This is a genomic window from Nocardioides halotolerans DSM 19273, assembly GCF_000422805.1.
Classification (GTDB): Bacteria; Actinomycetota; Actinomycetes; order Propionibacteriales; family Nocardioidaceae; genus Nocardioides; species Nocardioides halotolerans.
In genome coordinates this window covers 1-87,784 of record NZ_AUGT01000025.1, presented here as the reverse complement: position 1 = coordinate 87,784, position 87,784 = coordinate 1, and the positions used below count along the sequence as shown (strand labels likewise).

The window sequence follows — 87,784 nt, the reverse complement described above, 5'->3', positions numbered from 1 at the left end:
CGTTGGCCCGCCGCAGTTCACGGTTCTCCTGCTCCAACGCCTTGAGCCGGGTCGCCTCATCGGTGGAGACACCCGGCGCGTGACCCTCATCGATCTCGGCCTGACGCACCCAGGCCCGCACCGACTCCAGCCCGTAGCCGAGTTGACGAGCTACCCGCGCGATCGTCCCGATATCGGTGCCCAACTCCGCCCGCAGAGTGCGAACCATCCGCACCGCCGCGTCCTTCTCCTCCTGGCTGTACCGCCTCGTGCTCGGCTTCCCAGGCGTGATGTCCCTCGGCATAACTCCATCCTCGTTCCCAAACGATGGAGCCTCCAGCAAACCCAGGGCGATTCAATGAGCATCAGCGAGCCGACCTCGACGCCCATCTGAGTGAGCCATTCCCTGCGAGCATTGAACGAGGTGAGGTCTACGGCGTCGTGGACCCGGTGCTCGTCGGTGCGGACGTTGTTGGGTACATCCAGCAGGGACAACTCAATCCTGTCCAAGGGCGGTCCTTGCGAGAGCTTGCTGACCAACTCACGCGCTCGCTCGATGAGTTCCCTGCGGATGCCCGCCCGTACTTCGAGCGGCTTCGGCGTATTGCGCAGCGTGGTGCCGCAGCCGAGTAGTTTGCCTGGGACAAGAGCCGTTTCCCGGTGGCAGAGGCAGCCCACAGCACGGGCGGGTACTGGGATACCCCTAGCCAAACGTGTCGTGAATCGACTTGCTGGCCTTGCTCTGGCTGTAGGTCCGCAGCGTCACGGCTGGGTCGGAGTGCCGCATCTGCTCTGAGACCACCGATAGAGGGACGCCCCGCTCCAACAGCGTCGTGGCGTACCAGTGGCGGAGCATGTGCGGGTTGAGCCGGATGCCGACCTTCTGACCGGCTCGCCTCAGCGATTCCCTCACGGCGTCTGGCTTGGCTGTGGCGGTCAGGCTCAGCACCACGTTGGTCAGCCAATGCGGAATGACGACGTCGGCTTCTCCGGTCTTGACCGGGCCGGTACGGGTGACGGTCGGCTTCCCCGTTCGGTGAAGCTGCTGGACCTGCTTGTCCACCCGGAGACGGTCGCTGCTGACATCAGACAACGTGATGGCGCAGGCTTCCCCAATGCGCAGTCCGGCATACATCATCAGCAAGCCCCTGGGCTCGTGAGGCGTGGTCATCAGCGCCAGTCGCAGGGTGTCTTCGTCGGGCAGGTCGTACCGGCGCGGTATCGCCCGTGGAATCTTGATGGACCATCCGAAAACCGACCTGAGTGCGATGACCGCAGCCCGTCTGGTGTTGGGGTTGTCGATGGTCCAGAGTCGTTCTGTCACGTCGGACTGCAAGACATCAGACACGTTCATCGAGAGCAAGCCAAGCCTTTTGAGCAGTCGCTCGTAGCTGATGACGGTGGATTGCCTAAGGCCCCGCTCCAAGGCGATGGCGAGCAATTGTTCGTGGACTGTCACGGGAGGTCTCCAGATTCTCGATGAACCTCCACGGCCTCTCGCCTCGTACCCTGAGGGGGTCATGCGCACCTACGAGGTCCGCACCTACGGGTGCCAGATGAACGTCCACGACTCCGAGCGGCTCAGCGGCCTGCTCGAGGACGCGGGGTACGTCGCCGCGATCGACGGCGAGGACGCCGACGTCGTGGTGCTCAACACCTGCGCGGTGCGCGAGAACGCCGACAACAAGCTCTACGGCAACCTCGGCCACCTCGCGCCGAAGAAGGCCGCCCGGCCCGGGATGCAGATCGCGGTCGGCGGCTGCCTGGCGCAGAAGGACCGCGCGACGATCACGCAGAAGGCGCCGTGGGTCGACGTGGTGTTCGGCACCCACAACCTCGGCAGCCTGCCGGTGCTCCTCGAGCGCGCGCGGGTCCACGACGAGGCGCAGGTCGAGATCCTCGAGTCGCTCGAGGTGTTCCCGAGCACGCTCCCGACCCGCCGCGAGTCGGCGTACGCCGCCTGGGTGTCGGTCAGCGTCGGCTGCAACAACACCTGCACGTTCTGCATCGTCCCGAGCCTGCGCGGCAAGGAGAAGGACCGTCGCCCGGGTGAGATCCTCAGCGAGATCGAGGCGCTCGTGGCCGAGGGCGTCAGCGAGATCACCCTGCTCGGGCAGAACGTCAACGCGTACGGCGTGGAGTTCGGCGACCGGCAGGCGTTCAGCAAGCTGCTGTGCGCGTGCGGCGACGTCGAGGGGCTGGAGCGGGTGCGGTTCACCAGCCCGCACCCCGCGGAGTTCACCGACGACGTGATCGAGGCGATGGCCGAGACGGCCAACGTGATGCCGAGCCTGCACATGCCTTTGCAGTCGGGCTCCGACCGCGTGCTCCGGGCGATGCGGCGCTCCTACCGCTCCGAGAAGTACCTCGGCATCATCGACCGCGTCCGCGCCGCGATCCCCGACGCGGCGATCACCACCGACATCATCGTCGGCTTCCCCGGCGAGACCGAGGACGACTTCCAGCAGACGCTGGCCGTCGTCGAGCGGGCGCGGTTCAGCGGCGCGTTCACCTTCCAGTACTCCAAGCGCCCCGGCACGCCGGCCGCCACCCTGCCCGACCAGATCGACCCGGCGACCGTGAAGGACCGCTACCAGAGGCTCGTCGCGCTTGCCGACGACGTCGCCTGGGCCGAGAACAAGCGCCAGGTCGGCCGGCGCCTCGACGTCATGGTCGCCGAGGGCGAGGGCCGCAAGGACGCCGCGACCCACCGCCTCTCGGGCCGCGCGCCCGACAACCGGCTCGTGCACTTCCAGGCGCCCGACAGCGACGTGCGCCCCGGTGACGTCGCCACCGTCGAGGTCACCTACGCCGCCCCGCACCACCTGGTCGCCGACGGCCCGGTCGTCGTACGGCGCACTCGCAGCGGCGACGCCTGGGAGGCCCGCACCAAGGCCCCAGCGCCCGGCGGGGTCGGTCTCGGGATGCCGACCGTGGGCGTCCCCGCCCCGCTGCCTGTGGACAACGTCTGCGGGTGACCGCGGTGGCGTTCCACGATGGACGCCGTGTCGGTGGTCGAGTCGCTCGGGCGCCTTGGTGGCGTCGCGACCCGGGGCGCGCTGATCTCGACCACCGACCGCGCGCGGGTGGATCGCGCGCTCGAGGTGGGCGACATCGTGGTCCTCGCTCGAGGTCGATACGCCCTCCCGGAGGTCGACGCATCGCGAGCTGCCGCACACCGGTTGAGCGGCGCCGTGTCGTGGCGCTCGGCGGCCCAGCTTCATGGATGGGAACTGCTGCGCCCGCCCGCGGTCCCTGACATCACGGTGCCGGCCAGTCGCAAGGTCTTGCCGTCGCAGCGCGCCGGCGTGGCGATCCACCGGGGTGACCTGCACTCGTCCGAGGTCGACGAGGGCGTCACCGCCCGAGCGCGCACCTTGGTCGACTGCATGCGCGGACTCTCGTTCGCAGAGGCGCTGGCCGTCGCCGACTCGGCCCTGCGCCACGGCTTCTCACCACGGCTACTGCGCGGTCTCGCAACAGGGGCACGCGGGCCCGGCTCGGCACAGATGCGCCGTGTTGCGACACTGGCGTCGGCCGACAAGGCGAACCCGTTCGAGTCCGGGTTGCACGCCATCGCAGCGCAGGTCGCCGGTCTGCACGTCCGCCCGCAGGTGTCGATCTACGACCCGGGCTTCCTCGGCCGGCCGGACCTCGTTGACGAGCGGCTGAAGGTGATCCTCGAGGCCGAGTCCTTCGAGTGGCACGGAGGACGAGAAGCGCTCAGGCGCGATGCCGCGCGCTACAGCGAGTTCGCGGTGCGCGGTTGGCTCGTGGTGCGGTTCGCATGGGAGCACGTCATGTTCGAGCCGGAATGGGTGCGGTCCGTGCTGGTGGCAGCCGTAGCCGAACGTAGTGAACAGCTCTGCCGGGGCTGCGGCGCCGCGTGAGGGTCTGGCGCCCGGCGCGATCACTACGTCTGAATACGGCTACGCGTCCTTGTAGGGCTTGTCCTCGGAGCGAGGGTCGAGGCTCGGGTAGCCGGCAGCCGGGTCGAGGCCCTCGACGCCGGCCTCGCTCTCATCGGCGCCGAGACGCTGCTCCTCGTCGTTCGGGGCGTCGGTGCGGGAGGTGTCCTTGATGCCGTCGGTGGCGTGCTGGCCCGGTCCGGTGTGGCCCACGCGCTCGCTCGAGACGCCCATCCCGCCGGCGGCTCGCGAGGGTCCCGTCGAGTTGGGCGTGGAGTCGCGGATGTCGGTGTCCTGCTCGTGACCGCTCATGCCGGAGCGGTACCCATCTCAGGCGGGCGACTCCTCGTCGCCGGAGGAGCCCTCGTGCTCGCCGCCCTCCGACTCGGTCGCCTCAGTGTCGGTGTCCTCGCCGCCCTCCAGCACCCGCTTGAGAGGGTCGGGGGTCTCCTCGACGGCGGGGTTGGTGTCGGGGCCGAGGTCGGCCGGGACGACGTCGTCGTCCTCCTCGGGCACGGCGTCGACGCCGCCGGGGTTCTCCTCGCCGGGCTCGATCTGCGGCTCGGGCTGGTCGCCCAGGTCGCCGGTCTGGGTGGGTTGCTCGTCACTCATGGGTCTCTTCCCGTTCGAAGCCGTAGGTCGTGTACGCCGCCACGTCGCCACCGATGATGCCTCTCAGCACCTGGAGCTCGTGCGGCACCACCGGATCTGGCAGCGCGGTCAGCGCGAACCACTCGAGCCCGCCGCTCTTCTCGGGCTCCACGATGCGCGGCGTGCCCGACCACGAGCGCGCGGTGAAGAAGAAGTCGATCCGCTCGTCGATCGGCTCGCCGCCGCGGGTGCGCTGCATCGAGGTCACGAACGAGAGCGCGAGGTCGTCGACCCCGATCTCCTCGCGCGCCTCGCGCCGAGCCGCGTCGTACGCCGTCTCGCCCTTCTCGACGTGACCGGCGGCCGCGGCCGCCCAGTGGTCGTCCATGAACCCCGTGTTGCGCCGCAGCTGGAGCAGCACCTCCGGCCCGCCGACGCCGTCGCGGAGCAGGAACACGTACGCCGCCGGCACGACGACGAACCGCTCGTCGATGGACTTCGGCGTCACGAAGACGGCTGGTCGAGCGAGGTCTCGGCGTTCTCCTCCTGCACCGCGGCCTCGGCCTCGGACTGCCCAGGCTCCTCGTGGACCGGCGGCACCGATCCCGCAGGAGCGCCGTCGTCGGGGTCCGGGAGGGCGCCTTCGTCGTCGGTCGGCCGGAGCGGCCCGTCCGGCTGGTCGTCGCGCAGGGGGCTGCCGGGAGGCTGGCTGCCGGGAGGCTGGCTGCCGGGAGGCTGGGGCTGGTCGCTGGAGGTCACGTGCTGCAGGTACCCCGGATCAGGCCGAGGTGGAGCCGTCGGCGCCGAGCGCGTCCTTGGCGCGCTCGGCCGCGGACTCGATCTTGTCGGTGTGCTTGCCGCCGGTCTTGTCGTCGACCACCTCGGCGACCTTGTCGACGCCGTCGGCCACCTTGTCCTCGTGGCCGTCGACCAGCCCCTCGACCTTGTCCTTGGCCTGGTGCAGCTTGTCCTTCGCGTCATCGAGGAAGCCCATGCGCACTCCTGTGCTCGAGCGGGGTCCCGATGATCCCGCGGCGTTCGCCAGACTAGCCACATGGCAGGGGGTGACACCACGGGCGCGGACCCGCCCATCGTGGCCGTCGTCGGCGCCACCGCCTCGGGCAAGACCGGCCTCTCGCTCGACCTCGCCGAGCGGCTCCACGGGGAGGTCGTCAACACCGACGCGATGCAGGTCTACCAGGGCATGGACGTCGGCACCGCCAAGCTCCCCGAGGCCGAGCGCCGCGGCATCCCGCACCACCTCCTCGACACCCTCACCGTCCGCGAGCCGGCCACGGTGGCGGAGTTCCAGCGCTGGGCGCGCGACGTGATCGACCGGCTCCGCGCGCGGCGCAGGACGCCGGTGCTCGTCGGCGGCTCCGCGCTCTACACCCGCGCGATCCTCGACCGGTTCGAGTTCCCGGGCACCGACGACGCGGTCCGCGCGCGGTGGCAGCGCGAGCTCGAGACCCACGGGTCGCACCGCCTCCACGGCGTGCTGCGCGAGCGCGACCCCGACGCCGCGGAGCGGATCCTCCCCGACAACGGGCGCCGCATCGTCCGCGCACTCGAGGTCGGCGAGCTGACCGGCCGCCCCTACGCCGCGAGCCTCCCGGTCCTCGAGTACGCCGACCCACGGACCGTCCAGATCGGCGTCGACATCGACCGCGAGACGCTCGACGAGCGCATCGCGGCGCGCGTCGACGCGATGTTCGCGAGCGGCTTCGTCGACGAGGTCCGGCACCTCCTCGGCCGCGGCCTCGCCGAGGGCCGAACGGCTCCCCGCGCCATCGGCTACCGCGAGGTCGTGGCCCATCTCCGCGGCGAGCTCACCGAGCAGGAGGCCCGCGATCGCACGGCCCAGGCGACCCGGCGCTTCGCCCGCCGCCAGGACTCGTGGTTCCGCAAGGACCCGCGCATCGTCTGGATCCGCCACGACGACCCGGACCTGCTCACCAAGGCGCTGGCCGCGGTCGACGAGGTCTGAGCAGCAGCGACGCGAGCAAGAACGGTCGGGCCGCCGGCCCACGATCCGGTCCAGACTGGGCGCGTGAGCGAGGAGACCGACGCACCCGCCGGCCGCGACCGGCTGCGCGAGCTGCTCGACGCGGTGCTCGACGACGACAACCACACGCTCGACGACATGGCGGGAGACGCGTACTCCTCGCCGTACCACTTCAACCGGCAGCTCTCCCGCAGCGCAGGGGAGCCGCCGGTCGCGATGAAGCGGCGCGTCCTGCTCGAGCGCGCGGCGTGGCAGCTGCGCCGGGGGGCCTCGGTCACCGACGCGGCGTTCGAAGCGGGCTACGAGTCGGTCGAGGGCTTCAGCCGCGCGTTCGCGCGCGCCTACGGGCACCCGCCGAGCGTCCTGAAGGGCGGCGGCACGGCCCACTGGCTGAGCGCGCCCAACGGCATCCACTTCCACCCGCCGTTCTCGCTGTGGGTCGAGGCCGAGCCCGAGCGGGGGAGCACCGGCGGCGGTGGGGTCACCTCGCTGCTGCTCCAGCACGACGTCGCCGACACCCGGCTGCTCCTCGACGCCGCCAAGCAGCTCACCGACGAGCGGTTCCGCGAGCAGCGGCTGCCGGCCCGGCAGGTCACGGTGTTCGAGGTGCCGGAGCGCTCGGTGGCCCAGCTGCTCGAGCGGCTGGTCTTCACCAAGGAGGTCTGGGTCGCGTCGATCACCGGGGGCACCCACCCCGATGAGATCCGCCCCGACCGCGCAGCGGACGACGTCGGGAGCCTCGTCGAGCGGCACGAGGTGGCGGCCGCGGCGTGGCTGGCGGTGGTCCGCGACATCGAGCGCCGCGACGCGTGGGCCGACCGGGTCGTGGACGCGCTGTGCGACCCGCCGGAGAGCTTCGTGCTCGGCGGGATCGTCGCCCACGTCGTGACGCACTCCGCAGGCCGCCGGCTGTTGGCCCGTCAGCTGCTCACCGAGGACGGCGTCTTCGCGGGCGAGGACCTCGACTCGCCGGGGTTCTCCGGCGACCCGCTCAACTGGATGAAGAGGCACTGACGTGGCCCGCACCACCTTCTACACCGCGATGACCCTCGACGGCTTCCTGGCCGACGAGCACGACGGCCTCGACTGGCTCTTCGTCCAGGAGCAGGACGAGCAGGGCCCGCTCAACTACGACGACTTCATCAAGGACATCGGCGCGATCGTCATGGGTGCGACGACGTACGAGTGGCTGCTCGCCCACCTCGAGAAGTCCGGCGAGGGCTGGCCCTACGCGATGCCGGCGTGGGTCCTGACCCACCGCGACCTGCCCGGCATCGACGGGGCGGACGTCCGGTTCGCGCAGGGAGACGTGGCCCCGCTGCACGACGAGCTCGTGGCGGCCGCCGGGGGCAAGGACGTGTGGGTGGTCGGCGGCGGCGATCTCGCCGCCCAGTTCGCGGAGGCGGGCCGGCTCGACGAGGTGATCTGCTACATCGCGCCGGTGACGCTCGGCGCCGGCCGGCCGCTGTTCCCGCGGCCCTTCGACTTCGAGCTCGTCGAGGTGCACCAGAACAAGGCCTTCATCGCGGCCCGCTTCGAGGTGAGAGGTCCGCGCTGAGCGGGTACTGCCACTGGCATGTTCTCGGGACCCCTCGCCGTCCTCGGCGCCGCCTCGCTCACGCTCGTCACCCTCCAGGCTCCGGTCGCTGCGCCGGCCTCCGCCCAGGACGCTCCGCCCGGGCCCGCCCAGCGGGTCCACGAGCCACCTCGCAAGGCCACGGTCACCGGCAGGGGCGGCGCGGTCACCTCGGTCGACCCCTACGCCTCGCGGATCGGGCTCCAGGTCCTCCGCCGCGGCGGCAACGCCGTGGACGCCGCGGTCGCCACCGCCGCCGCCCTCGGCGTCACCGAGCCCTACAGCTCCGGCCTCGGGGGCGGCGGCTACTTCGTCTACTACGACGCGAAGACCAAGCGGGTGAAGACGCTCGACGGTCGCGAGACCGCGCCGGCGGCGATGAAGCACGACGCCTTCGTCGACCCGGCGACGGGGCAGCCCTACCCGTTCACTCCCGACCTCGTCACCAGCGGGGTCTCCGTCGGCGTGCCCGGCACTCCCGCGACCTGGCAGGCGGCGCTCGACCGCTGGGGCTCGATGCCGCTGGCCGACGTGCTCGCCCCGGCGGCGGCGCTGGCCCGGCGCGGCTTCAAGGTCGACAAGACCTTCCACCAGCAGACCGACGACAACGCCGAGCGGTTCAACGCCTTCACCTCGACCCGCAAGCTCTTCCTGCGGCACGGCAAGGCCCCGAAGGTGGGCAGCGTCTTCCGAAACCGCCAGCTCGCCAGGACCTACGACCTCCTCGCCGCGCGCGGGATGGGGGCGTTCTACCGCGGCGCCCTCGCCCGCGAGCTGGCCCGGACGGTGCGCAAGCCCCCGGTGCGCCGCCACACCGACCTGCCGGTGCCTCGTGGCCGGATGCGCGTCAAGGACCTCGCGAAGTACGCCGTCGTCCAGCACCGGCCGACCCACGTCGGCTACCGCGGCCTCGACGTCTACGGCATGCCGCCGTCGAGCAGCGGCGGCACGACCGTCGGGGAGGCGCTCAACATCCTGGAGCGCTACGACCTCAAGACGATGACGCCGGCGCAGGTCCAGCACCTCGTCATCGAGGCCGCGCACCTCGCCTTCGCCGATCGCGCGAAGTACGTCGGCGACCAGTCCGGCGTACCCGTCGGCACGCTGCTCTCCGACACCTTCGCTGCCGAGCGCGCCTGCCGGATCGACCCGCTGCACGCGTTCACCCCGCCGGTCGCAGCCGGCGACGTCACCGCCTCCGACGGGTCGTGCGCGACCCCGAGCAGCCGGAGCGGCTCCGGCCCCGACACCGAGGGCGTCAACACCACGAACCTCACCGTCGCCGACGCCGAGGGCAACGTCGTCGAGTACACGCTCACCATCGAGCAGACCGGCGGGTCCGGCATCGTGGTGCCCGGCCGCGGCTTCCTGCTCAACAACGAGCTGACCGACTTCAGCGCCGTCTACGACCCCGCCGACCCCAACCGGATCGAGCCCGGCAAGCGGCCGCGCAGCTCGATCTCGCCGACCATCGTGCTGCGCGACAAGAAGCCGGTGCTCGCGCTCGGCTCGCCCGGCGGCTCGACGATCATCACCACCGTCCTCGGCATCATCGTCAACCGGCTCGACCTCGGCATGACGCTGCCCCAGGCGATCGCTGCGCCGCGGGTAGCGCCGTCCAACAAGGCGACGCTGAGCGCCGAGCAGGCCTTCCTCGACCAGTACGCCGCGGCGCTCGCGCTGCTCGGTCACACCCTCGCTCCCGCGGGGGCGCCGGGCACCAGCGCCGCCGAGATCGGGGCGGCGACGGCGATCGAGTTCGGGCCGCGCGGGCTGCTGACCGCGGCGGCCGAGCCCACCCGCCGTGGCGGGGGAGCGGCGGCGGTGGTCAGGCGCAGGTAGGCGCGTGCGCGGACCTCTACCCTGAAGGGGTGAGCACCGAGACCTCCGCAGGGCTGGTGACGATCGACTCCGAGGACGAGCTGGTCGCGCTGCTCGGCACCCCGCACGAGCGCGCGGCCAACAAGGGCCGGGCGGCGCTGCTCGACGTCGACCGCGCCTGGCTCGCGGCGACGCCGTTCTGCGTGCTCGCGACGTCCGGGGCCGACGGCAGCTGCGACGCCTCGCCCAAGGGCGACCCGCCGGGGCAGCTCGTGCACGTCATCGACGACCGCACCATCGCGATCGCCGAGCGGCCCGGCAACAAGCGCGCCGACGGCTACAAGAACATCCTGGCCAACCCGCACGTCGGCCTGAGCTTCTTCATCCCCGGGCGCGGTGACACGCTGCGGATCAACGGTCGGGCCCGGCTGGTCAGCGACGCGCCGTTCTTCGACGACATGGTGGTCAAGGGGCACCGTCCGCTGCTGGCGGTGGTCGTCGAGATCGACGACATCTTCTTCCACTGCGCGAAGGCGTTCCTGCGATCCGGGCTCTGGAAGCCGGAGACCTGGGACCCCGAGGCCCACGTGCCCCGGCGGGCGGTGATCGCCAAGGAGGTCGAGCCGAGCGGCATGACGATCGAGCAGCTCGACGACTACTACCGCCCCGACCACTACGCCAAGGGCCTCTACGGCTCATGACCTACGAGTTCCTCAAGGGGCACGGCACGGAGAACGACTTCGTCCTCCTGCCCGACCTCGACGGCACCGTGCACGGCGCGCTCTCGGAGGAGCACTTTGCCGAGCGGGTGCGCCGGCTCTGCGACCGGCGCGCCGGCATCGGCGGCGACGGCGTGCTGCGGGTCGTGCGCTCGAGCGGACCCGACGCCGCGTGGTTCATGGACTACCGCAACGCGGACGGCTCGATCGCGGAGATGTGCGGCAACGGCATCCGCCTCTTCGTCCGCTACCTCGTCGACGCGGGGCTCGCCGACGGCACGGCACCGATCCCGGTCGACACCCGCGACGGCGTGAAGACGCTGACCGTCGAGGGCGACCTCATCACCGTCGACCTCGGCACGCCGAAGCTGCTCGGCGACACCGCGGTGTCCATCGACGAGCGCACGTGGCCGGCCCGGCACGTCGACATGGGCAACCCCCACGCGGTCGCCTTCGTCGACTCGCTCGACGACGCCGGCCGGCTGCTCGACCCGCCGGGGCACGACGAGGGTCTCTACCCCGACGGCGTGAACGTCGAGCTCGTCGTGCGTCGCGGGCCGCGCCACGTCGCGATGCGCGTCCACGAGCGTGGCTCCGGGGAGACGCGGTCGTGCGGCACCGGCGCCGGAGCGGTGATGGTCGCCGCCGCGGACGCGGACGGCGCGCGCCGCGACGGTGCCGAGGTGGCGTACCGCGTCGACGTGCCCGGCGGCACGCTCACGGTGACGTGGACCGCCGACGACCGGGTGCTGCTCACCGGCCCCGCCGTCGTCGTGGCCCAGGGCGAGACCGACCTCTGAGCGGGCGCCGGGCGTCATTAGGCTCCCGGCCATGGACATCAGTGGATCGACCGCCATCGTGACCGGTGCCGCCTCCGGGATCGGCGCGGCCTGTGCCCGTCAGCTCGCAGCGAAGGGCGCCACCGTCGTGGTCGCCGACCTGCAGGCCGACAAGGGCGAGGCCCTCGCCGCCGAGATCAACGGCGTCTTCGCGCAGGTCGACGTGACGAGCACCGAGCAGATCACCGCCGCCGTCAACGCCGCCGCCGAGATCGCGCCCCTGCGCGCCGTCGTCAACTCCGCCGGCATCGGCTGGGCCCAGCGCACGATCGGCCGCGACGGCCAGATCGAGTCGGCGCACGACCTCGACGCGTTCACGAGGGTCATCGCGATCAACCTGATCGGCACCTTCGACATGGTCCGCCAGGCCGCCACGGTCATGAGCCGCAACGAGCCCGACGCCGACGGGCAGCGCGGCGCGATCGTCAACCTCGCCAGCGTGGCGGCGTTCGACGGCCAGATCGGCCAGGCGTCCTACAGCGCGTCGAAGGGCGGCGTGGTCGGCATGACCCTGCCGGTGGCTCGCGACCTGTCCGCGTCCGGCATCCGCCTCAACACGATCGCGCCGGGCCTGATCGACACCCCGATCTACGGCGAGGGCCCCGAGTCCGAGGCGTTCAAGGCCAAGCTCGGCGAGAGCGTGCTCTTCCCGAAGCGGCTGGGCGTGCCGGACGAGCTCGCGAGCATGGTCGTGGAGTGCCTCACGAACTCCTACATGAACGCCGAGGTCATCCGCGTCGACGGCGGGATCCGGATGCCACCGAAGTAGGCGGGTTTCACCGGGTACCCGGTGAAACTGGCGCTGACCGTAAGGAACTCCATCCGGTCAGCGCCAGTTTCGTGGGGGCAGTCCTCAGTCGGCGAGCGAACGGCGCTCGTCGTCGGTGAAGGCCTCCATCGGCGCTGCCGGCGCCACGACGCGGGCCGCGCGCAGCTTGGCGACCTTGGCCGACGCCACGCCCATCGCCTCGCGCGACTTCCCGCGCGAGTAGGTCACGGACAGGTCCCGGTCGATGCCGAGCGCGGCACCGACCTCGACGGCGTCCTGGTCGGCGCCCATGTACATGAATGTCCAGCTGAAGTCGCGCGTCTGCTGCTCGACCAGCGCCTTGATCGCCACGCTGGTCCACTCCTTGCTGGCGTTCTCGAGACCGTCCGTCATGATCGCCACGATGACCGTGCCCGGCCGCTCGCGCTCGGGCAGCGCGGCGAGCTCCGCGCCGGCGTCGGTGATCAGCCGGCCCATCGCGTCGTGCAGCGCGGTCATGTTGCGCGGCTGGAGGTCCAGCGGCGGCACGTCGGCGATCGGGCGGCCGGCGTAGACGACCTCGTAGACGTCGTCGAACTGCGCCAGCGTGGCCCGGCACTCGCCGGTGCCGCGCCGCTGCTCCTCGACGAACGCCGCGAAGCCGCCCTCGATGTCGGACTTGATCGACTGCATCGAACCGCTGCGGTCGAGCAGGAAGTAGAGGTGGGTCAGGTCGGAACGGGTCATCGCGGTCTCCTCATCGGCTGGGTCATCGGCTGGGTCGGCGCGGCTTGAACCGCATGGGTGCTGCTGCGGGGGCCGGGGGCGGCTTGGGCGTCCCCGACTCGTGGTCGTACTTCGCGCGCTCGACACCGGCGGCGGTCACGCGCCCGTCCTCGTTGGCGTAGGCGCCGAGGGTCTGGGTGCGGGCCAGTCGGGGAGGTACGGCGTTCTCGGTCAGCCCCGCGGCCGCGCCGGCGGCCCGGAGCGACACCTTGCCGGCCAGCAGTGCCTCGGCCATCGACTCGTCGATGAGCGCGGTGAGGCGGTCGGCGGCGTTCCGCAGGTGCGGGAGCGCCTCGTCGGCGTCCTTGTCGGCTGCGGCCTCGAGGGCCTCGCGGACGGCGTCGAGCTGGTGCGGGTCGGGTGCCATGAGAAGAGAATGCCGCATAAACTGCGGATATGCAAATTATGCGGAAGCGCAGGTAATGCGCCTCAGTCGCCGCTGATGATCACGCCGGACCAGCCGCTCAGATCGAGCCGCTCGTCGGCGGCATCCGCCGCGGCCTCGACGAGCACGGCGTTCGGCTGGTCGACGCGCTCCACCCACGCCCGCGCCTCCTCGGGGTCCTGGCCCGCCGCCAGGCGGCGGGCGACCAGGCGGTCGCGCCGCAGCGCGTCGTCGATGGTCAGGTGCCACACGGCGTCGCACTCGCGGCGCGCGCCGTGCCAGCGCGGCTCGTCGAGCAGCAGGTAGTTGCCCTCGGTCACCACGAGCTCCGCCTCGGCCGGGACGTGGATCGTGTCCGGTTCGGGGTCGGGCCGGCCGTGCTCGAACGACGGCGCCAGCACGTCGCCCCCGCACTGGAGCCGGCGCAGCACCCCGGCGTACGCCTCGGCGTCGAAGGTGTCGGGTGCGCCCTTGTGCTCGAGGAGCCCCATCGCGGCAAGCTCGGCGTTGCTGCGGTGGAACCCGTCCATCGGCACGACCGGGCAGGCGTACGCCGCGGCGAGGGCCGCGGCCAGCGTCGACTTCCCGGCCCCGGGCGCACCGGTGAGACCCAGCACGAACCGGCACGACGGCAGGGCGTCGACCAGGGCTGCGATCTCGTGACCGTCGGAGGAGACCCGCACGCGGTCACGCTAGACCGTGATCGTGAAGATGAGTACGGCCCGAGGAGCATTGCTCCTCGGGCCGTACCCCTGGTGCTCAGCTGGTGTTCAGCTGGTGGTGCTGGTGATGCGGTGGTGCGTTGGTGCGTCGGACAGCGTCAGCGGGCGCTCGAGAGCGAGAACCCACCCTTGCTGGCCGGCTTGGTGGCCTGGCCACCGGCGGGAGCCGCCGGAGCCGGCGGCAGCGCGGGCTGCGCGCACTTGGTCGCCTGCGCCGCGTTGGCAGCGGTCAGCGCCGCGTCCGCAGCAGCCTTGGCAGCCTGGGCGGCGGCGTATGCAGCGTTGGCAGCCTTGGCGGCCTTCTTGGCCTTCTTGAGCTTCGCCTTGGCCTTCTTGATCTTCGAGGCGACGCCCGACTTCTTGGCCTTCTTGAGCTTCTTCTTGGCCTTGGTGACCTTCTTGTCAGCCGCGGCCTTGTCGGCCGTGGCGGCGGTCGCCTTCGTCGCAGCGGCAGCAGCCGTCGTGGCAGCCGTCGTGGCGGCGGTCTCGGCCGTCATGCAGTCGGTCGTCTTGCCGTTGACGAACATGATGTTCGCGATGCCGGCGAAAGGACCGACCGCTGCCAGCTCGGTCGGCTCCGTGATCCCGCAGCTCGTCGAGGACAGGTAGGTCGTGCCGAGCTCGGGAGCCTCGTTGGCGCCCGGGTAGAAGCTGGCGTCGCCGGCTCCGGCGTCATCGACCGAGAGCTCGATGACCATGTCCTTGCCGGCCGGGATCGTCGCGGAGATCGCAGCCGACTTGAGCTCCGAGCCGCTCGCCGACTCGAGGTCGACCGGCGTGGTTCCGACCGGCGTGCCGAGGTTGGCGATGGTGAGGTCGGCGGTGTGGTCGATCGCGTAGATGTTGAAGTCGCCCGGGACGCCCCCTGCGGAGCTGGTCGCCTCCTCGACGGCCACGGTCATCTTCGACACCTTGAAGCCGTTCTGGGCGCCGTAGACGCTCATGTCGAAGCGGCGGTAGTACTGGTTGTCCGCGACGATGCCGCCGCCGTTGCAGGAGATCCCGTCACCGGCGACGATCGCGTCGGAGTAGTTCTGGGTCACCTTGATGTCGGGTGCCGGTGCCGCGTCGGCGGCGGGCGCCACTCCGAGAGACAGCGCAACTGCCGCGGCCAGCAGACCCGCGGCACTGCCCGCGATGCGTTTGGAGCGCATCAGAGAATGCATAGTTCCCTGCTTTCTAATGTTTCGGGTCTTCCTGGACGAGGCCCGAGGCGCGCAGGCTAACACCGGGCTCGCCGTGTGGATACCGCCCGTTTGTGCGGGTTGGGCCGAAAGCCGAATGCGCCGTGAGGGAGCGGAACGTAGGCTGGACGTCGTATGACGAACGCACCTGACCTCGACGCCGACGATCTCGGACCCGCCGGCTCCACCATCGACCTCGACGAGTTCGACCTCGACGACGAGCTCGAGGCGACCTCTGGCTGGGAGTCGGAGGCCGATCCAGAGGACGAGCCCACCGCCGGCGCGATGGAGCTCGCCGAGCGGCACGCACTCCGCCGGGTTGCGGGACTGTCGACCGAGCTCGAGGACATCAGCGAGGTCGAGTACCGCCAGCTCCGGCTCGAGCGGGTCGTGCTCGTCGGCGTGTGGACGGAGGGGTCGGTCGAGGACGCCGAGAACTCCATGGCCGAGCTCGCCCTGCTCGCCGAGACCGCCGGCTCGGAGGTGCTCGAGGCGGTCTACCAGCGCCGCCAGTCGCCCGACCCCGCGACGTACGTCGGACGCGGCAAGGTCGAGGCGATCGGCGAGATCGTGCGTGCGACCGGCGCCGACACCGTGATCTGCGACGGCGAGCTGGCGCCGAGCCAGCTGCGCAACCTCGAGGACCGGCTCAAGGTCAAGGTCGTCGACCGGACCGCGCTGATCCTCGACATCTTCGCCCAGCACGCGAAGTCCAAGGAGGGCCAGGCGCAGGTCGAGCTCGCCCAGCTCAACTACATGACCCAGCGGCTGCGTGGCTGGGGTGGCAACCTGTCCCGCCAGGTCGGAGGCCGGGTCGCCGGCGGTGCCGGCATCGGTGGCCGCGGCCCGGGCGAGACCAAGATCGAGACCGACCGCCGGCGGATCAAGACCAAGATCGCCAAGCTGCGCCGCGACCTCAAGGAGATGAAGAAGACCCGCGACGCGAAGCGCTCCATGCGCCGGGCGCGGGCCATCCCGGCCGTGGCGATCGCGGGCTACACCAACGCCGGCAAGTCCTCGCTGCTCAACCGGCTCACCGACGCCGGCGTGCTGGTCGAGAACGCGCTGTTCGCGACGCTCGACCCGACGACCCGCCGCACGACCACGGCCGACGGCCGCGTCTACACGATGAGCGACACCGTCGGCTTCGTCCGGCACCTGCCCCACCAGCTGGTCGAGGCGTTCCGCTCGACCCTGGAGGAGGTGGCCGACGCCGACCTGATCCTCCACGTCGTCGACGGCTCGCACCCCGACCCCGAGGGCCAACTGTCCGCGGTCCGCGAGGTCTTCGCCGAGATCGGCGCCAGCCAGGTCCCCGAGATCGTGGTCATCAACAAGGCCGACGCCGCCGATCCGCTCGTGCTGGCCCGGCTGCGCCGCGAGGAGCCTCACTCGGTGGTGGTCAGCGCCAAGACCGGCGAGGGCATCGCCGAGGCCCTCGCCCTCGTCGAGAGCGAGCTGCCGCGCCCGGGCGTGGAGTTCAAGGCGCTGCTGCCCTACGACCGGGGCGACCTGATCAACCGCCTCCACCAGCACGGCGAGATCGACACGATGGAGCACACCGCCGACGGCACCCTCGTCGCCGGCCGGGCCAACCAGGACCTCGCCGGCGAGCTCGCGTCGTACTCCGTGTAGCAGTCCGGCGGGTCCCGGAATGACCCCTGAATGACCCCTGAATGGCCCAGTTGGACCATGGGGTCCGGGGCCACTGCGACGCACACTTGCCCTCGTGCTCTCTCGGGTCGTCCCGCTGCGCCGTCGCGCCGTCCTCATGACCGCGACGGCTCTGGTCGTCGCGCTCGTGGCGACCGGCGTCGTCGCGGCCCGGGCCAGCGCGCACCAGAGCAGGTGCGAGCGGTTCGCGGCCGCCTCGGTCAAGCGGGCCGCGATGGTGACCGGCTCGGGCGAGCGGGTCGTCGTGGTCGGAGACTCGTGGTCGGCCGGGCTCGGCCTCGACAAGCCGGTGCAGTCCTGGCCGTCGCGCCTGCCGGGCCGCGTGCACGTCGCGGGCTTCTCCGGCTCCGGGTTCAGCGCCAAGGCCAGCCCGTGCGGCCGGGTCTCGTTCGCCGACCGGGCGCCCGCCGCGCTGAGGGGCGGCGCGGACCTCGTGATCGTCGAGGGCGGCCTCAACGACTACGACCGCACCCAGGCCGAGATCGAGGCCGGGTTCGCCCGGGTGATGCGGGCCGCGGCGCCGTACCGCACGGTCGTGGTGGGTCCGGCGACCGCGCCGGCCCGCGCGGCCAGGGTGCCGCGGGTCGACCGGCTGCTGGCCCGGCTCGCGCGGCAGTACGCCGTGCCCTACGTCTCGATGGTCGACCTCGAGCTGCCCTACCTCGACGACCGCCTGCACCTCACGCCGGCCGGCCACCGCGCCTTCGGCGACGCCGTGTCCGAGCGGATCGCGGGCCTGTCGTCAGGCGCTTCCTAGATCCCCGCCATCCGGCGCAGTCCGGCCAGCACCTCCGGCAGCTGGGTGACCAGCGTGAGGTGGCCGTCGTGGTCGGTCAGGTGCGTCTCGGCTCCGGGCACGTGCGCGGCCAGCCACTCGCCGTGGGCGAAGGGCACCATGGCGTCCTGACGGCCCTGGTAGAGCGCCACCGGCACGCGAATGCCGGAGACGTCGAAGCCCCACGGGCGCACCGCGGCCTGGCCGTCGTCGAGCACGCCGGCGATCCGCTGGGTGCCGGCGCGGTGGAAGGTCTCGGTCAGCCACTCGGTGAACCCGCGGTCCATGGCGGCGCGGTCCGCCTCGGGCAGCAGGCCGCCCATCGCCTCCGCCAGGTCGTCGGCATCGGCCAGCAGCACCGGCAGGAACTCCTCCTCGAGGTAGGCCGCGTAGGCGTCGCGCCCGGTCGCCGCGGCGGTGTACTCGGCGACGTTCTCCTCGGCCATGCCCGCCATCCAGTCCAGGCCCTCGCCGTCGTACGGCGCGAGGCCGGCCAGCGACGCCGCGGCCAGGCACCGGTCGGGGAGGAGCGCGGCACAGCCGAGCGCTCGCGGACCGCCTCCGGACCAGCCGATGGTGAGGAAGCGGTCGACGTCGAGCGCGTCGAGGACCGCCGCCGAGTCGGCGACGTCGTCGACCATGCGCGGCTCCGCGCGCGGCCGCGCGGTCGACCCTCCGTAGCCGGGCCGGGAGTAGGTGACCAGGCGCAGGCCGTGCGTGCGCGCCGCGCTGTCGAGCGGCTCGTAGGTGACGGCGGCCGAGGGCGAGCCGCCGTGGTAGAGCAACGGGAACCCGTCGGGGTCACCGCCGGTCAGCACCTCGAGGGTGCGGCCGTCGCGGGTGTGGACCTCGCCGTAGCCGTCAGTCACCGGCCGACGATATCCCGGCCGGGTCAGCGGCCCTCGACCAGCCGCAGCGCCGCGCGGGGGCAGGTGCGCACCGCCTCGCGGGCGTCGGCGAGCAGGTCGTCGGTGACCGGGCCGCGCACGATCGGGTAGCCCCACGGGTCGAGCTCGACCAGGTCGGGCAGCACCTCGTGGCAGAGCCCCCGGGCCTTGCACTCGGGCCAGTCGACCCGCAGCTGGGTGCTCACGAGGCCCGCCGCACGGCCGGGGCGTCGGGCCGGTCGGGCACCACGTGCAGGCGGCGGTGCTCGGAGCACCCGCTCCTGGCGTGCAGCCCGACCTCCTCCGGGAACGTCGCCAGCATCGAGCGGACCAGTCGCACCGTGCCGTCGGGGTGCGCGCACGCGCCGCGTCGCTCGACCAGCGCGGCGAGCTGCTCCACCCGGGCCGGCCCGTCGGTGCCGTCGACCACCGACGAGACGGCGCGCGCGAGCGCCGGCAGCCCGTTGAGGCACGGCCCGCAGCGCCCGGCGCTCTGGCCGGCCAGGAACGCGACGATCTCGCCGGTCAGCGTCACCGGGCAGGTCCCGTGCGGCGCGCTCAGCACCACACCGGCGCCGAGCGGAGCGCCGAGGGCGCGCATGCCCGGCACCGAGGTCCGCGCACTGGCGAGGGTCTCCCAGGTCGTCCAGGAACCGTGGAAGCCCCCCACCAGGGCGGGCCGGCCAGCGAGGGCCGGCAGCAGGTGGGCGCGCAGCCGCGCGCCGTACTCCGCCTCGCGCACCACCGGGTCGTGCCCGGGCGCGCTCAGCGTGAGGAGGGTGGTGCCGGGCTCCTCGCGGGTGCCCAGCGAGCAGAACGACGAGACGCCGCGCAGCACGAGCAGGCCGACGCGGGCCCAGGTCTCGGCGTTGCTCAGCAGCGTGGGCCGGCCCTTGTGGCCCGAGACGGCCTCGGGCTGCCACGACGTCACCGGCAGGTTGGGCCGGCCCGAGAGCAGCTCGACGACCGCCTTCGCCTGCCCCGAGACGAAGCGGGGCGCGGCGACGTGCGTGCGGATGCGGACGCCGTCGGAGCGCTCCTCGAGGGCGGTGCGCATCGCGGCGGCCGCCGCCGGGCGCTCGCCCGGGAGCACGAGGTGGACCTCGCGCGCCCGCAGCGACCGGGCGGTGGTGACGACGCCGTCGAGGACGAGATGCGGACGGGTCAGCGCGATCGCGGTGTCCTTGCTGCTGGCCGGCTCGCCCTCGCTCATGTTCACGACGAGCACCGGGCGCGAGCCCTGCTGGAGGACGGCCTCGAGCTTGGTCGCGAACGGGAAGCCGGCACCACCGCGACCGCGCAGGGCGATGCGGCGCAGGGCCTCGTGCAGCTCCTCGGAGGAGACGGCGGGCGGCTCGCCGTACTGCCGCCGGTGCGCGGCCAGCGACGGGCCGTGCTCGATCCCGGCGAGCAGGGCAGGTCCGGGCTGCACGTCGACACGGTCAGGGAACGGCACCGGTGAGGGCGGGCAGGTCGTGGTCATCGGAGCACCTTCAGCTCGGGGGTGGACGGGAGGACGGGGTCGGGCTCGGAGCGGGCGAGCCGGGCGCGGACCAGGAGCACCAGGCGCCAGACCAGCGCGAGGGCGACGGTGGCCCCGCACCCGAGGCTGACCAGCCACCACCCGTCGCGCAGGTCGGTGCCCATGCCGACGCCGTGGGCGAGCGCGATGCCCCACATCGGCCACGCGAGCTGGTGCAGCAGGCGCCAGGTCCGGTCCTGCAGGCGCCGCCGGAGCAGGCTGGTCGCGGCGACCACGAGCATGAGGTCGACCGACACCGCGCCGAGGCCGAGCCAGAGCGGCTCGTACGTCGCACCGACGGGCACGAACGTCTGCCACCAGCGGATGTCGACGAACGTGTCGAGAACGGCCGAGACCACGTGCGCGCCGAGCATCGCGAACGCCAGCATCGCGGCGTTGCGGTGCAGCGACTGCACCACGAAGCGGGGCAGCCCACGGGCCGGTGCGCCGCCCAGCGAGAGCACGCCGAGCACCACGGTGAGGGTCAGCATCAGCAGCGCGACCGCGCCGCTGCCGCGGTTGAGGTACCAGAGGAACGGACCTTCCATCAGGCGGCCCTCCGCTCGGCGTCCAGGGGCCACCCGCCGGTGCCGTGCACCCCGCCGTCGACGGCCACGAGGCGGGCGGTGACGTCGTGCCGGTCGAGCCAGGCAGGTGCCGCCGCACCGAGCACGACCGCCGCGGCGGTCGCGATGTTGGCCGCCACGCACGTCGGTCCGGTGGCGGTCACGGTGCGCCAGTGCTCGGCGGCCGGGAGCCCGGTGCGCGGGTCGAGCAGGTGGTGGCGCTCGACGCCGCCACGCCGCCACCGCCGCACCTGCGTGCTCGACGTGGCGAGCCCGCCCCCGGTCAGGTCGACGACGCAGCCGGGCCGGTCACGGACGTCGTCGGGACGCTCCGCCACGGCGACCGGCCACGGGAGGCCGTCGGGTGCGGCGATGGCGAGGTCGCCGCCGAGGCTGACCAGCGCCGGCTCGCCGAGCTCCTGCTCGATGCCTGTGGCGACCAGGTCGGCCGCCCAGGCCTTGGCGGTGGAGCCGAGGTCGAGCGCGGTGCCGGCCGGGATGCGGAGGCGGCCCTCGTCGAGCTCGATGTGCTGCCATGCGTCGAGCGCCGGCGCGGCCGTGCTCGTCGATGCCGAGGGCACCTCGCGGAGCTCCCCGAAGTCGCGGTCGTAGCCGAGCGTCATCATCGGGCGTCCGAGCAGCGGGTGCACCAGCCCGTCCGTGGCGGCCGCCGCCTCGGTCGCCACGCGGACGGCCTCGACGAGCAGCGGGTGCACCTCGACCCACCGGCCGGGCTCCCGGTTGACCCGGGCGAGGTCGGAGTCGTCACGGAAGCGGCTGCACGTCGCGTCGACGTCGCGCACGACGCTCCGGGCGACGCGCAGGGCGGGCGCCAGCGCTTCCGGCCGGCGCACCGCGAGGTGGGCGTAGGTCCCGAACGCGGAGAACTCCGAGTACGTCGACATCACGACCCGCTGCTCGGTGCCGGGGGCGGCGGGGGCGCGGGCGCGGGCGCCGGGGCGGGCTGCGGCGCGGGAGCCGCACCGGACCCGCCGCTGCCGCCGGACCCGCCGGAGCTGCTGGACCCGCCGGAGCTGCTGACGCTGCCTCCGGGGCCGGGTGCGCTGCTCGATCCGCTGCCGGTCGTGACGTAGCGCGTGGTGACCCGGGTGACGTACTCCCGCTCGCGCAGGGGTGCCGCCTCGGCTGCCCGGCGCTCCGCCCGGCGCTCGGCCCGGCGGTGCGCCCTGAGCTGGGCGGCGTACTCCGCCTGCGCCGCGGCCTGCTGCTCCGCGTCCTGGGCCTCGGCCTTGGCGGCCTCGCCGGCCGCGAGGCCCATCAGGCCGCCGGTCAGCGTGAGGGCACCGATGCCGGCCGCACCGGTCACGCCGGTGACGACCTGCCGGTAGCGGTCGCGGGTTCGCCTGTCATAGCTGCTCACGACGACCACGGTGCGCGACCGCCCGACAAGCGCGAGTCATCGCGACGTCAAAAGAACATCAAGGCACTTCTTGACCCACCCTTGATGCAGCGACAACCCCGTCACAACACAGGGGTGCGCATCCTCCGGTCATGAGCCTGAACTCGAAGTCGCTGGTCCTGTCCGTCGTGCTGCTGGTCGGCGTGCTCGGCGGCGCGGTGGCCTACCGCGTCGTCGCCCTCGCCGACAGCCCGCAGGCCACCCCGCGCGAGTCGCTCGTCATCGACACGACGCAGACCCCGGCGGTCACCCCTGCCGGTCAGGACCGGCGACCGGGGTTCGCGCCGTGCCGCAAGCCGGCGCAGCTCGAGGACGGCAGGTGCGTCACCGAGGAGGTGCGGACGATCGCCGTGGCGGCCCCGGCCGTGGCCGCCGCGCCCGCCCCGGCGCGCCCGCCTGCCCCTGCCGGCTCGTCCGACGACGGCCGGGCCGACGACGACGGGCACCACGGTGGCCATCACGGTGGCGACGACGACGATGACGATGACGACGGCGACCGGGACGACCGGGACGACGACACTGGGCACCACGGCGGGGACGACGACCGCGACGACGACAGCGGGCACCACGGCGGCCACCACGGCGGTGACGACCACGGCGACCACGGCGACGACGGCCACCAAGGCGGTGACGACCACGACGACGACCACGACGACGACCACGACGACGACCACGACGACAGCCACCACGGCGGGGACGACGACTGAGCGTGCCGGCCGCCCGAGCGTCAGTCGGTCACGAGGGGCAGCACGAGGTCGACCTCGGTCCCGCCCTCGGGCCGCGCACCGAACGTGAGCGACCCTCCGGCCGCCGCCGCGGCCCGACGGGCGATGTCCAGCCCGAGCCCGGTGCTTCCCTCGCGCTCCTGACGCACGCCGCTCGGCCCATCGCCCTCGTCGACGACCTCGAGCCGCGCGCTCGCCTCCGAGACGACCAGTCGCACCCCGAACCCCACCGGCTCGGGCGTGTGGGCGAAGACGTTGTCGACCAGGACGTCGACGACGTCCGCGAGGTCGTCGGCCGCCAGCGGCACGACGACCGGCTTCTCGGGCACCGTGACCTGCACCGGTCGCCCCTGGTCGTCGGCCAGCGCGCGCCAGAACGCCACCCGGTCGCGCACCACCGCCGCGGCGTCGCACCGCTCGCGCAGGTCCTCGCGGACCGGTCGGCGCGCGTCGCGGACGATCGCGTCGATGCTGCGCTGCAGCACCCCGATGTGCTCGCCCAGCCGGCGCGCGAGCTCCGCGTCCGGCACCGCCTCGGCGTCGAGCCGGAGCGCGGTGACGGGCGTGCGCAGCCGGTGGCTCAGGTCGGCGACCGCGCCCCGCTCGGCGGCGAGCAGCTCACGGGTCCGCTCGGCCAGCCCGTTGAGCGCCCGCGCCAGCTCCTCCGTCTCCTCGGTCCCGTCGACCTCGGCGCGCGCGGACAGGTCGCCCTCGCGCAGCCGGTGCGCGACGGCGGCCACGGCGTACAGCGGCTCGCTGATCCGGCGACCCAGCAGCGAGGCGATGAACGCCGCGACCGCCATCAGCGCGATGCCGAGCCCGATGATGCTCGCCCAGGCGCGGGTCACCCCGGCGCGCAGGACGTCCACCGTAACGCTCGCCCGCACGACGGCGGTGCCGTCGGGGGTCACGACCGGCAGCAGCACCCGGCCGCCGCGGTCGTCCACGGTGGTGACCCCTTCGCCACCCAGCGCGCGGCGCACCTCTCCGTCGGTGCGCGGCGTCGCCCCGTCGCCGAGGACCTGGTCGTCCGCGGTGTAGACGGTGAGCCGGACGTCACCGGCAGCGTTGCGGGTGTCGACGACGTCGCCGAGGTTGGCGGCGTCCAGGCGACCGGCCACCAGCGCGGCGATGTTGCCGGCCTCCTGGTCCGCCGCGGCCATCGCGCGGTCCTCCGCCAGCGTGCGCACCAGCAGGCACAGCGGTACGACGAACGCCGCGACGATGGTCGACGTCGTGATGAGCACCAGCCATGAGATCCGGCGGCGCATCACTCAGCCTTCGTGGTCGGGTCGACGAGGCGGATGCCGACCCCGCGCACCACGTGGAGGTACCTCGGCTCGGCCGCCGTCTCGCCCAGCTTGCGGCGCAGCCACGAGACGTGGACGTCGACCGAGCGCTCGGACCCGCCGTAGGCCTGCTGCCACACGTCCGCCAGCAGCTCCCGTTTGGTGACCACCTCGCCCGCCCGCGAGGCCAGGGCGAGCAGCAGGTCGAACTCCTTGCGTGCCAGCTCGAGCGCCTGCCCGTCGAGCGTGGCGGTGCGGGTCCGCTCGTCGAGCACGAGGCCGCCGACCCGGATCGGCTCGGCCGGCGCGCCACCGCTCCCGCCGCCCCGGCGCAGCACCGCGCGGATGCGGGCGGCCAGCTGGTCGGTGCCGAACGGCTTGACGACGTAGTCGTCGGCGCCGCTGTCGAGGGCCTTGACCATCGTCGGGTCCTCGTCGCGCGCCGTGATCACGATGATCGGCACCTGCGAGGCCGCCCGGATCATCGAGATCAGGGTGAGGCCGTCGAGGTCCGGCAGGCCGAGATCGAGCAGCACGAGCTCGGGTGGCCGCGCGAGCACCTGCTCGAGCCCGGCCATGCCGGTGGCGGCGGTCGCGACGGCGTGGCCGCGCTCGACCAGGCCGCGGTGCACGGCCTTGCGGATCGCCTCGTCGTCCTCGACGACGAGGATGCTGGTCATGTCCGCACGCTACGGGAGGGAGGATGACCTGATGGCCCGCTACCGGAGATTCGCGCTGGGCGCCGTCGCCTGGGTGGTCGTCGTGTCCGCCGGCGCGGCGCTGGTGTGGACCGTGATCTCGCAAGCGGGCGCGGACGTCGCTGGCGAGCTGCCGGCCACCGAGACCCAGAGCCAGGCATCGTCCGCCCCGCCCGCGAACCCGACCCGCTCGGCCGGCACGGGGGCGGCGTCGCCGGCCCCGCCCGGCCCGGCCAAGCCGGTCCGCCGCACGTGGCAGGGGTCCGCCGGCGTCGTCGTCAGCGAGTGCCGCAAGTCCGCGATCGACTTCGTCAGCGCCCAGCCCGCCAGCGGGTGGTCGATCGAGGTCGACCACACCGGGCCGGTCGACGTGCGGGTGGAGTTCGAGGCCGGCGAGGCCAAGACCCGGGTGGAGGCGGTCTGCGTCGGCGGCGTGCCGTCGTACACCGTCGAGGACGACTGACGCGGGTCCTCAGATCGACCGCAGCGCCTCGGTCGGTGGCACCGACGCGGCCCGCAGCGCCGGGTAGAGCCCCACTACGGTCCCGACGAGCAGCGAGCAGCCCAGGCCGGCCAGCACCGGCTGCCAGGGCAGCACCACCCCCCAGTCCTGGTGGACGGCGTACGCCGTGGTCAGGGCGACGCCCAGGGCTCCGCCGATGAGGCCGCCGAGCAGCGAGAGCAGCACCGACTCGGTGAGGAACTGGCTGCCGATCCCCGCGCGCGTGGCGCCGAGCGCCCGGCGCACGCCGATCTCGCGGCGGCGCTCCAGCACCGAGATGACCATGACGTTGGCGATGCCGACCGCGCCGACCAGCAGCGCGACCGCACCGAGGCCGAGGGTGAGCGTGGTCAGCGACTTGTCGGCCGCGGCCTGCGCCTCGAGCGCGTCGGAGGGTCGCGAGACCCGCACCTCGCTGGGCGACGACGGGTTCGCCGTGCGCGCGAGCAGGGCACGAGTGGCGGCCACCTGGTCGGTGTCGACCCGCGTGTAGACGGTGGTGGGCGGGAGGTCGTCGCCGTCGCCGTAGAGCTGCTGCGCCACACCCGTGCCGATCAGCGCGGCCGCGTCGAGCTCGGGCGCGAGCACCAGCGGCTCGAGCACCCCGACGACCGCGAACCACTGGCCGTCGAGCCAGACGCGGACCCCGTCGTCGAGCGGCCCGATCGCGAGCCGCCGGGCGGCTGTCGCCCCCAGCACGACGGCGGGGTAGTCCGAGGTCGCCGCGTCGAGCCAGCGGCCCGCGCGCAGCTCGGCCGACACCGCCGCGTCCAGCCCCGGTCCGGCGGCGGCCACGACGACGCCGCTCGTCTGTGCCGCCGGCACCCGGTCGCTCTTGCGGACGGTCGCGTCGACGGCGTACGTCGCGGCGGTGGACCGCACGGTCGGCACCCGGGCGATCATCTCCACCGACGTCTCCGGGAGGGTCGCGTCGTCGCCCATCAGGTCCTGGCCCGGCTCGACCACGAGCAGGTTGGTGCCGAGCGCGTCGAGCTGGGCGTTGAGGTCGGCCCGCGACGACTCCGAGAAGCCGAGCACGGCGACCATCGCGGTGATCCCGATCGCGACCCCCAGCGCCGAGAGCGCCGCGCGGCCCTTCCGGGCGGTCAGGCCGAGCGCACCGAGCCGCAACCGGTCCGCCGGGCTCAGCCCCGCCCTCATACGGCGGCTCCGTGGTGGAGGTCGGACTCGATCCGCCCGTCGCGCATGGCGACCACCCGGGGGATGCGTGCCGCGATCGACTCGTCGTGGGTCACGACGACGATCGTCGCGCCCTCGGCGTGCAGGAGGTCGAAGAGCTCGAGCACCGCGCGGCCCGACGCCGAGTCGAGGTTGCCGGTCGGCTCGTCGGCGAGCAGGACGCGCGGCCGGTGCACCAGCGCGCGGGCGACCGCCACCCGCTGGCACTCGCCGCCGGACAGCTCGGCCGGGGTGTGGTCGAGGCGCGCGCCGAGCCCGACCCGCCGCAGCGCCTCCGCGGCGCGCCGGCGCCGCTCGGCGCGCCGCACGCCCTGGTAGAGCAGCCCGTCGCCGACGTTCTCCAGTGCGGAGCGGCGGTCGAGCAGGAAGAACTGCTGGAACACGAAGCCGAGGTGCGTGCCGCGCAGCCTCGAGAGGCGCGCGTCCGACTGCGTCGTGAGGTCCTCGCCGGCGAGCAGCACCCGGCCGGTCGTCGGCCGGTCGAGCGCACCGACGATGTTGAGCAGCGTCGACTTCCCCGATCCCGACGGCCCGACGACCGCGACGTACTCGCCCTCCCCGACGGTCAGGTCGATGCCGTGGAGCACGGTGAGTGCTGCCGAGCCGGTGCCGTAGGTGCGGGTCACCCCGCTGAGCTGCAAGGCCCTTCCGGCCTGGGCCGTCACGGCGTCACCACGACCTCGTCGCCCTCGGCCAGGTCGGGTGACTCGACCTCCACCAGGGTCTCCGAGAAGGCGCCGGCGGTGACGGCGACGTACGCCGTGTCGCCGTCGGCGACCTTCTCCACGCCATAGCCGCCGGCGACCAGCGCGACCAGCGCGGTCACGGGCATCGCGAGCACGTCCTCCGCGACGGTGTGCGCGAACCCCACCTGCACCGACGTTCCGTCGACCTGCTGGTCGACCTCCTGCCGCTTGGCCTTCGGCCCGACCACCTCGATCCTCACGTCGAGGGTCTCGTCGGACGCCTCGGTGGCGGGCAGGTGCTCGACCTCGCGGATCCGGCCGCGCGCCGTGGTGCCGTCGGGGAACTCGAGCTCGACGGCTTTGTGCACCGGCGCGAGCCGCTTCTGGGTGGGGTCGACGGAGACCGTGACCGTGCGCTGGGTGGCGCTCACCTGCAGCACGACGGTGCCGGGTTGCACCGCCGTCCCGTCCGCGACGGGCATCGTCGCCACCCGCACGTCGCCGTCGGTGAAGACGACGCGGCCCAAAGGCAGCTCGCCGTCGTCGTCGAGCCCGTGGTCGCGCTGCCACCGCTCGACCGCGATGGTGGTCACCCACGTCCAGTCGCCGTCGACCTCGAGATCGAGGTCGCGGGTGTAGCCGAGCGCGGTGAGCGCCCGCTCGAGCTGCAGCACGTCGCGCCCGCTGCTGACGCCGGGGTCGAGGTCGCGCCAGGCGGGCACCTTGCCGTCGAGCCTCAGCACGGGGTCGGCGTCCAGCCGGTAGACCGGCTCGCCGTTCTCGACGACGCCGCCGACGTCCGGCAGCCAGGTGACGGTGCCGGTCAGCCCGGTCGGCAGGTCGAGCGCGTTGCCGTAGCCGAGCTGACCGGTCTCGGTGAGGGTCTCGGTCAGGTCGGTGCGTCGCACGGTTGCGGTGACCGGTGCGGCCGCTGGCTCCTCCGTCGCCCCGGCCCCGTCGCCGCCCGGGAAGGTGCACCCGGTCAGCGTGACGCTGGTGAGGACGGCTCCGGTGGCGAGCCAGATGGTCCGGCGTGCCACGTCAGCCCTCGTGCTCGTCGGTGGCGGGTCCGGCGCCGCCTCCGTTGCCCGGGGGCTCCAGGCCGGCGTCGGCGCTGCACTCCTCCATGTCCTGCTGGAAGGCCGGGTCGTCCGGCCCGGGCAGGTCCGGCCCGCCCTTCTCCTTCTCGATCTTCTGCGTGACCCGGCCGCCGTCGAAGGTGGGGTCCGGGAAGTTGTAGCCGCGCTCGCGCATGCAGCCGGCCATGTCGAGGAACTGCTGCTTCTCCTCCTCGGTCAGCTCGTGGCCGCCCTCCTCGGGCTCGGCCATGTCCATCCACTTCTGGCAGTCACGCTGGGCGGCCTCCATCTGCTCCTGCGACAGCCCCTCGCCGTTCATCCGGATACCGCCGCCCGGCGCCGGGTCCGGCATGTCGACGCCGTGCTCGCGCATGCACTCGGCGAACTTGAGCATCGCGTCCTCCGGGTCGAGGTCGGCCTGGTCGCTCGACGTCGTCGCGTCCGCGGACGGCGACGCCCCTGCGGCGTCCGGCAGCGCCGACCCGTTGCCGCCGGGGTCGCCGCCGCACCCGGAGGCGAGACCGAGCACGACGAGGAGGGCGGCGGCCACGAGGAACCGGTGGACGACGCGGAAGGCGAGGTCGTGCGCGGCACGGGAGGCCGCGGACCTGGGGTGCGAGAAGGTGGTCATGGCCCCACTGCACCGGTTCGCCCGCTGGGTCAGCGTTGGCGAACTCAGCAGGTTCTGCGGATTTCCTTATCCGGGCTGAACCTGACCCGTGGCAGCGTTCGGGCATGCGCGTGCTGGTCGTCGAGGACGAGGAGATCATGGCCGACGCGCTCGCGCGCGGGCTGCGCCGGTCGGGCTACGCCGTCGACGTCGTGACCGACGGCGCCACCGCGCTCGAGCAGGCCGCGGTCAACCACTACGACGTCGTGCTCCTCGACCGCGACCTGCCGGTCGTCCACGGCGACGAGGTGTGCCGAGCGCTGGTGCGCGACGGAGCGTCGGCGCGGGTGCTGATGCTCACCGCGGCCGGCACGGTCGCGGAGAAGGTGGACGGCTTCGCCCTCGGGGCCGACGACTACCTTCCCAAACCGTTCGCGTTCGCGGAGCTGCTGGCGCGGGTGGAGGCGCTCGCGCGGCGCACCAGTCCCGCCGTACCTCCCGTCATCCGCAGCGGCGAGGTGGCCATCGACACCGCGCGCCGGACCGTGACCCGCGCCGGGCGGCCGGTGCAGCTCACGCTGAAGGAGTACGGCGTGCTGGCCGAGCTGGCGCGGGCGCGCGGCGCGGTGGTGTCGGCCGAGGACCTGCTGGAGCGGGTGTGGGACGAGCACGCCGATGCGTTCTCCAACGCCGTGCGGGTGACGATGGTCGGCCTGCGTCGCAAGCTCGGCGACCCGCAGGTGATCGAGACGCTGCGCGGCGTCGGCTACCGGCTGTGCTCGTGAGAGTGGGCGTGCGCACGTGAACCGGGGCCTGAGCGTGCGGTGGCGGCTGACGATCGTCTACTCGCTGATCTCGGTGGTCTCCGCGTCCGTGCTGCTCGGCGGCATCTACGCGCTGGTGAGCCACCCCCCGAAGGCGACCTACTTCATCGGCTCGACGCAGGGGCCGCCGCCGGACGTCGACGGGCCGGCCGTGGGGGCCGCGCCGCAGCCGGGGGAGACCTTCGGCGACACGGTGTTCCAGGCGCGCGTCGACGCGGTCGACCGGACCCTCAACGGGCTGCTGTGGTGGTCGGGCGTCGGTCTGCTGCTGACGGCGGCGGTGTCGGTCGGTGTGGGCTGGGTCTTCGCCGGCCGGGTCCTGGCGCCGGTGCACACGATCACCAGCCGGGCGCGCGCGATCTCGGCGCACTCGCTGGACGAGCGGGTCTCGCTCGGCGGCCCCCACGACGAGCTGCGCGAGCTCGCCGACACCTTCGACTCGCTGCTCGACCGCATCTCCTCGGCGTTCGCCACCGAACGCCGTCTGGTCGCCACCATGTCGCACGAGCTGCGCACGCCGCTGGCCAACCAGCAGGCGGCACTCGACGTCGCGCTCGCCAACCCCGAGGCGTCGGAGGCCGAGCTGCGCCACGCCGCCGAGGTGGCGCTGGGCCAGAACGACCGGGCGAACCGCACGGTCGATGCGCTGCTCACCCTGGCGCGGGTCCAGTCCGGCCTCGAGCCGGCCCGGCACGAACGGGTCGACCTCATGGCGCTGGTCAGCGACGCCGTCGACCGGGTCCGCGGGGAGGAGGACGCCGGCCGACCGTGGCACCTGCACCTGGCGCCAGTGAGCGTGGCCGGCGACGCGGAGCTGCTCGACCGGGCGGTCGGCAACCTCCTCCAGAACGCCGAGCGCCACAACCTGCCCGCCGGCGAGGGCTGGGTCGACGTGCGACTGCTGGAGCGGGACGGCGAGGCGGTCCTCGAGGTCAGCAGCACCGGGCCGCGGATCGACCCGGCCGACGCCGCCGGGCTGACGCTGCCGTTCCGCCGCGGCGTGCGAGACCGGGTCGGCTCCGACCGGGGCGTCGGCCTCGGGCTGTCGATCGTCGAGGCCGTCGCCGACCACCACGGTGGGCGGCTGACGCTCACCCCGCTCGAGCCCGGCGGCCTCGCCGCCGAGCTGGCGCTGCCCCTCGGTGGAGAGAGCCGCGCCGGGGTCGGTCCGGCCAACTAAGGTTCTGGGGTGCCCGCCCCGACCGCCTCCGACGTCGACGCGGAGACCGCGGTCGCCGGAGTGCTCGCGGCCGCCGTCGAGGCGCTGGGTGGCCAGGAGCGGCCCGGGCAGATCGAGATGGCCGAGGCGGTGGCCGCCGCGATGGTCGACGGCACCCACCTGCTCGTCCAGGCCGGCACCGGCACCGGCAAGTCACTGGCCTACCTCGTGCCCTCCCTCCTGCACGACCGCCGGGTGGTCGTCGCCACCGCGACCCTGGCGCTGCAGCACCAGCTCGTCGAGCGCGACCTCCCGCGCCTGGTCGACGCGGTCGGCGACCTGCCCGGCGTCGACGCGTCGTACGCCGTGCTCAAGGGGCGGTCCAACTACGCCTGCCTGCACCGCATCCGGGCCGGCGTCCCCGACGACCAGGGCACGCTGGTCGACGTCCCCGTCGGCCCGATGGCGAGCAAGGTGATCGAGCTGCGGGCGTGGGCCGAGGAGGAGTCCGAGGCCGGCGGCAGCGGCGAGCGCGACAACGCGCCGCGCCACACCGACCGCGAGTGGCGCCAGGTCTCGGTCAACCACCGCGAGTGCCTCGGCGCCGCGAAGTGCCCGTTCGGCCAGGAGTGCTTCGCCGAGCTCGCGCGCGAGAAGGCCCAGCGCTCACACCTGGTCGTCACCAACCACTCGCTGCTCGCGATCGACGCGATCGAGGGCGTGCCGATGATCCCCGACTACGACGTCGTGGTCGTCGACGAGGCCCACGAGCTGGTCAGCCGCATCACCCAGGCCGCGACCGACGAGCTGTTCGCGGCCGACGTCGACCGGGCGGCCAAGCGGTCGCAGCGCCACGTCGAGGGCCACGAGGCCGACGACCTCGCCGACGCCGGCGACGCGCTGCGCGCCGCGATCAACGACCTCCACCCCGGCCGCATCGACGTCGTGCCCGACGCGCTCTCCGAGGCGCTGGTGGCCGTGCGCGCCAGTGCGCGCGCCTGCTTGTCGGCGTACCCCAAGGGCGACTCGGGCGGCGCGGCGCAGGGCGACGGCGATGCCGGGCTCAACCAGGCCAAGGGCGCGGTCCAGGAGGTCTTCGCCACCGCCGAGCGCATGACGGCCCACTCCGAGGGCGACGTGCTCTGGGTGACCGAGGGGGGCGACAACCGGCCGCCCCACCTGTGCGTCGCGCCGCTCCAGGTGTGGGGCCCGATGCGCGACAAGCTGCTGACCGACAAGCTCGCCGTCTTCACCAGCGCGACGCTCAAGCTCGGCGGCGACTTCAACGCCGTGGCGTCCAGCTTCGGGCTCAAGGCGGCCGAGAACGTCGACAGCGGCCCCGTCGAGCGGGGCGACGACGTGCTCCCGTGGCGCGGCCTCGACGTCGGCAGCCCGTTCGACTACGCCCAGCAGGCGATCCTCTACGTCGCCCGTCACCTGCCGCCGCCGGGTCGCGACGGGCTGGGGCAGGCCCAGCTCGACGAGATCGTCGAGCTGGTCGACGCGTGCGAGGGCCGCGCGCTCGGGCTGTTCTCCAGCCGGCGGGCCGCCGAGACCGCGGCGGAGGCCGTCCGGGAGCGGCTGCCCCACCTCACCACCCTCGCCCAGGGCGACGCGCAGCTGCCCGAGCTGGCCCGGCAGTTCGTCGACGACCCGCACACCGCGCTGTTCGGCACGCTCTCGCTCTGGCAGGGCCTCGACGTCCCAGGTGACACCTGCCAGCTCGTGCTCATCGACCGGATCCCCTTCCCCCGCCCCGACGACCCGCTGATGAGCGCCCGTCAGCGCGCCGCCGACAAGGCCGGCGGCAACGGCTTCATGCAGGTCGCCGCCACCCACGCCGCGCTGCTCCTCGCCCAGGGCACCGGCCGGCTGATCCGCACCACCACCGACCGCGGCGTGGTCGCCGTCCTCGACCCGCGCCTGGCCACCGCCCGCTACGGCGCCTTCCTCAAGGCCAGCCTGGCGCCCATGTGGGCGACCTCCGACCCGGCCGTCGTCCGCAAGGCGCTGGCCCGGCTGGCGGCCGCTGCGCCCTCGCCGATCAAGCAGTCCGACGCACGCTAGTCACGACCGGATGAGACGCTGGACGGCATGCGCACGCGCCTCGGACCGTCCGGACTCGTCGCCCTCGTGCTGGTGGTCTCCGCCGCCTGTGCCGGAGCAGGGGAGCCAGCAGCCTCCGGACCACCGCGCGGGGTGAGCTCGGCGGTCACCGCTGCCGACACCGCTGACGAGACTGGTGACGACGCCGCCGACGGCACGGTCGAGAGCACCCCGGCGACAGACCTGACCGTGCCGGACGACACGGCCGCCCGCACCGCCCTCAGCGGCTGCAACGCCGCGGGCGCCTACGAGGTCTGCTTCTCCTCGCCGGCGACCCACGGCGGCAAGGACCCTGCCGTCGTGCGCCACTTCATCGACATCTTCAAGTCGGCGGGCGCGGGCGACTCGCTGCGGATCGCGATGTTCCGCTGGGACATCCCGGCGACGACCAAGGCGATCGTGGCAGCCCAGCAGCGCGGGGCCCACGTCGAGATCGTGGCCGACGCCGACATGACCACCAAGCCGGCAGGCAAGAAGGTGATCGCCCAGATCGAGGGCGGCGACCCGATGCCGGGCAACGTCGTCGTCTGCAAGGGCGCCTGCCTGCCGTGGACCGGCAAGCCGCCGGCCCCGCCCTCGCAGGACGTCAACCACCTGAAGTACCTCCTCGCCGACATCGGTGGCAAGAAGTCGGTGATCACGTCCTCGAGCAACTTCGAGGGTCGCCAGTACTCCCAGGTCAACAGCCTCACCCGGGTCTTCGACGACTCCTTCTACGCCTTCGGGCTGCAGTACTTCCAGCGCCTGCGCGCCCAGAGCTGGACGGCCGGCGGCGTCTCGTGGTCGGACAAGCAGAAGTCCTTCGGCGGGCCGCCCAACGCGATGGTCTACCCGCGCAAGCGCGGCGACCTGGTGGTCGACACCCTCCGCTCGGTGCACTGCGCCAAGGGCATGAACACCGTCAACATCATGATCGCGGTGGTCCAGCGCTACGACGTCCGCACCCAGATCGGGCGGCTCGCCAAGGAGGGCTGCAAGCTGCGGATCGTCACCACCCGCGACCTCATCGAGAACTGGCTGCAGTCGCCGTTCAAGCTGCCCGACGGCCGCACGGTCGACATCGACAACAACCGGGTCCGCACGATCATCACCCACGACAAGGTCTACGCGATCCACGCGAAGATCCACGGCAAGGAACGCTACGTCGTGGTGACCGGCACCAGCAACACCACGTGTGGCGGCCTGCGCTACAACGACGAGATGATGCTGCGCCTCGACGGCAAGTGGCTGTTCAAGACCTACTCGGCCCACGTCAACGACGCCTTCAAGCACGCCCACCAGAGCCGCGTGTCGGCGGTGCCGAGGCAGGCGCGCTGCCGCTGACCTGCCGCGGACCGGGCATGTGGCCCCGGATGTTGACCCCGGACGTGCAACATCCCCGGCCGACGACGTCGGCCGGGGATGTTGACGGGACCTCAGCTCAGGATGCCTTCACCTGGACGCGGGCCTTGAGGTTGTTGTCGACCGGGCGCCCCGAGCAGCTGTACGGCGTGCTGCGGCGGTAGCAGTCGCGGTAGCGGGTGCTGGCGTTGACCAGCGTCACCTCGACCGCGCCGACCGTGCCGTCGAAGACGACGGTCTTCTTGCCGACGCCCTTCTTGTTCAGCTTGAGCGTCACGAAGCTCAGGCCGGACGTGGAGTAGATCGCCACGACCGCGCTCGGCGAGGTCTGCTTCCTCGCCATCTTGACCGTGACCTTCAGCTTCGACGTACCGCCACCGGGCGTCACCTGGAAGGTGGAGCTGGTGAGGTGGTCGAGCTTGCTCTTGAAGGACTTGCGCTTGCCTGCGGGCAGCGAGGCCGAGCCGGCGAGCGGCTTGCCCGGGTAGCCCAGCGTCGCGCCCTCGAGGAAGGTAAACGCCGGCGCCCGGGTGGCGGCCGAGAAGTTCGCGAACTGCTTGGTCAGGCTCGTGTGGGCGTCCTTCTTCAGCGCCTTGTTGATGGCCTGCGTGGAGTACCTGTCCTTGCGCGGGCCCTTGGAGCTGTCGGCGTTCTTCCACATGTCGAGCAGCAGCGTCGGCAGCGATCCGGTCTTCGCGGGGTAGTGCTCGGTGAGGTAGCGGAAGAAGCTCCAGACGCCGTAGTGGAACACCGCGCCGTTCTTGAAGGTGTCCATCGGCTTGCCCGGGTGGGTGATCGGGCTGTCCTTGAGGTACTGGTAGTTGTCGTTGATGGTCGGGTACATCTCGTCCTCGACCCATGCCGCGGTCGCCTCCTGGAACCACGGGTCGTCCGCGATGTCGTAGGCGAACTGGGTCGCGTGGTAGTACTCGTGCGCGATCGTCACCTGGAAGTTCTCCAGCGGCGTGCGCGGGAAGCCGACGTAGTCGGCGTCGAGCACGCAGTAGGCCCACACGTCGAAGTGGCCCGGCTTGACGAGCTTCTTCTGGTCGGTCGTGCAGTAGCCGTAGAGACCCGGCTCGAGCTGGGCGACGTAGATGTCGACGCGGCCGTCGCCACCCCTGGTGCCGTCGCTCTTGGGACGGCGGTAGCCGGAGTTGGCGTAGGTGTCGGCGACGTACTTGACGTTGGCGAACGCGACGTTGGGGTCGTAGGCGAGCTCGGTCGGGTCGTAGTGCATCAGCACGTTCTCGTCACCGAGCAGCGCGGGGACGCCGCTGCAGCGCTTGGGCGGGCAGTCACCCGAGAGCTTGGGACGCTGGTAGAGCTTGTTGGCGGCGCGGCGGTCGGCCGCGGGGAGCGAGTCCTTCAGCAGCCACAGGTTGCGCAGGGCCAGCGTGGCGTCGGGGCGCTCGCCGGCGGGGGTCTCGGCCGCGAACGCCTTCTTGGCGCGGGCGAGCGCGTGCTTCGCGCGGGTGGCGCGGGTCCAGTGGGCAGCGGGGGCCTGCTTCTTGGCGTGGGTCGTGCCCACCCGAGAGGGGGACGGTGCGGCCACGGCCGGCGTGCTGAGCGTCGGGGCGACCAGCGCGATGACGCTGGTGGCGACGACGGCGAGCAGCAGCGCCGAGGCGCGCGCCCGAGGTGGGTTGGGCATGAGATCTCCGTGTCTCTTTCGGGGATTCGACGAGGTCGTCTGACCCTACCGTGAGAGACGGACACGCAGCCCGGTCGGTTGTGCGCCTCCGGGCTTTCGCTCAGAGGCGCCGCAGGACCGCCGTGACCTTGCCCAGGATCGAGGCGTGGGTGCCGTCGATGCGCTCGTAGGCCGGGTTGTGGGGGAGCAGCCAGACCTGGCCGTCCTTGCGCTGGAACGTCTTGACCGTGGCCTCGCCGTCGATCATCGCTGCCACGATGTCGCCGTTCTCGGCGGTCTGCTCGCGGCGCACCACGACGAAGTCGCCGTCGCAGATGGCGGCGTCGATCATCGACTCACCGGAGACCTCGAGCATGAACAGCTCGCCGTCGCCGACGAGCTCCTGGGGGAGCGGGAACACGGTCTCGAGGTTCTGCTCGGCCAGGATCGGGCCGCCGGCCGCGATCCGGCCCAGCATCGGGACGTAGGTCGCCGGCGGCATCGCGTCGCCGACGCCGGTCTCGTCGTAGGACGCTGAGCCGTCCGTGAGAAGCCTGTCGGCCGAGCCGACGGCACGCCGGGCGGCCATCACCTCGGGCAGGAACACCTCGAGCGCCCGCGGGCGGTTGGGGTCGCGGCGCACGAACCCCTTCTCCTCGAGGACCTTGAGCTGGTGGGCGACGCTCGAGGAGCTCGTCAGGCCCACGGCCTCGCCGATCTCGCGCATGCTCGGTGGGTAGCCGCGCTGCTCCATGAAGTCGCGGAGATGCTCGAGGATCCGCTGCTGCCGGGCCGTCAGCCCGGTCGCGTCAGCGGGTCCGTCGGGAAGCTCGGAAACGGTGCCGCCGTCGTTCGAGTCGCTCGCCATGCCGCGCACGCTATCGGCGACCCGGCCCCGAATTCAAACATCTGTTCGAACGGGCGTGTCGCCGACCCGTCGTCGAGGCGTGGCGCGATCGCGTCGGAGGTGCGGCGGCCGTCGCGACACGCCGTTCGAACGTGTTTGAAATCATTCGAACACGTGCTCTAACCTCGTACACATGTTCGATCGAACGTCTGATCGAACCCCGCTGACAAAGCAGTCGTCGACGCAGCGCCCAGAGCCACTGTCGGCGGCGGCCTCTACAACTTGATCCAGCCAAGACCAGAGCAGCACTCCACTTCCCCAGGAGATCCCGATGACCACGATGACCCTCGACACCCTCTTCGACAGCCCGCGCCTCCCGCGCGTCCGGTCCTCGGTGCGGCTCACCCGCCGCGGCCGGGTGGTCGTCGTGATCGCCGCGCTCCTCGTGGCCTTCGCGATCGGGGTCTTCGTCACCGCGGCCGGCTCCGTCGCCACCCAGCAGCCCGGCACGCCCGAGCCGACGCGGATCGTCCAGGTCGGCAGCGGCGACACGCTGTGGGACATCGCCTCCGGCCTCGCCGCCGACGGCGACGTGCGTGCGGTGATGGAGGAGATCAAGCAGCTCAACGCGCTCGACTCCGCCGACCTCCAGGCCGGGCAGCGCCTGGTGGTCCCCGCCGGCTAGGCGGCACACAGACTTCGTCAGCCGACTCGACCCCGGCTGACGGGCCGGGGAAGACAGGGGCGGGGCGGGTCCATCGAGACCGTGCCTCGCCCCTGCGGTCATTTCTGCGCCGGCGGGATCCGGGACGCCACAATGCGTCCGTGGCCGGCTACTCAGGCACCCCGCTGGTGCGCAAGCTCGGCATCAAGGACGACCACGTCGTGCTCCTCGACGCGCTGCCCGCCGAGGTCGGGCTGGGCGACCTGGGTGGCGCGCACGTCGTGCGCCGGCTGCCGCGCACCGCCGACGTCACGCTGACCTTCCGCACGACGTACGCCGACCTGGCGAAGCGGCTGCCGACGCTCTTCGAGCACACCGCCACCGCCGGGATGGTCTGGGTCTGCTGGCCCAAGAAGGCGGCCCAGCGGTCCACCCGCAACCCCGACGGCCTCGTCAGCGACCTCGACGAGGACGCCGTGCGCGCCCTCGGACTCGAGCTCGGGTTCGTCGACGTCAAGGTCGCCGCGATCGACGAGACATGGTCGGGCCTGAAGTTCGTGCGCAGGCTGGCCGACCGCTGACCGACCGCGGGCCTGTCTGCCTGCCTAGTGCCGGTGCGGCGCGGAGACGGGCCTGCTCCGGCGGTGGTCCTCGAGGATGCCCACGCGCCGCAGGGCGAGCGTGCACAGCCACAGGCAGAGGAACAGGCAGGCCACCGCGCCGACCGAGGCGCCGCCGAGCTGCACCCACTTGCCCGCCTCGCCGCCGCGCGCCGCGCGCCCGGAGTCGATGGCGAGCCACACCAGGAGCGCCCACGCGCCCAGCGCGGCCAACGCACCGAGAGCCAGCCCCAGGAGCGCGGGCTGGAGGCTGCGCTTGGGCTTGGCCGCGCGCCGCGCGCCACCGCGCGGCGTCGGCACCGGACCGGGTCGGCCGGCCTCGGGGTCGCTCCCTGCCACGGCGCCATTGTGGCTTCCCGACCCGAATCGATCCGGGAGGGACGCGCGCGCCCTATCGTGAGAGACGTGCCAGACGCATCCGCGGGCGGCATCGACGAGATCGCCAGGGGGCTGCTCGCCGATGTCGCGGCCCTGCCCGGCGTACGCCGCGTGGGGCTGGCGCTCTCGGAGGGCGGCGGCCGGCGGCTGCGGTTCACGGCGAGCGACCGGACCGACGGCGAGCACGTCGACTGGTGCCACATCGACGCCTACGACGACGTGCCGCTGACCTCGGTCGTGCGGACGGGCGAGCCGGTGCTGGGCAGCCGCGCCTCGCTCGACAAGCGCTTCGACGCCTTCGTCTCCGCCCAGCCCGACGAGGTCCGGGCGCTCGCGGCGGTCCCGCTGCCCGGCATCGGCTCGCCGGTGGGCGGCGTGGTGGTGTTCCTCGACCGCGCCCTCGGCGAGCGCGAGCAGCGTCTCCTCGAGGCGCGCGCCCGGCGCGCCGCCGACGCCGTGCGCCAGGCCCGGGTCCGCACCGACCTGCGCGACGACGACCCCGAGCCCTCCGACGACGGCGGACGCACCGTCCGGACCGTGCTCGACGACGACCCGCGCGCCGCGTCGGCTGCCCGCCGCTTCCTGCGCGCCTTCCTCGCCGAGGCGGGCGTGTCCGAGGACTTCGCCGCCACGGCGGAGCTCTGCCTCTCCGAGCTGGTGACCAACGCGATCGTGCACGCGGGCGGCGGCTCCGAGCTGCGCGCCACGCTCGACTCGGCGCTCACGGTCTCGGTGCGCGACCACGGCGGTCAGGCGCCGGACGCCGCGCCGATCGACGACCTCGACCCGCTCCGCGTGCACGGGCGCGGCCTCCACCTGGTCGAGGCGCTCTCCGACCGGTGGGGCTCCGAGCGCGACGCGGTCGGCACCAGCGTGTGGTTCTCCCTCGAGCTCGACGACGACAGGAGCGCGGGCTAGAGACTGACGACGACGCCGGCGATGGCGGCGTTGGCGAGGTTCGCGAGGCTGCCGGCGAGGAGCGCCCGCAGCCCGAGCTCGGCGACCCACGAGCGGCGTTCGGGGGCCAGCGACCCGATGGTGCCGATCAGGATCGCGATCGACCCGAGGTTGGCGAAGCCGGCCAGCGCGAACGTCACCACGGCCACCGTCACGCCCGACAGCGAGTCGACCTGGGGCCCGAAGTCGGCGTACGCGACGAACTCGTTGAGCACGGTCTTCTGCCCGATCCACGAGCCGGCGTCGACCGCCTCCGACCACGGGACGCCGAGCAGCCAGGCCAGGGGAGCGAACGCCCAGCCGACCACCTTCTCGAAGGTGAGGTCGTCGGCCCCGAACCAGCCGCCGATCCCGCCCAGGATGCCGTTGGCCATCGAGATCGCCGCGATGAACGCGATGAGCAGCGCGCCGACCGTGACCGCGATCCGGCCGCCGGCCAGGGCGCCGCGACCGAGCGCGTCGATGGCGTTGCGCGACTCCTCGTCGCGGATCGTGCGTACGTCGATGTCCTCCGCGTCGCGCGGGGCCACGCCCTCGGCCTCGTCGTCGGGGTCCGCCGGGGTGCTGTCGGGCCAGAGGATCTTGGCCATCAGCAGCGAGGCCGGCGCGTTCATGACCGTGGCGGCCAGCAGGTACTCCAGCGGCGCGCCCAGCAGCGAGTAGCCCACCAGCGTCGATCCGGCCGCCGCCGCGAACCCGCCGACCATGATCGTGAACACCTGGCCCTTGCGCAGCGACCGCAGCCACGGCGCGATCATCAGCGGCGCCTCGCTCATCCCGAGGAAGATCACGGTCGCGGCGAACAGCGACTCGATCCGGCTCACCTGCAACAGCCAGCTCAGCGTGCCGCCGACGAGGTAGGCCAGCCACTGGATCACGCGCAGGTAGAACAGCAGCCCGATCAGCGCGCCGAGGAACACGATCACCGGCAGCACCTGCAGCGCGAAGATCGTGTCGTTCTCGTCGCCGACCGCCATCAGCGGCCCGAACACGAACTCCGTCCCGTCCTGTGTGTAGCCGATCAGCGACTCCACGCGGTCCGACACCCAGCCCATGGCGTCCTGCCCCGGCCCCCAGCGCAGCACGAGCAGCGCGAACGCGACCTGCAGCCCCAGCGCCACCCCGACCGTCCGCCAGGAGATCCCGCGCCGGTGCTTGGAGAACGCCACCGCCAAGAGCAGCACGAAGACCAGCCCGAGCACCCCGCGGAAGTCGCCCATGTCGCCCCTGTACCCCGTACGCAAGCCCACGCTGGTTGAGGAGGTCGCGCAGCGACCGTCTCGAAACCTCCGCAGCGAAGGCACCCGATAGACCACCGCTGGTCGAGCTTGTCGAGACCACCGCAGCGAAGGCACCCGCGCCACCCCACGCTGGTTGAGGAGGTCGCGCAGCGACCGTCTCGAAACCTCCGCAGCGAAGGCACCCGCTCGACCACCGCTGGTCGAGCCTGTCGAGACCTCCGCAGCGAAGGGCACCCGCGCAACCGGGTACCCGCCCCACGTGGAGCTCCTGCCCGACATCGTCGGCCCCGACCCGGTCATCGTCTTCTGCGGCATGGCCGGTGCCGAGAGCACCAAGACCCGCGACCACTACTACGCCTCCCCGGGCAATAACTTCTGGGAGTGCGTCCACCTCTCCGGCCTCACCCCGCGCCGGCTGCGCCCCGAGGAGGACCGCACCGTCGTCGACCACGGGCTCGGCCTCACCGACCTCGTCGGTCACTGGGACCACGACTCCAACCGCGGCTGGGTCGAGATCGACGTGCTCGTGGCGGCGGTCGAGCGCTGGGAGCCGGCGTTCCTGGCGTTCACCGCCAAGGGCACGGCGGCGTACGCCGCGAGGGCGCTCGGCCACCGACCGCCCGGTCTCGGACCGGCCCCGTGGGGCATCGGCCGCTCGGAGGTCTTCGTGCTCCCGGGCACCAGCGGCGCCAACCAGCGCAAGGATTACGACGGTCGCCCCACCCGCCTCGCGTGGTGGCGCGACCTGGCCGCGATCGCGGCCCCCGAGCTGGCCGCGCGCTGACGCGGGCGCTGACCGCGACACGCCGGTTCTAGTCCGCAGATCCGGCCGCCGTACGCCCTCTGACCTGCGCAAACGCAGGCGGGGTGACCTGGCTCAAATTGATCCGGCAGTGATCTTGCGCCACGTCCGGACCCGGCGTACGGTTACCACAACATCTAGTAGTTACACCGGTGTAGTTATCCACATCTAGTCCCCAGCGCGAGCTGGTCACTCCCCAGACCGGATGCGGAAGCCCCACACCCGCAGCGGTGTTCTACACAGCAGGACCCCCGTTATCCACACCCTCTCCGAGGGTGTCCCAGCCGCGCCCACCGAGGCCCGTTCCCCACCCCCGAGGAGGATCGTCGTGCACTGCCCGTTCTGCAAGCACCACGACACCAAGGTCCTCGACTCGCGCGTCGCCGAGGACGGCTGCTCGATCCGGCGCCGGCGCTGCTGCCAGTCGTGCGAGCAGCGGTTCAGCACCCTCGAGCTGATGCAGCTGACCGTCCTCAAGCGGTCCGGCGCCACCGAGGGCTTCGACCGCGACAAGGCGATCGCCGGCGTCCGCAAGGCCTGCAAGGGCCGGCCGGTCTCCGAGGACGACCTGGCCCGCCTCGGCCAGCAGGTCGAGGACGCGCTGCGCGGCGCCGGCCAGGCCGAGTTCGCCGCCCACGAGGTCGGCATGGCCATCCTCGCCCCGCTCCGCGAGCTCGACGACGTGGCGTTCCTGCGCTTCGCGAGCGTCTACAAGCAGTTCGAGTCCGCCGACGACTTCGAGATCGAGATCGAGAGCCTGCGCACGCACCGCGCCGAGCAGCTCTCCGCGCTCCTCGACGACGACGTGCAGGACCTCACCTCGGCCCCCAGCGGCTGACCCACAGACCGCCCGGTACGTCGTGGGGAAGCGGCGTACCGGGCGCATCACGTCGGCAACCCCGCTGTCCCTGCGCAGTGTCGGTGCCACCAGAGAGACTGATCAGCAGGGACCACGCCTCAATCACGGGACCAGGAGACACAGCGCATGACCGAGACGGTGAGCGGCAAGGCCGCCAACAAGTCCGCCGACAGCAGCCAGGGCGGGCTCAGCCTCACGCGGCACTTCAGCACCGAGGGCGTGCACCCCTACGACGAGCTCACCTGGGAGCGCCGCGACGTCGTCCAGACCAACTGGAAGACCGGCGAGACCGTCTTCGAGCAGCGTGGCGTCGAGTTCCCCGACTTCTGGTCGGTCAACGCCTCGACGATCGTCACCACGAAGTACTTCCGCGGCGCGCTCAACACCGACGTCCGCGAGACCAGCCTGCGTGAGCTGGTCGACCGCGTGGTCAAGACCTACCGCAAGGCCGGCGAGGACCACGGTTACTTCGCGACGCCGGCCGACGCCGAGCTGTTCGAGCACGAGCTGACCTGGCTGCTCGTGCACCAGTACTTCTCGTTCAACAGCCCGGTGTGGTTCAACGTCGGCACCGAGTCGCCCCAGCAGGTCAGCGCCTGCTTCATCCTGTCCGTCGACGACTCGATGGACTCCATCCTCAACTGGTACAAGGAGGAGGGGTTCATCTTCAAGGGCGGCTCCGGCGCCGGCCTCAACCTCTCCCGCATCCGCTCCTCCAAGGAGCTGCTCTCCTCCGGCGGCACCGCCTCCGGCCCGGTCTCCTTCATGCGCGGCGCCGACGCGTCCGCCGGCACCATCAAGTCCGGCGGCGCCACCCGCCGCGCGGCCAAGATGGTCGTCCTCGACGTCGACCACCCCGACATCGTCGAGTTCGTCGAGACCAAGGCGCGCGAGGAGGACAAGATCCGCGCGCTCCGCGACGCCGGCTTCGACATGGACCTCGGCGGCGCCGACATCACCAGCGTCCAGTACCAGAACGCCAACAACTCCGTCCGGGTCAGCGACGAGTTCATGCGCGCCGTCGAGGACGGCACCGACTTCGCCCTGCGCGGCCGCAAGACCGGCGAGGTCATCGACACCGTCGACGCCCGCGACCTGTTCCGCAAGATCAGCAAGGCCGCGTGGGAGTGCGCCGACCCGGGGCTCCAGTACGACGACACGATCAACGATTGGCACACCAACCCCGAGACCGGCCGGATCACGGCGTCCAACCCGTGCTCCGAATACATGTCGCTCGACAACTCCTCGTGCAACCTCGCCTCGCTCAACCTGCTGAAGTTCCTCAAGGACGACACTGATGCCGGTCCGGGGGGCTTCGACGCCGAGCGCTTCGCCCAGGCCGTCGAGCTGATCATCACCGCGATGGACATCTCGATCTGCTTCGCCGACTTCCCGACCGAGGCGATCGGCAAGACCACCGTCGACTACCGCCAGCTCGGCATCGGCTACGCCAACCTCGGCGCCCTGCTGATGGCGATGGGTCTCGGCTACGACAGCGACGGCGGCCGCGCGATGGCTGCTGCGATCACCTCGCTCATGACCGGCACGTCCTACCGCCGTTCGGCCGAGCTCGCCGCCGTCGTCGGCCCCTACGCCGGCTACGCCCGCAACGCCGAGGCGCACCAGCGCGTCATGCGCAAGCACCAGGCCGCCAACGACACGGTGCGCACCCTCTCCATCGCCGACGCCCAGGTCCACAAGCTGGCCACCACCGAGTGGGCCAAGGTCGTCGACCTCGGCAAGACCAACGGCTTCCGCAACGCGCAGGCCTCGGTGCTCGCGCCCACCGGCACCATCGGCTTCATGATGGACTGCGACACCACCGGCATCGAGCCCGACTTCTCGCTGGTCAAGTTCAAGAAGCTGGTCGGCGGCGGCTCGATGCAGATCGTCAACCAGACCATCCCGCGCGCGCTGCGCAAGCTCGGCTACCAGCCCGAGCAGGTCGAGGCGATCGTCGACTACATCGCCGAGCACGGTCACGTCATCGACGCCCCCGGCCTCCGCCAGGAGCACTACGAGGTCTTCGACACCGCGATGGGCGCCCGCTCGCTCAAGCCGATGGGCCACGTCCGGATGATGGCGGCCTGCCAGCCGTTCCTCTCCGGCGCGATCTCCAAGACGGTCAACCTCCCCGAGACCGCCACGGTCGAGGAGATCGAGGACGTCTTCCTGCAGTCGTGGAAGCTCGGCCTCAAGGCCACCGCGATCTACCGCGACAACTGCAAGGTCGGCCAGCCCCTCTCCGACGGCAAGTCCGACTCCGCCAAGAAGGACCAGGGCCTGCCCACGTCCTCCGACGAGGCCGCGGTCGAGGTCGTCGAGAAGGTCGTCTACGCGCCGACCCGCAAGCGGCTGCCCAAGTCGCGCGTCTCGCGCACCACGTCGTTCACCGTCGGCGGTGCCGAGGGCTACATGACCTCCGGCGCCCACGACGACGGCGAGCTCGGCGAGGTCTTCCTCAAGCTCGGCAAGCAGGGCTCCACCCTCGCCGGCGTGATGGACGCCTTCTCGATCGCCGTCTCGATCGGCCTCCAGTACGGCGTCCCGCTGGAGACCTACGTCTCGAAGTTCACCAACCTGTCCTTCGAGCCCGCGGGCCTCACCGACGACGCCGACGTCCGCATGGCGAAGTCGATCATGGACTACATCTTCCGCCGGCTCGCGCTCGACTACCTCGACTTCGAGACCCGCCAGGGCCTCGGCGTCTTCTCCGCCGACGAGCGCCAGCGCTACCTCGAGACCGGCTCCTACGAGCCCCTCGACGAGCTCGGCTCAGCCGCAGAGGTCATCGCCGACTCGACCCCCCTGGTCGAGCCCGTCGAGACTTCCGCCGTCCACGAGGTCGTCGACGCCGAGGTCGTCGAGACCAAGGACACCCACGGCTCCGAGCAGCGCGAGGTTCCCGCCTCCGCCGACACCGGCCGCCAGGCCAAGACCTCCGCCGAGCTCCTCGAGCAGATCACCGGCACCGCCGTCGACTCCCCGCTCTGCATGACCTGCGGCACCAAGATGCGCCCCGCCGGCTCCTGCTACGTCTGCGAGGGCTGCGGCAGCACCAGCGGCTGCAGCTGACGGTCGGCCTTCGACGGGGAAGGAGCGGCGAAGCGGGCAATGTATCCATCACGCATCGTCAGCGGTTGTCGGCGGAATGTGTTCAGGTGATGTGTCGCCTGTCCGCAGGTCGATCTTGCAAACTCTCGTACGCCGCCACGATCAGTTCGGCCGCCTGATCCGGTGGGAGGTGTTCCCAGATCCGCAGCGAGACGAGCCCGTGCTCGATGAGTTGACGATCGGTGTCACGGTCCCGATCGCGGTTCCGTCCCACCTTGTTGAGCCAGAAGTCGGTTCGAGTCTTCGGGGTGACGAAGTGTTCCGAGCAGCCGTGCCAGAAGCACCCGTCGATGAAGACATAGAGGCCAACGCGGCTGAACACGATGTCGGCTCGACGACGGCGGTCGAAGGGCAGCGGCACGTTCACCCGGTAGCGCAGTCCGGCCCTGTGGAGAAGAGCGCGAACTGCGAGCTCGGGGCCAGTGTCCGTGCTTCGGTTACCTTGCATCGTGCGCCGAGCGGCGGCGGAGACCGGCGGCTGAACTGTCGGTGGCGCCAAATAGCCTGTGGCCGACACACCTTCTCGACTCGGGTCCGGCCGCCTCGCGCCTGGCATGCTGTGAACACTAGGAGGTTGACTCGATAGTGGACACCAAGACGTACGAGGTAGCACCGTCCGCGGCGCGTCTCACCGGGTCCCTTCGTGACATCGGGTACGACTTCCCGACCGCTATCGCCGACCTTGTTGATAACGCCATCACTGCGAACGCGGCGCGCATCAACATCTACACGCACTTCGAACCGAACGGTTCATACGTCCTGATCAGTGATGACGGCGACGGCATGAGAGCACGCGAGCTGATCGAAGCTCTTCGGTTCGGAACGAGAAGAGCGTACGGAAAGAACGAATTGGGTCGATTCGGCCTTGGCCTGAAGACCGGCTCCTTCTCCCAATGTAGGCGGCTGACGGTCGTCACCCGTACCGCGCCGAAGCGCGCCAGCTTCCAAGTCATGACCCTGGATCTGAACCGGGTGGCACGCAGTGACCGGTGGGACATCACCGTGGGGGAGACCTCCACCGCCATCGAACGCGCGAAGGATCTGTTACGCGAGTCCCCAGGCACCGTCGTGGTCTGGGAAGACCTTGACCGCGTGCTCCCCGAGCGGTATGCCGAGAGCGGGTGGGGCCGTCGCCGTCTTCGCTCACTGGCGTCCAAGACGTCGCAGCACCTGGCCATGGTGTTCCATCGGTTCATCGGCGGAGACGTCGCTGGACGTGAAGAGGTCATCATCTGCGTCGACGACGAGAAGCTCCGGGCCTGGGACCCGTTCGCTCCAAACGAGCCCGAGCGCAAGGTTCTCGACGAACACCACTACGAGATCGAGACAGAACGAGGCTCGTCCGAGGTTCGGTTCCGAGGCGTGGTGCTGCCGGCCCGGGACCGGTTCACCTCGTTGGAGGAGTTCGAACGGCTGTCGGGACCGCTCAAATGGAACCGGCAACAGGGTCTCTACATCTATCGCGCCGATCGGCTCGTGCAGCACGGTGGATGGTCAGGCCTGCGCGGCATCGACGAGCACATGAAACTTGCCCGTGCCGCCATCGACTTCGACACCGATCTGGACGAGTCGTTCCAGATCAACGTGGCAAAGATGAGCGTAGAGCTTCCACCGGCTTTGCGGCAGATGCTCGAGCGTCCGGTCCAAGAGCTGTGCGTACTCGCTGACGACGCCTACCGCCGATCGGCCAACTCCGGCGGCCGTTCCGACGTGACCACCAAGGCGTCTAAGGCCTCGGAGACGGCCTTGCGCGACGTCGGGATCGCACTGAAGGCCGCGATCATGGAGGACAGGTCGCTTGAGGAGTTCCGAGGTGCGCTTAGCAAGCTGCGGCAGCGACTGCCGGAACTAGCGCGACAGCTTGAGCTCTGACTCTCGGTCAGCGCTGACGATACTGGCACCATCTGGCCAGAGGGCAGACGCCGCAGTCGGGCGCCTTGGGCGTGCAAATTCGCGCACCCAGCTCGATGAGCGCGATCTGGGCCTGACGGCTCTCCTCGTCGAAGCCGATCAGGCGAGCGACCGCAATCCGACCGTCGGAGTTCCGGTTCTTCAGCCACCGCTCGGTGCCTTGGAAGAACCGACCTGCGACGCGGAGCGCAGCAGTGTTCGCGATGACCGGCTCCTCCCCTTCGGGATCGGCGAGCATCGCGAGCTCGGAAGCAGCGCGTCTGAGCAGTCCACGGGCGACCAGGTTCGCCGAGTGGTCATCGTCGAGCGACCAACCCTCCGAGGCGATCGTCTTCGCCAACTCCGTCAGTGCAGCGGCAGCGGCCTCCTTGCCGATCCATGACACGACCTCGGCGACACGGGCCTCGTCCTGAACGAATAGTTCCGGGGTCGGCCACTTCCGTACCAACGGCCAGAGCGCCGCAACAGTCGTGGGCGACTCATCCCCTAGAAGCGTGTCACCGAGGACGACGAGCCAACGCGAATGGGACCGCAACCATGGTCTGACCTGCTCCGCGGTCCTTCCCCACTCTGCGAGGGCGGAGCGGGTCGCCTCCGTTCGAAGGCCGACGGACGCGGTGCGCTTGGAGAGTACTTCGGAAACGGCGGTGCCGATCGCACGGGCGAGCTTGGGCGGAACCGCGTTGCCGATCTGGCGGAAGGCCGCCGTGGGCGGCCCAGCGAACCTGAAATGGTCCGGGAACGTCTGGATCCGGGCTGCTTCTCGGATCGTCAGCGTCCGGTTCTGCTCGGGATGGATGTACCAATACCCGTCCTTCGCGATGTGCGCGGTGATCGTCCGCGAGAGGTCATCGGCGTCGAGCCGCTTGTACTTGTCGTCGAAGATGTCATCGCGGTAGCGCTTGAGTTCGTCTGGAAGCTCGGAGTACTTGGTCTTGGTGTCGAGGAACTCGAAGGCCGCCGCATCGTCATCACGAACACGGCGGGTCACATGATCGTAGATCCGATCAGTGTGTGCGGCCGGCACGGACGCCCGCATCTCCCGCTGGAACTCAGTCTGCGGTCCGTCGTACCTACGCCACACCTGGCGGGTCTCGTCAGAGAGCCAGCCCTCCTTCGCGCCGACCGGAGGAAGGTCGCGGATCGCATTGCCCAGAGTGACCTTCTTGTTGGACTCCTGCGGCCACGCGAACTCAAGCCCGCCGGCCAGCGCAACGAGGATCAACCGCTGTCGGAACTGCGGAACGCCGTACCGATAGGTGTCCACCACCCGCTCCTGAACGGAATAACCCCAGTCCTCGAGCCTGCGCACGATCGACCGAAGGATGAACATCTCACGGTCAAGCGCCATGTCGGGGACGTTCTCCATGATGACTGCACGCGGCTTGGCGACCCGGACGATCTCCAGGTAGGACTCCCAGAGGTCGCGGCGCTTGTCGTGGGGCTCCCGCAGGCCGTGCTGAACCAGATAACGCATGCGGGACCGGCCCGCCTTCGAGAACGGCTGGCATGGAGGGCCGCCGGCCAACACGTCGATGTTGACGGCCCGCAGGATGCTGCCCACCTCGGCAACGCGATCAGGGTCACCGAGGTCCCAGTCGACCGACATCCCGCCGAAGTGGTGCGCGTGCGTCTCGAGCGCATCGGGGTCGAAGTCGGCACCGAAGACGACCCTCATCCCGGCGGCTTCCAGGCCGAGACTCATGCCTCCGGCCCCGGAGAAGAGATCGGCCGCGATCAGGGGTTGGGGGGCCGCTGCTCGAAGTCTCCTAGCGAGCTCAACGACACCGTGAACGTCCTCGCAGTGGTCCGGGTGGCGCGGCAGTCGAAGAGCCTGTCCACGGTCGAGCCGCAATCTCATCGATTCGGGGGCCGGCACCCGTTGATTCTATCGACGGGCACCCCCAGCGCCCGTAACTCAGACCAGCCGGTCGCCCGAGACACGCCGCGAAGTTCGCGGTGCCGGATGCGTTGGGATCGTGCCCCACCTGAGCCGTTTCTCCCCCGGGAAGTGGCCTAGCTCAAGTAGCGTCGCGACGGAGGTGGAGGAATGGACGAACAGGTCATAGCGCGCACACGGCAGATCATCATCGATCAGATCGGTCGTCTTCGGCTGAGCCTTGACGAGGTGCTCGACTCGCTTGGTGGCATCGTCGATTCGGCAGCGCTCGATGCTGCCGCGGACGGGATCCGGCGCGACCAAGCCGAGAACGACCTCCTCGATTCGCCGACAGGCGTCGTGGACCGGTCCCTCGTCGCGAATGTCCAGATGGCTCGGTGGTACTCCGGCCCCGAGCCGGGCGACCGGCATTGGGACGCCCTCAAGGATCGGCTGCTGAGCGGCCGAATGGCGGCCGCTGTGCCGGACATCGATCGGGCGTCGACCAAGGTCGTCGCGCAGCTGGCCAACCCGAACGTCCACGGGCTGAAGAAGCTCGGGCTTGTCATCGGATACGTCCAGTCCGGCAAGACGGCGAACTTCACCGCCGTCATGGCTAAGGCTGCGGACCGAGGCGTCGGCCTACTGATCGTTCTCTCGGGAATCCATAACAACCTGCGCGAGCAGACACAGGTTCGCATCGCGAAGGACCTCGACTTCGCGTCAGGGGCATGTGTCGCGTTGACGACGGCCGATGCGGACTTCGTCAACAGCCACACCCACCGCGGCGCGGCGCTCCTCGGGTCCGACAAGCCCGTCATCATCGTCATCAAGAAGAACGCGTCGCGTCTCGCGAATCTTCGCGACTGGCTCAAAGAGACGCCGGTTGACATCCTTCGCCGGACGCCCGTCCTTCTGCTTGACGACGAGGCCGATCAAGCGACGCCGAACAGCGCCACTGGCCGCGCCGAGCGGTCGGCGATCAATGGGCTTCTCAAAGAGATCTGGGCATTGGTCCAGAGCGGGACCTATGTCGGGTACACCGCCACGCCGTTCGCCAATATCTTCATGGAGACCGACGGTTCGGACCTGTATCCGTCCAACTTCATCATCAACCTTCCCCGACCCATCGAGTACTTCGGAGCCGAGCGCCTGTTCGGGCGGGAACCACTGTCCGATGAAGACGAGCCGGATCCCGGGCTCGACATGATCCGCGAGATCACCGACGCCGAAGCGACAGCTCTCCGGCCGCCCAGCGGCACCGAGGCTCGCGAGTCCTTCGTCCCGCCTGTGCCCAAGTCGTTGAGAGACGCGCTTGAGTGGTTCATCCTGTCGTCGGCCATCCGTCGGGCCCGGGGACAGGACGATCACAGTTCGATGCTGATCCACACCACTCACTACTCGGCTCCGCACTTCGCGATGCAGAGGAAGGTGGCGGCTCTGCGTGACGAAATGAAGCGAACTTGGCAGAGCGGCGCCCGTTCCGCTCTGTCGGCGGCCTTCGCATCGGAGAAGGATCGCGCGGCCGCCTGCGCGACCGAACCCATGCCGGCCTGGGACGAGGTCGCCAAGCATGTCGGCGCCATTCTCGTAGACGCACGTGTGATCGTCGACAACGGTATGTCGACCGACCGTCTCGACTACGACAGGAAGGATGCCTCCGGGAACCCGGTCCGTGAAGTGGTCATCGCGATCGGCGGCGGTACGCTCTCCCGCGGTCTGACTCTTGAAGGTCTTGTCGTCTCGTACTTCACACGGACGTCGAACACTTATGACACGTTGCTCCAGATGGGTCGGTGGTTCGGCTATCGCCCCGGCTACGAAGACCTGCCTCGGATCTGGCTTCAATCCTCGCTGGCCGACGAATATCGGTTCTTGGCGCTGGTGGAAGCAGAGATCCGCGGGGAGATCGCCGACATGGAGCTGCAACGGCTGACTCCAAGTGAGGTCGGAGTCCGAGTGCGCGAGCACCCAGGACGCCTTGCGATCGTGGCGCGGAACAAGATGGGAGCGGCCAGACTGGTGCGGGTCACCTACGCCGGTGAGCGGATGCAGACATTCATCTTCGACCGCAATCAGGACGTCGCTCTTAACAACATCCAGGCGGCACGCGACTTCCTCTCGCGATGCATGTCGACCTCCGAACTGGTCCGGTCCGATTCTCCGCCGCGTTGGCGCTTCAGCGGAGTGTCCGCGGAGATCGTCTGCGACCTGCTCAAGCAGTACCGGTTCCACCCCGACCAAGCGTCGATGCGTTCCGACTTCATGACCGGGTGGATCCGCGAGGCGGCGCCCACGAGCACGTGGAACGTCACCGTCATCAGCTCATCGCGGCCTGCGCGCGACGCGGGTGGCGACCTGGTCGACCTCGGCGGCCTCGACCTGGGATTCGGACACGTCACGGCCGTCAACCGTGCACCGCTCAAGGATTCGGGCCCGGGAACCGTGAACATCAAGTCCCTCTTGAACCACGACGATTGGTTCGCCGACCTCGACCCAGTGATAGTCAGCTCGCTAAGCGCCGACGAGCGGCGACAGCCGCGAGACGTCCGCCGGAAACACGCCGCGGGTGCGGGTCAGATCATCATCTACGTGGTCAGCAAGGACTCCCTGCCGCAGAACGAGGGTTCACGTAGAGCGCGCACCGAGATGGGGATGGCCGAACATCTTGTAGGACTCGGAATCATCTTCCCCGCCGCCGGCGCGGACCCGCATGCCGAAGGGACCTACTACGGCGTCACACCTGACTGGCAGCCGGAACTGGATCCGTCGAGCGAGGAGATCCCGACTGATATGGAAGGTGATGCCATGCCCGAACTCGAGGCGGCGGAATGAGCGCATCGATCTCCGAGCAGTTCGCCCTCCTCCTCGGGGACAGCCGCCGCCATGGGGAACAGGTATTGACGCGGAGGTCAGGCGTATCCACGCCGCTCGGACCGGTCCTACTTGGGGTGGACGACGACGGTCTCCGGCACCTCCTCGTCCCCGTGCCCAATGGGGAGACTCCGAAGGACCGTGTCAGTCGGGGGATCGATCTGGGTCATCGCGACCTCGTATTCAACGACATCGAGGTTCGGTACGCAGACCTGAGTTGCACGATCCGCCGCCTAGTCGGCCCGTTCGACAGGCTGGTCGAGGATGCGTTGAGCCGACTCGGGCGCGAGCCAGGTGCGGGACTTAACGCTGTCATCTCGACCCTGGACGATTGGCGAGCCCTCCTGCGCCGCTCCCTCGAAGGGTTGTCGCGCGACGAAGTCATCGGGCTCATCGGCGAACTTGAGGTCATGGCCATGCTCGGATCGGTAGATCCGGTCAAGGCGGTCCTCGGGTGGACCGGCCCGTCGGGAGCGGTGCATGACTTCAGCCGCAACGGGTGGGATGTCGAGGTGAAGAGCACAGCAGCGGTCAACGCCAACACGGTCCGCATCTCCAATCTCGATCAGCTCGACCCGAGCCTCTCGACAAACCTCCACCTGGCGGTCCCCCACCTGTCGAGTGCAACCGACGCACCCGATATCGACGCCAGGATCGACCGACTCGTCGAGGCAGGCGTACCGATGGACGCGCTCGAGACACGACTCGCCGATATGGGTTACTTCCGGGGGATGGAACTTTCCGTGCCTGCGCAGTACGCGCTGCGAGAGATCCGCTGGTGGACCGTCGGCGACGACTTCCCAGGACTGCGGGCAAGCGATATCGACGTCGCCCGCTTGTTCGGGGTGGACGCGGTCTCCTACGACCTCCTGATCGGCGTACTTCCGACGGCATTGATGGACGACCAGGTCGCCGACGTGGTACGAGGATGGGCGCATTGACCGAGCTGAGCGCGCAGCAGCTCATCGCAGCGCTGGCCCCTGTGCAGCGCCATCACCGTCCCGGAGAGGTGAGCGCGAACTCGGTGCTTGCGGCGTATCTGCGAGCAGCCGACATCGACCCTGAGGGTGGCGCCTGGGAACGCGCGAAGGAGGAATTGGAACGAACGGAGAACTTCGACCTCGCAGTCCGAGCCGCGGCCGGCGAAACACGCGAGTCAGCGCGTTCAAGGGACACACGCCCGCGGGCCGCCGTGACTCGGGCGACCGACCTCATCGGTGCGCGCGCCTCACGCGGTCCTCTCAATTGGTTCCCTCAGAGATTCGAGCCCGGAGCGATCCAAGGCGCGGGAGCGAAGAAGCTCCTCGGCACACCGAACGTCTCGATGGAAGAGCTCCTCGTGCGGGAGACCGCTCAGAACAGCTGGGATGCTCGCATCGGTGACCGCCCCGTCGAGTTCACACTCAATCTTCGTCAGTTGACGTCCGAGATCACCGATCTCCTGCTGGATTCGGTCTTCACCGGCGCGGCGAGCGGGACCCGGATCCGCGAGGTGCTGTCGACGGACGGCGTCAATGCCGTGGAGATCTCCGACCGAGGCACCGTCGGCCTCGGTGGCCCGGTGCGGAATGACCGTGCGATCCCTCCGGAATCGGTAACTCATTTCATAGATCTCATCTTCAACATCGGGGCCACCAAGAGCGATCTGACATCCGGAGGTACGTACGGGTTCGGCAAGTCGATCGCCTACATGGTGAGCGAGGTCGGCGCGATCATCGTCTGGTCGCGATGCGCAACGGATCGCGGCCCCGAGGACCGCCTGATCGCCTCGGCGATCGGCGATGTCTTCGAACTGGACGAATTCCGGTACACCGGCCGACACTGGTGGGGCCGGACCGTCGACGGGCGCCCTGAACCGATCGTCGGCCCCGCGGCGCGTGAACTGGGGGATCGGCTCTTCGCGAAGACCTTCGGGGCCGATGAGCTTGGCACCAGCATCCTGATCCTTGCTCCTGATCTCGGAGCGCCTGGCCCCGAGGACGACGCCGCTGTCTTGACCGAGGCGGTGCTGTGGAACCTCTGGCCGAAGCTTCTGCCCGACGAATCGGGTATGTATCCGATGGAGATCCGGGTCGAGGTGGATGGCGTTGACCACCCCATCCCGGATCCGTCGACCCACCCGATCCTCTCGGGGCCGGTCTCGTGTCTGAACGCGGTACGTGCGGTGCAGTCAGGTGCCCCGCGACCGCACTCCCTGTTCGCAGTCGATGTCACCGAGGTGAAGAGATACAGCGAGGTCTTAGGCCATATCGCGCTGACGAAGTATCCGATTGCGAGCGGCGCCGCCTCTGGCCTGCCGAACAGCCACGCTGTGACCCTGATGCGCCACGGCGCTGAACTTGTTGTTCGCAAGATCGAGCGAGCTCCGCTCGCGGAGCCGGGCTTTCAGTGGGCCGGGGTCTTCAAACCCGTCGGCGCCCTTGATCCGACCTTCGCGCGTTCCGAGCCACCTGCGCACGACGATTGGTCGCCGGCATCGCTGCAGGACAAGATTCAGCGGAGTCAGGTCAAGCTTGCGATGCAGCGCATCCAGGAGGCTGCCGACAGGTTCGTCGAACCGTATGCGTCCACTCGGACTGCGAGTTCGACATCCTCCGCCGCCGGCGTAGGCGACATGCTCGCGGGCTTGATGGCTGGTTCCTCTGGATCCGCACCCTCCCGTGCCGGAAGTGCGAGCCGGCCCGGCGGCACCCGCAGTTCCAAGGCGTCCGCTCAGCTCGGCGCTCCGCAGTGGACCGACTCGTCGACGCCGGGCTGGACCCGCACAACGGTTCCCGTTCGGCTCGTCGGCGGTCCGCCGACCGGCTCACGGGTACGGATCGAGATCGGGATCGGCACCGACGGCGGGACCGAGCGGCAGATCGACCCGTCGTACTTGCGCGACGGAGGCTGGGAGGAGCAGGAAGGGACGCCAACCGCTCTGATCCCACCCGGTGGTGTGCGGAACTACTGGTTCGAGTCCAGCGACGCCATCGCCGTGGACGTCGCGACACGGATCCTGAGCGAGGACAGTGATGAGTAGGGTCCGCTTCCTCCCGTACCGAACCGTCGGCGAGCTTGGCATCTCTTGGGGCGGGTGGTGGCTCGAACGGGACGGCGTGCGGGAACCGCTTCCCGATCTCCTTCCTGGTTGGGACTATGCGGCCACAGACACGGTCGGGTTGATCGTCGAGATCAGCGGTCAAGACATCCTCGACGCGACCGGACACGACTCCGTCGGCCTCTTCGAGCTGGTCGCCGTGGTGGACTGCCCGTCGATGCTGCGCCGCTTCGTGGTCAAGCACCGGCTGACGCGCGACCAGCACCAGCAGGTCGAGTTGAGGATCTCCTTGCCGGCCGGGAGCGTCGCGCAGAAGATTGTCGTCTCGTCGTTCCTGCTGCTCGCAGAGGATGTCGAAGCCGCGCCACGGGCAGCATCTCGTCGCGGCTCACGTCTGGCCTTCGGCCCCGCTCGCACGGTCCTCTTGGAAGGCGATGCCTCTCGCTTCCCGACGGAAGCAGTGTCGTTCTCGACGTTGCGGTACGAGGACGCGCCTTGGACGGTCAGTGCCGTCTTCGATGGTCTGAGTGATTCCTTCATGGGATCGGTCCGCTTGCTGGTCAACGAGGACCACGAACTCGGTCGCGCCGTTCTGACCCAGCCGGTCGACTCGCATCTGGGGAACCGGCTCAAACTCGAGGTCCTTCGTTCCCTCATCGCTGTCGTGAGCACCCACGGTCTCGGCGATGACGGAGAGTTCCCGCCGGACTCGATCGCAGAGGTCGTGGACTCGATGTCGAAGCTTTTCCTGAACCGCTCCTTGTCGGAGGCGGTGCAAATGTACGAGCGGATCCCGCTCAAGTTCGACCGGATCCTTCATGCAGGGGTGAGCGCGTGAACCTCTGCTATCCCCGCCTGACCCGCGGTGACGCCGGCGCCCTTCATGCGACGTTGCAGACGGCGTACGCCTCTGGTGGCGTCGCGGCCCTCACTGAAAGGGTGCAGTTCGACCATGAGCGCAAGGTCCCGGTGGCAACCGGCCGGATCGCGACCCCTGACGAGATCAAACAGGCCCGCGAGACCGTGATAGGCGAGGTCGCGGAGTGGCTTGATGAGGCGCACCTGACCAATCTGCAGCGGACCGAGCTCGACGCGAGGCTGGGCCGTGTCCTTCACCACGCACTTGAGATCGTCCCAGCGGACGCGGCACATGAGGGCACGTGGAGCTTCCTCACACTGGTCGTGTTTCCGGACGTGGCAGCTATTCGCTTCCCGGACTTCCACGTCGATCGCTTCGTCGGAACGCCGCGGAACGCGCTCCGCCGCACTTGGCAGCGTTTTGAATTGCTCGGTGACCTTCCTGAGCCGAGCGCCGGCGGTCTCGGAGAGGACGAGCTCGTCGGCCTCCTCGAGCGCACGCAACTCGTACGCAATCGCGCGTTGGCACGGGCGCTTGCATCGCGTGTCATGGCGTACACCGGCACGAAGCGGTCCCAGTGGGCCCGTGACCTGTACAAGATCGCCACGTTTCAGAGCGGGTTGCGCCTCTTGGATGCGTTTGACCACGACGAGATCGACTCGTTTGTCGCATCCCTCGATCCGTCTCCTGCGCATGCCACGGTCGAATGAGCACGGCGGGGAGCCGCGCCGGGTGGCCTCGTCGCGTAGGCAAGTCGCTGTGCGGGATGCCCTATCTCGTCATGAAGCGGCTGGATCAGAACCCAATCAGCGTGACGCCCACGAGATCGAGGTCGATGCCGTCAGCACCTGACAGGGCGCCGACCTGCTTGAGGACGTCCCCATAGGTCGAGCCACGCTTGTACCGCTCTGGGAGCACGAGGATCAACCAGTCGACATCGGGGCGCGCGGCTGCGGCTAAGACCGAGACCAAGCCGCCGTTGTTGTTCGCCGCGCGACCCGCCTGGATCGCGACGGCCAAAGCCTTCTCGCGATTCTCCCAGGCGAGTTCGCCCGCCGCGAATGTGTCGCCAGACGGGTGCACCAGTCCGTGCTTCGTCGCGATGGCTCTGAGCACGTCGCGCAACTTGATGACCTTGACGCCGCCGTCGGGCGTGACCGCCTTCGCCAACGCCCCTGTCTCCAGGATCACCGAGTCGATCACCTCCTGCAGAGCAGCGGAGGGACCAGTCACGGCGGGCGAGAGAAGCACGGAGGCCACGGGCACTCAGTCAGCTTGTCAGCTCACAGCGTTTCGCGGTGGAGTTCGCCTCAGCTGCCGCCGAACGCGAATTGGACCAAGGGCAGGTCTCCACTTCGCGTGCTCAGATCCGACCCGCAGATCCGAGCCGCGGGTCTGGCCCTGAGACCTGGACGCCCGGATACCGCACCCCGACGAACTGGCCTCGCCTCGATCCTGGAAAGGCGTGCCACCGGGTCGTGCTGCTGATCACCGGTCGACGAGGACGAGCTAATGCTGGAGCGCTGCGGTCGGGCGTGAGCGGGTTCCTGCTTGCGGACACCCGGCCCGAGCAACTGCGGCGGACGATCAGCGCCGCGGCCGCAGGGGAATCGATGCCGCACTCGCCGGTGACCAGGCGGTTGATAGACCGGCTTGCGAAGCTGCCCGCCCCACGGGTAGGCCGGACGACGACGTGACCCACCGCTGACTGGTATCCAGAATCCGGTGATGTCGGGACATGGCTGTTATCCGCTCTCACGGTGCCGCCGAAGGGCGGGTGGCGAGTGTCGACATCACACATCTCGGAGGGCCGGCGGCAGGAGTCCCGGTTCCGCGCGCAGGTGGCGAGGGCCGAGCACGACGAGGAACCGGGGCTCGTCGAGCGCGGTCTCGAGCTGGTGGCCGACGTGCTGATGCCGGTCATCCTGGTTGTGCTCGCGGTCGACGGCTGGCTGGCCTACCGCTCGTTCCACAAGGACGCGGATTCGCCCGCTTCGGGGTCCACCTCGATCACCTTCGGAGCCACGAGGTCGGCCGACGTCTAGGACGAACTGATCACGTTCCAGCGTTCTCCTGCGAGCCCCCGGGCATCGCCCGTAACGTCGGGGACAGCACCATCCAGGAGGGAAAACATGGCTCAGCTCGCACCCGCAGAGGTCGACGTGGTGATCGAGCGTGCCCTGGCGGACCTGCCGTGCGACGACTGGCAGGTCATCGACACGCGGCGCGAGCTGAGAAGTCCGCGCGCGGACTTCGTGGTCGTCGGTCCGCCCGGTGTCTTCGTCATCGCCTGCGGCCGCCGCCACGACAAGGAGCGGGCGCGCGCCAAGGAGCTGATGAGGCTGCTGGAGACCGCGCACCAGGTCGCCGACGCGGCCGGCGTACGCCGCGACGAGGTGCACCCGCTGCTGTGCCTGACCGGTGACCAGGCCGAGGACTCGTGGAGCCGCGGCGTCACCGTGTGCGGCATCGTCAACCTCGCCGACACCCTGGTCTTCAAGCGCGACCGCCTCACGCGCGACGAGGTCGCCGCGGCCGCGACGGCGATGGGCCGCTCGATGTCCGACGGCGGCGGCAAGCACCGCGCCTGACGCGCACGCCGCCGCGAGTCGCGCACAGGCGCGGCTGTTCGGTTCGTTCTCCACAGACCTGTGGAGGCCGTCCGACGTCCATGCGCGATCCGGGGCAGGGTCGTCGGCATGGCAACCAGCACAGATTTCATCGGTCACATCGGCATCGAGCCGCCTCTCAACCCTGACCAGATCGAGTGCGTGACGGCGCTTCGCAAGGTCGGCGAACGCGCGAGCCGAGCGGCGCGTCCGAGTGGGTGGCAGGTGTCCGATGACGGTCGCTGCCTGACCTTGTCCGGAGACAGCAAGTACGGCGACCCGGCCAAGTGGCTGCGCTACCTCATCAAGTGGCACCTCAAGCCCGGAGGGCACCGGACGGACGGGGTCGTGGTCGGCTGCCGGCGGGACACGAAGGAGCTGTTCTGCGTCCACGTGAGCGCCGGCCGAGTGAGCGAGAAGGACCTGTGGCCGCGGTCTGTCGAGCCCCGTGAGGTGCGACGGAGGACGACAGCGACCCACACGCCTGACCCACCGGGGGCGGCCAACGTCATCGACCTCGCGTCGCGACGTGCGCGAGCCTGAGGCGGCGTCATGAGGACTCTCGGAAAGACAGGTCAGCGCCACCCCGACTGGCAGGTCACCGCCGTCTTCGACCCCGACGGCGAGGGCCACGACTTCGCCTACACGGTGGGCCTCGACGAGCGCGGTCTGCCGGAGCTGCACATCTGGGCTCGCCCGTCGCTCGGCGACGACCCGGGCGCCGACTGGAAGTTCAGCCCCCAGGACTGTGCCCGGATCCTCAACGAGCTCGCCTGGCGGCTCATCGACGGCCAGCTCGACGTGGGCGACACGTGGGAGGACACCTTCGACGAGGGCCTGGTCACCGGCCGGTTCCGGCTCGACCCGCCCGGCGACCGCGACGAGCTGGAGGCGCTCGGGATCGCCCCGGGCGCGCTGGTGCAGCCCGTGCGGTGGTCGCTCCACCGGCGTCCGGTCGGCCGGCCGCGACCGCTCGACGAGGCGGCGCTCGAGCGCGCGACCCAGGAGTACGCCGAGCTGCTCGCCGGGCTGCCCGGGTCGGCGGCGGAGACCAACGGACTCGCGGCCGAGTTCGTGCCGGGCGGCGACCTCGGACCTTTGACCCCGATGGTCCACGGCCGCATCGCGCAGCTGCGCTCCGCCGACTCGATCGTGCTGAGCAACCTCAGCTGCGCGGCGGTGACCATGCACCTCGGCGGCGGCATCACCTGGCCGGTCGCGGCCGCCAGCGCCCTGGCCCGCGACGCCGGGCGGGTGGAGGAGATCGCCAAGACGCAGCGGCTCGCCGCCGACGTCGTCGAGGCGATGATGGCGCACGACGACTGGCCTCAGGTCCAGCTGGAGATCACCGCGGCCATCGGGTTCGAGCCGGGCGAGGCGACTGACGAGGAGGTCCGGCGCGGCCTGCGTGGCAACCTCACCGAGCTGCTCTGGACCATCCTCGCCACCGAGGTGGTGGCCGACCGCCTGAGCGACGAGCAGCTCCTGCACGGGCGCGGCGCCTGGCTGACCGGGTTCGCCCCCGTGGGTGACCTGCCCGGTCCGCAGTGGCGGGCGCCGCGGCCGGTCCTCGAGAGGCTCTACGCCGTACTCCGGCCCCTGGGCCCCGGCAGCCTCCTCGAGCTGGCCGAGCGGCACTGCGACGACGACCTGACGCGCTACACCGAGCTCGCCAACGCCGCGGAGGGCTGGGCGCTCGTCGCTGCAGCCGGGTGCCCCTGGCGAGGCGGACTCGACCAGCTGCCCGGTGCCATCTGGCCCGGCCCGATCCACGAGCTGCGCGAGTGGGCGACCGTGATGACGTCGGCAGCCTGCCATCGCGAGCGGCTCTCGCCCGACGATGTCGCGACGTTGACGACGCCGTTCCTCGACCTCGTCCCGGACCTGCCGTCGGTCATCAGCGCGGGAGGCCGGTGAGCATGCCGAAGTCACGCAGGCGCAAGCCTCCCAACCGTCGACCGAAGAGCGGCCGTCGCGAGCTGCCACCGTGGATGTCGACGCTGTTCTCGGCCGACGAGGCAGAGCGGCGCGGCGACGCCGCGGGCGCCCTCGCCCAGATGAGAGCCGCGGGAAAGGACGACCACGGGCGACCGATCTGGCGCCCGTGGCGGATGCAGTACCTCGCACAGTTCGCGGACCTGGGGCCCGTTCTCCCGCGCTGGGCCCACTCGCGCTGGATCGTCGCTCAGGCCGCGCAGTGGCTCGACGCGGACAACCGCGGGATCGCCCGGTCGGCGATGCAGATGGCGATCGACGTTCGCGGGGGAGTGCAATGCCTGCCGGGGCGTGACGCGGCCGACAGGCGGGCGCGCGTGATGGACCACGACTGGATCTACCGGCAGCTCCTTCTTTACGACCTGGGCAAGCTCGACCGTTTCTGTCGGCGTCGCGCGAGCCCCGACCTGCTGGCCGGCGCGGACGACATGGAGACGTGGGCTCGGGCGCCTGTCGACGCCTACTGTCTCGTCGAGCGGCACTCCGTCTCGGTCACCTGGCAGCGCCTGCGAGACGGCGCCCTGCTGCGTACGCCGAACGCCGGCTGCGCACCGATGCTGTGGCCCGGCGACGCCGTGGTGGGCCGCGCGGTGACGACCGAGGGGGAGCAGATCTTCGAGTCCGCCCCACTGCCGGTGACGCACGATGTCGCACACCGGGTGGCCGAGGACCCGGACAGCTGGCTCGCTGCCCTCGGGGACTGGGATCTCTACCGTGAGGTCGTTCCGCTCATCCGTCCCACGGAGCACGACGGCCTGCTGGTCGAGCTGCCCCCACGGATCTGGCAGAACGTCGTCTGCGACCAGCCCGACGCGTCGACGCTACGTTCCTTCTCACCGGCGGAGCTGGCGCAGGCTGCGATCGGTCTGGGCGCCTTCTTGCTCGACGAGTTCGAGCCACCCGACTTCCCGCACCTCGACACCTGGGCCTGCCTCGCTGCCGCGTTGGTCGAGCCCGCCGTCGTTCGGCACCTGGTCGCCTCCACGGACGCGGAAGGGCGAGCCTTGCTCGCCCGGCTGTCCGCACACCTGTCCGAACCGGCCGGCACCGTATGTCGACTCGTGGCCGAGGGCGACCTGCCGCTGGCCGCGTAGCGTCATCCACAGATGCCGCGCAGGCACTGGTGGGTGTCGACGGGCGAGCGTAGAATCGAACACATGTTCGAACTCGGGATCGACTCGGCGCCGACAGTGGACGACATCCACCGCGGCACGGCGGTGGTGTCCCGGATCGGCGAGGGTCGCGACGATGTCGAACGCATCGACCTGATGCGCGCCCTCGAGGAGCTGAAGTGCGCCGCCGAGGCCGCGCAGGCAATGCTGACCGCTGCCTTCGACCGGTCGCAGCGCGAGCGCGAGGCTCGGGCAGGAGTCCCAGTCGAGCGCCGCGGGCGCGCGGTCGCCTCGCAGGTCGCGCTGGCGAGGCGCGAGTCGCCGCACCGCGGCCGGCAGCACCTCGGCCTCGCCCTGGTGCTCGAGGAGCTGCCCTGCACCCGTGACGCGTTCCGAGCCGGGCGGATCACCGAGTGGCGAGTGATGTTGCTGGCCCGCGAGACGGCGTGCCTGTCGAAGGCCGACCGGGGCGAGGTCGACCGGCGGATGGCCGGTGACGCCGACGTCCTCGAAGCCATGGGCGACGGCGAGCTCGTGAGCCGGGCCAGGGAGGCCGTCTACGAGCTCGACCCGGTGTCGTTCGTCGAGCGACGCCGGCGGGCCGAGGCCGATCGACACGTCGGCTTGCGGCCGGCGCCCGACGTGATGAGCCAGCTCTCGGCGCTGCTGCCGGCGAAGGACGGCGTCGCGGTCTGGGCGGTGCTCGGCCGCGAGGCCGACCAGCGGCGGGCCGCCGGTGACGAGCGGTCGCGCGGCCAGATCATGGCCGACACCCTGGTGCGGCGGATGCTCGATCCGCGGGAGGGCGAGCGGTCCCTGCCGCTGATGATCAACGTGGTGGTGCCCGACTCCGTGCTGCTGGGTGACGACCACAACTTCGGCTGGATCGAGCACTACGGCCCCGTGCCCGGAGACCTGCTGCGCGAGTGGATCGCGACCAACGCCGAGGACGGCGTCGACCAGTGGGTGCGGCGCCTCTACGTCGCGCCGGCCACCGGTGCGCTGGTGGCGATGGACTCCTCGGCCCGCCGGTTCGAGGGTCGGCTGGCCGACTACCTGCGCCTGCGTGACCGCGGCTGCCGGACGCGCTGGTGCGACAGCCCGGTGCGCCATCTCGACCACGCTCTTGACCACGCTGACGGCGGACTGACCAGCGCCGCCAACGGCCAGGGTGTGTGCGAGCACTGCAACTACGCCAAGCAGGCGCTCGGCTGGAGCGCCCGACCGCGCCCCGGACCTCGCCACACCGTCGAGACCGTGACCCCGACGGGTCACCGTTACCTCAGCACGGCGCCGCCGCTGACCGTCGCCGAGCGAGGGCTGCGCGTCGACTTCGTGATGACGGCCTAGTCCGGCACGAGCGCCAAGAACGGCGTGCTGACCTCGCCCGTGGTGTTGATGTCGAAGTCGAGTGGCGTGTCCGGAGCGGCTGGGCGTCCGCTGCTCAGGTCCAGCGCGGGCCAGTCAAACCACTCCAGGTGGAGGCGGTGGAGCTGCGTGATCTCTTCGTAGGCCTCGCCACACAGGGCCGCGATGTCCTGCTCCGTCAGGCCTCGCTTCTGACCGCGGACCCACCAGGAGAACGAGTAGAGGGGCAGGTAGCCCTCGGACTCGAGGCTCTCCTCGAGATCCCAGATGAGCTGCTGGAAGGGCGTGGTCACAGGAGCGGGTTTCCTTCCAGCGGGATCTTGGTCTTGCCGCCGTTCTGGGAGATCACGGCGTACGGGCCATGGGTCAGCGGATCGGGTCGGTTGCCGTGCAGGTAGCCGTCCATGACCCGGATCTGACGGTCGCGGCGCGTGGGGTCGAGGTAGACGATGCCCTCGCCCTCGCTCGATGGCCTGACCGGCCAGTCCTCCAAGAGCTGTCGTAGCCGCTTCGGGCTGAGGCCGCGCAAATCCCGAGGATCGAGCAAGTGCGGGCTGTTCAGCAGTCCGCGAAGACGCTCGACCCGGGCGATCCGCTCCGCGTCGAAGGCCGAGGCAACCGTCACGCGGGCGCGGCGGAACACCGCCAGCTCCGCACGTACGTCGCGCGCAGCCGTGGCGGCCAGCCGCAGCGGAGCCGCGCACGTGGAGGCGAGCGTCCGCAGCGTCGAGATGATGCGCAGGAGGCGAGGAGCAGCGCCGGCGATGCGAGCGGCGTTCAGGGCGGTCGCTCCGGCGGCCGTCGCGCCGCCGGTGACGACGCCGAGCACGATGCCGATGCCTTCGATGATCACGGCGTCGCGGAGCAGGTCGTGGACGAGGTCGAGGATCATGGCGCGCTGCTCGTCGACGTGGTCGGCGTACGCGTCGCAGGTGCGGGCGAGCACCGCGCACTGGTCGCCGATCGCGCGGCAGCGGTCGGCGAGCGCCGACGTCACCTCGACGGCGACCGGCACCTCGGCGGAGCGGAGCAGGGAGAAGGAGCGGATGGCCGTCGTGCAGTAGGCCGACAGGTCGGACACCTGGAGCGAGGCGTTGCGCCACGCGGCGGCGGCGGCGCGCAGCGCGTCGGTGTCGGCATCGGGCCAGACGAACCCCTCGACCTGGTCGAGGATCCACGCCGCCCACGACGGCAGGCCCGAGGGATCGCCACCGAGCGAGGAGGGCAGCGAGCAGGGCAGCACAGCGACATAGCCGGCGACGCACGGCGTGGCGTCGAAGACGGTGCGGCCGGAGATGAGCGAGCGGTTCTCGGCGTCGCCGTGGTTGGCGAGGGTGGCCGCGGTCAGCCGGCCGCAGGCGCTGAACGCGTCGACCAGGTCGCCGAGGGCGTCGAGGCAGGCGGCCGCGGCCTCGTCGTAGGCCGCCGCGAACACCTCGGCCACCGAGGCGTCGCCGGCCATCGCGCCGCACGCCGACAGCCGCGAGCGGAGCGTGTCGTGGACCAGCGCCGCGCTCTGGTTGCCGTGCTCGAACGACGACGAGGCGTCGACGAGCGGCACCGAGTCGACGAGCATCAGCGGACTCCGTTCCACATCGTGGTGTTGGCGGTCACCGCGGCGCCGTAGTTGTCCGCCGCCGCGTGGAGCGCCCGGCGCATCGCGACGAGCGCCGTGTGCATCTCGCGGTACGACGCCTCCCACGAGCCGTGCGCGGCGAGGTGCGCGGCAGCGGCGGAGCCCGCCCACATCTCGTGCAGCCGGGCGACCCGCCAGCGGAGATCGACGACCACCTCGTCGAGCTCGGCCTCGACGGCGTTGAGCGAGGCCACCACCTCGCGCGCGAGCTCGAGGTCGACGGCGTAGGAGAACCTGCTCACGACAGCCTCCCCGCGAGGGCCGAGAGCGACGACGCGGAGCGGTCGTCGGCGACCCTCATGTCGGTCTGGAAGAGCGTCATCGAGTCGGCCAGCCCCGACAGCGCCGACTCGACGGCCGCCGAGGATCTCAGCCAGTCCGACCACGCCTCGGCATACGCCGCCCCGGCGGCGCCGTGCCAGCCGTCGAGCAGGACGGCCGCCTCGCCGGCGGCGCGGTCGCGCGTCGCGGACAGCGAGGCCGCGGCACGCCGCACCTCCGCGACGGAGGCGTGGAACTCGGGGGTCGTGAACTCGATCGTCATGACCCTCACGCTGCCCGCGCACGGGCCCGTCGAACGGGCCTCGAGCAATCTGTGGATGAAGGCGTCGATGGGTACCCGTTCCACATGCTCCGACGTACGACGATCGCCACTCTCAGCCTCGGGCTGACCGCAGCAGTCCTGGCCGCCGTGCAGAGCGGCGGACCGACCGACGCCGCGCCAGCGGCCGAGAAGCCCCACCGCAGAGCTGGATTCACCGAGGCCGACAAGGCGGGCTTCGGGACCTCCTACACCCGGCAGAGCAAGGCGTGGTTCACGCTGCAGGGCGGCCGGGTCAGCGAGGTGTTCTACCCCGACCTGTCGACGCCCAGCCTCCGCACCCTCGAGCTCACCGTGACCGACGGCGGCTCGACGGACCGGCAGGGCCGCGACATGACCAGCGTCGTCACCCGGCCCGACGAGCGCAGCCTGCGCTTCACCCAGGTCAGCACCGACAAGGACGGCCGCTACCGCGTCACCCAGGAGGTCGTCACCGACCCGGCGCGCAGCGCGGTCGTCATTCAGGCGAGCGTCGAGTCGCTCGACGGCGGCCAGCACACGCTCGGCGTGCGCTACGAGCCGGCGCTCGGCAACGGCGCCGCCGGCGACCGCCTCCGCAGCAGCAAGCACGCGCTCACGGCGGTCGACCGCAAGGCCCGCGTCGCCAGCACGCTGGTGAGCAGCCCGGCCCTCCGCAGCGCCGGCCGCCAGGCCGCAGACATCGGCGCGACGACCGCCACGATCAGCCTCGGCTTCGGGCGTACGCCGCGCAGCTCGTCGAAGACCGCCCGCACGGCGCTGACCCAGCCCTGGAGCACCATCGCCGCGGCGTACGACGCCGGCTGGCACGACTACCTCGCGACCCTCAAGCCGGTGCCGGCCAGCGCCGCCGCGATCGAGCGGCAGTACCTCGCCTCGGCGCTCGTGCTCGCCGCGGGCGAGGACAAGCGCAACCCGGGCGCGTTCGTCGCCAGCCCGTCGATGCCGTGGGTCTGGGGCGACGAGGTGAAGGACCTGAGCTACCCGTCGGCGTCCTACCACGAGGTCTGGTCGCGTGACCTCTACCAGATCGGCACCGCGCTCTACGCCATGGGCGACACGGCCGCGGCCCGCCGCGCGGTGCGCTGGCTGTTCGAGACCCAGCAGAAGAAGGACGGCTCGTTCCCGCAGAACTCCGACGTCGACGGCCACGAGGAGTGGGCCGAGCTGCAGCTCGACCAGGTGACGCTGCCGATCGCGCTGGCCCACCTCGTCGGCAAGACCGACAAGCGCACCTACCAGGGCATCAAGAAGGCCGTGCGCTTCCTGATGGGGTTCCGTGACGACGAGTCGCACAAGAAGGCGCCGTACTCGCCCCAGGAGCGCTGGGAGAACCAGTCGGGCTACTCGCCGGCGACCATCGCCGCCCAGATCGACGGGCTGGTCACCGGCGCCGCGATCGCGCGGCAGCACGGCGACAAGTTCCTCGCGAAGCAGTGGGAGAGGACCGCGGACCGCTGGGCCCGCAAGGTCAAGCGCTGGACCGTGACGACCAACGGCCCGCTCAGCGACGCGCCGTACTTCCTGCGGGTGACCAAGGACGGCAAGCCCGACAAGGGGACGAAGTACGCCATCGGCGACGGCGGGCCCGCGCGGGCCGACCAGCGCCGCGTGGTCGATCCGAGCTTCCTCGACCTGGTGCGCTTCGGGATCCTGGCGCCCAGCGACCCGGTCGTCCTCAACAGCCTGGCCGTCGTCGACCAGGACCTCGCGTCGTCGACGCCCAACGGCACCTTCTGGCACCGCTTCTCCTTCGACGGGTACGGCGAGACGCGCACCGGCGCCCAGTGGGACATCAGCGAGGACGGCGAGCGCCGGACCCTCGGCCGCGCCTGGCCGCTGCTGGCGGGCGAGCGCGGGGAGTACGCCGTTGCGGCCGGCCAGAGCGGGGCGGCCTACCTCGCCAGCGTGGCCGCGGCCGCGAGCGGCTCGGACATGATCGCCGAGCAGGTCTGGGACGGCCGGCCGCCGACCGGCGACCCGTGCTGCCCGGCGGGCGAGGGCACCCGGTCGGCCACGCCGCTGCTGTGGTCGCACGCCGTGCTGGTCCGGCTCGCGTGGACCATCCAGAACGGCCGCCCGGTCGACCTCCAGCAGGTCGTCGCGGACCGGTATCTGGGCTGACGAGGCGCAAGTCGGTCCAGACCGGCTGTTTGTGAGGGCCCCAGACACGGTAGGCATGGGGTAGTCGGCCATCAGAGTGGGGGGAACCGACTGATGCAGCTCTCGTGGAGTGATCCGCGCCTGTCGGTGGCGAGCGACTCTCGCCGCACGGCGCGCTATCGCTTGCTCCAGTCCTGGTACCGCGAACAGGTGCTCATCGCCGAGTACGGCGAGTACCGCGTCAACGGCGGCAACCGCCCGCTCGGCAGCCTGCTGGCGCTGCACGACGTGGTCGAGAGACCCGGGCTCAACTTCCTGTCGACCGACGCGGCGCACTACGCGCTGGACCGCGCCGAGATCGTGCAGGCCTCGGGCGGCAGCATCGACAAGGCCCGGCTGGCGCGCAACATGCTCTCGAGCATGCCGATGGCGTTCTCGATCTTCGGCGAGCTGCGCGCGGCGCCCGACCGCGGCCTCGACGTCGTGCGCGCCTTCCTCGACCCGCACGCTCTCGCCGTCGAGGTCATGGAGTGCGTGTGGCGGCCGGCGGTCGACCTGCTCGGCGACCGGTCGGCGTTCGATGCCGCCGTGATCACCGTCCGCGACGACGGCAGCCGGCACCTGGTCGGCATCGACGTGAAGTACACCGAGCAGTTCAACCGCACGATCTACAACAGCGACGGCTACCGCCAGGTGCACGAGTACAGCGGCTGGTTCCACCCGGGCACCGCCCGGCCGCTGCTCGGCCCGGCGACCAACCAGCTGTGGCGCACGAGCCTGCTCGCCGCCGCATGCGCGCGCCACGGGGTGATGGGCGTGAGCTCGGCGTCGGTCGTCGTGATGTGCCTCGGCGAGGACCCCGACGCCACCCGCGCGCTGGCCGGGCTGAGCGCCGCGCTGCGCGAGCCGCAGGAGCACTGCCGCATCGTGAGCCTCGAGTCGTTCGTCTCGGGAGTGCGCGACGGGCTCGGGCCTCAGGACGGCTGGGGCGACGCGTTCGCCGAGCGCTACCTCCAGCCGCCGGACATCTACGCCGAGCTGCCCCACGAGGACTCCGAGTCGCTGGAGCTCTGAGCGGGCCGTGACCACCGCCTCTCGGGACCAAGCGGCGGCGCGGCTCGAGGCCGAGCGCCGGCGTACGACGCAGCGGCTCGAGCGCCTGCGTCAGGACCACGAGGGCTTCGTGGCGGCGTCGCTGAACTCCAACGCCGACGACGAGCACGACCCCGAGGGCGCCACGATCGCCTTCGAGCGCTCGCAGGTCGAGACGCTGTCGCGTCGGCTGCAGCAGCACCTCGCCGACATCGAGGCGGCCGAGCGGCGGGTCGAGGACGGCACCTACGGGATCTGCGAGCGCTGCGGGGCCGCGATCCCCGACGCGCGCCTCGAGGCCCGCCCGACGGCACGGACGTGTGTTGCCTGCGCTGCCTAGACTCTGCCACTAGCCTGCACCGCACCCCGACCGCACCCTGACCGGACGCACCGACCCCACCGACGCCCCTCACCCGGAGATCCCCATGACCGTTCGCCCGTACGCCGCCGCTGCCGCCGCCGGCACCGCCCTCGTCACGCTCCTCTCCACGGTGCTGACCGCCGCGCCGGCGCAGGCCCTCCCGCCCACCACGCGGACCGTCAAGGACGCCACCGAGCCGGACAAGGCCTACGACATCACCCAGGTCACGCTCCGCAGCGCGCCCAAGCCCAACCGTCCGGCCGTCGTGATCGTCAAGCACGCCCGCGGCGTCAAGGCCGGCGACGCGGTCGAGGTGTGGTTCGACCTCGACGGCGACAAGGTGCCCGACCTCCACGTGAGCGGCGACGCGTTCTCGGAGTTCACCGTGCGCAAGGCGAAGTCGTTCACCAAGGACGGCAAGGACATCTCCAACAAGGACGTCGCCCGTCTCGCGATGGCCGGCTCGACCTCCAAGATCCGGCTGTTCCTGGGCCGCCTCGGCCAGCCGACGCCGACCGCGTTCGCGGTCGCGGTGAAGTCGTCGACGTTCGACATGCCCGACAGCACCGACGACTGGGCGCCGGCGACCAAGAAGTTCACCAAGCCTGTGCTCGCCGCTCCGCTGACCTGACCCGTGACCTGACGCGGTGACCGCCTTGCGTGCGCCGTAGTGTGGGTGGGTGGCCGAGGAGTACTGCGATCTCTGCGACCTGCCGCTGAGCACCTGCGTGCACGGCATGCCCAAGCCCCCGCCACCTCCGCCGCCGTCACCGCGGACGCCCCGCGCCCGGACGTCGACGACGCAGCGCGCCTCGGCGGTGCGGACGACGACCGCCCCGTCGCGGATGCCGAGCAGGGTCACCGGCCAGTCGGCGTTCCGCCCGCACATCGTGCGGATCCTGCGGGCTGAGGGCAGCCTGGAGACCGAGGACATGCTCCTCGAGCTCGAGATGGCGATGGAGGACGAGCTCCTCGAGCGCGACCGTCAGCCCACGCCGACCGGCGAGGTGCGCTGGCACCAGTCGGCCCGCGCGGAACGCAAGGCGATGATCGACGCGGGCCTGATGGCGGGCGGCAAGCCGGGCGTCTGGGAGCTCACCGACGCCGGTCGCGCCGCCGACCACTGAGGTCGGTTGCGTCCCAGCCCCGGCGTACGAGGTTTCGAGACGGTCGCTGCGCGACCTCCTCAACCACCGACCAGCGTGCCCACCGCTGGTTGAGGAAGGCGCGCTAGCGCCTGTCTCGAAACCTCCGCAGCGTTGGCACCCGCTCGACTGGGTGCACTCACCAGAGCCGGCCCCTGCCGCGCTGGTAGACCTCGATCTCGTCGCCGAGGGTCGCGCCGAGCTGCAGCTCGAGGTGGTCGCCGGACCAGAACTTGCCGGGGTCGTAGTAGTTCGAGGGCCGCGAGCCGTCGAGCAGCCCCATCGCGGTGTAGGCCTCGGCGACGACCTCGGCACAGTAGGCCAGCTCGGCGGGCGCGCGGCGGCGCAGGCGTCCCCGGGCGACGCGCCCGAGGAGGCCGACCGTCGAGGGGAACGGCAGCCCGTCCATCCGCGCGACCGTCGTCAGGAGGGCGTCCTCCATCGCCGGTGTGACGTCGACCGAGAGCTGGCGCAGCCAGCCGCGCTGGCCGTAGCGGTCCATCCACTGGGTGACGGCGGCCTCGAGGTCGTGGAGCTGCACGCCGCGCTGGTGCTTGCCGGCCCAGACGTCGAGGAGCCCCTTGCCGAGCTCGGCGTGCCACATCAGCGGCGGCAGGTCGTCGAGGACGACGGCCATGCCGACGTGGTTGACCGGCGCGTTGGTGAGCGTGCGGATCGCGTGGTCGGCGACCGACCCACCGCGGAACAGCCACAGGTCCCCGGTGCGGGTCAGCTCGACCGCCTCGTCCAAGGGGATCCGCGAGTGCGCCATGGCACGATTCTCGCGTGAGGCTGTGGAAGTGGCTGGGGCTGGCGGGGCTCGCCGGCGTGGCGGCCACCGGCGTGGTGATCGCCCGCGACCGTCGCCAGCGCGCGCAGCTGACGCCGGACGACGTACGCGCGCGACTGCGCGAGCGGGTCGAGAGGGGCACCGGCCAGGGTGCGTGACGTCCTCGGCGTCTTCGCGGTCGCGGGGCGCCTGTTCCTGAGGCACTGGCCCGCGCTCGTGACGCTCTCGCTGCTCGCGGGTGCCGTGCGCAACGGCGCGGTGTGGGCCGCGACCGAGCTCAGCGACGTCCATGGCCAACTCGGGCAGCTCGTGCTGCTGCTGGCGCCGCTGGGGTTCCTGGTCCCGGTCGTCGTCATGCTCTGGGTCTGCCGGCGCTCGCTCCCGGCGCTCCGCGCGGTCGAGTCGGCCGAGGTCGACGTCGCGCCGACCGAGCGCCGCCCGCTGCGGCTGGTGGACGTCGCCGTGAGCCTGCTGGTGCCCTTCCTGGCGGTGTACGAGTCGCTCGGGCTGCTCGACGCGGACCTGCTGCGCTACCGCAACGCGGCCGCCGCCGACAACTTCATCCGGGCCTTCGGCGGCGACGAGGTCGACGACACGAGCAGCCGGCTGGCCATCTACTCGCTGCAGGTCGCACTGCTCATCGTGCTGGGGGCGTGGGTGCTGCGCTGGGTCCTGGGCCGCATCGAGCGCCGAGTGCACCTCGTGGCGCTGGCCTTCGTCGGCGCCTTCGTCGAGCTCTACTACACCGTCCAGCTGGCCAGCCAGATCGTGGTGCTGCGCACGCGCGGCGAGCCGTGGCTCCGCGACCGGGTGGCCGCCCGCTGGGTCGAGGACGCGTACGACGCGGTGGTCGACGCGCTGGGGCCGCTGGGCGGGGCCTTCGGCACGCTCGCCGGCTGGGTGCAGCAGGGCGTCGGCTCCCTCGACGCCGTGGTCGTCGTACCGGTCGGGTGGATGGCGTTCGCGGCGGTCGTGCTCGGCTACCGGATGGCCACCGACGAGCCCGAGCCGCAGGAGGCGCCCGACCGCTCCGAGCGACAGGCTCCGGGACTGCTGCGGTCGTTCTGGGCTGACGTGCGGGAGCGGTGGTCCGCGCTGTTCGACGGGCTGCGCCTGCTCCTGGCCGCCGGGCTGGCGCCGATGCTCGTGCTCAGCCTGGCGATCCTCCTCGTCCTCAGCCTCCCCGCGCTGGTGCATCCCGCCGTGGCCGCGGTCATCGGGCCCCAGGCCTTCAACGTCTCGCTGGCCATCACGCCCTACGAGATCGCCGGAGGCTTCGCGCTCTCACTGATGCTCACCGCGCCGCTGCTGGCTGCGTCGGTCGACTACCTGGTCAGGACACGGACAGCGACACGTAGTCGGGTCGCTCCCACCACACCAGCACCCGGGTGATCGTGCGCCCGTCCGGGACCAGCACCACGGGCGCGGTGGTCCAGGTCGGGGGGCGGTCCGCCTCGCCGTCGGGGACCACGCCCCGGCCGACGTCGCCGTGCGGGTCCTCCGGGCCGCCGCGCTCCTCGGGGACGCACGCGACCGGGGAGTCGCTGCTGTCGGCTTCGTACCTGCGGCCCTCGTCGTCGACCAGCGCGACCTTGCACCCCCGCAGCACCTGGTCGGGCTCGGCCCTCCAGCGGAGGTGCACCGCGACGGCCTGCACCCCGTCGGGTGGCGGCGCGGGCTCCTCGAACGCGTACGGGTAGAGCTCGGTCGTGCGCAGCTCGGCCAGCTCCACCTCGAAGGTACGCGAGGTCTCGCCGAGCGCGTCGTCGTAGTCGTCGGTGACCCGCGCGGTGCCGCCCTGCGGAGCCGAGCCGAGCTCGTGGTGCAGCCCGTTGTCCCACCAGAAGTCGAGGTCGTAGGAGGAGGACGCCGTCACCGCGGCCAGGGCCAGGGGCAGCGAGGCCAGCCAGAGCCGGTTCTCCCGCCACCAGCCGGCGCGGGCGGTCACGGTGCCACCTCGTCGAGGGTGACCGCCTCGAGCTCGATCGGCTCCCGGCTCGTCGTCTCGGCCAGGTAGACGGCATCGGTGCGGTGCCACGAGGCCTCGTCGTCGCCGTCGATCCCGAGGTCGACGTCGGCGAGGTGGTCGCCGGCCAGGGTCGAGAAGGTGAGGTTGCCGCGGCTCAGCTGGAAGCGCATCCCCGCGAGGGCGTCGGGCGGGACGTCGAAGCAGAAGACGGCGTACGCCGGCACGCCGGTGCCGCTCCTCACGTTGATGGCGCAACCGGCCTTCGCCGAGGTGCGGTACTGGCGGCCCTCGGAGTCCTCGAGGTAGGCGGCCAGGAACGACGTGGGCTCCCGGGTCGCCGTCACCGTGACCGTGACCAGCACGTAGACCCCGCCGGCCTTGCTGGCCAGCTCGTCACCGAGCTGCGAGGCGACGTACTCTGCCGGCCGCACGTCGGTGACCTCGACGTCGCCGTAGGTCAGGTGCGTGACTTCCCCGACGCCGCCCGGCTCGGCGACCGGCTCGAGCGGGCTGTTCGCGTCGAGACGGGTGTTGATGACGTTGCCCACCGCGAGGGCAGCCAGGATCGCCGCCGTCGAGGTGGCTCGCCTCGCCCTCACGCGTCGACCTCGACCGGCAGGTGCCCCTCGGCGATCGGCGTCTCGTCGAGCACCCACCGGTCGGGGTCGAGGGTCTGCGGGTCGACCTCCTGGAAGTGGTAGCCGCGCACCCCGAGCGTGAGCGCGGCGAGATCGGTGTCCGGCTGCTGCCGGAGCACGAACGCCAGGTGGAGCGTGATGCCGGGGTTGACGAACTCGCCGGACGGCAGCCGCACCGCGTCGTCGACGCCGTAGACGCGCAGCTGGGCCTCCTCGTCCGGCCAGGCCAGGAATCCGGTGTGGTCACCCGAGAACGCCGCCTCGGCCAGCGTGACGCTCTCGGCCCGGTCGGTGTGGTTGGTGACCGTCGTCCGGATGACCAGGTAGCGCGCGTCCGGGTCGGCCTCGAGGACCGGCGGGAGTGCGGTGACCTGCTTGACGCTGTCGATTGTCAGGTGGAACGGCCCGAGGTCCAGCCGCTGGTCCAGGGCCAGCGGGACGACCTCCTGGTCGGCGGCGGACCGCCACCCGCCGAACGGCGCCGAGAGCACGACGACGAGCGCCGCCACCGCCCCGAGGCGCTGGGTGGGTGAGCGCCGCGCGACCAGTCCGCGGACCCGGCCGGGCACCCGACCGCGCATCCCGTCGGTCGGCGCGGGTCCCGGGTCGCTCGACACGCAGATGATCGTAGGCGGCTGCTCCGGACCGTCGGCGGTCCGTCGTAGCGTGCTGGTCGTGGACCTGCGTGACGCTTTCGCGATGGCGGAGTACCTCCTGGAGGTGCACGGCCTCGACGACTGGGAGGTGTCCTACGACAACGCCAAGCGGCGGGCCGGCATCTGCCGGTTCTCCGAGCGCACCCTCGGGCTCAGCGCGCCGCTCACCGCGATGCACTCCGAGGACGACGTCCGCGACACGATCCTCCACGAGATCGCCCACGCGCTGGTCGGCCCGACCCACGGGCACGACGCGACCTGGCAGGCGATGGCCCGGCGCATCGGCAGCTCCGGCGAGCGGTGCGTCTCGCCCGACCTGCCCACCCCGCCCGCACCCTGGCTCGGCACCTGCTCGGGCGGCCACACGATCGAGCGGCACCGACGCCCCGACCGGGTGCTGTCGTGCGGGCTGTGCTCGTCGGAGTTCGACCTCGCCCACCTCTACACCTGGACCCACCACGGCAAGCCCGCCGTGCTGCCGCCCAAGCACCGTGCCGAGCTCGCGCGTCTCGGCGTGACCTCGCCGGTGCCGGCTCGTTGACCTCCACGTCGGACGCGGTGACCCGCGGAGGCGACCCTGGTGATCGGGGAAGCCCGGATCAGTGGCCGTCGACCTTTCCCGGGGAGGCCGAACATCGATCCGGGCTCGGGGCTCGCCCGGTGCGGGTGCCCCGACTCCGCTCGTCGGGTTCATCCCAACGGGGGGTGGTTTCCACTACGTTGCTCCCGTGACGACGCCGGACGAGCGAGCGGACAACAGCGCTCGCAGCGCTGCCATCAAGCTGGTCGAGGGCGCCCTGAAGTCCGGGCGCATCGTCCAGGCCGACCACGACATGCGGGTCGCGCAGCTGCGCGGGGCACAGACGATGCAGGACATCGACCTCGCCGTGCGCGACCTCCGCGCGGTCGGTCCGGCCGCGCCGGCGACGATCGCGCCGGTGGCGGCGACCGCGACCGGGGCGACGCCGCCCGCGGCCGGGCAGCCGTGGCCGCTGGTCAACTACGGCCCGGGCGGCGGTGGCTCCGCCCACGGCGCGGCCGCGGTCGGCTCGTCGGGCACGGGCAGCAAGGCGGTCGGCGGCATCATCGCGCTGATCATCCTGGCGGCGGTGGTCGTGCCGATCGCCGGCGCCGTGATCGCGTTCGTCTCGGCGCGCGACTCCTTCCCCGACTTCGGCGGCATCGGCCCGACCGACGACACGACGTACCTCCCCGGCCAGGCACCGGGCGAGCACGGCGTCAACGTGCACACCGTCGACGGCTACCACGAGATGGTCGACGCGCTGCGCGACGAGACGGGCGAGGCCTACGCGTTCTCGGCGGTGCTCTACCCGCGCTACGGCGTGCTCGAGGTGCCGACCGGCACCAACAACCGCTACCAGAACTTCTACTGGAACGGCGAGGAGCTCGAGCTCCAGGACATCAAGGGCACCACCGACGACAGCCAGGTCGACCTCGAGCTCGTCGACGCCCAGCAGATCGTCGACATGCTCGGCACCGTGCGCGGCCGCCTCGACAACCCGGAGAATTGGTACGTCATCATCCGCGACTCGTTCGGCTCGGGCCCCCAGATCAGCGCGTACGCCAGCAACGACTTCAGCGAGAGCACCTACATCATCGAGACCCTCGACGGCACCCTCGTCTACGACTCCGAGCTCGAGGTGCAGCCGACCCCGCCGGCGCCCGCCGGCTGAAATCGGGTACCTGCCCGGCATGACTGGTCCCGACCACCCCGTCGTCGTGATGGGCGTGTCCGGCTCGGGCAAGTCCACCGTCGGCGCCGCGCTGGCGGGCCGGTGGCGGGTGCCCTACGAGGACGCCGACGACCTGCACCCGCAGGCCAACATCGACAAGATGAGCCGCGGCGAGCCGCTCGACGACCACGACCGCCACCCGTGGCTGGAGCGCATCGGCGAGTGGCTGGTGGCGCACGAGGGCGGCGGCGTGATCGCCTGCTCGGCGCTGAAGCGGAAGTACCGCGACCAGCTGCGCCACCACTGCCCGAGCGTGGAGTTCCTGCACCTGGCGGGCAGCCCCGAGCTGATCGAACGCCGCCAGGCCTCCCGGCCCGGGCACTTCATGCCGCGGTCGCTGCTCTCCTCGCAGTTCGAGACGCTCGAGCCGCTGGCTCCGGACGAGCGGGGCGAGGTCGTCGACGTCGCGGGGAGTGTCGACGAGATCCTGGCCGGGTACCTCGCGAGGAGTCGTCACGAGGAGGGCTGATGCCCGTCGTTGAGATGGTCCCGGGGCTGGTCGCCCTGGCGGAGGACCTGCCGGAGCCTGTCGCACCCGGCTGGCAGCTCATCACCGCGACCCTGGTCGCGATCGCGCTCCTGATCGTGCTGATCTCGGTCGTCAAGCTCAACCCGTTCCTGGCGCTGATCCTCGGCGGGTTGACCGTGGGGTTGATCGCGGGAGAGAACCTGCTCGACGTCCTCGCCTCCTTCAGCGGAGGGTTCGGCGACACCACGGCAGGGGTGGGCGTGCTGATCGCGCTCGGCGCGATCTTCGCGAAGCTCCTCGCGGACTCCGGGGGCGCCGACCAGGTCGTCGACACCATCGTCGGCCGGGCGTCCGGGCGCGGGCTCCCGTGGGCGATGGCCGGGGTCGGCGCGATCATCGGGCTGCCGATGTTCTTCGAGATCGGGCTCGTGATGCTGATGCCGGTCATCTACCTCGTCGCCCGCCGCGCCCAGGTCTCGCTGGTCGCGGTGGGCATCCCGGCGCTGGCCGGCCTGTCGGCGATGCACGGCTTCGTGCCGCCGCACCCCGGCCCGGTCACCGCCATCGACCTCGTCGGGGCTGACCTGGGTGTCACGCTCGGGCTCGGGCTGCTGGTCGCCGTACCGACGGTGATCGTGGCCGGCCCGCTGTGGGGTGCCGTGGCCGGCCGGTGGGTGCAGGTCTCGCCGCCCGACACCTTCGGCGACGCCGACCGCGAGCCGGTCGAGGAGAGCCGCCGCCCGTCGTTCGCGGTCACGATCGGCACCATCCTGCTGCCGGTGGTGCTCATGCTCGCCAAGTCGCTGGCCGACATCACCATCGACGACGAGGGCGACACGGTGCGCCAGGTCTTCGACGTGGTCGGCGAGCCGTTCATCGCGCTGCTCATCGGCGTCCTCGTGGCGATGCTGACCTTCGGCACCGGCGTCGGGATGAACCGCACCCAGCTCTCCGACACCGTCACCGCGTCGCTGCCGCCGATCGCGGGCATCCTGCTGATCGTCGCCGCGGGCGGCGGCTTCAAGCAGGTGCTCGTCGACAGCGGCGTCGGCACGCTGCTCGCGGACTGGGCTCGCGACGCCGACGTGTCCGTGCTGCTGCTGGCCTGGGTGCTCGCGGTGCTGATCCGGCTGGCCACGGGCTCGGCGACGATCGCGACCATCACCGCGTCGTCCCTGATCGTCGACCTCGTCTCCGGCATGTCGACCACCGAGGTGTCGCTGGTGGTGCTGGCCGTCGGCGCGGGCTCGGTCTTCTTCTCCCACGTCAACGACGCGGGGTTCTGGCTGGTCAACCAGTACTTCGGCCTCACCGTCGGCCAGACCATCAAGACCTGGTCGCTCATGGAGACCGTGCTGTCGGTCTCCGGCCTGGGCTTCGTGATGCTGCTGTCGCTGCTGCTCTAGCGGGGATCAGAGGTCGTAGACGTAGCGGCTGCCCGGCACCAGGTCGATGTCGCGGTCGAAGCCGATCCGGGCCACGCTCGCCATCAGCCTGGTGAGCCGGTCGCCGAGCTCGGCCTCGTCGCCGCCGCTGCCGTAGAACGCGTGCATGTCGACCATCCCCGCGCTGGGGAACAGCTCCTCGACCAGCGCGTCGACCCGGCGCGGCTGGTGGGGGGTCACCGGCCTCGTCACGACGTTCTGCACGTAGCCGAAGCTCGCCTGGGTGGCGATGGCGACCGGCGTGTGCTCGACGAGCCAGCGGTGCAGCCACTCCTCGCGGCGCAGCTCGTCGGGCCGCCTGAGGACGGCGACGTTGGCGAGCGCATCGAGGCGTACGCCGTCCGGCGTCTCCGGCGGCGGGATCGGCAACCGCTCGTCGACCTCCCAGCCGGCCAGCAGGTCCGTCGCGCCCGCGAGGGCCTCGGTCACCGCGGTGTCCGAGCCGGCGTCGGTCCACACGCTGACGATCGCGCCGATGTGCTCGGGACTGGTGGCGAGCCGCATCGCCGGGGCCACGTCGGCGTCGTCGACGTTGAGCTGGAGGCGCCGTGCGCCGGCCGCCGCGAGCCGCTCGCGCAGGGCCTCGTCGCGCAGCCGCTGGGTGAGCTCGCCGCCCCAGGCGGCGTACATCAGCTTCACCGGGCTGAACCTAGCCGCCGGCCACCGAGCGGTAGACCCCCACCGTCCGCTCGGCGATCGCGGCCCAGCTGAACGCGTCGATCGCGCGCTGCCGGCCCGCCCTGCCGAGCGCGGCGGCGCGGTCGGGGTCGGAGACGACCTCGACGAGCGCGGCGGCGAAGTCGGCCACGTAGCGGTCGGGGTCGAGCGGCGTGCCGGTGCCGTCGGTGGCCTGGTCGATCGGGACGAGCCGGCCGGTGGCCGCTCCGTCGGTCGTGCCGAGCCCCGAGTGTGGGTCGACCACGACCTCGGGGATCCCGCCGGTCGCGGTGGCGACGACCGCGGTCTCGCACGCCATCGCCTCGAGGTTGACGATGCCGAGCGGCTCGTAGATCGACGGGCAGGCGAACACCGTCGCCGCGGTGAGCAGCGCGACCACGTCGGAGCGCGGCAGCATGTCGGGGATCCACACCACGCCGTCGCGCGACTCGCGCAGACCGTCGACCAGCCCGACGACCTCGGCCTCGATCTCGGGGGTGTCCGGCGCGCCTGCGCAGAGCACGACCTGGACCTCGGGAGGCAGGTGCGCGACCGCGCGCAGGAAGAGCGGCAGCCCCTTCTGGCGGGTGATCCGCCCGACGAAGACCACCGACGGACGGTCGGGGTCGACACCGAGCTCGCGGACCCGGTCGGGGTCCGGTCTCGGCGACCACAGCTCGGTGTCGATGCCGTTGTGGACCACGTGCACCCGGTCGGGGTCGACGGCCGGGTAGGCGTGCAGCACGTCGTGGCGCATCGCGGCGGAGACCGCGACGACGGCGGCGGCCGCCTCGTAGGCCGTGCGCTCGGCCCACGACGAGACGGCGTACCCGCCGCCGAGCTGCTCGGCCTTCCACGGCCGCATCGGCTCCAGCGAGTGGGCGGTGACGACGTGGGGCACGCCGTGCAGCAGGCCGGCGAGGTGGCCGGCCAGGTTGGCGTACCACGTGTGGGAGTGCACCAGGTCGGCGCCGGCGCAGGCGTCGGCGATGGTGAGGTCGACGCCGAGCGTGCGGAGGGCGGCGTTGGCGCCGGCCAGCTCGGCAAGATCGGCGTACGACGCCGTGCCCTCCTCGTCGCGAGGGGCGCCGAAGGCGTGCACCCGCGTCGTGAGGTCGTCGCGGGCCCGCAGCGCGCGCACCAGCTCGGCGACGTGGACCCCCGCGCCGCCGTAGACCTCGGGCGGGTACTCCTTGCTCAGCACGTCGACGCGCATCCTGCGACGCTACCGCTGTCGCTGCCTGCTGACCTCGGACGGGTTCGTGGTTACTGTCACTCGCATGACCGCCAAGCGACCGAGCGTGCTCGCGATCGTCCTCGCCGGTGGGGAGGGCAAACGGCTGATGCCCCTCACGGCCGACCGGGCCAAGCCCGCGGTGCCGTTCGCCGGGATCTACCGGCTCATCGACTTCGCGCTGTCGAACGTCGTCAACTCCGGCTACCTCAAGGTGGTCGTGCTGACGCAGTACAAGTCGCACAGCCTCGACCGGCACGTGACCCAGACCTGGCGGATGTCGACGCTGCTCGGCAACTACGTGACGCCGGTGCCGGCCCAGCAGCGGCTGGGCAAGCACTGGTACCTCGGCAGCGGCGACGCGATCTTCCAGTCACTGAACCTGATGCGCGACGAGCAGCCCGACATCGTGGTCGTGGTCGGTGCCGACCACGTCTACCGGATGGACTTCTCCCAGATGGTCGACCAGCACATCGAGAGCGGGGCGGCCTGCACGGTGGCGGCGATCCGGCAGCCGCTGTCGATGGCCGACCAGTTCGGGGTCATCGACGTCGAGCCGGACTCGCCGACCCGGATCCGGGAGTTCCTCGAGAAGCCGACCGACGCGCAGGGGCTGCCCGACAACCCCGACGAGGTGCTCGCCTCGATGGGCAACTACGTCTTCGACGCCGACGCGCTGGTCGAGGCGGTCACCCGCGACGCGACGACCGACGGGTCCAAGCACGACATGGGCGGCGACATCGTGCCGGCGTTCGTGCGCCGGGCGCAGGCCGGCGTCTACGACTACAAGGACAACGTGGTGCCGGGCTCGACCGACCGCGACCGCGGCTACTGGCGCGACGTCGGGACGCTGTCGTCGTACTTCGCCGCGCACATGGACGTCGTCTCGCCGCTGCCGGTGTTCAACCTCTACAACTTCCAGTGGCCGATCTACACCTCCTACGGCCCGCAGCCGCCGGCCAAGCTCGTGCAGGGCGCCGACGGCACGCCGGCGCGGGCCGACGAGGCGGTGCTGTCGCCGGGCGTCGTGGTCAGCGGCGGCACGGTGCTGAAGTCGGTGCTGTCACCGTCGGTGTCGGTGTCCAGCGGCGCGCACGTCGAGGGCGCGGTGCTGATGAACGGCGTGCGCGTCGGCGAGGGCGCAGTGGTGCGCAACGCGATCCTCGACAAGAACGTCATCGTGCCGGCCGGCGCGGAGATCGGCGTCGACCCGGTGGCCGACGAGAAGCGTGGCTTCGTGGTCGAGGACGGGCTGACCGTGCTCGGCAAGGACCAGCAGTTCCCGGTCGACCAGGACTAGGACTCGGACTGGGCCTGATCCTGGAGGACGCCGGCCGCCCGCGCGGCGGCGGCGTACGCCGTCGCGAGGCTCGCGACGGTCTCGTGGGCGTTGAGGCCGCTCGGGTTGGGCACGACCCACAGCTCGGCGCCGCCGAGGGTCTCCTCCTGCCGCCCCAGCGCGGCCTTCCGGCGCCCGAACGCCGTGCGGTAGGCCGTGATGCCGGCCAGGGCGACGACCCGGGGGTGGACCCGCTCGACCAGCGCCTCGAGCAGCGCGCCGCCGGCCCGGAGCTCCTCGTCGGTGAGCTCGTCGGCGCGGGCCGTGGCACGGCGTACGACGTTGGTGATGCCGATGCCGCGCGAGGTGAGGTGCTCGCGGTCGGCGTCGGTCATGCCCGCGGCCGGGTCGATGGGCCGCTCGATGATCCCCGCCCGGAGCAGCGCGGGGTAGAAGCGGTTGACCGGGTGGGCGAAGTGGGTCTGCGTGGCGGCGGTCCAGAGCCCGGGGTTGATGCCGACGAACAGCAGCCTCAGCGGCTCGCCGGGACCGGGCAGCAGGTCGGGGACGACGGCGTCGCGGAACGACTCGAGCTCTCCCTTGGTGAAGCGCGGCACCCGGGCAGCCTGCCGGAACCCCCGCCGGGCCGCTACCGTCCCACTGTCATGCGTCGCCTTCTCGGATCGGTCCTGCCCGCCCTCGCCGTGGTCGCCGTGCTCGCTTCGGGCTGCGGCGACGAGGAAGGCGGGTCTGCCACCGACGACAGCACCCCGACCTCGTCGGGGTCGACGTCCACCGGCACTCCGACGGAGACACCGACCGAGTTGCCGACCGAGACTCCGACGGAGACGTCGCCGGATGCGCCGCCCCTGGGGGAGGTGGTCGACGTCGAGATGGTCGACATCATGACCGAGACGGCTGCGGGCGGGACGGTCTCCGAGCTCGCCGTGCCGCTGGGCGACCAGGCGGCGGTCGACGAGTTCACCGCGCAGTTCGAACCCCCGCGGCTGCCCGGCCGCGTCAACGAGGCCGTGGCGGGTGCGGAGGTGCCGGACGGGATGCTGCTCTACGGCGCCGTGATCGCGGTCGGCTGCGACGCCCCGCCGGGGCTGCAGGTGGTCACGAGCGAGGCCGGCTTGCAGGTGACCGCCGCGAAGGTGCCGTCGCCCCACGTCGAGTGCTTCGCGCCGATGACGACGGTCGCGGTCTTCCTCGTGCCGGCGTCGGCGGTCGCGTGACCGGTCAGCCGGTGGCCGGCACGTCGTAGGTGACCTCGAGGCCGTTCGCGACCGGTCGGGGGTGCCCGTCGGACGGTGAGTTGGCCACGGCCAGCGAGCCGTCGAGCTGCCGGAGCAGCATGATCGACGAGCCGCCGCCGTCGAGGTTGAGCGCGTCCTCGGCGCCGAGCCGCTCGAACAGCTTCGCCAGCTCCTTCATCGTGTAACCACGGCTGAAGGCCTGCCGGCCGTCGACGACGAGCAGGAGCAGCTGGCCGGTGTCGCGGTCGATGCCGATGGCGGTGCGGGGGTGCACGTCGACGTCGTCCTTCGACAGCCGCTTGCCGTCGCGCAGGATGAACTCGTTGCCGGTGACCGCCATCGCCACGTCCTGCGAGAGCGAGACGTCGGCTCTGAGCCGCTGCCCGGACCGCAGCGTGGCGAGCTGGCCGGCGCCGGCGCCCCGGCCGACCAGCACCAGGTCGCGCACGCGGAGTGCCTTCGGGAACGGCGAGCGGTTGGACACCACCCGGCCGTGGCGCACCACGACCATCCGCACGCCCCGGCGCTGCCCGTCGACGACGCGGTACTTCTCGAGCGTGCCCCACCTCCGGGTGTAGAGGCCGACCTGGCCCGGCCGCACGGACGGCGAGTTGACCGTGGTGACGTCGAGGCGCCGGCGCTGCCTCAGCACGGCGTCGGCGTAGAGGTCGCCGATGTGCGCGACGCCGGCGGTGTCGATCCAGAAGGCGCTGTTCCAGCCGCTCTCGACGCCGTTGAGGATGCCGCGCTGGCGGTCCTTGGCGACGCCGAGCGGCGCCTCGGTGTCGCGGATGTCGAAGAAGTCGCCGTTGACGCCGACCACGGCGTTGGGGTCCATCATGTCGGCGACCGCGTGGCGTGAGGCGACGTTGCGGCCGGAGACGAGGTCGAGCCCGACGCCCGGGGTCGCAGGGTCGATGCGCACGAGCTGACCGCGGGTCACGCCGCGCGCGCCGGTGAGCGTGAACTGCTCGAAGACCACGCCGGGGGCGACCGGGTAGACCTGCAGGGTCGTCCAGACGTCGGGGCCGCGCCGGGCCCACGGCACCGGCAGCGCGCGCTCGCCCCGGACGCCGTCGGACGTCTGGCTGTGGTGGTTTGGGACTGGTCGGTCGCGGTCGGCGTACGACGGGGCGACGGTCAGCACCGCGGCCGAGACCAGCGCGACCCCTGCGGTGAGGACTCTTCGCACTGCTCGAGGCTAGGTCGGTCGGGGCCGCTCGCCGCGGACCTCAGGAACACGGCAGGTCGTGCAGGCGCTCGAGGCCCTCGCGGTCGCCCGGGCCGAAGCCGTCCTGGCCGACGTACTCCGCGTTCATCAGCTCGCCGAGGTCGTCGACGTGGTCGAGCCCGAGCACGTGGCCGAGCTCGTGGGCGAGGATGAGCTGCTGGGAGCGCTGGTCGCCCCGGCTCTCCATCCGGTCGTAGGCGTTGGTGTCGAGCACGACCAGGCCGGTGACGAACTGCACCCGGCCGCGCACGCGCCCGGGCGTGCTCCCGCCGATGCCGGCGGTCGTGCCCTTGAGGTCGGGCACCTCGTCGGAGCCTGCCCAGGCGATGAGCACCGGAGGCGGCTTGCTGCTGTCGGGGACGCGCTGGTCGAAGGTCCGCTCGATGGAGGTGCCGTCGTACTGGAAGTCGAAGCCGCTCGCGTCGGCTGCCGCCGCGACCCCGCCGCGGATGACCTCCTCCCACGCCTCGGGGGCGCCGGCGGGGTTGACGACGTAGTGGATCGGCTTGCAGTGGTCCCAGCCGACCGGGTCGCCGTCGGGCGTGGTGACGACGAACGCGTAGGAGCCGTCGCCGTTGCCCTTGAGGTGGTCGACGAGCTGGCGGAAGCGATAGCCGGTCATGCCGGGGTCGTGAAGCATCACGAGGCCGGCGAGGATGCCGCTGATGAGCAGGCCGGGCAGGACCGGCCCGACCCTGCGCCGCGGACGTGCGGCCCGCTGGAGGCTCGGCCCGGCGGTGGCGGCCCGGTCGAGGGCGCGCAGCTGGCGGCGCATCCGCCGCTCCCAGCGCTGCTGCTCGCGGCGCTCGCGCCGGGACCCCTCCACGCTCACATTCTGCGGGTCAGCTGCAAGGGACGTCGTGGAGGCGCTCGAGGCCCGCGATGTCGCCGCGGCCGAGGCCGTCCTGGCCGTGGTAGCCGGCGTACATGAGCTCGCCGCGGTTGGGGGAGTGGTCGAGGCCGAGCACGTGGCCGAGCTCGTGCTCGAGCACCATCTGCGACTCGAAGCGTCCCTCGATCGTCGAGTCGAGCCAGACCTGGCCGATGACGTAGCGCAGTCGGCCGTTGACCTCGATCGGTGCGCTCCCGCCGCGGCCGATCACGCCGCCGTCGAGCAGGCCGGTCTGGTAGCGGTCGGACCACAGGATGAGCACCGGCTCCCAGTCGTTGCCGGCGTACCGCTCGCCGATGAGCTGGGTCTTGGTCGTCGTGCCGAGGTCGAGGAACACGAACCCGCTCGCGTCCTCGATGTCCTGCACGGCGTCGTCGACGACCTCGCGCCAGCCCTCCGGCGCGCCCTTGGGGTTGACCTGGAAGCGGATCGCGCGGCAGTGGTCCCACGTCACCGGGTCGTCGCCCTGGGTCGCGAGGAACTCGTAGCTGCCACCGCCCAGGCCGCCGGCCGCGACGCGGACCACCACGACCACGAGCACCGCTGCGCAGACGGCACCCGCGAGGCCGAGGCGCCACCTGTGCCACTCGGTGCGCTGGGGCTGCGTCGCCGGGGGCTGCGCAGGCGGCGGTGTCCCCGGCGGCCCCATCCGGGAAGTATCCGGTCGCGCCCGGCCGGCTGTCCGTGGAATCTGGCTTTCCACAGGGCGTCTGCCGGGGGTCGCGGGCGGTCCGTGGGCGGCGGTAGGTTCTGGTCAAGGTTCTCTTTTCTCGGGGGTGGACCGCATGACCCGCACGCGTGCAGCGCTCGCCGCGCTGGTGGCTGCCTGCCTGCTCGGTGCGTGCTCGGACGACGACCCCGAGCCGGACATCCCGGATCCGACGCCTTCGGTGACGAGCTCGAGTCCGGCGACGGTCAGTCCCACTTCCGGGTCACCCGAACCGGTACTGGACCCCGAAGAGACGGTGGGCGCATGGGTGTCAGCGCGAAACGCAGCTCTGCAATCCGGTGACACGTCCGCCGTAGAGGACTTGAGTTCAGCGGCATGCGAGACCTGCGAGGACTCGATTGATCCGATTCGAGAGGTATTCGATCAAGGGGGGCACTTCGAAACAGCGGGCTGGAAAGTCCTCGCTTCGGAAATCGCATCGCAAACGCCAGCCAAGGCCGAGGTCTCGGCTGGTATTGAGTACGCGGCCGGGAAAACCTTCCCAAACTCCGACAGCCCGCCAGTGATCTATGACAGCGAGAAGCACATCGTTCAGTTCCGACTCGCACTCGTTGATGGCGCTTGGCGGGTTTCCTTCATCGGATACCTATCGTGATGCGACGGCTCGCGTGTCTCGCGGTCGTGGTCGTTGCCATCTGCTTGATCCCAGCCCAACGAGCATCCGCAGCTTGCAGTTGGGTCACTGACGTGGTCATGGTGCAGGGGGCAGCGCAAACGGTGACCAGCTTCGTATGCACGGAAGATGTCGAAGTCGAGCCCGGGGTAGACGTGGCCGGACCAGCGGGGCCAGTCGATGTCGGTCTCGATGGCATCTGCACTAGCACTGCGATCTCTCTAGGTCTCGACCCATATGAGGTGTGCGGAGCGACCGAGGAGGACGACACATCCGAGGTGACGCCCGGTCTTGTTGGAGCGGCCTTCAAGCTCGTTCCTATACCGCCCAGCAATCTGATGATTCAGCCGCCGAACGGTCGGACTCTGGTCAACTTCCAGACGAATTTCTTCGCTGAGCCGCAACCTGTTGACGCCAGGATTGCTCTTCTCGGGCAGCAGGTCGAGCTCCACATCGTGCCGAAACAGTTTCTCTGGCAGTTCGGCGACGGGGAGTCCGCGGCGACCGCGGAGCCGGGGGCGCCGTACCCGGCGCTCGACGTCACCCACCGCTACCTGACCAAGGGCCGGGTCGCGCCGAGCGTGGACACGACGTACACCGCGACGTTCCGGGTCAACGGTGGGCCGTGGCGTGACGTGCCGGGGTCGGTGACGATTCCCGGCGCGCCGGTGGACCTGCAGGTGCTCACGGCCACGCCGACGCTGGTGGGGTACGGGCGCGGCTAAGGTCGCGCCGTGGTGTGGAACACCTTCGTCGAGGGCGACAACCTCGACGTGCTCCCGACCCTCGAGAGGGCGTTCGGGAAGGTTGACCTGATCTACACCGACCCGCCGTACAACACCGGCAACGAGTTCGCCTACCGCGACGACATCCGCGGCGTGGCGGGTGGCACCCGGCACGAGGCGTGGGTGGCGATGATGCGGCCCCGGCTCGCGGCGGCGCGCGCGCTCCTGGCCGACCGCGGCGCGATCTTCGTCAGCATCGACGACAACGAGGCGGCGTACCTGCGCCTGTTGATGGACGAGGTGTTCGGGGAGCCGAACTTCCTGGCGCAGGTGGTGGTGAACCTCAACCCGAAGGGGCGTCAGCTGGGGAGGGGGTTCGCGACCAGCCATGAGTACCTGCTGGTCTACGCGCGCGACGCGAGGCAGACCGTGCTCGACGCGAGCAGCCCCGACACGGTCGTGGCGAGCGACTTCCCGCTCGTCGACGCGCGGGGCCGGCACTACCGGCACCTCCCGCTGCGCAATACCAACAAGAAGTTCAACCCCGTCACGGCGCGGACCCTGCACTTCCCGGTGTACGGCGATCCGGAGAGCGGGCTGGTGCTGACCAGGCCGTTCGAGGGCGGTCAGGAGATCGTGCCGGTCTTCGGCGACGGCACGCCGGCCGTGTGGCGGTGGAGCGCGCCGCTGATCGACGAACGTGGGGCCGACCTGGTGTGCCGGGTGGTCAGGGGCAAGAACGGCGAGCGGCTCGACGTGTTCCAGAAGGACTGGCTGCACCGCGACGGCGGGCGGCGCAAGAAGCTGCGGACGATCTGGCTCGCCGAGGAGGTCGGGTCGACCGACACCGCCGTGGCCGAGCTGAAGGAGCTGGTCGGTCACGTCTTCGAGTCACCGAAGCCCACCGGCCTGGTGCGGCGGATCCTGGCCACGATGCCGGACGACGCGCTGGTGCTCGACTTCTTCGCGGGCAGCGGCACGACGGGCCACGCGGTCGCGCTCGCCAATGCCGAGGACGGCGGCACGCGGCGCTGCCTGAGCGTGAACTCCGCCGAGCCGACGCGCGTCGGCTCCAACGCCCGCAACGCCGGCCTGCTCACCGTCGCCGACATCACCCGCGCCCGGCTCCGGGCCGTGGCCGAGCGGTTCGGTGGCGGCCTCGATGAGCGCGTGCACGTGTCGCCCGTCGACTGAACGCTGCGCAGAAGACCGGGCCACCGTTGGTCGAGCTTGTCGAGACCTCCGTCGGGAAGGCACTCGGGTGAGTCCGTGCGCGGGCTGCGGTGATCTCGACAGGCTCGATCAGCGGGTGGTGGCGCGGGTGCCTTCGTGCGGGGGCTTCGAGGCTCGGCCGTAGCCGGCCTCGCACCTCAGCCATCGCCGGGGCTGGGGCCGGGCCACCGCTGGTCGAGCTTGTCGAGACCTCCGTCGGGAAGGC

Annotated in this window: 94 protein-coding genes; 50 read left to right on the top strand and 44 right to left on the bottom strand. The window is 71.3% G+C overall.

Annotation, left to right across the window (positions count from 1 at the left end; all coding sequences use genetic code 11):
* Both G514_RS0108455 and G514_RS25670 read right to left on the bottom strand, forming a co-directional pair.
* The coding region (locus tag G514_RS0108455; RefSeq protein WP_028651398.1) for a transposase at window positions 1-283 on the bottom strand (283 nt) is incomplete at its 3' end.
* A gap of 399 nt (window positions 284-682) precedes the next feature.
* Window positions 683-1,438: a tyrosine-type recombinase/integrase gene (locus G514_RS25670; RefSeq protein ID WP_051247126.1), complete on the bottom strand. Its 756-nt coding sequence runs from the start codon at window positions 1,436-1,438 to the stop codon at window positions 683-685.
* 61 nt (window positions 1,439-1,499) lie between these two features.
* Here G514_RS25670 and miaB point away from each other — a divergent pair, with 61 nt between their 5' ends.
* Both miaB and G514_RS0108440 read left to right on the top strand, forming a co-directional pair.
* Window positions 1,500-2,957, top strand: coding sequence for a tRNA (N6-isopentenyl adenosine(37)-C2)-methylthiotransferase MiaB (miaB, locus tag G514_RS0108445; RefSeq protein ID WP_028651397.1), 1,458 nt, complete (start codon window positions 1,500-1,502; stop codon window positions 2,955-2,957).
* An 18-nt stretch (window positions 2,958-2,975) separates the two neighbouring features.
* Window positions 2,976-3,869 (top strand): hypothetical protein, encoded by an 894-nt coding sequence (locus G514_RS0108440; protein ID WP_028651396.1) that lies wholly within the window; start codon window positions 2,976-2,978, stop codon window positions 3,867-3,869.
* A 39-nt stretch (window positions 3,870-3,908) separates the two neighbouring features.
* Here the strand turns inward: G514_RS0108440 and G514_RS0108435 are convergent, their stop codons facing one another.
* The 5 genes from G514_RS0108435 to G514_RS0108415 are packed head-to-tail and all read right to left on the bottom strand — an operon-like array spanning window position 3,909 to window position 5,472.
* Window positions 3,909-4,199 carry a hypothetical protein gene (locus G514_RS0108435; protein ID WP_028651395.1) on the bottom strand — a complete coding sequence of 97 codons (291 nt, stop codon included), beginning with the start codon at window positions 4,197-4,199 and terminating at the stop codon, window positions 3,909-3,911.
* Window positions 4,200-4,217: 18 nt separating this feature from the next.
* Complete coding sequence (locus G514_RS0108430) at window positions 4,218-4,499, bottom strand: hypothetical protein (RefSeq protein ID WP_028651394.1); 282 nt, start codon at window positions 4,497-4,499, stop codon at window positions 4,218-4,220.
* Window positions 4,492-4,986, bottom strand: coding sequence for an NUDIX hydrolase (locus G514_RS0108425; RefSeq protein WP_245582138.1), 495 nt, complete (start codon window positions 4,984-4,986; stop codon window positions 4,492-4,494). Before G514_RS0108425 ends, G514_RS0108430 begins: the two co-directional genes overlap by 8 nt.
* Entirely contained in the window at window positions 4,983-5,237 is a 255-nt protein-coding gene (locus G514_RS0108420) for a hypothetical protein (protein ID WP_028651392.1), read from the bottom strand. Before G514_RS0108420 ends, G514_RS0108425 begins: the two co-directional genes overlap by 4 nt.
* 19 nt (window positions 5,238-5,256) lie before the next feature.
* Complete coding sequence (locus tag G514_RS0108415) at window positions 5,257-5,472, bottom strand: antitoxin (RefSeq protein WP_028651391.1); 216 nt, start codon at window positions 5,470-5,472, stop codon at window positions 5,257-5,259.
* Window positions 5,473-5,532: 60 nt separating this feature from the next.
* On the opposite strand from G514_RS0108415, the gene miaA reads away from it, so the two are divergent.
* From miaA to G514_RS0108380, 7 genes are all read left to right on the top strand, one after another.
* Entirely contained in the window at window positions 5,533-6,465 is a 933-nt protein-coding gene (miaA, locus tag G514_RS0108410; protein ID WP_036564117.1) for a tRNA (adenosine(37)-N6)-dimethylallyltransferase MiaA, read from the top strand.
* 63 nt (window positions 6,466-6,528) lie between these two features.
* A complete protein-coding gene (locus G514_RS0108405; protein ID WP_028651389.1) occupies window positions 6,529-7,497 on the top strand; it encodes a helix-turn-helix domain-containing protein in 969 nt (322 codons plus the stop codon).
* Window position 7,498: 1 nt separating this feature from the next.
* Window positions 7,499-8,041 carry a dihydrofolate reductase family protein gene (locus G514_RS0108400; protein WP_028651388.1) on the top strand — a complete coding sequence of 181 codons (543 nt, stop codon included), beginning with the start codon at window positions 7,499-7,501 and terminating at the stop codon, window positions 8,039-8,041.
* Window positions 8,042-8,059: 18 nt separating this feature from the next.
* On the top strand, window positions 8,060-9,901 hold the full coding sequence (gene ggt / locus G514_RS25665; protein WP_084151873.1) for a gamma-glutamyltransferase: 1,842 nt from the start codon (window positions 8,060-8,062) through the stop codon (window positions 9,899-9,901).
* Between the two features lie 29 nt (window positions 9,902-9,930).
* Entirely contained in the window at window positions 9,931-10,581 is a 651-nt protein-coding gene (locus G514_RS0108390; RefSeq protein ID WP_245582137.1) for a pyridoxamine 5'-phosphate oxidase family protein, read from the top strand.
* The gene (gene dapF / locus G514_RS0108385) at window positions 10,578-11,399 is read left to right on the top strand and encodes a diaminopimelate epimerase (RefSeq protein WP_028651386.1); all 822 of its coding nucleotides are present in this window, start codon (window positions 10,578-10,580) and stop codon (window positions 11,397-11,399) included. Before G514_RS0108390 ends, dapF begins: the two co-directional genes overlap by 4 nt.
* Before the next feature lie 31 nt (window positions 11,400-11,430).
* A complete protein-coding gene (locus G514_RS0108380) occupies window positions 11,431-12,207 on the top strand; it encodes an SDR family NAD(P)-dependent oxidoreductase (protein WP_028651385.1) in 777 nt (258 codons plus the stop codon).
* A gap of 84 nt (window positions 12,208-12,291) precedes the next feature.
* Here the strand turns inward: G514_RS0108380 and G514_RS0108375 are convergent, their stop codons facing one another.
* From G514_RS0108375 to G514_RS29100, 4 genes are all read right to left on the bottom strand, one after another.
* Window positions 12,292-12,933: a vWA domain-containing protein gene (locus G514_RS0108375; RefSeq protein ID WP_028651384.1), complete on the bottom strand. Its 642-nt coding sequence runs from the start codon at window positions 12,931-12,933 to the stop codon at window positions 12,292-12,294.
* Between the two features lie 22 nt (window positions 12,934-12,955).
* Entirely contained in the window at window positions 12,956-13,339 is a 384-nt protein-coding gene (locus G514_RS0108370) for a hypothetical protein (RefSeq protein WP_028651383.1), read from the bottom strand.
* Between the two features lie 62 nt (window positions 13,340-13,401).
* Complete coding sequence (locus tag G514_RS25660) at window positions 13,402-14,040, bottom strand: nucleoside/nucleotide kinase family protein (RefSeq protein ID WP_051247124.1); 639 nt, start codon at window positions 14,038-14,040, stop codon at window positions 13,402-13,404.
* A gap of 137 nt (window positions 14,041-14,177) precedes the next feature.
* On the bottom strand, window positions 14,178-15,233 hold the full coding sequence (locus tag G514_RS29100) for a hypothetical protein (protein WP_157544662.1): 1,056 nt from the start codon (window positions 15,231-15,233) through the stop codon (window positions 14,178-14,180).
* A gap of 165 nt (window positions 15,234-15,398) precedes the next feature.
* Between G514_RS29100 and hflX the strand changes: the two genes are divergently transcribed.
* Window positions 15,399-16,898: a GTPase HflX gene (gene hflX / locus G514_RS0108355; RefSeq protein WP_028651381.1), complete on the top strand. Its 1,500-nt coding sequence runs from the start codon at window positions 15,399-15,401 to the stop codon at window positions 16,896-16,898.
* Window positions 16,899-16,992: 94 nt separating this feature from the next.
* Window positions 16,993-17,694 (top strand): SGNH/GDSL hydrolase family protein, encoded by a 702-nt coding sequence (locus G514_RS0108350; RefSeq protein WP_028651380.1) that lies wholly within the window; start codon window positions 16,993-16,995, stop codon window positions 17,692-17,694.
* Here G514_RS0108350 and G514_RS0108345 read toward each other — a convergent pair.
* From G514_RS0108345 to G514_RS30880, 6 genes are read right to left on the bottom strand one after another with little or no spacing between them, the layout of a single operon-like run.
* On the bottom strand, window positions 17,691-18,581 hold the full coding sequence (locus tag G514_RS0108345; RefSeq protein ID WP_028651379.1) for an alpha/beta fold hydrolase: 891 nt from the start codon (window positions 18,579-18,581) through the stop codon (window positions 17,691-17,693). The two genes, G514_RS0108350 and G514_RS0108345, sit on opposite strands and share 4 nt — an antisense overlap.
* 23 nt (window positions 18,582-18,604) lie before the next feature.
* A complete protein-coding gene (locus tag G514_RS0108340) occupies window positions 18,605-18,805 on the bottom strand; it encodes a ferredoxin (protein ID WP_028651378.1) in 201 nt (66 codons plus the stop codon).
* Window positions 18,802-20,082 carry an NADH-ubiquinone oxidoreductase-F iron-sulfur binding region domain-containing protein gene (locus tag G514_RS25650; RefSeq protein ID WP_051247121.1) on the bottom strand — a complete coding sequence of 427 codons (1,281 nt, stop codon included), beginning with the start codon at window positions 20,080-20,082 and terminating at the stop codon, window positions 18,802-18,804. The genes G514_RS0108340 and G514_RS25650 overlap by 4 nt, the downstream gene beginning before the upstream one ends.
* A complete protein-coding gene (locus G514_RS25645) occupies window positions 20,079-20,669 on the bottom strand; it encodes a ferric reductase-like transmembrane domain-containing protein (RefSeq protein WP_036564114.1) in 591 nt (196 codons plus the stop codon). Before G514_RS25645 ends, G514_RS25650 begins: the two co-directional genes overlap by 4 nt.
* Window positions 20,669-21,592 carry an FAD:protein FMN transferase gene (locus G514_RS0108325; RefSeq protein WP_028651377.1) on the bottom strand — a complete coding sequence of 308 codons (924 nt, stop codon included), beginning with the start codon at window positions 21,590-21,592 and terminating at the stop codon, window positions 20,669-20,671. Before G514_RS0108325 ends, G514_RS25645 begins: the two co-directional genes overlap by 1 nt.
* Window positions 21,592-22,068: a hypothetical protein gene (locus G514_RS30880; RefSeq protein ID WP_211222085.1), complete on the bottom strand. Its 477-nt coding sequence runs from the start codon at window positions 22,066-22,068 to the stop codon at window positions 21,592-21,594. The genes G514_RS0108325 and G514_RS30880 overlap by 1 nt, the downstream gene beginning before the upstream one ends.
* A 131-nt stretch (window positions 22,069-22,199) precedes the next feature.
* Here G514_RS30880 and G514_RS30195 point away from each other — a divergent pair, with 131 nt between their 5' ends.
* Window positions 22,200-22,814, top strand: a complete 615-nt coding sequence (locus G514_RS30195) for a hypothetical protein (RefSeq protein ID WP_028651375.1) — start codon at window positions 22,200-22,202, stop codon at window positions 22,812-22,814.
* Window positions 22,815-22,834: 20 nt separating this feature from the next.
* On the opposite strand, the gene G514_RS0108310 is transcribed toward G514_RS30195, so the two are convergent.
* The gene (locus G514_RS0108310; protein WP_028651374.1) at window positions 22,835-24,103 is read right to left on the bottom strand and encodes a sensor histidine kinase; all 1,269 of its coding nucleotides are present in this window, start codon (window positions 24,101-24,103) and stop codon (window positions 22,835-22,837) included.
* Window positions 24,103-24,801, bottom strand: a complete 699-nt coding sequence (locus G514_RS0108305; protein ID WP_028651373.1) for a response regulator transcription factor — start codon at window positions 24,799-24,801, stop codon at window positions 24,103-24,105. The genes G514_RS0108310 and G514_RS0108305 overlap by 1 nt, the downstream gene beginning before the upstream one ends.
* Here G514_RS0108305 and G514_RS0108300 point away from each other — a divergent pair.
* On the top strand, window positions 24,800-25,282 hold the full coding sequence (locus G514_RS0108300; protein ID WP_157544661.1) for a hypothetical protein: 483 nt from the start codon (window positions 24,800-24,802) through the stop codon (window positions 25,280-25,282). The genes G514_RS0108305 and G514_RS0108300 overlap by 2 nt on opposite strands.
* 9 nt (window positions 25,283-25,291) lie before the next feature.
* On the opposite strand, the gene G514_RS0108295 is transcribed toward G514_RS0108300, so the two are convergent.
* Genes G514_RS0108295 through G514_RS29090 form a run of 4 tightly spaced genes read right to left on the bottom strand, consistent with a single transcriptional unit; the run spans window position 25,292 to window position 28,917 of the window.
* Complete coding sequence (locus tag G514_RS0108295) at window positions 25,292-26,482, bottom strand: ABC transporter permease (protein WP_028651371.1); 1,191 nt, start codon at window positions 26,480-26,482, stop codon at window positions 25,292-25,294.
* Window positions 26,479-27,147 carry an ABC transporter ATP-binding protein gene (locus G514_RS0108290; RefSeq protein ID WP_245582136.1) on the bottom strand — a complete coding sequence of 223 codons (669 nt, stop codon included), beginning with the start codon at window positions 27,145-27,147 and terminating at the stop codon, window positions 26,479-26,481. The genes G514_RS0108295 and G514_RS0108290 overlap by 4 nt, the downstream gene beginning before the upstream one ends.
* A 35-nt stretch (window positions 27,148-27,182) precedes the next feature.
* Complete coding sequence (locus tag G514_RS25630; RefSeq protein ID WP_051247117.1) at window positions 27,183-28,247, bottom strand: peptidoglycan-binding domain-containing protein; 1,065 nt, start codon at window positions 28,245-28,247, stop codon at window positions 27,183-27,185.
* A 1-nt stretch (window position 28,248) separates the two neighbouring features.
* Window positions 28,249-28,917 carry a hypothetical protein gene (locus G514_RS29090; RefSeq protein ID WP_051247115.1) on the bottom strand — a complete coding sequence of 223 codons (669 nt, stop codon included), beginning with the start codon at window positions 28,915-28,917 and terminating at the stop codon, window positions 28,249-28,251.
* A 104-nt stretch (window positions 28,918-29,021) separates the two neighbouring features.
* Here G514_RS29090 and G514_RS0108275 point away from each other — a divergent pair, with 104 nt between their 5' ends.
* The 4 genes from G514_RS0108275 (at window position 29,022) to G514_RS0108260 (ending at window position 34,308) form a co-directional block, all read left to right on the top strand.
* Window positions 29,022-29,681 carry a response regulator transcription factor gene (locus G514_RS0108275; protein ID WP_028651369.1) on the top strand — a complete coding sequence of 220 codons (660 nt, stop codon included), beginning with the start codon at window positions 29,022-29,024 and terminating at the stop codon, window positions 29,679-29,681.
* Between the two features lie 16 nt (window positions 29,682-29,697).
* Window positions 29,698-30,900, top strand: coding sequence for a sensor histidine kinase (locus G514_RS25620; protein ID WP_051247112.1), 1,203 nt, complete (start codon window positions 29,698-29,700; stop codon window positions 30,898-30,900).
* 117 nt (window positions 30,901-31,017) lie between these two features.
* The gene (locus G514_RS0108265; RefSeq protein WP_245582139.1) at window positions 31,018-32,946 is read left to right on the top strand and encodes an ATP-dependent DNA helicase; all 1,929 of its coding nucleotides are present in this window, start codon (window positions 31,018-31,020) and stop codon (window positions 32,944-32,946) included.
* A 27-nt stretch (window positions 32,947-32,973) separates the two neighbouring features.
* On the top strand, window positions 32,974-34,308 hold the full coding sequence (locus tag G514_RS0108260; protein WP_084151872.1) for a phospholipase D-like domain-containing protein: 1,335 nt from the start codon (window positions 32,974-32,976) through the stop codon (window positions 34,306-34,308).
* 97 nt (window positions 34,309-34,405) lie between these two features.
* Here G514_RS0108260 and G514_RS0108255 read toward each other — a convergent pair whose 3' ends face one another.
* Together G514_RS0108255 and lexA are read right to left on the bottom strand one after the other, a co-directional pair.
* Window positions 34,406-35,980, bottom strand: coding sequence for an MXAN_6640 family putative metalloprotease (locus G514_RS0108255; RefSeq protein WP_028651366.1), 1,575 nt, complete (start codon window positions 35,978-35,980; stop codon window positions 34,406-34,408).
* A 100-nt stretch (window positions 35,981-36,080) separates the two neighbouring features.
* Complete coding sequence (gene lexA / locus G514_RS0108250; RefSeq protein WP_028651365.1) at window positions 36,081-36,827, bottom strand: transcriptional repressor LexA; 747 nt, start codon at window positions 36,825-36,827, stop codon at window positions 36,081-36,083.
* Between the two features lie 310 nt (window positions 36,828-37,137).
* Here lexA and G514_RS0108245 point away from each other — a divergent pair, with 310 nt between their 5' ends.
* The gene (locus G514_RS0108245) at window positions 37,138-37,491 is read left to right on the top strand and encodes a LysM peptidoglycan-binding domain-containing protein (RefSeq protein WP_036564107.1); all 354 of its coding nucleotides are present in this window, start codon (window positions 37,138-37,140) and stop codon (window positions 37,489-37,491) included.
* A gap of 140 nt (window positions 37,492-37,631) precedes the next feature.
* On the top strand, window positions 37,632-38,051 hold the full coding sequence (locus G514_RS0108240) for a hypothetical protein (RefSeq protein ID WP_028651363.1): 420 nt from the start codon (window positions 37,632-37,634) through the stop codon (window positions 38,049-38,051).
* 24 nt (window positions 38,052-38,075) lie between these two features.
* On the opposite strand, the gene G514_RS30620 is transcribed toward G514_RS0108240, so the two are convergent.
* Window positions 38,076-38,429 (bottom strand): hypothetical protein, encoded by a 354-nt coding sequence (locus G514_RS30620; RefSeq protein WP_028651362.1) that lies wholly within the window; start codon window positions 38,427-38,429, stop codon window positions 38,076-38,078.
* A 66-nt stretch (window positions 38,430-38,495) separates the two neighbouring features.
* On the opposite strand from G514_RS30620, the gene G514_RS29085 reads away from it, so the two are divergent.
* Window positions 38,496-39,386, top strand: a complete 891-nt coding sequence (locus tag G514_RS29085; RefSeq protein ID WP_051247109.1) for an ATP-binding protein — start codon at window positions 38,496-38,498, stop codon at window positions 39,384-39,386.
* Here the strand turns inward: G514_RS29085 and G514_RS0108225 are convergent.
* Complete coding sequence (locus G514_RS0108225) at window positions 39,383-40,645, bottom strand: NupC/NupG family nucleoside CNT transporter (protein ID WP_028651361.1); 1,263 nt, start codon at window positions 40,643-40,645, stop codon at window positions 39,383-39,385. The two genes, G514_RS29085 and G514_RS0108225, sit on opposite strands and share 4 nt — an antisense overlap.
* Window positions 40,646-40,925: 280 nt before the next feature.
* On the opposite strand from G514_RS0108225, the gene G514_RS25610 reads away from it, so the two are divergent.
* The 3 genes from G514_RS25610 to G514_RS0108210 all read left to right on the top strand — a co-directional run bounded on the left by G514_RS25610 (window position 40,926) and on the right by G514_RS0108210 (window position 45,402).
* On the top strand, window positions 40,926-41,450 hold the full coding sequence (locus tag G514_RS25610; RefSeq protein ID WP_051247107.1) for a mismatch-specific DNA-glycosylase: 525 nt from the start codon (window positions 40,926-40,928) through the stop codon (window positions 41,448-41,450).
* A 346-nt stretch (window positions 41,451-41,796) separates the two neighbouring features.
* A complete protein-coding gene (gene nrdR / locus G514_RS0108215) occupies window positions 41,797-42,306 on the top strand; it encodes a transcriptional regulator NrdR (RefSeq protein ID WP_028651360.1) in 510 nt (169 codons plus the stop codon).
* Between the two features lie 147 nt (window positions 42,307-42,453).
* The gene (locus G514_RS0108210) at window positions 42,454-45,402 is read left to right on the top strand and encodes a vitamin B12-dependent ribonucleotide reductase (RefSeq protein WP_028651359.1); all 2,949 of its coding nucleotides are present in this window, start codon (window positions 42,454-42,456) and stop codon (window positions 45,400-45,402) included.
* 82 nt (window positions 45,403-45,484) lie between these two features.
* On the opposite strand, the gene vsr is transcribed toward G514_RS0108210, so the two are convergent.
* Window positions 45,485-45,997 (bottom strand): DNA mismatch endonuclease Vsr, encoded by a 513-nt coding sequence (vsr, locus tag G514_RS0108205; protein WP_084151870.1) that lies wholly within the window; start codon window positions 45,995-45,997, stop codon window positions 45,485-45,487.
* 29 nt (window positions 45,998-46,026) lie between these two features.
* Between vsr and G514_RS0108200 the strand changes: the two genes are divergently transcribed.
* Complete coding sequence (locus tag G514_RS0108200) at window positions 46,027-47,313, top strand: ATP-binding protein (RefSeq protein ID WP_036564105.1); 1,287 nt, start codon at window positions 46,027-46,029, stop codon at window positions 47,311-47,313.
* A 7-nt stretch (window positions 47,314-47,320) separates the two neighbouring features.
* On the opposite strand, the gene G514_RS25605 is transcribed toward G514_RS0108200, so the two are convergent.
* A complete protein-coding gene (locus G514_RS25605) occupies window positions 47,321-49,213 on the bottom strand; it encodes a DNA cytosine methyltransferase (protein ID WP_036564134.1) in 1,893 nt (630 codons plus the stop codon).
* A 189-nt stretch (window positions 49,214-49,402) separates the two neighbouring features.
* Here G514_RS25605 and G514_RS25600 point away from each other — a divergent pair, with 189 nt between their 5' ends.
* From G514_RS25600 to G514_RS0108170, 5 genes are all read left to right on the top strand, one after another.
* Window positions 49,403-52,066 (top strand): Z1 domain-containing protein, encoded by a 2,664-nt coding sequence (locus G514_RS25600; protein ID WP_051247106.1) that lies wholly within the window; start codon window positions 49,403-49,405, stop codon window positions 52,064-52,066.
* On the top strand, window positions 52,063-53,046 hold the full coding sequence (locus G514_RS0108185; RefSeq protein WP_028651356.1) for a PD-(D/E)XK motif protein: 984 nt from the start codon (window positions 52,063-52,065) through the stop codon (window positions 53,044-53,046). Before G514_RS25600 ends, G514_RS0108185 begins: the two co-directional genes overlap by 4 nt.
* Complete coding sequence (locus G514_RS0108180; protein ID WP_157544660.1) at window positions 53,043-55,127, top strand: hypothetical protein; 2,085 nt, start codon at window positions 53,043-53,045, stop codon at window positions 55,125-55,127. Before G514_RS0108185 ends, G514_RS0108180 begins: the two co-directional genes overlap by 4 nt.
* Before the next feature lie 139 nt (window positions 55,128-55,266).
* Window positions 55,267-55,983 carry a hypothetical protein gene (locus tag G514_RS0108175; protein WP_157544659.1) on the top strand — a complete coding sequence of 239 codons (717 nt, stop codon included), beginning with the start codon at window positions 55,267-55,269 and terminating at the stop codon, window positions 55,981-55,983.
* Complete coding sequence (locus G514_RS0108170) at window positions 55,980-56,714, top strand: DUF6339 family protein (RefSeq protein ID WP_028651353.1); 735 nt, start codon at window positions 55,980-55,982, stop codon at window positions 56,712-56,714. Before G514_RS0108175 ends, G514_RS0108170 begins: the two co-directional genes overlap by 4 nt.
* Before the next feature lie 85 nt (window positions 56,715-56,799).
* Here G514_RS0108170 and G514_RS0108165 read toward each other — a convergent pair whose 3' ends face one another.
* A complete protein-coding gene (locus G514_RS0108165) occupies window positions 56,800-57,207 on the bottom strand; it encodes a hypothetical protein (protein ID WP_157544658.1) in 408 nt (135 codons plus the stop codon).
* 581 nt (window positions 57,208-57,788) lie between these two features.
* On the opposite strand from G514_RS0108165, the gene G514_RS0108160 reads away from it, so the two are divergent.
* From G514_RS0108160 to G514_RS25590, 5 genes are all read left to right on the top strand, one after another.
* Window positions 57,789-58,049 (top strand): hypothetical protein, encoded by a 261-nt coding sequence (locus G514_RS0108160; protein WP_157544657.1) that lies wholly within the window; start codon window positions 57,789-57,791, stop codon window positions 58,047-58,049.
* Window positions 58,050-58,136: 87 nt separating this feature from the next.
* Window positions 58,137-58,595, top strand: coding sequence for a hypothetical protein (locus G514_RS0108155; RefSeq protein WP_028651350.1), 459 nt, complete (start codon window positions 58,137-58,139; stop codon window positions 58,593-58,595).
* Window positions 58,596-59,165: 570 nt separating this feature from the next.
* Entirely contained in the window at window positions 59,166-60,530 is a 1,365-nt protein-coding gene (locus G514_RS0108145; protein WP_028651348.1) for a hypothetical protein, read from the top strand.
* Window positions 60,531-60,604: 74 nt separating this feature from the next.
* Window positions 60,605-61,702: a hypothetical protein gene (locus G514_RS0108140; RefSeq protein WP_028651347.1), complete on the top strand. Its 1,098-nt coding sequence runs from the start codon at window positions 60,605-60,607 to the stop codon at window positions 61,700-61,702.
* 63 nt (window positions 61,703-61,765) lie between these two features.
* Window positions 61,766-63,070, top strand: a complete 1,305-nt coding sequence (locus G514_RS25590; protein ID WP_211222082.1) for an HNH endonuclease — start codon at window positions 61,766-61,768, stop codon at window positions 63,068-63,070.
* Here G514_RS25590 and G514_RS0108130 read toward each other — a convergent pair.
* From G514_RS0108130 to G514_RS30190, 4 genes are read right to left on the bottom strand one after another with little or no spacing between them, the layout of a single operon-like run.
* A complete protein-coding gene (locus G514_RS0108130) occupies window positions 63,067-63,381 on the bottom strand; it encodes a hypothetical protein (protein WP_028651346.1) in 315 nt (104 codons plus the stop codon). The genes G514_RS25590 and G514_RS0108130 overlap by 4 nt on opposite strands.
* The gene (locus G514_RS0108125) at window positions 63,378-64,664 is read right to left on the bottom strand and encodes a WXG100-like domain-containing protein (RefSeq protein WP_028651345.1); all 1,287 of its coding nucleotides are present in this window, start codon (window positions 64,662-64,664) and stop codon (window positions 63,378-63,380) included. The genes G514_RS0108130 and G514_RS0108125 overlap by 4 nt, the downstream gene beginning before the upstream one ends.
* Window positions 64,664-64,966 (bottom strand): WXG100 family type VII secretion target, encoded by a 303-nt coding sequence (locus G514_RS29760; protein WP_051247104.1) that lies wholly within the window; start codon window positions 64,964-64,966, stop codon window positions 64,664-64,666. The genes G514_RS0108125 and G514_RS29760 overlap by 1 nt, the downstream gene beginning before the upstream one ends.
* Window positions 64,963-65,268: a WXG100 family type VII secretion target gene (locus G514_RS30190; protein ID WP_036564099.1), complete on the bottom strand. Its 306-nt coding sequence runs from the start codon at window positions 65,266-65,268 to the stop codon at window positions 64,963-64,965. Before G514_RS30190 ends, G514_RS29760 begins: the two co-directional genes overlap by 4 nt.
* Before the next feature lie 84 nt (window positions 65,269-65,352).
* Between G514_RS30190 and G514_RS25575 the strand changes: the two genes are divergently transcribed.
* From G514_RS25575 to G514_RS0108090, 5 genes are all read left to right on the top strand, one after another.
* Window positions 65,353-67,428 carry a glycoside hydrolase family 15 protein gene (locus tag G514_RS25575; RefSeq protein ID WP_051247102.1) on the top strand — a complete coding sequence of 692 codons (2,076 nt, stop codon included), beginning with the start codon at window positions 65,353-65,355 and terminating at the stop codon, window positions 67,426-67,428.
* A 93-nt stretch (window positions 67,429-67,521) separates the two neighbouring features.
* A complete protein-coding gene (locus G514_RS0108105) occupies window positions 67,522-68,481 on the top strand; it encodes a PGN_0703 family putative restriction endonuclease (protein ID WP_342662569.1) in 960 nt (319 codons plus the stop codon).
* Between the two features lie 7 nt (window positions 68,482-68,488).
* Window positions 68,489-68,839 carry a TraR/DksA family transcriptional regulator gene (locus G514_RS0108100; protein WP_028651343.1) on the top strand — a complete coding sequence of 117 codons (351 nt, stop codon included), beginning with the start codon at window positions 68,489-68,491 and terminating at the stop codon, window positions 68,837-68,839.
* A gap of 85 nt (window positions 68,840-68,924) precedes the next feature.
* Complete coding sequence (locus tag G514_RS0108095) at window positions 68,925-69,491, top strand: hypothetical protein (RefSeq protein WP_028651342.1); 567 nt, start codon at window positions 68,925-68,927, stop codon at window positions 69,489-69,491.
* A 49-nt stretch (window positions 69,492-69,540) separates the two neighbouring features.
* The gene (locus G514_RS0108090; RefSeq protein ID WP_028651341.1) at window positions 69,541-69,987 is read left to right on the top strand and encodes a hypothetical protein; all 447 of its coding nucleotides are present in this window, start codon (window positions 69,541-69,543) and stop codon (window positions 69,985-69,987) included.
* Between the two features lie 157 nt (window positions 69,988-70,144).
* Here G514_RS0108090 and G514_RS0108085 read toward each other — a convergent pair whose 3' ends face one another.
* Window positions 70,145-70,777 (bottom strand): hypothetical protein, encoded by a 633-nt coding sequence (locus tag G514_RS0108085; protein ID WP_028651340.1) that lies wholly within the window; start codon window positions 70,775-70,777, stop codon window positions 70,145-70,147.
* 14 nt (window positions 70,778-70,791) lie between these two features.
* On the opposite strand from G514_RS0108085, the gene G514_RS30615 reads away from it, so the two are divergent.
* Both G514_RS30615 and G514_RS0108075 read left to right on the top strand, forming a co-directional pair.
* Complete coding sequence (locus G514_RS30615) at window positions 70,792-70,953, top strand: hypothetical protein (RefSeq protein ID WP_169576333.1); 162 nt, start codon at window positions 70,792-70,794, stop codon at window positions 70,951-70,953.
* Window positions 70,946-72,187 carry a hypothetical protein gene (locus G514_RS0108075; RefSeq protein WP_028651339.1) on the top strand — a complete coding sequence of 414 codons (1,242 nt, stop codon included), beginning with the start codon at window positions 70,946-70,948 and terminating at the stop codon, window positions 72,185-72,187. Before G514_RS30615 ends, G514_RS0108075 begins: the two co-directional genes overlap by 8 nt.
* Here G514_RS0108075 and G514_RS0108070 read toward each other — a convergent pair.
* From G514_RS0108070 to G514_RS0108060, 3 genes are read right to left on the bottom strand one after another with little or no spacing between them, the layout of a single operon-like run.
* Window positions 72,129-72,743 carry a hypothetical protein gene (locus tag G514_RS0108070; protein WP_028651338.1) on the bottom strand — a complete coding sequence of 205 codons (615 nt, stop codon included), beginning with the start codon at window positions 72,741-72,743 and terminating at the stop codon, window positions 72,129-72,131. The two genes, G514_RS0108075 and G514_RS0108070, sit on opposite strands and share 59 nt — an antisense overlap.
* Entirely contained in the window at window positions 72,740-73,363 is a 624-nt protein-coding gene (locus G514_RS0108065) for a hypothetical protein (protein WP_028651337.1), read from the bottom strand. Before G514_RS0108065 ends, G514_RS0108070 begins: the two co-directional genes overlap by 4 nt.
* Window positions 73,360-74,019 (bottom strand): hypothetical protein, encoded by a 660-nt coding sequence (locus G514_RS0108060; RefSeq protein ID WP_028651336.1) that lies wholly within the window; start codon window positions 74,017-74,019, stop codon window positions 73,360-73,362. The genes G514_RS0108065 and G514_RS0108060 overlap by 4 nt, the downstream gene beginning before the upstream one ends.
* Window positions 74,020-74,077: 58 nt before the next feature.
* On the opposite strand from G514_RS0108060, the gene G514_RS25570 reads away from it, so the two are divergent.
* The 4 genes from G514_RS25570 (at window position 74,078) to G514_RS0108040 (ending at window position 77,687) form a co-directional block, all read left to right on the top strand.
* Window positions 74,078-74,599 carry a SprT-like domain-containing protein gene (locus G514_RS25570; protein WP_051247128.1) on the top strand — a complete coding sequence of 174 codons (522 nt, stop codon included), beginning with the start codon at window positions 74,078-74,080 and terminating at the stop codon, window positions 74,597-74,599.
* 187 nt (window positions 74,600-74,786) lie between these two features.
* Complete coding sequence (locus tag G514_RS0108050; RefSeq protein ID WP_028651335.1) at window positions 74,787-75,752, top strand: DUF1707 domain-containing protein; 966 nt, start codon at window positions 74,787-74,789, stop codon at window positions 75,750-75,752.
* A 19-nt stretch (window positions 75,753-75,771) separates the two neighbouring features.
* Window positions 75,772-76,281, top strand: coding sequence for a gluconokinase (locus G514_RS0108045; protein ID WP_036564095.1), 510 nt, complete (start codon window positions 75,772-75,774; stop codon window positions 76,279-76,281).
* On the top strand, window positions 76,281-77,687 hold the full coding sequence (locus G514_RS0108040; RefSeq protein WP_425411432.1) for a GntP family permease: 1,407 nt from the start codon (window positions 76,281-76,283) through the stop codon (window positions 77,685-77,687). Before G514_RS0108045 ends, G514_RS0108040 begins: the two co-directional genes overlap by 1 nt.
* 6 nt (window positions 77,688-77,693) lie before the next feature.
* Here G514_RS0108040 and G514_RS0108035 read toward each other — a convergent pair whose 3' ends face one another.
* The gene (locus G514_RS0108035) at window positions 77,694-78,356 is read right to left on the bottom strand and encodes a hypothetical protein (RefSeq protein ID WP_036564121.1); all 663 of its coding nucleotides are present in this window, start codon (window positions 78,354-78,356) and stop codon (window positions 77,694-77,696) included.
* A 19-nt stretch (window positions 78,357-78,375) separates the two neighbouring features.
* Window positions 78,376-79,599: a glycogen synthase gene (gene glgA, locus G514_RS0108030; RefSeq protein ID WP_028651331.1), complete on the bottom strand. Its 1,224-nt coding sequence runs from the start codon at window positions 79,597-79,599 to the stop codon at window positions 78,376-78,378.
* A 64-nt stretch (window positions 79,600-79,663) separates the two neighbouring features.
* Here glgA and glgC point away from each other — a divergent pair, with 64 nt between their 5' ends.
* The gene (gene glgC, locus G514_RS0108025; protein WP_028651330.1) at window positions 79,664-80,917 is read left to right on the top strand and encodes a glucose-1-phosphate adenylyltransferase; all 1,254 of its coding nucleotides are present in this window, start codon (window positions 79,664-79,666) and stop codon (window positions 80,915-80,917) included.
* Here glgC and G514_RS0108020 read toward each other — a convergent pair.
* Window positions 80,914-81,513: a mismatch-specific DNA-glycosylase gene (locus tag G514_RS0108020; RefSeq protein WP_028651329.1), complete on the bottom strand. Its 600-nt coding sequence runs from the start codon at window positions 81,511-81,513 to the stop codon at window positions 80,914-80,916. The genes glgC and G514_RS0108020 overlap by 4 nt on opposite strands.
* A gap of 48 nt (window positions 81,514-81,561) precedes the next feature.
* Here G514_RS0108020 and G514_RS0108015 point away from each other — a divergent pair, with 48 nt between their 5' ends.
* Entirely contained in the window at window positions 81,562-82,134 is a 573-nt protein-coding gene (locus tag G514_RS0108015; RefSeq protein WP_036564092.1) for a hypothetical protein, read from the top strand.
* A 4-nt stretch (window positions 82,135-82,138) separates the two neighbouring features.
* Here the strand turns inward: G514_RS0108015 and G514_RS0108010 are convergent, their stop codons facing one another.
* From G514_RS0108010 to G514_RS0108000, 3 genes are read right to left on the bottom strand one after another with little or no spacing between them, the layout of a single operon-like run.
* Complete coding sequence (locus G514_RS0108010) at window positions 82,139-83,347, bottom strand: phosphodiester glycosidase family protein (protein ID WP_028651327.1); 1,209 nt, start codon at window positions 83,345-83,347, stop codon at window positions 82,139-82,141.
* A 40-nt stretch (window positions 83,348-83,387) separates the two neighbouring features.
* The gene (locus G514_RS29080; RefSeq protein WP_051247100.1) at window positions 83,388-84,212 is read right to left on the bottom strand and encodes a matrixin family metalloprotease; all 825 of its coding nucleotides are present in this window, start codon (window positions 84,210-84,212) and stop codon (window positions 83,388-83,390) included.
* A 16-nt stretch (window positions 84,213-84,228) separates the two neighbouring features.
* A complete protein-coding gene (locus G514_RS0108000; RefSeq protein WP_084151866.1) occupies window positions 84,229-84,927 on the bottom strand; it encodes a matrixin family metalloprotease in 699 nt (232 codons plus the stop codon).
* Between the two features lie 136 nt (window positions 84,928-85,063).
* Between G514_RS0108000 and G514_RS30185 the strand changes: the two genes are divergently transcribed.
* The 3 genes from G514_RS30185 (at window position 85,064) to G514_RS0107990 (ending at window position 87,540) form a co-directional block, all read left to right on the top strand.
* Complete coding sequence (locus G514_RS30185) at window positions 85,064-85,603, top strand: DUF6318 family protein (protein WP_157544654.1); 540 nt, start codon at window positions 85,064-85,066, stop codon at window positions 85,601-85,603.
* A 92-nt stretch (window positions 85,604-85,695) separates the two neighbouring features.
* On the top strand, window positions 85,696-86,346 hold the full coding sequence (locus G514_RS0107995) for a hypothetical protein (RefSeq protein WP_028651325.1): 651 nt from the start codon (window positions 85,696-85,698) through the stop codon (window positions 86,344-86,346).
* Window positions 86,347-86,355: 9 nt separating this feature from the next.
* Window positions 86,356-87,540: a site-specific DNA-methyltransferase gene (locus tag G514_RS0107990; protein ID WP_028651324.1), complete on the top strand. Its 1,185-nt coding sequence runs from the start codon at window positions 86,356-86,358 to the stop codon at window positions 87,538-87,540.
* Window positions 87,541-87,784 lie beyond the last annotated feature (244 nt).

Excerpts from the sequence above, each read along its gene's own strand:
- miaB (WP_028651397.1), top strand. The coding sequence starts at position 1,500 with ATGCGCACCTACGAGGTCCGCACCTACGGGTGCCAGATGAACGTCCAC.
- G514_RS0108440 (WP_028651396.1), top strand. The coding sequence starts at position 2,976 with ATGGACGCCGTGTCGGTGGTCGAGTCGCTCGGGCGCCTTGGTGGCGTC.
- G514_RS0108435 (WP_028651395.1), bottom strand. The coding sequence starts at position 4,199 with ATGAGCGGTCACGAGCAGGACACCGACATCCGCGACTCCACGCCCAAC.
- G514_RS0108430 (WP_028651394.1), bottom strand. The coding sequence starts at position 4,499 with ATGAGTGACGAGCAACCCACCCAGACCGGCGACCTGGGCGACCAGCCC.
- G514_RS0108415 (WP_028651391.1), bottom strand. The coding sequence starts at position 5,472 with ATGGGCTTCCTCGATGACGCGAAGGACAAGCTGCACCAGGCCAAGGAC.
- miaA (WP_036564117.1), top strand. The coding sequence starts at position 5,533 with ATGGCAGGGGGTGACACCACGGGCGCGGACCCGCCCATCGTGGCCGTC.
- ggt (WP_084151873.1), top strand. The coding sequence starts at position 8,060 with ATGTTCTCGGGACCCCTCGCCGTCCTCGGCGCCGCCTCGCTCACGCTC.
- dapF (WP_028651386.1), top strand. The coding sequence starts at position 10,578 with ATGACCTACGAGTTCCTCAAGGGGCACGGCACGGAGAACGACTTCGTC.
- G514_RS0108380 (WP_028651385.1), top strand. The coding sequence starts at position 11,431 with ATGGACATCAGTGGATCGACCGCCATCGTGACCGGTGCCGCCTCCGGG.
- G514_RS0108375 (WP_028651384.1), bottom strand. The coding sequence starts at position 12,933 with ATGACCCGTTCCGACCTGACCCACCTCTACTTCCTGCTCGACCGCAGC.
- G514_RS0108370 (WP_028651383.1), bottom strand. The coding sequence starts at position 13,339 with ATGGCACCCGACCCGCACCAGCTCGACGCCGTCCGCGAGGCCCTCGAG.
- G514_RS29100 (WP_157544662.1), bottom strand. The coding sequence starts at position 15,233 with ATGCGCTCCAAACGCATCGCGGGCAGTGCCGCGGGTCTGCTGGCCGCG.
- hflX (WP_028651381.1), top strand. The coding sequence starts at position 15,399 with ATGACGAACGCACCTGACCTCGACGCCGACGATCTCGGACCCGCCGGC.
- G514_RS25650 (WP_051247121.1), bottom strand. The coding sequence starts at position 20,082 with ATGACCACGACCTGCCCGCCCTCACCGGTGCCGTTCCCTGACCGTGTC.
- G514_RS25645 (WP_036564114.1), bottom strand. The coding sequence starts at position 20,669 with ATGGAAGGTCCGTTCCTCTGGTACCTCAACCGCGGCAGCGGCGCGGTC.
- G514_RS0108325 (WP_028651377.1), bottom strand. The coding sequence starts at position 21,592 with ATGTCGACGTACTCGGAGTTCTCCGCGTTCGGGACCTACGCCCACCTC.
- G514_RS30195 (WP_028651375.1), top strand. The coding sequence starts at position 22,200 with ATGAGCCTGAACTCGAAGTCGCTGGTCCTGTCCGTCGTGCTGCTGGTC.
- G514_RS0108310 (WP_028651374.1), bottom strand. The coding sequence starts at position 24,103 with ATGCGCCGCCGGATCTCATGGCTGGTGCTCATCACGACGTCGACCATC.
- G514_RS0108300 (WP_157544661.1), top strand. The coding sequence starts at position 24,800 with ATGTCCGCACGCTACGGGAGGGAGGATGACCTGATGGCCCGCTACCGG.
- G514_RS0108305 (WP_028651373.1), bottom strand. The coding sequence starts at position 24,801 with ATGACCAGCATCCTCGTCGTCGAGGACGACGAGGCGATCCGCAAGGCC.
- G514_RS0108295 (WP_028651371.1), bottom strand. The coding sequence starts at position 26,482 with ATGAGGGCGGGGCTGAGCCCGGCGGACCGGTTGCGGCTCGGTGCGCTC.
- G514_RS29090 (WP_051247115.1), bottom strand. The coding sequence starts at position 28,917 with ATGACCACCTTCTCGCACCCCAGGTCCGCGGCCTCCCGTGCCGCGCAC.
- G514_RS0108275 (WP_028651369.1), top strand. The coding sequence starts at position 29,022 with ATGCGCGTGCTGGTCGTCGAGGACGAGGAGATCATGGCCGACGCGCTC.
- G514_RS0108265 (WP_245582139.1), top strand. The coding sequence starts at position 31,018 with ATGGCCGAGGCGGTGGCCGCCGCGATGGTCGACGGCACCCACCTGCTC.
- G514_RS0108260 (WP_084151872.1), top strand. The coding sequence starts at position 32,974 with ATGCGCACGCGCCTCGGACCGTCCGGACTCGTCGCCCTCGTGCTGGTG.
- G514_RS0108255 (WP_028651366.1), bottom strand. The coding sequence starts at position 35,980 with ATGCCCAACCCACCTCGGGCGCGCGCCTCGGCGCTGCTGCTCGCCGTC.
- lexA (WP_028651365.1), bottom strand. The coding sequence starts at position 36,827 with ATGGCGAGCGACTCGAACGACGGCGGCACCGTTTCCGAGCTTCCCGAC.
- G514_RS0108245 (WP_036564107.1), top strand. The coding sequence starts at position 37,138 with ATGACCACGATGACCCTCGACACCCTCTTCGACAGCCCGCGCCTCCCG.
- G514_RS0108225 (WP_028651361.1), bottom strand. The coding sequence starts at position 40,645 with ATGGGCGACTTCCGCGGGGTGCTCGGGCTGGTCTTCGTGCTGCTCTTG.
- G514_RS0108210 (WP_028651359.1), top strand. The coding sequence starts at position 42,454 with ATGACCGAGACGGTGAGCGGCAAGGCCGCCAACAAGTCCGCCGACAGC.
- vsr (WP_084151870.1), bottom strand. The coding sequence starts at position 45,997 with ATGCCAGGCGCGAGGCGGCCGGACCCGAGTCGAGAAGGTGTGTCGGCC.
- G514_RS25605 (WP_036564134.1), bottom strand. The coding sequence starts at position 49,213 with ATGAGATTGCGGCTCGACCGTGGACAGGCTCTTCGACTGCCGCGCCAC.
- G514_RS25600 (WP_051247106.1), top strand. The coding sequence starts at position 49,403 with ATGGACGAACAGGTCATAGCGCGCACACGGCAGATCATCATCGATCAG.
- G514_RS0108185 (WP_028651356.1), top strand. The coding sequence starts at position 52,063 with ATGAGCGCATCGATCTCCGAGCAGTTCGCCCTCCTCCTCGGGGACAGC.
- G514_RS0108155 (WP_028651350.1), top strand. The coding sequence starts at position 58,137 with ATGGCTCAGCTCGCACCCGCAGAGGTCGACGTGGTGATCGAGCGTGCC.
- G514_RS0108145 (WP_028651348.1), top strand. The coding sequence starts at position 59,166 with ATGAGGACTCTCGGAAAGACAGGTCAGCGCCACCCCGACTGGCAGGTC.
- G514_RS0108140 (WP_028651347.1), top strand. The coding sequence starts at position 60,605 with ATGTCGACGCTGTTCTCGGCCGACGAGGCAGAGCGGCGCGGCGACGCC.
- G514_RS25590 (WP_211222082.1), top strand. The coding sequence starts at position 61,766 with ATGTTCGAACTCGGGATCGACTCGGCGCCGACAGTGGACGACATCCAC.
- G514_RS0108125 (WP_028651345.1), bottom strand. The coding sequence starts at position 64,664 with ATGCTCGTCGACTCGGTGCCGCTCGTCGACGCCTCGTCGTCGTTCGAG.
- G514_RS30190 (WP_036564099.1), bottom strand. The coding sequence starts at position 65,268 with ATGACGATCGAGTTCACGACCCCCGAGTTCCACGCCTCCGTCGCGGAG.
- G514_RS25575 (WP_051247102.1), top strand. The coding sequence starts at position 65,353 with ATGCTCCGACGTACGACGATCGCCACTCTCAGCCTCGGGCTGACCGCA.
- G514_RS0108105 (WP_342662569.1), top strand. The coding sequence starts at position 67,522 with ATGCAGCTCTCGTGGAGTGATCCGCGCCTGTCGGTGGCGAGCGACTCT.
- G514_RS0108095 (WP_028651342.1), top strand. The coding sequence starts at position 68,925 with ATGACCGTTCGCCCGTACGCCGCCGCTGCCGCCGCCGGCACCGCCCTC.
- G514_RS0108085 (WP_028651340.1), bottom strand. The coding sequence starts at position 70,777 with ATGGCGCACTCGCGGATCCCCTTGGACGAGGCGGTCGAGCTGACCCGC.
- G514_RS0108045 (WP_036564095.1), top strand. The coding sequence starts at position 75,772 with ATGACTGGTCCCGACCACCCCGTCGTCGTGATGGGCGTGTCCGGCTCG.
- G514_RS0108040 (WP_425411432.1), top strand. The coding sequence starts at position 76,281 with ATGCCCGTCGTTGAGATGGTCCCGGGGCTGGTCGCCCTGGCGGAGGAC.
- G514_RS0108035 (WP_036564121.1), bottom strand. The coding sequence starts at position 78,356 with ATGTACGCCGCCTGGGGCGGCGAGCTCACCCAGCGGCTGCGCGACGAG.
- glgA (WP_028651331.1), bottom strand. The coding sequence starts at position 79,599 with ATGCGCGTCGACGTGCTGAGCAAGGAGTACCCGCCCGAGGTCTACGGC.
- glgC (WP_028651330.1), top strand. The coding sequence starts at position 79,664 with ATGACCGCCAAGCGACCGAGCGTGCTCGCGATCGTCCTCGCCGGTGGG.
- G514_RS0108015 (WP_036564092.1), top strand. The coding sequence starts at position 81,562 with ATGCGTCGCCTTCTCGGATCGGTCCTGCCCGCCCTCGCCGTGGTCGCC.
- G514_RS0108000 (WP_084151866.1), bottom strand. The coding sequence starts at position 84,927 with ATGGGGCCGCCGGGGACACCGCCGCCTGCGCAGCCCCCGGCGACGCAG.
- G514_RS30185 (WP_157544654.1), top strand. The coding sequence starts at position 85,064 with ATGACCCGCACGCGTGCAGCGCTCGCCGCGCTGGTGGCTGCCTGCCTG.